This is a genomic window from Streptomyces sp. NPDC006259, assembly GCF_042870975.1.
Lineage (GTDB): Bacteria > Actinomycetota > Actinomycetes > Streptomycetales > Streptomycetaceae > Streptomyces.
Window position 1 is genome coordinate 55,402 of sequence record NZ_JBIAHY010000002.1, and the last position, 111,183, is coordinate 166,584.

The window sequence follows — 111,183 nt, forward strand, 5'->3', positions numbered from 1 at the left end:
AGCGGCGGGCGTCCACGTTGACCAGGATGTCGGCGCCGGTCGCCCGGGACAGGGCGGCGAGGCGGCGGGCCAGGTCCGGCCGGGCGTCCAGGTCGTGGCCGACGCTGCTCTCGCCCCAGACGATCAGATCGACGTCCTGCCCGACGAGCCGCCGGGTCAGCTGCTCCTCGCGGTCGAAGCGGCGGTCGGGCCCGTCGACGACACCGGCCTGGACGACGGCCACCCGGGCCTGCCCGTCGGCGTCCGGCCGCGGCGACCACACCCACGCGGCCGAGGCCGCGGCCGCCGTGGCCACCAGGCCCGCGACGGCCGGGACCCGGTGCGCCGGAACCGCGACGAGCAGGGTGACGGCCACGTTCACCGCGACCACCAGGAAACTGAGCAGCCACACCCCGCCGACCGACGCCAGCCGCAGCGCCGGTTCCACCTGCCACTGACTGGCCCCGAGCACGCCCCACGGCCCGCCCAGTCCCTGCCAGGAGCGGACCAGTTCCACCGCCAGCCAGCCCGAGGGGAGGACCAGCAGCGCGGCCGCGGCCCGGCCCCGTGAGGGCACCCCGCCGAGGAGCCGGCGCACCAGCCAGCCCCACGGCGCCCACAACGCGCCCAGCAGGGCGGCGAGGACCAGCGTGAAGACATGGAGGCTCGGCACCAGCCACACGTGCATCGACAGCATGAACCCGAACCCGCCTGCCCAGCCGTCGTACAGCGCCCGCTTGCCGGTCGGCGCCGAACGCGCCAGCAGGAGCCAGGGGATCAGCGCGGCGTACGCCCACCACCACAGGCCGGGCGCCGGGTAGGCCGGTACGGGCAGCGCACCCGCCAGGGCCGCGAGAGCCGCGCGCCGCCACGGGGAGGAGAGCCAGTGACCGAAGGTCTTCATACGGCACCTCTCTACCCCGTGATCGCTCCAGTGTGCGCGCCCGGTGCGATCTCCGACCAGATGGCCTCCGGCGGGGGCGCGCTGCGGTCAGCCGGTGGCGTCCTGGCCGGGCATCCGGCGCCACTTCTCGCGCACGACCACCTCGCGCACCCGCCAGCCCTCCTCCGTCCTCAGCAGCCCGAAGGCGTACCGCCCGCCGCACACCAGGTCCGGGGCCGTGGCGGGGCCCGCCCCGGCGGCCAGCCGCATCGGGTTCACATAGTCGGCCTGGACCTGGGCGGTGTCGCCCCGGTCCTGTTCCAGGACCCCGAAGCGCAGTCTGCGGTTGACGATCAGATGCTGGCGCATCGAGAACAGCCGCATGCTCTCCTCCAGCCAGGCGGCGACCTCCGCCACCTCCCCCTCGATCCCCCCGGCCGAGCGGTAGTCCGCCCGCCCGTCCGAGGTGAACAGGTTCCGGTAGGCCTCCCAGTCGCCGTCGTCCACGGCGACCGCGTAGTCGGTGATCAGACCGTCGACGGCCAGGCGGTCCATCACGGCGGCGAGTTCCACACGCTGCGTCATGGCCCGAGTGTTGGGCATCGCGGGCGCGGCGCCAAGGGCCGTGCGGGTATGTCCGGCCGATCAGTGCGGCGAACCACCGGAAGACCTCCTGAGCAGGGACCGGGCCGTGCGTGTCCATGACCGGCCTGCCCATAGGGTGAGCCCCATGTCTGCCACGTTGAGTTCCACGAGGACCCGCGCCGCGCTCCGCGCGTCGGCGCGCATATCCGTCGAGTTGTTGCTGCTCCTCGTGGGGCTGGCGGTCGCGCTATGGCTGTTGGGGCAGATGTGGTCGGTCGTCTGGCCGCTCGTCGTCGGTCTGTTCATCACCACCCTGACCTGGCCCCCGACGCGCTTCCTGCGCCGGCACGGCTGGCCGCCCGCCCTCGCGGCGGCGTTCGTGACCGTCCTGTTCCTGCTGGTCGCCGCGGGGATCGTGGCGCTGATCGCGGTGCCGGTGGCCTCCCAGTCGGGGGAGTTGACAGACGGGGTGGTCGAAGGTCTCCAGAGAGTGCGTGAATGGGCGTCCGGGCCGCCGCTGAACATCGGGGACGATGAGATCAACAAGGCCTTCGACAGCGCGGTCACCCGCGCCCAGGACGGCCTGGGGAGCATGGTCACCGCGGTCGTCACGGGGGTGAGCACGGTGGTCGACGGTCTGGTCACCGCGGTGCTCGCGCTCTTCCTGATGTTCTTCTTCCTCAAGGACGGCCCCCGGTTCCTGCCGTGGCTGGCCCGTCAGCTGCCCGGCCGGTTCGCCGCGGACGTGCCCGCGGTGGCCGCGCGCAGCTGGGACACGCTGGGCGCGTTCGTGCGCTCGCAGGCGATCGTCGGTCTGCTGGACGCGGTGCTGATCGGCCTCGGCCTGTGGATCCTGGACGTGCCGCTGGTGCTTCCGCTGGCGGTGCTGACCTTCGTGTCGGCGTTCGTGCCGATCATCGGCGCGCTCTTCGCGGGCTTCGTCGCCGTCCTCATCGCGCTGGTCTCCAACGGCCTGACGGACGCGCTGATCGTGCTGGCCATCATCGTCGTGGTGCAGCAGTTGGAGGGCAACGTCTTCCAGCCGATGATCCAGAGCCGGGGACTCGGCCTGCACGCGGCGGTGGTCCTGCTGGCGGTCACGCTCGGCGGCAGCCTCGCCGGAATCGTCGGGAGCCTGCTCGCCGTGCCGGTCGCGGCGGTGATCGCGGTGGTGTGGAACTACGTGCGGGAGCAACTCAGCGACCCGCCGCTGGAGTCGGGGGCGAGCGACGGGGTGGACGACGGGGTGGACGGCGGGGCCGTCGTGCCGTCGTAGCGCGCCCTCGTGGGGTGGCGCGGCGTGCCGGGGCGCCGGGCGCTTGCGGCGGCGCGAGCACGGAAGCGGCTCGGCGGTGGTGGTGGCGAGGCGGTGGTGGCGAGGCTGTGGTGCGGCGGTCGGGCGGTCCCGGACCGGGAACGGGGCGGCGGCGCGAACCGAGGTCGGCCGGAGACGAGGCCGGCCTCAGGCCGCCTTCACCACCTCGCCGCGGATGGCCTTGGCCCACTCCACCACCAACAGCTCGTACTCCGCCCGCTCCTGGGCCGACAGCGATCCGCCCGCGCGCAGCCACAGTGCCCGGATCTGCTCGTTCAACTCGGCGGCGGACCGCACGGAACCAGGGCTCGATGAACTCGGGGACATGCGCACCAGCCTAGGGGCAAGCACTGACACTGCGCTACCGGGTGGCTACGCGAACCCGACGGACTTCGTCACGACCGTGTGCACCGCTCGGACGGCTCGGGTGGTCGGACGCCGCTCACCGCCCGGCGCGCACGAGGCGGGTGAGGGTGACACCGTTGGGGAAGGCGGTGCGCTCGGCGACGTCGAAGGCGGTGGGGTCGAAGGCGCCGTCGACGGCCGGGATTCCGGCGCCGGCGACCACCGGGTAGTGCTTGAGCACCATCTCGTCGATCTCGGGCAGGACGGCGCCCGCGAGCTTCCCGCCGCCGCACAGCCAGACGTCGAGGCCCCTTCCCTCCTCCTGCTTGAGCCGGCGGACGAGCCCGAGCGGGTCGCCCGGGACGACGGTGACGGCCGGGTCGACGTCCGGTTCGAGCGTGCTGGAGACGACGTACTGGCGCAGGTGCGCGTACGGGCTGGTGATGCCGTTGTCGAGTGCGGGCCGGTAGCTGCCGAGGCCCATGACGACGGTGTCGAAGCGCCGGCTCGGCGCGTCCGCGGCGACGCCGGCGGCCGCGCGGTAGGCGGTCGGGACGGTCTCGGGGTACAGCGCGGTCAGCGCGGACGAGTAGGCGGCGGCCTGCCGTTCGTCGCCCTGCGGGAAGAAGTCGAACTCGCCGCCCGGGCCGGCGATGCGGCCGTCGAGCGTGACGCCGACGTAATACACGAGCTTTCGCATCCGGATGACTCCCCACGTAGTACTGTGTGTGTAGTGGTCATACCGTAGTACTACAACTGGAGTGGTGTCAATGGTGAGACGCAATGAGGAGCGGCGCGCCGCCCTCGTGGACGCGGCGATCGAGGTGCTGGCCAGGGAAGGCGCCCGAGGTCTGACCTTCCGGGCGGTGGACACGGAGGCCGCCGTGCCCGTCGGCACCGCGTCCAACTACTTCGCCAACCGCGACGACCTGCTCACCCAGGCAGGCGCCCGTGTCTACGAGCGGCTCCGGCCCGACGAGGACACGATCGCCCGCCAGCGGGCGGCCGGCCGCGACCGGACGGCGTACGCGGGGCTGATGCGGGAACTGGTCGGCCGCGTCGCCTCGTTCCGTACCGGCTACCTCGCGCTGCTGGAGCTGCGCCTCGAGGCCACCCGCCGTCCGGAACTGCGCAAGGTGCTCACCGAGCGGGTCAGGGCCGACGTGGACGCGAACGTCGCCTACCACGAGGCGTCCGGGCTCCCGGGGGACGCCATGGCCGTCAAGCTGCTCATCCTGACGCTGAACTGGCTGATCGTCGAACAGCTCACGCTTCCGGACGTCTTCACGGAGGCCGAGCGCGAACAACTGGTGACGGCGGCGGTCGATCGGATCGTGGCGCCGGAGTAGGCCGCGTGCGGCTGCCCGCCATCGGGCCGGGACGGGGGAAGGCGGGGGCCGGCCCGAGCGCGGGGCTGGTCGGCGCACGGGGTCGGTCCGGGCGGGGGCCGGTCCGGGCGCGGGGCCGACGCCTACCGCGCGGAGTTTTGCCGAGCGCTCTCGGGCGGCCTGAGCGTGGGGCTGACACGGGCGCGCGAAATCCGGGATGGGGCCGGTACGGGCGCGGGGTCGACGCCTACTGCGCGGAGTTTGGCGAGCGCTGCGGGGCGGCCTGAGCATGGGGCTGACACGGGCCGCGCGGAGTTTGCTGCCGAGCGCTGCCGGACGGCCGCCGTACGGAACCGGCCGGCGTACGCGGCCGGTCCGAGCAGGGGACCGGCCGACGGGGGCCGACACGGACCGCGTGGGGTCCTGGCGAGCGCCGCAGGGCGGCCGAGAACCGGCTCCCCGGCAGCGGGCGGCTACGTCGACGGCACGCGCGCGGGTTGCCGCCTGGGCGGGATCAGCCCGCCGACTCCGCAGCGTGCGGGCTCAGGGCGCCCGTCGCGACGAGGATGATGATCACGATGCCGAGGACCACGCGGTAGTACACGAACGGCATGAACGACTTGGTGCTGATGAACTTCATGAACCATGCGATCACGGCATATCCGGACGCGAAGGCGATCACCGTCGCGAACGCCGTCGGCCCCCAGGCCACATGGCCGCCCTCCACCGCGTCCTTCAGCTCGAAGACGCCGGAGGCCAGCACCGCCGGGATGGCGAGCAGGAACGAGTAACGGGCCGCGGACTCGCGCTTGTAGCCCATGAACAGGCCGCCGCTGATCGTGGCGCCGGAGCGCGAGACCCCGGGGATGAGGGCGCAGGCCTGGCAGAGGCCGAAGATCAGGCCGTCCTTGACGCCCAGGTTCTCCAGGCTCTTGCGCTGCTTGGGCGCGCGGTGCCGGCCGCCGTTCTCGTCGCGGGCGGCCAGCCGGTCGGCGATGCCGATGACGATGCCGACGACGACGAGCATCGTCGCGGTGATCCGCAGGTCGCGGAACGGGCCCTCGATCTGGTCCTTGAGCGTGACGCCCAGCACGCCGATCGGGATGGAGCCGACGATCACCAGCCAGCCCATCTGGGCGTCGTGGTTCCCGCGCATCGACTTGTCGAAAAGCGACCGGGACCACGCGGAGATGATCCGCCCGATGTCCTTGCGGAAGTAGATCAGCACCGCGGCTTCCGTGCCGATCTGCGTGATCGCCGTGAAGGCGGCCCCGGGGTCCTCCCAGCCGGAGAAGGCCGCGGTCAGCCGCAGGTGCGCGCTGGAGGAGACGGGGAGGAACTCGGTCAGCCCCTGGACGAGTCCGAGGATGAGTGATTCAAACCAAGACATGAGGTTACGGAGTCCAAGTGCCGATCGGGGAGGGGCGACGGACGCGGCGAGCCGCCGCGCGCGGTGATCAAGTGGTGTGTCGGAAGGCAGCGTAGCGCCCCCGGGTGACAGGCCCGCCACAGGGGTTTCGAAGGAGGTCGCGCAGGGGAAGCGCGCACGGCAGTCCAACAGGACGTATGTGTTGACCGGCCAGGGGGCCGCCGCTTACGTTGCTGCCGGGGAAAGCGCTTGCTATACCGCTGGTCGCAGCTGTCGCTCTCCCTCCCGTGTCGGGTCGTTCGTCGCAGGAGTGCTGATCACGCCCATGTCCCCATCCCCTCCGCTCGCCGGTCGCCGGATCCGCGCCGCCGTCATCGGTACCGGTGCCATCGCGCGCGGTTCCCATCTGCCCGCGCTCGCCCGGCTCGCCGCGGAGGGTGAGACGGAGGTCGTCGCGGCCGTCGACGTCGATGCCGACGCGGTCGAGGCCTTCTGTGCGGAGGGTGGGATTCCGCACGCCTACACCGACCTGGACCGGATGCTCGCGGAGCAGCGCCCCGACCTGGTGACGATCTGCACCCCGCCGACCCTGCACCGCGAGCAGAGCGTGGCCGCCCTGCGGTCCGGTGCCTGGGTGTGGTGCGAGAAGCCGCCCGTGCCGACACTCGCGGACTACGACGCCGTGGCGGCCGAGGAGGGGACCGAGCACGGGCCGTACGCCTCGATCGTCTTCCAGCACCGCTTCGGCTCCGGCTCCGATCACGTACGTCGCCTGCTCGCCGAGCAGGCGATGGGGCGGCCGCTCGTCGCCCACTGCCAGACGACCTGGTACCGCGACACCGCCTACTACGCGGTTCCCTGGCGCGGGCGGTGGCAGACCGAGGGCGGCGGCCCCGCCATGGGCCACGGCATCCATCAGATGGACCTGCTGCTCGATCTGCTCGGGCCGTGGAGCGAGGTGCGGGCCATGGCCGGCCGGCTCGTCCACGACGTGGAGACGGAGGACGTGTCCACCGCCCTGGTCCGGTTCGAGAACGGGGCCATGGCCACGATCGTGAACAGCGTCCTCAGCCCCGACGAGGTCAGCCGCATCCGCATCGACTGCGAGCACGCCACCGTCGAACTGACGCATCTCTACGGCCACGCCAACGCCGACTGGCGGATCACCCCGGCGCGGGACGTCCCCGCGGAACGGGCCGCCGCCTGGCAGGACTTCGGGACCGACGTGCCCAGCTCGCACCTGGCCCAGCTGCGGGGACTCGTCGCCGCCATGCGCGCGGGGGAGCGACCGCGCAGCAGCGGCGACGACGGGCGCACCAGCCTGGAGCTGATCAGCGCCCTGTACAAGTCCGCGTTCACGGACGTGACGGTGGAGCGGGGCGAGATCGGGCCCGGTGACCCGTTCTACACGGCCCTGCACGGGGGGACCCCGGGCTGGGGGCCCGCCACCGCGCCCGCCACCGCGCCCGCCGTCGAGTCCACCGGCGTGGCCGTCGGCGGCCGGGAGGTGTCGGCATGACCGGGCTGCGTCTCGTCCACACCCACGGCGACCGCATCACCGTGACCGACCCCGACAGCGGCGTCGAACTGCTCGCATACGTCTACCGGCCGGAGGCGGCCTGGGAGGCGCCGAAGCCGTACATCCACCCGCTGCGCACCCTCGCGGGCGATGTCGTCACCGACTACCGGCCGAACGACCACCGCTGGCACAAGGGGCTGTCGCTGACGGCCTCCCACCTCTCGGGCGCGAACCTCTGGGGCGGCAACAGCTACGTCCACGGCGAGGGGTATCTCGAACTGCCGGAGCGCGTCGGTTCGATGGCGCACGCCGGCTTCGACGAGGTCACGGCCGACGGCGACCGTGCCGTCGTCGCCGAGCGGCTCACCTGGCATCCGCACGGCGGGGAGCTGTGGGCCGAGGAGCGGCGCCGGATCGAGGTGCACGACGTCGATCGGGCCGCCGGTTCCTGGGCGCTGACCTGGAGCAGCGCCATCACCAACCGTCGCCGGGAGCCGCTGCGGTTCGGCAGTCCGACCACCGCCGGGCGGGAGATGGCCGGCTACACGGGCCTGTTCTGGCGCGGTCCGCGCGCCTTCCGCGACGGCCGGATCATCGGCCCCGACGGGGAGGGGCCCGAGCTGATGGGAACGCAGGGACCGTGGCTCGCGCTGTCCGGCGAGCACGACGGCAGCGACGGCCACGCCACGGTGGTCTTCGCGCACGCTCCCGAGAACGACGAGTCCGGCGAAGCCGGGGCCCACCCGGCGCACTGGTTCGTCCGCAACGAACCCTTCGCCGGCATCGCCCCGTCCTGGGCCTTCCACGACGAACTGGAGCTGGCCCCCGGCGACACCCTCACCCGCCGCTACCGGGTGGTCGTCGCGGACGGCGCCTGGGACCGGAAGGAGATCACCGGGTACCTGGCGGCGCATCCCTGGTAGGCCGGGACGGGGGCGGGGCGGGGGCGGATCGGCTGCCGGGACCGCCGGCCGGGGTGTGGCCCCGTCGGCCGCGTTGCGGGCCGACGTCATAGAGGTCCCGCGCGCGCATCGTGCTGGGCTCGCTGGTCGACGCGGGCGAGGGTTCGTGTCCGGGACGTGCCGGGCGTTTGCGGGCAGACGCCGGCGAGAGTTCCTCTGTCCGGAGCGTGCCGGGCCCCGTCGGCCGCGTTGCGGGCCGACGTCATCGAGGTCTCCCGTCCGGATCGTCGTGCCGGGGCGCGCGGTCCGGTCCATCCGTGGAACCCGAACCCCGGCCCTGGCCCTTAGGCGGCCGCCGGGCCCGTCACCGTCCAGCCCGGGACCTGGGGGTGCGCCGAGAGGTCCTCGTGGTGGATCGGGGCGCCGCAGGCGGTGCAGGTGACCGTGGGGACCATCTCGTTGCCGCAGACGTGCTCGACGACCATGGGGCGGTCGTCGTCCGTGCGCAGGTGGCGGTCGCCCCACGCCATGAGTGTCAGCAGGACCGGTTCCAGTTCGAGTCCCGCCCGGGTGGGCCGGTACTCGAAGCGCTGGGGGCGTTCGCTGTAGGCGCGTTTGGTCAGGATCCCCGCGTCCACGAGCCGGCGCAGTCGGGTGGCCAGGATGTCGCGCGGGGCGCCGATGTTGCGGACGAGCTGGTCGAAGCGGCCGTTGCCCAGGCACACCTCCCGCAGGACGAGCAGGGAGTACTTCTCACCGACGAGCGCCAGGGCGTCGGCGATGGAACAGGGACGCGGGTCTTTGGTCGAGGCGGCCATACCGGTAAGTCTAGAGGAGAGTTGGATTCTCCAACTTGTGGGTTTGATTTTCCAACCTACGGCGTTATGGTGAGTCCGGATTTCCTACTCACCAGTAAGTGCCGTGCCCCGGCGGAGCGAGCACCGCCCGGCGGCCAAGGAGGCCCGCACATGCGTGACGCAGTCATCGTCGAAGCCGTACGCACCCCCATCGGCAAGGGCAAGCCGAACGGCTCCCTCGCCCAGGTCCACCCCGTCGAACTCCTCGCCCACACCCTGCGCGCCCTGGTCGAACGCTCCGGCGTCGACCCGGCGCTCATCGACGACGTCATCGGCGGCACCGTCGACCAGGTCGGCGAGCAGGCCATGAACACCACCCGCTACGCCGCCCTGTCGGCGGGCTTCCCCGAGACGGTGCCCGCGACCACGGTCGACCGGCAGTGCGGCTCCTCCCAACAGGCCGTGCACTTCGCGGCGCAGGGCGTCATCTCCGGCGCCTACGACCTCGTCGTGGCCTGCGGCGTGGAGTCGATGAGCCGCGTGCCGATGTGGTCCAACGTGCCGCCCGGCAAGGACCCCTTCGGCCCCGGCATCGCCGAGCGCTATCCGGAGGGCCTCGTCCCCCAGGGCATCAGTGCCGAACTCATCGCCGCCAAGTGGTCGATCACCCGCGAGCAGATGGACGCCTTCGCCGTCTCCTCGCACCGCAAGGCGGCCGAGGCCTGGCAGAAGGGCCTCTTCGACGCCGAGACCGCGCCCCTGGACGGCGTCGCGCGCGACGAGTGCGTCCGCCCCGACAGCAGCCTGGAGGTGCTGGCAGGGCTCCGGCCCGCCTACCACGACCCCGCCTTCGCGGAGCGCTTCCCCCAGATCGAGTGGAACGTCACCGCGGGCAACGCCAGCCCGATCAACGACGGCGCCTCCGCCGTGCTGATCACCTCCGGCTCCACCGCCGCCCGGCTCGGGCTGCGCCCGCTGGCCCGCCTGCACAGCTTCGCCGTCACCGGCTCCGACCCGCTGCTGATGCTCACCGGCGTCATCCCGGCGACCGAGAAGGTGCTGCGCCGGGCGGGCCTGCGCCTGGACGACATCGACCTGTTCGAGGTCAACGAGGCCTTCTCCAGCGTCGTACTCGCCTGGGCGCAGGAGACCGGCGCCGACCTCGACAGGGTCAACGTGCGCGGTGGCGCGATCGCGCTCGGCCACCCGCTGGGCGCGAGCGGCACCCGGCTGACGACGACCCTGGTCCACGCCATGCGCGAACGCGGCGCCCGCTACGCCCTCCAGACGATGTGTGAGGCCGGCGGTCTCGCCAACGCGATGATCCTCGAAGGCGTCTGACCCCCGGCGGGGCGCTCGCGAAGGGTCAGCGGCGGCGCAGGTGGTGGCGTTTGCGCCAGGCCACCACCGTGCCCACCGCCGCGGGCAGCGCGATGGCCGCCATCGAGACCAGGAAGATCGGCGAGGTGGGGGAGGAGGCGTTGGCCCCGGCGACGACGTACGCCGCCGTGTTCGGGATCGAACCGAGCGCGGTCGCGAGCAGGAACGACAGCCAGCCCATGCGGGAGACGGCGGCGCAGTAGTTCGCCGCCCAGAACGGCACTCCCGGGAACAGACGGGCCGCCAGCATCGACCGCAGCCCGTGCCGGCTCAACTGACCGTCAGCCGCCTTCAGGAGCCGTCCCCGCAGCAGGGGCCGCAGCGCGTCCTGGCCGAGGAGCCGGCCCAGACCGAAGGCGAGCCCGGCGCCCAGCACCGTGCCCGCCAGCGCCGCGCCGGTCCCCAGTTGCGCGCCGAACAGCGCTCCGGCGGCCAGGTTCAGCAACGGCCGCGGCACGAACGCCACCGTGCACAGCCCGTACGCCGCCGCGAACACCGACGCCGCGGCGACACCGCCCAGTTGGGGTGGCCAGCCCTCCGAGAGCAGCCGCTGCGGCTCGAAGAGGAGCACGCTCGACGCGGCCGCCAGGAGCAGCGCGACCAGCAGCGAGAACCGCGCCCACGGCGAGAGCAGGGCTCTCGTGCAGCGCGCGGCGAACCCCGTCGGCGCCGGGGCGACCAGGGGCAGGGCGGTGAGCGGTACGGGGACGACCAGCTCAGTGGCGGTGGCCCGGGGAGAGGCCGTGGCGGTGCCCCCAGAGCGGGTGTGGGCATCGAGCATCCGGCGACACTAACCGAAGGCCATGTGTGATCGCCGTATGGTTCGTCTCATGACCGTCACAGGAGCGGTGGCGGCGGACGGACCGCCGAGCGCTCTCGCCGACACCGTCCTGGAGCGGCTGACCGCCGCGTACGGCGCCGCGGCCGATCCCGCCAGGGCGGTGGCCATGCGCGCGTACATGAAGGACGTCGCCCCCTTCCTGGGCATCCCCGCACCCGGGCGGCGGGCCCTGTCCCGGACCGTCCTCGCCGGCACGCCCCGCCCGGAGGAATCCGACTGCACGGCGATCGCGCTGCGCTGCTGGGCGCTGCCGCCGCGCGAGTACCAGTACTTCGCCGTGGACTACCTGCGCCGGTTCGCCGGGCGCTGCTCCTCGGCGTTCCTGCCCGTCACCCGCCGGCTGATCACCACCGTCCCCTGGTGGGACACCGTCGACCTGCTCGCCGTGCACGTCGTCGGCGCCCTCGTCGCCGCCGATCCGCGCCTCGCCGTCGAGATGGACGCGTGGATCGCCGACGACGACCTGTGGGTCGCCCGCGCCGCCCTGCTGCACCAGCTCGCGTACAAGGACCGCACCGACGTCGACCGGCTGTTCGGCCACTGTCTGCGCCAGTCCGGCCACCCCGACTTCTTCGTCCGCAAGGCGATCGGCTGGTCCCTGCGCGAATACGCCCGGACCGACCCGGACGCCGTCCGCGCCTTCCTCGTCCGCGAACGGGGGCGCTTCGCACCGCTGACCGTGCGCGAGGCACTCAGGAACATCGGGGCATGACTGGGTATGGCCGGGTATGACCGGCGCGTCGGCGCGGTGGCCCGGATGATGTGATCCGGCGGCGGTCCGGATGTGGTCCGGCAGCCGCCCGACCGGCTTTCGCCCGCCGAGGGAAAACCGTTCGACACCGGTTCCACCGTCGGCGAGGATCGACCGCATGTTCCGGTACGCCTTCCACCTCGCCGCATCCGCAGTCGCGGACGCGCCGAAGGCTGCCGTTCCCGTTCTCGCGGCCGCTGTCGACGGCGCCCGAAGCTGACCCTCTCCGGATCGACCGGCGGACCCCGCAGGGGGAGGGTCGGCGAGTCCCTCGGGGTCCCCGTCCCGGCCGGCGCGTCCATCGCCGCCGGGGCCGTCACACAGCATCCTCGAGAGGCTTCCAGGTATCGCCATGCCCAAGACGGCTTACGTGCGCACGAAACCGCACCTGAACATCGGCACCATGGGTCACGTCGACCACGGCAAGACCACCCTCACCGCCGCCATCACCAAGGTCCTGGCCGAGCGCGGAGCCGGCACCTTCGTGCCGTTCGACCGCATCGACCGCGCCCCCGAGGAGGCGGCGCGCGGCATCACCATCAACATCGCGCACGTCGAGTACGAGACCGACACCCGGCACTACGCGCACGTCGACATGCCGGGCCACGCCGACTACGTCAAGAACATGGTCACCGGCGCCGCGCAGCTCGACGGGGCGATCCTCGTCGTGTCCGCGCTCGACGGGATCATGCCGCAGACCGCCGAACACGTCCTCCTCGCCCGCCAGGTGGGGGTCGACCACATCGTCGTCGCCCTCAACAAGGCCGACGCGGGCGACGAGGAGCTGATCGACCTCGTCGAGCTGGAGGTCCGCGACCTGCTCAGCGCCAACGGATACGGCGGCGACTCCGCGCCTGTCGTGCGGGTCTCGGGGCTGAAGGCGCTGGAGGGCGACCCGCGGTGGACGGCGTCGATCGACGCGCTGCTCGACGCGGTGGACACCTATGTGCCGATGCCCGAGCGGTACGTGGACGCGCCGTTCCTGCTGCCGGTGGAGAACGTGCTCACCATCACCGGGCGCGGGACGGTCGTCACCGGCGCCGTGGAGCGCGGCACGGTCCGCCTCGGCGACCGGATCGAGGTGCTCGGCGCCGGCGTCGAGTCGGTGGTGACCGGCCTGGAGACCTTCGGCAAGCCGATGGAGGAGGCGCAGGCCGGGGACAACGTGGCGCTGCTCCTGCGGGGTGTGCCGCGGGACGCCGTCCGGCGCGGGCACGTGGTGGCCGCGCCGGGGAGCGTCGTGCCGAGCCGGCGATTCACGGCGCGGGTGTACGTCCTGTCCACGCGGGAGGGCGGGCGCTCCACGCCCGTCTCCAGCGGGTACCGGCCGCAGTTCTACATCCGTACGGCGGACGTGGTCGGGGACGTCGACCTCGGCGAGGTCGCGGTCGCGCGGCCCGGTGACACGGTCACCATGACCGTCGAACTGGGCCGCGAGATGCCGCTGGAGCCCGGTCTCGGCTTCGCCGTCCGGGAGGGCGGACGGACCGTGGGCGCGGGAACGGTGACCGCCGTCGAGTGACGGGGGGCGAGCACGGGGCCCGTGCCGCCGCCTGGCTCGCGCCCCTGCTCGGCCCGCGCCCCGACCGGGCTCGGTCTCGGGCGGGGGTCCGTCCTCCCGGCTGGGGTCCGCCCCGCGGCTGACGCTCGCGTCTCCGTTCGGCTCGTATCCCGGCCGGGCTCCAGCCTCGGTCAGGGGTCCGCCCCCTCGGCTGGGGGTCCGTCCTCCCGGCTGAGGGGGCGCACCCCTCCTCGGCGCACGCCCCGGCCGGGCTCGGTCTCCGGCAAGGGTCGCCCCCGGTAGGAGTCCCCCCGGTAGGAGTCCGGCCAGTAGGGGCTCGGCCCCTGTTCGGCCCACGCCCCAGCCGGGCTCCGGCCGGGCTCCGGCCGGGCTCGGCTTCCCTCGGCAGACGTGCGCCCGTCGGCAGGCGTCCGCGTCTCCGGTAGGGGCTCGCCCGCGTTCTCGGCGCACGCCCTGGCCAGGCTCGGCTTGGGCAGGTCTCCGCCCTCCCGGCAGGGGTCCCTAACCCAGGAAGGGGGCCGCAACACCGGTAGGGGCCTACGCCCCAGCCGGGCTCCGGCGGGCTCGGCTTGCCCTGGCAGACGTGCGCCCGTCGGCGGGCTTCCGCCTCCGGCAGGCTGCCGCCTCCCGCAGGTCTCCGCCTCCCGGCAAGCGCCCGCCTCCCGGCAAGCGCCCGCCTCCCGGCAAGCGCCCGCCCCCGCAGGCGCCCGCCCCCGCAGGCGCCCGCCGCCCGGCAGGTCGCCGCCCACCCGGCGAAGCCCCTGCCCATGCCGGGTGCGCAGGCAGAATGACGGGGTGAACGACTCCATACCCGTCACCCGAGCCGTCGACCACGGCACCGCCAAGCTGATGCCCGACGTCGACCGGGAGCGGGCCTGGCTGCTGACGGTCGACGGGGCGCCGCAGTCGTACGTCGACCTGGACGAGCCCACGCACCTGGAGTTCGAGTACGCCCGGCGGCTCGGGCACGTCCTGGACACCGTGGCCGAGGAAGGGCGTCCGCTGGACGTGCTGCACCTCGGCGGCGGGGCGCTCACCCTGCCCCGGTACCTGGCCGCCACCCGGCCGGGCTCCCGGCAGGACGTCGTGGAGGCGGACCGGGGCCTGCTGGATCTCGTCGGACGGCACCTGCCCGTCCCGCCCGGCGCCGGGATCACCCTGCACGCGGCCGACGCGCGGGCCTGGCTGGAGACGGCCCCGGCCGCATCCGTCGACGTCCTCGTGGCAGACGTCTTCGGCGGCTCCCGCGTCCCCGCCCACCTGACGACCCTGTCCTACGCCCGCGAGGCCGTACGGGTCCTGCGCGCGGACGGCGTCTACCTGGCGAACCTCGCGGACGCGGCCCCCTTCGACTTCCTGCGCTCCCAACTCGCCACCTTCGCCGAGGTGTTCACGCAACTCGCGGTCATCGCCGAACCGGCGGTCCTGCGCGGCCGCCGGTTCGGCAACGCCGTTCTCGTCGCCGCCCACCGGCCCCTGGACGTCCCGCCCCTGGCCCGCCGCACCGCCTCGGACGCCTTTCCCGCCCGGGTCGAACACGGCCCGGCACTGCGCGAGTTCATCGGTGACGCCCACCCGGTGGGCGACGAGGACGCGGTGCCGTCACCGGTGCCGCCCGACGGGGCGTTCGGGATCGGGTGAAGAGGCATACCCTTCCCCCCTCGCGCGCCTCGGCCCGTCCGGTCCCTCGGAGGACGGACGGCGGGGTGCCGGTGCGTCTCTGCCTCGGCCCTGAGTGCGCGGCCCGGACGACGAGGAGACCGTCCCGTCCGCGGGGCGTCCGGCATCGGACGAACCGGCACGCGCTCCCACCGGCGGGGACGCGAGGTACGCTCCGTCGCCGCACCGGTGGCGAAGCCCGTGCCGGGCTGCCGGGGTGCGGCATCGGCGACATGGATCGAGGGCGTGAATCGCAGGCGTGGATCGAGGGGGCCCGCGGGTCTCACCCGAGCGTGCCGCCGCCTCCGTCCGTCGTCGCCCGGGCCGGGTCGGGGGCACCGTCGCCCGGGTGCGGCTCCGGACGGGGCCCGACGGGGTCCGCGACCGCCGGCCGTCCGGTCACCGGCTTGGTACGCCGGGTCAGGTCGCGTACGTCCGGTACGCACAGGACCGCCGCCGTGACCACGACGACGAGGACGGCACAGCCCCACAGGGAGGCCGTGCGGCCGAAGAGGGATTCGGAGGGGCCCGCCAGCGCCATGGCCAGGGGGACCAGGGCGACCGAGCCGAACCAGTCGTAGGCCGAGACGCGGGAGAGCTTCTCCTCCGGGATCTCCTGGTGGAGGGCGGTCATCCAGGACACGCCGAACACCTCCAGGGTGATGCCGGTCAGCAACATCACCGCGCACAGGACGCCCACGGGCACCGGCACGGCCAGGGCCGCCGACGGCAGGGCCAGGGGGAAGACGCAGAGGGTGCCGACGAAGAGCAGGCGGCGCGGTTTCCAGCGGGTCATCAGCAACGCGCCGACCACCGTGCCCACGCCGAAGCAGCCGAGGGCGAGACCCCAGGGGCCCGCCCCGCCCAGGTGTTCCCGGGCGACGAGGGGGCCGTAGACCGCGTCGGCGGCTCCGACGACGGCGTTCGCGATCGAGAACTGGAGCACGACGCCCCACAGCCACGGGCGGCCGCTGAACTCCTGCCAGCCCTCGCGCAGATCGGCCAGGATGCCGCCGCCCCGCTCGCGCGTCGGGATGTGTGAGACGTCGAGGAAGGCGCGCAGCGACCCGGCGACGGCGAAGGCGGCGGCGTCCGCCGCGAGCACCCAGCCCGGCCCGATCACCGCGACCATGGCCCCGCCGAGAGCCGCGCCGCCGAAGCCCGCTCCCTGCATCGCCATCCGGAACACCGCGAACGCCCGCCCGGCCTGCTCGCCCCGCACCGAGGACATCAGCATGCCCTCGGCGGCCGGACTGAAGAACGCCTGGCCGGTGCCGCCGAGCGCGGTCAGCAGCATCATCTGCCACAGCCGCGGTTCGCCGGTCAGGACGAGCGCCGCGAACGCGGCCTGCGACACGCAGTTCAGGGCGTTGGCCGCGACCATCACCCGGTGCCGCGGCAGTCGGTCGGCGACGGCGCCGCCGATCAGCAGGAACAGCACCAGCGGCAGCGTGCGGGCTGCCGCCACCAGACCGACGTCGCCGCCGTCGCCGCCGGATTCGAGGACGGCGAACGCGGCGGCGATGAGGGCACCGTTGCTGCCGAGGCCCGTGACGAACGCGGCGGCCGTCAGCAGGCTGTAGTTGCGGCCCGCCCAGGAGGGTCTGCGCAGGCGGGGACGGGGGTCGGCGGCTGAGGTCACCGGCCGACTATCCCCGCCCGGCCACCGATCCGCCAAACCGATGATCGGCCCGGTCGGCTTCGGGCGCGCGTGCGGGGGTGGCGCCTCAGCCTCCGGTCGGTTCCCCGTGCAGTCGCACCGTGGCGAGGATCTGCATGATCGTCGCCTGCGGCAGCTCGTCCTTCACGCCCTTCGCGCCGTACAGGTTCCACGACACGTAGTCGTTGTCGGCGTTCTTGAATCCGAAGGTGATCGCCTTGCCGTCGCTGTCGCACTTGCCCTTCTGGGGCGTGTTGGTCGACTGCGCCCAGGCGTAACTGCCCTTGACACCGGAGGCGGTGGTGAAGGCGGTGGCCTTCTTGTCGAAGGTGATGCTCTTGCGGTCCGGCTCGGTGTAGCCGCCGAAGACCCACCAGGCGGGCGTGTTCATGGCGATCTCGTCGGTGCTCTTGGCCCCTTCGGCACCCTTGCTGCCGACCATGGCCAGCGCGGTGTCGTCGGTCTTGCCGTCCTTGTCGTCGTCGGTCGTGCACCACTTCGACTTGTACTCGGCCGTGCCCGACTGAATGATCGAGTCGTAGCCGTCGGGCTTCTCCTTGTCCTCCCACTCGAAGCCCTGGCTGAGTCCCGGCGACTGGACCTCCCAGTCCGCGGGCACGTCGAAGGCGATACCCCACTTGGGGTTCACGACGACCTTCCAGCCCGCGACGGTCGGCTTCTCGGTCTCGGTGCCGCGTGGGTTGTCGTCCGTGCCGGCCGACGACGAGGCCGAGGCCGAGCCGCTCGGCTCGACCGACACCGTGGGGCCGGCGCTGCCCTTGGCCTGCGGCTTCTCGTCGTCATCGCCACCGAGCACCAGGAACCCGGTGACACCGGCCGCCACGAGAACGGCAGCGGCGGCCACGATCGCCACCACCTTCGTCCGGTCGCCGCCGCCACCGCCGGACTGCGGGGAGCCCGGGGCCCCCGGCGTGCCCCACTGGGGTGGTGTCTGCGGATAGGGGTTGGTGGGCGGCTGCTGGTATCCGGGTTGCTGATACGGATTCGGCTGCTGGTATCCCGGCTGCTGGTACGGGTTGTTCTGCGCCTGCGGGTTCTGCTCTCCCCCGGGCGGCTGCTGTCCTGGCCACATGGCCAGAAACCCTAGTGCCGTTCATGACACGAACAGGTCACCACCCCTCGTCAGGGCGGTACCGAATCGGCCGCGGCACGCCGGTTCCCGCGTCGGGTGCTCTGCTCCGCCCCTGGCCAGTCGGCGCTACTCATGGGTAACATCGCGGCATGAGCCCCGACCAGATGTCCATCGGCGAGATGCTCGCCGCCACCGTGCCCATGGCCCGCACCCTCAATCTCGAGTTCCTCGAGACGGGGCCAGAGAAGGCCGTGCTGGCGCTGCCGGACCAGGGCGCGTTCCACAATCACGTGGGCGGACCGCACGCCGGGGCGATGTTCACGCTCGGTGAGTCCGCGAGCGGGGCGATCGTGCTCGCCGCGTTCGGGGACCAGCTGTCGCGTGCCGTGCCGCTCGCCGTCCGTGCCGAGATCGGCTACCGCAAGCTCGCCATGGGAGCCGTCACCGCGACGGCCACGCTGGGGCGTCCGGCCGCCGACGTCGTCGCCGAGCTGGACGCCGGGGAGCGGCCCGAGTTCCCCGTGGCGATCGAGATCCGCCGCGCGGACGGGGCCGTCACCGGTGAGATGACGGTGGTGTGGACCCTGCGGCCCAACGGCTGAGCGGGCGCCCTGCGGGGAAGGCCCCGGACGCGGCTTCGGCCGCCCCGAGGCCGTCCCTCCCGGGCGGGCCGGAAGATGCCGGAAAGGTGTCGTAGGCCGTCGGCCCCGATTGTCCGAGGCGGTGAGGTGCTGCGGCTGGCCCCCGTTCGGAGGATCTTCCGGTGACTTGCAACGTGTCGCCTCACACGCTTCTTCCCTGGTCACACGCTCATGAGCACTCGCCCGAGCGCCGGCCGTGTACTCCCGGCGGCGATCTTCGAGGCGGTGCCGGAGCCAGGGTGATCCGGCCGATCTGATCAACGCGGCGCTGGAGGATTCGGTCGGGGCGACGCGCGGTGAGGCCGGAGAAGGCGTTGAAAACGCAGGTCGCGGTGGGTGGCGGTGCGCGAGCGGGAGGAGCGGATCTCCCACCGCACCGCGATGCCGAAGTGGAGGCGATGTCGCCGCCTGCCGCGAGTGTGTCGGCCACCGGGTCTGCCACACCTGCCCCCCCGTGCGGGCATATCGCCAGGGTGAGAGCGCTCGCGCCCTTCGGGCAGGAGGCGCGGAGCCGACAGGCGGCCAGGTCGGTGCAGCCGCCGAGGTCCGCCCGGCGGTGCCCACCCGCAGGTACCCGCCCGGCGGTGCTCGGGTCGGCCGACGAGGTGATCGGCGTGTGCGCGGGCGTACTGGCGCGGTCAGGGAGCCGCTGACTGTCCGGGTGCCGCGTTACGAAACCAGCGACGCATGCCGTGCGACAGGCAGGACCGACTGATCCTCGACCGCTCCCTCCGCCTGGCTGATCTCGGCCCAGACCGCGTCGAGGGACAGGCCGAGGGTGTCGGCGATCGCTGCGATGGTCGGGAAGGCGGGGGTGGCCACACGGCCGGACTCGATCTTCCGCAGAGTCTCGGGCGAGATGTGCGAAGCGAGCGCCACGTCCAGCATCGGACGGCAGCCCCGGGCTCGGCGGAGCAGGGCGCCGAGGCGCTGTCCGCGTGCTACCTCGGCGGGGGTGAGCGGCGACCTGACCATGACCCCATTCTAATCCCGGTATAGTTAGACCGGGATAGTTATTGGAGCGCATGAGAGGTCCCCCATGATTGAGATCCTGAACTCCGCGCGGCTCGAGCGGGCGAGGGACACCGGCGCCCTGGTCGGACACATCCTGCACACGCTGAAGCAGCGCAGCGCGGTTGGGACGAACCTGCTGGACATCGACCAGTGGGCCAAGGAGATGATCACCGAGGCGGAGGCGCAGTCCTGCTACGTCGACTACGCGCCGTCCTTCGGGCGCGGCCCCTTCGGGCACTACATCTGCACGGCCGTCAACGACGCAGTGCTCCATGGGCGGCCTCACGACTACACGCTGGCGGACGGGGATCTGCTGACTCTCGACCTCGCCGTTGCCCGGGGCGGGGTGGCCGCGGACGCCGCGATCAGCTTTCTGGTGGGCAAGGCCAGGCCGGCGGAGAGCGTCGCGATGATCGAGACGACCGAGCGCGCACTCGCCGCCGGCATCGCCGCGGCCAAGCCCGGGGCGCGCATCGGCGACCTCTCCCACGCCATCGGCACGGTCCTCAGCAAGGCGGGCTACCCGATCAACACCGAGTTCGGAGGCCACGGCATCGGCTCCACCATGCACCAGGACCCACACGTCGCGAACATCGGACGGCCCGGCCGCGGCTACAAGCTGCGCCCCGGACTGCTGCTCGCCCTGGAGCCCTGGGTCATGGCCGACACGGCCACACTCGTCACCGACGCCGACGGCTGGACGCTGCGCAGCGCGACGGGCTGCCGGACCGCGCACAGCGAGCACACGATCGCCATCACCGACAGCGGAGCCGAAATCCTCACCCGCCCGTGAGGGGGGTGGCGCCGGGGTAGACCCCGGAAGCCGCCGGCCGTCGATCTCGGGGGGCTCGCTGACGTCTCCTTGTCGCCAAGGCCGCGGCCCGCGGCCATGACGAGCCCGCCGAGCGTGGCGCGGCCGTTCTGGGCGCCCTTCCGGGAGGCCGGTGTTCGTCCTCGAAGGCCGCGGTGCACGCCTACTTCGAGGCACTTACTCCGAGGCACTGCGCGCGCAACTCGACGGTACCGGCGTCAGCGTCGTCGAACTCGTCCCGCCGGCCGTCGCCACGGCAGGTCAGGAAGAGGTGAACCCGCAGGCGCTGGCGCTCGACGACCTCCTGACCGAGGTCGTGCAATCGCTCTCGAAGGTTCCCCGCGAAATCCTGGTGAAGGCGGCCTCATGCACCGCTGGGCCGAGCGCGACGGCACCTACGACGACCTCGTCGCACAGCGCTCCCAGGCCCTGGCCATGTTCCCCGGCGCGAAGGCTGAGCCCCTTCCCCTCCCGTCACCGGGCTTCACGGAGCCTGACCGCGGGCGACCGCCGCCGCACCGGCGGGCGTCCGCGTCCGGAGCGCCGGTGGGCTTGCGTCCGGACCGCACTGCGTCGGAGTCACGCGATCCGTCGGTCCCTGTCCTCGAGCCGCCGCTCGCTCGCTCCCGTCGCTCCGCCCTCCCCGAGTTCCGCCACGAACTCCTTGAGCCAGGCCACGAAGCGCGGGCCCAGGTCGTCCCGGTCACAGGCCAGCCGGACCACCGTGCGCAGGTAGTCGGCCTTGTCGCCGGTGTCGTAGCGGCGGCCGGAGAAGACGACGCCGTGCACCGTGCCGCCCGAGGCCAGTTGCTGGAGGGCGTCGGTGAGCTGGATCTCGCCGCCGCGGCCGGGCGCCGTACGCTCCAGGACGTCGAAGACGGCGGGATCCAGGACGTACCGTCCGATGACCGCGTACCGGCTCGGCGCGTCCTCGGGCGCGGGCTTCTCCACCAGTCCCGTGACCCGTACGACGCCGTCCTCGCCGGACGGCTCGACGGCCGCGCAGCCGTAGAGGCGCACCTGTTCGGGCGGGACCTCCATCAGGGCGACGACGCTGCCCGCGTACCGGTCGCGGACCTCCAGCATGCGGCTGAGCAGGGCGTCGCGAGGGTCGATGAGGTCGTCGCCGAGGAGGACGGCGAACGGCTGGTCGCCCACATGGCTGCGGGCGCACAGCACGGCGTGACCGAGGCCGAGCGGATCCCGCTGGCGGATGTGGTGGATGTCCGCGAGCCGGGCTGGACCGCGCACCGCGTCCAGTCGCACGGTGTCGCCCTTGGCCGCGAGGGCCTGCTCCAGTTCGAAGGCGTGGTCGAAGTGGTCCTCGATGGCCCGCTTGTGGCGGCCCGTGACCATCAGCACGTCGTCCAGTCCCGCCGCGGCGGCCTCCTCGACCACGTACTGGATGGCCGGCTTGTCGACGACCGGGAGCATCTCCTTCGGCGTCGCCTTCGTCGCGGGCAGGAATCGGGTGCCGAGCCCGGCCGCAGGGACGACCGCCTTGCGGACGGTGGGGACGGCGGACGCGGGCGGGGGAGGGGGAGGGGGAGGGGAGGAAGGACCGAGGGCGGAAGGGTGGGGGACGGGAGGGCCGGGCGCGTTCATGGCGGTCATGCTGGACCACGGGGATGGGAGTTCCCCGAGAGGCGCCTCTGGGACACCTGTGGGCCGGGGTCGGGCCGCAGGGCGTGGGCGGCACCTCGGAGATTCCGTGCGGCATCGGGCTTTTCCCGTACAGGGGTTGGCGCTGCCCGCTCCGGAGAATTTCGAATAGGGGTGCGGATACCGGCGGTAACTAAAGGGGAAAGCGCGCGTTCTGAACTCCGGTCACTCGAACTCCTTGTTTCCTGTGACGCGCGTGTGCGAAGGTGAGCCTCCCCCCAGACCGGTTGATCACGGCAGCATGCCTGGTCAGCTCGGAAGTACATACCGATCAGGCACCTGCTTTCCGACGGACGCGTATTTCGTGTGCCGTTCGCCGCATCGGAAGGAAACGGTTCCGTGCAGTCCCCGAACCCCCCACGCCCGCCGTACCCGCCCCGCCCCGGATGGACCCCCGGGGATTCCGACCGCGACCTCGCCGCCCGGCTGGGCACGGCCGGCGGTCACCCCCGCGCCGTCGCCCTGCTCCTCGCCCGGCACTGGCGCGCTGCCCACGACTACGCCACCGTCTGCCTGGCCGACACCGGAGAGGCCGCGCCCCTGGTGGCCTCCGCGGCCTTCCACGACGTGTTCGCACGCCTGGCGGGAGGACACCTCGGTGGCGCGCTGCGTCCCCAACTCCTGGTCACCGTACGCGACATGGTCCACGACTGGGCCGGCGCGGACGGAGTCGTCGCCGTCCTGCCGGAATTGCGCAAAACCGTCGGCGGCCGCGGACTGCGCGCCGCCCGGTCCGTCACCCCCGAAAGGCGACAACTCGCCGAACGCGCTTTCCAGTTCCTGCCCGCCGCCTCCCAATGCCTCCTGTGGCATACGGAAGTGGAGGCCGAACCCCTCTCCATACCGGCCCGTCTGCTGGGCGTGGACACCCTCACCGCCAGGGCCGGTCTGGAACGGGCGCGGGAACAATTCCGTACCGGCTGTGTACGCGCCCACCGGGAACTCGCCCCGTCGAGCGAATGCCGTTTCCACAACCGCCTTCTCGACGTTCCCCTGCGTCGCGGCGGGACCCTGCTGCCCGAAGTCCGCGACCATCTGGCTCAGTGCCGCCACTGCCGGCACGCGGCCGAACAGTTCAGCCATTTCGACGGCGGACTGGACGTCCTGCTCGCCGAGACGGTCCTCGGCTGGGGCGCCCGCCGCTACCTCGACTCCCGCCCCGGGCGCGCCGCCGCCGAAACGGCGACGGCGATCCGGCCGGCCGCGGCTCGCCCGTCCGGCGGCACCGGCCGCCACCGCACCACCTCCGTCGGCCTGCTCGCCCTGCCGCGGCACCGCTCCCGGACCGTCCTGGTGGGCGTCGGACTGACCTCCCTCGCCCTGCTCACGACCGTCCTGGCCACCCGCGGCTGGTCCGGTGACAACGGTGTCCCGGTCCCCGGCGCCACCTGGGGCGCGCCCGCCGGCGGCACCGGCGCCACGGACACCGGCACGGATGCGGCCACCCCGGAGCGCCCCGCGTCCACCCGGTCCTTGCCCGCCACCGCCTCCGCCGGGAACCCCGCGGAGATCGCCCACGGCCGCCTGCGCGCCACGGCCACGGGACTCTGCCTGGACGTCGACGGCGGCCGGGCCGAGACCGGGGCGTCCGCCCTCCTGGCGGCCTGTTCCCCGGCGGCGTCCCAGCAGTGGTCGTACCAGAACGACGGACTGCTGCGCAGCGCCGCCGCCCCGTCCCTCTGCCTGGCCGTCGGCCCCCGACGCGGGACGGTCACGCTGGGCGGGTGCGCGGTGCCCTCCGGCAGCGTCTTCTTCGATCTCACCGTGCGCGGAGAGCTGCTGTTGCGGCGCGGCGGCGAGGACCTCGTGGTCGCGCCCGGCGCGGGGCGGTCACGGACGCACGTCACCGTCATGGAACGGGACGGATCGGCGGGTCAGCGATGGGAGTTCGACGTGGCGGCGGAGGCCGGGCGGCCCCCGGCCGCGGGCGAGCCGGACACCGGGGAACGGGACACCGGGCAACCGTCCGGCGCCCCGGACGCGGCCCGGTCCCCGCGGCCGGACGGCAGCGCTCCGGCTCCCGTTCCCGCTCCCGTTCCCGTTCCCGCTCCCGAGGAGTCCGCGCCCTCCACCGCGCCCGCGCCCGAGTACGAGAAGCGCTTCGTCCAGGCCGACTGCTGCGCGCAGGAACCGGAGCCCGCGCCCACGGCCCGCGCCCTCCCCGGTCCGGTCGCAGCGGTCGACGAAGTACTCGGCGGCGTCGACCGGGGCGTGGACGTCACCCTCACCGGCCTGACCACCGCGCTCGGCGGCTGAACGGGCCGGCCGGGCCGGCCGGGCCGGCCGGGCCACCCGGGACGGGTCCGTCGGGCAACGGTGGCGACGAGAGGTTTTCCGCCCCGTCCAACAACGGTGGCGGCGAGCGGTTCCCCGCCCCCTTCGGCGACGGTGGCGGCGAGAGGCTCCCCGCCCCTCCGGCGACGGCGACGGCGAGCGGCTCTCCCGCCCCCCCATCCGCACACCGGCCCGCCGGGGCGAGGGACCTGGCCCCCGCGTCCATGGTGGCGCGGGGCCGCATCGCGGGGCGTCCACGACGGATCGGCGTCCCGCCCGACCCGGTAGGCTTCCCGGCGTGCGCCCGGTCGCGGCGCGCGCCGGGAAGCAGGACTCGAAGCAGGACCCGAACGGGAGGAACCGGCGGTGCACGTCCAGGAATGGCTCGAGGCCGTACCCGCGGTCGCCATCTACGGGCTGGTGGGCCTGGTCATCGGACTGGAGAGCCTGGGCATCCCGCTGCCGGGGGAGATCGTCCTCGTCTCCGCGGCGCTGCTCGCCTCCCAGCACGGAGACATCAACCCCGTGATCCTCGGCGCCTGCGCCACGGCCGGCGCGGTGATCGGCGACTCCATCGGCTACGCCATCGGCCGCAAGGGCGGCCGGCCCATGCTGGCCTGGCTGGGCAAGAAGTTCCCCCGGCACTTCAGCGAGGGGCACATCGCCACGGCGGAGCGGTCCTTCGAGAAGTGGGGCATGTGGGCCGTCTTCTTCGGCCGTTTCATCGCCCTGCTGCGGATCTTCGCCGGGCCGCTCGCGGGCGTCCTGCACATGCCGTACTGGAGGTTCTTCACCGCCAACCTGCTCGGCGGCATCGTGTGGGCGGGCGGGACGACGGCCGTCATCTACTACGTGGGTGTCGTCGCGGAGTCCTGGCTCAAGAGGTTCTCCTGGCTGGGCCTGGTGATGGCCGTGCTCATCGGCCTCACCTCCATGATCGTGCTCAAGCGCAAGGCGAAGGACGCCGGGCAGCACGCCGAGGCTGAGGCGGAGGCCGAGCCGAAGGCCGAGACGGTCGCGGCCGCCGAGTAGGTCGCGGACGCGAGCGTCCTCGCGGGACCGCACAGGGGTCTCTCGCTCGGATCAGGCCGGATCACGGAGCGGTGCCGGACCCCACGAGCCCGGCACGATCCGAACGAGCGCCCTAGCCGTGGATCCCGTCGTGGGCCTTGGCCAGGTCGGCGTACAGCGTGCCGTTGAGCGTGACGCCCTGACGCTCCTCCTCGGTCAGCTCCCGCCTGATCCTCGCCGGCACCCCCGCCACCAGTGAACCCGGTGGCACCTCCATCCCCTGCGGCACCAGCGCCTGGGCGGCGACCAGCGAACCCGCCCCGATCACCGCGCCGTTGAGCACGGTCGCACCCATCCCGATCAGACAGTCGTCGCCGACGCTCGCCCCGTGGACGACCGCGTTGTGCCCGACGGAGACCCGCTCGCCGATGGTCACGGGGAATCCGGGGTCGGCGTGCAGCGTGCAGTTGTCCTGGATGTTGCTCCGCGCCCCGACGGAGATCCGTTCGACGTCACCGCGCAGCACGGCGCCGTACCAGACGCTCGCGCCCGCCGCCAGCGTCACGTCCCCGATGACGGAGGACGTCGGCGCCACGAACGCCTCCTCGTCGACGTTCGGTTCCCTGCCGCCGATGCCCACGATCAGCGCCTTGTGCGTCATCACCGTCTCCTCGCGTCCGTCCTTCCCCGCACGGTACCGCCACCGGGTGGGGTGAAGATCACAGGCCCGTGGCGTCCTGGCCGCACCGCCCGCTGAGTACGGTGAGCGGGTGCCGAAGCGCAAGAACACGTTCTCATCCTGGCGGCGCCGCCTCGCCCAGCGGGCCGTCCACGCGGGCTGGGCCTGGGTGCGGCGCACCGGTTCCGTCACCGCGGAACACCCCGGCGGCCTCCGCTTCGGCTCGATCGGCCCGGGCACCCGGCTCGCCTTCCCGCTCGGCACGGTGTTCGGCGAGCCGTGGATCCACCTCGGCGCGCACTGCATCGTGGGCGAGCAGGTCACGTTGACGGCCGGCCTGATGCCGGACCTCGACCTCGGCCCGGACCCGATCCTGCGGATGGGCGACGGCGTCGTCCTGGGCCGCGGCAGCCATGTCATCGCCGACACGACGGTCACCATCGGCAGCGACTGCTACTTCGGGCCGTACGTCTACGTCACCTCCACCAACCACTCCTACGACGATCCGCACCAGCCCATCGGCAAGCAGTGGCCGCGGATGGAGCCGGTGGATATCGGCTCCGGCTGCTGGATCGGCACCGGCGCGGTGATCCTGCCGGGGGCGCGGATCGGACGGAACGTGGTCGTCGCGGCCGGCGCGGTGGTGCGCGGCACGGTGCCGGACCACGCCGTGGTGGCGGGGGCGCCCGCCCGCGTCGTACGGCGGTGGACCGCCGCCGCCGGCTGGCAGCCGCCGCTGCGCACGCCGGCTCCCGTGCCGATCCCCGACGGGGTGACGTCCGACCAACTGGTCGCGCTGTCGGGCCTGGACGAGGAGGCGGCGGCGAGACTGGCCGCGCTGGAGCCGGAACGGTGAGGTGAGCGGCCCGGTCCGACGCCTCGTTAGCCCGTCGCCAGCAGCAGCGTCCCCACCAGCGCCAGCCCCGCCCCCGCGGCCTGGATCCCGCGCAGCCGCTCCCGCAGGAAGCCGAGTGCGGCCAGGGTGGTCACCACCGGGTAGAGCGAGGCCAGCACGGCGGCCACGGTGACCGGGCCGTGCTGGGCGGCGATCGCGTAGGTGCCGTTCGCGGCGACGTCCGCGAGGCCGACGAAGGCGTACGCGGGCAGCGCGTTCCACGCCAGCCCGCCCTCGGGAAGTGCGGGTGTGCCCCGGCGTACGGCGACGCACAGGGCCGCGCCGCCCGCCAGCACATTGGTGACGCGCTGCACGAACAGGGAGAGGAAGAGGCCGGTGACCGTGGTCGACGCCTCCGTGACCAGCACGAAGACCGTGCCGAAGCCGAGAGCCGCGACCAGGGTGAGGAGGACGGCCCGCCGCCGCACGGCCGGGCCCCTCAGCTGCGGGCCGCCCGCCAGGACCACGCCGACGACCGCGACCGCGATGCCGGCGGCCTGGGTCCACCCCGGTCGTTCGCCGAGGAACAGCCCGACGGAGACCGGGACGGCCACACTGAGCGTGGCGAGCGGGGACACGACGCCCATCGGGCCGAGCGCCAGCGCCTTGTAGAAGGAGAGCAGGGCGACCGGGCCCACCAGACCCGCCGCGACCGCGAACCACAGCCGTGGCCCGGCCTCGCTCCAGCCGCCGGTGGCGACGACGACCGCGCCCAGCGCCGCCGCCGCGACGGACTGGGAGACGACGACCACGGTGAGCGCCGGGGCCCGGCGCGCGAGCAGCCCGCCGCCGAAGTCGGCCAGGCCCCACAGGAGGCTCGTGGCCAGGGCGAAGAGTGCTGTCACCGGTTCCTCGCAGTACAGTTCGGTGCACGATCGGGTGCACTCCAACGTAGTACAGCACGATGAACCCTGTCATTCAGAATAGTGAACTCCGGACCTCGTCCGGAAAAGGAGGAATTGGACGGAATGTGGCGGACCTCGACCTGCTGACCCAGTCCCTGGCGCGCAACGTCAAGCGCTGGCGCGCCGAACGCGGCTTCACCCTCGACACCCTCGCGGCCCGCGCCGGAGTCAGCCGCGGCATGCTGATCCAGATCGAGCAGGCCCGCACCAACCCCAGCCTCGGCACCGTCGTCAAGATCGGCGACGCGCTCGGCATCAGCATCACCACCCTCCTCGACTACGAGCAGGGACCCAAGGTCCGCGTCGTGCCCGCGGACCAGGTGGTCCGGCTGTGGCACACCGGCGCGGGCAGCTACAGCCGCCTCCTCGCCGGCACGGAGGCGCCCGGCCCGCTGGAGATGTGGGACTGGCGGCTGATGCCCGGCGACAGCAGCGACTCCGATCCGCACCCGGCCGGCACGGTCGAGATCGCCCACGTCACCGCCGGAGAACTCACCCTCACGGTCGAGGGCACGGAGTACCGCGTCCCGGCCGGCGCCAGCGTCACCTTCGAGGCCGACGCGGCCCACACCTACGCCAACCAGGGCGGGATCCCCACCGAGATGGTGCTCACCGTGTCGGTGCCGCCCGTGCGCTGAGACACCCCGCCGACCGGCGCGGCGCCGCTGTTAGCGTGCCTCCATGGACGCACCCATCGGACACTTCGACGACGCCAGGCCCGCCCCCGACTGCCTCGACGAGCTGACCGGCCCGGTCGCCGACGCTGTACGCCACTGGGCAGGCAGCGTCCCCGCCGGCCAACTCGTCTACGTCGACACCGACCCCCAGTGGGCCGACACGGCCGTCTTCGTCGAGCACTACGGACGGGAACTGCTGGAGCGGTCGGCGAACTGCGTGGTGGTCGCCGGCCGACGCGGCGGCGACACCACCCTCGCCGCCTGTGTCGTCCTGTCCACCACCCGCGTCGACGTCAACGGGGTGGCGCGCCGCCAACTCGGCGCCCGGAAGGCCTCCTTCGCCGCGATGGACACGGCCGTGGGGGAGACCGGCATGGAGTACGGCGGCATCACCCCCGTCGGACTCCCCGCCGCCTGGCCGGTGCTGGTGGACTCGGCCGTCGTCGACCTGCCGTACGTCCTGGTCGGGAGCGGGCGCCGGCGCGGCAAACTGCTGGTGCCGGGCAAGGCGCTCGCCGAACTGCCCGGCGCGGTCGTGCTGGACGGACTGGGCGTCGCGGGCTGAGACGATCCACCGGGCCGGCCCGTCAGTAGTGTTCCGCCGTCCCGAGGTACTGCTCCGCGAAGGCACCGGCGGCGGCCGGAGAGGTGAACAGGCGGCGCAGCCGGGCCAGGGTGGTGCCCGCCCGGAACGGGTCGCCCGTCGAGACGCCGTGGTAGATCTCGGACAGCCAATGGGAGAACTCCTGGTAGTCCCAGACCCGCCGCAGACACGTCTGCGAGTAGCCGTCCAGGCCGTCGCCGTCGCCCCGGACCAGATATCCGACCAGCGCGTCGCCGAGCAGGAACGCGTCGTGCAGCGCGAGGTTCATCCCCTTGGCGGCGATCGGAGCGACGAGGTGCGCCGCGTCCCCGGCCAGGAACAGACGCCCGTACGTCATGGGCTCGACCACGTAGTCGTGCATGTCGAGCACGCGTCTCTCGATCAGCGGCCCCTCGGTGAGCGGCGGGGCGTCCACGGCCCCGAGCCGTACGCGCAGCTCCCTCCAGACACGGTCGTGCGACCAGTTCTTCGGATCGTCGCCGGGCGGACACTGGAGGTAGTACCGGGTCACCTGGGGACCGCGGGCCATGTGCCCGGCGAACCCGTTGGGGTGGATGCCGAACAGCACGCAGTCGGAGGACGGCGGTGCCTGCGCGAGCAGCGCCAGCCAGCCTATGCCGTAGTCGTGCCGGGCCGTCCGCGCCTTCTCCGGCGGCACCGCCGCCCGGCTGACCCCGCGCGCCCCGTCGGCCCCGACGACGAAGTCGCACAGCAGCAGCCGCCGTTGACCCGTGCGCGGGCAGGTGTACGACACCGAGGGACGGTCCGTGTCGAGATCGTGCAGCTCGACGTCGCGCACCGAGAAGCGGGCGTCGCCGCCTCGCACGTCCACGTACTCGCGCACGAGGTCCGTCACGAGCAACGGCTGGGGGTAGACGTAATGGCGACGACCCGTCAGGTCGCCGTAGGGGAAGCGGTAGCCCTCGCCGCCGAAGCGGAACTCGCACGCGGTGTGCGGTCGGGCCCGCTCCAGGAGGTTGTCGGCGAGGCCCCGTTCGCGGAGGCCTTGCACGGCCCACTCCTCCAGGACGCCCGCGCGCGGGTCGCCCTCGATGAACTCGCGGCTCTCCGCCTCCAGCACCACGCAGTCCAGGTGGGCGGCGCGCAGGATGTTGCCGACGGTGAGCCCGGCCGGCCCGGCGCCCACGACGACGACCGGAACATGAGGCGGGGCAAGGGAGTTGGCGTGGGGGGTGGTGGTCACCCGCACATTATGGAGGCCCCCTCGGGGAGTGTCAGGGGGCCGGAGCGGTCACCCTTTCAGCCCAGCCGCGGGATCTCGATCGCCGGGCAGCGGTCCATCACCATCTCCAGACCGGCCGCCCGCGCGCGGTCGTAGGCGCTCTCGTCGACGACACCGAGCTGGAACCACACCGCCTTCGCGCCCTTGGCGACCGCCTCGTCCGCGACGGCTCCCGCGAGGTCGCTGTTGACGAAGACGTCCACCACGTCCACGTCGAAGGGGATGTCCGCGAGACAGGCGTACCCCCGCTCCCCGTGCACGGTCTCCGCCTTGGGATGGACGGGGACGACCCGCTTGCCGAAGCGCTGGAGCACCTCGGCGACGCCGTAGGCCGCCCGTCGCGGATTCGTGGACAGTCCCACCACCGCCCAGGTGTCGCCCAGCTCGGTGAGGATCCTGCGGATCGTTGCCTCGTCGCCGTACACGGCGGCCTCCTCTGACGGACGGACATCACGCGACGCCGAGCGGCGCCCATCCGCTCAACATCGGACGACCCGCACCGATTCCGCACCCGGACTGCGAACGGCCCCGCGCCCGCCTACGCTCGGCTCCGTGCTGCGCATCATCGACGTCCGAACCGGCGAGCCCGTCGTCGCCGCCGCCCTCCGCCGCGGCCTGACCCGCGTGGAGGCCCATGCCTCGGGGTACGGCACCGGCACGCTCCGCGTCCTCCTCGTCGCCGATCTCGTCGTCCGGGCGCTGGAACTCGGCGGTACCTCCGTCCTGCCCGTGCTCACCGGCGAACGCGAGCAGGCGGAGCTGCGGGCGGCCGCCACCGCGCTCGGCGTCCGCCCCTTCGAGGACGGCCGGGACCTCTCCGGCGGATTCGGTGAGGTCCAGGCCGTGCACGTGGCGGCGCAAGGCCACGCCGCGGTGGGAGAAGGGGTGTGGGTCCCGGTCGCACCCGTGCGGCCGGACGACGGCGCCGGGCCGGACCACGAGCCCGCCGCCCTCCGCCTCGCCCTGCTCTCCCACCACCACCGCGCACCCGCCCCGCTCGGCCCGGCCGCGCTGCGCGAGGCCGACGCCACCCTCGCCCGCTGGCGTCGGGCCGTCGCCGGCTGGGCACGCAGCCCGTCCCGTCCGGTCCCCGAGGAACTGCGCGAACGGCTGCGGACCGCCTGGGAGGACGACCTGGACCTGCCCGCGGTGCTCGGCGTGCTGCGCTCGGTGGAGGAGGCCGGACCGCGCCTCCCGGACGGCGCCCGCTTCGAGACGTACGCCTACGCCGACCGTCTCCTCGGTCTCGAACTCACCCGCGACGTGGGAGCCCCGCCGTGAGCGCCGACACCGCGGCCGGTCCGCCGCGCCGGCTCGTCGTCCTGCGGCACGCCAAGTCGGCCTGGCCGCCGAGCGTGCCCGACCACGAGCGGCCGCTCGCCCCGCGCGGCCTGCGCGACGCCCCGGCCGCCGGCCGGGCCCTGGCCGACGCCGGCTGCCTGCCGGACCTCGTCCTGTGCTCCACCGCCGTGCGCGCCCGGCGGACCTGGGAACTGGCCTCGGCCCGGTGGGGCACCCCGCCGCCGGTCCGCCACGACCCGCGCCTGTACGCCGCCGACGTACCCGAGCTGCTGGCCGTGGCGCGCGAGACGCCCGCCGAGGTCCGCACCCTGCTGCTGGTCGGACACAACCCCGGCCTCCAGGACCTCGTCCTCGACCTGGCAGGGGACGCCCTCGACGACGCCCTGGACCCGGTCCGCGCGAAGTTCCCGACCTCCGCCGTCGCCGTCCTGGCCTGGTCCGCCCCCACCTGGGCCGACCTGGCGCCGGGCGCGACCCTGCTGACCTGGACGGCCGTGCCGAGGGGGCGCCAGGACGGCGGCTGAGGCGGCACCGGTCACGGCATAGGCTGGCCCGATGCAGGACGAGTACCGCACCGTCGCCCACCAGGGCGTCCACGAGACCGAGATCAACCGCTCCCGCTTCCTGTGCGCGCTCGCCCCGGCTGCCACCGAACAGGAGGCCCAGGCGTTCCTGGCGGCCGTCCGCAAGGAGCACGCCGACGCCACCCACAACTGCTGGGCGTACGTCATCGGCGCCGACGCCTCCGTGCAGAGGGCCGGCGACGACGGCGAACCCGGCGGCACCGCCGGCGCCCCGATGCTCCAGATGCTGCTGCGCCGCGACATGCGGTACGTCGTCGCCGTGGTCACCCGCTACTACGGCGGGGTCAAGCTGGGCGCCGGCGGCCTCATCCGCGCGTACGGCGGCGCCGTCGGCGAGGCCCTGGACACCGTCGGCACGATCACCCGTCGCCGCTTCCGGCTGGCCACGGTGACCGTCGACCACCAGCGGGCCGGCAAGATCCAGAACGACCTGCACGCCACCGGCCGCGAGGTCCGCGACGTCCGCTACGGCGAGGCCGTCACCATCGAGATCGGCCTCCCGGACGCCGACGTGGACGCCTTCCGCGCCTGGCTCGCGGACGCGACGGCGGGCACGGCGGGGTTCGAGGTGGGCGGGGAGGCGTACGGCGACGCGTGAGAGCGGCTGCCGGGTGATCCCGCTCAGGCCGGCGACGGTTCCGGGGTGACGCCTCCCTCCTCCTCGTGCGGAAGCCTCCACCGGCCGGGCGCCGGCTCCGCCGGGCAGCTGTGCCGCGACACGCTCGGGGCAGGGAGCGGACCGGGCGGTCCGCCCGGCGTCGTGGAACTCGGCGACTCCGTGGTCGCGGGCGACCGGTCGCAGGGTCCTGCGCGGATGGCCGTACAACGCGCCGCCCATGTCGCGGATCCCACGGACGACGACCTCGACGGGGCCGGCTACCCGGCACCCCAGGCCGACCCGGCTGGGGAAGCGGAACGTCGGGTGAGCAGCTCGGAGTGGTTCGTCTCACCTCTGCCGAAAGGCGCCGAACCGGTCGCTCCGCCGGCCTCGAACGAGGAAACAAAAAGCTGTTTATCGGGCAAAAGGTATGGAGGGAACCGGACTTACAGGAGTATCCGCCCGTGCTGTCGGACCCTGCCGATACGCTCGGGAATCATGAGGCTCCTGCACACTTCCGACTGGCATCTCGGCCGGGCGTTCCACCGGGTGAACATGCTCGGTGCCCAGGCCGGGTTCATCGGCCACCTCGTCACCACCGTGCGTGAGCGCGAGGTCGACGCGGTGGTCGTGTCGGGGGACGTGTACGACCGGGCGGTGCCGCCGCTCGCCGCCGTCGAGCTGTTCGACGACGCCCTGCACCGCCTCGCCGACCTGGGCGTGCCCACGGTCATGATCTCCGGGAACCACGACTCCGCGCGGCGGCTCGGCGTGGGCGCCGCGCTCATCGGGCGCGCAGGCGTCCACCTGCGGACCGATCCGGCCGCGGCCGGCACACCCGTGATCCTGCGGGACGCCTTCGGCGACGTCGCCTTCTACGGACTGCCCTACCTCGAACCCGCCCTGGTCAAGGACGAGTTCGGCGTGGACAGGGCCGGACACGAGGCGGTGCTGGCCGCCGCCATGGACCGGGTCCGGGCCGACCTGGCGGGGCGCCCGCGGGGAACCCGCTCCGTCGTCCTGGCGCACGCCTTCGTCACCGGCGGCCGACCCAGCGAGAGCGAACGGGACATCACCGTCGGCGGGGTCGCCTCCGTGCCCGCGGGAGTCTTCGACGGCGTCGACTACGTGGCACTCGGCCATCTGCACGGCTGTCAGAGCCTCACCGAGCGCGTCCGCTACTCCGGCTCCCCGCTGCCCTACTCCTTCTCGGAGGCCGATCACCGCAAGACCATGTGGCTGGTCGACCTCGACGCCCACGGAGGCGTCACCGCCGAGCGGATCGACTGCCCCGTCCCCCGCGCGCTGGCCCGGCTGCGCGGCACGCTGGAGGAACTGCTCGGCGATCCCCGGCTCGACCGGTACGAGGAGGCGTGGGTCGAGGCGACCCTCACCGACGCCGTGCGCCCGGCCGACCCGATGGCCCGGCTCACCGAACGCTTCCCGCACACCCTCAGCCTCGTCTTCGCGCCCGAGCGCACCCCGGACGACCCGGACGTGTCCTACGCCCGGCGCCTCGCGGGCCGCAGCGATCAGGAGATCGCCGAGGACTTCGTGGCGCACGTGCGCGGCGCGGGCCCCGACGCGCGCGAGCAGGGCGTGCTGCGGGACGCCTTCGACGCCGTGCGCGCCGACGACACCGTGCGGGAGGTGGCGCGGTGAGGATCCGGACGGCCCCTCGGGTGGCGCCGACGGTCCCCGCCGCGGATCCGCCCCGTCCCGACCGCCTCCGCGCCGCGGGTGCGTCCGCCCCGGACCCGCTCCCGGCTCCGGGACCTCGCACCGACGACCACCGGGGAGCCGCCCGATGAGGCTGCACCGCCTCGACCTCACCGCCTTCGGGCCCTTCGGCGGCACCCAGAGCGTCGACTTCGACGAACTGTCCGCCGCCGGGCTCTTCCTGCTGCACGGGCCGACGGGCGCGGGCAAGACCTCCGTCCTGGACGCCGTGTGCTACGCGCTGTACGGCTCCGTCCCGGGCGCACGGCAGAGCGGTCAGGGCCTGGCCCTGCGCAGCGACCACGCCGCCCCCGGCACCCGCACCGGGGTCACGCTGGAACTCACGGTCGCCGGAAGGCGGTTGGAGATCACCCGGCAGCCGCCCTGGGAGCGCCCCAAGAGGCGCGGCACCGGCACCACCGTCGAGAAGGCCCAGAGCATGCTGCGCGAGCACGACGCCGTCGCCGGGGCCTGGAAGGACCTCAGCCGCTCCCACCAGGAGATCGGCGAGGAGATCACCCAGGTGCTCGGCATGAGCCGCGAACAGTTCTGCCAGGTCGTGCTGCTGCCCCAGGGCGACTTCGCGCGGTTCCTGCGCGCCGACGCCGAAGCACGGGGCCGACTGCTCGGCCGCCTCTTCGACACCCAGCGCTTCGCCGAGGTCGAGAAGCGGCTGGCCGAGCGGCGGCGTACGGCCGAGACACGCGTGCGTGAGGGCGACACGGAACTCCTGGCCGACGCGCACCGCATGCAGCAGGCGGCCGGTGACGCCATGGAACTGCCCGAGCTGGCGCCGGGCGAGCCGGGCCTGGCCGAGGCCGTGCTGACCGCCGCCGCAGTGGCCCGCGGCACCGCCCGTGAGCAGCTCACGATCGCCGAATGCGGCCGGCTCGCCGCCGAGTCCGCGCAGGCCGCCGCCGAGCGCGCGCTGGCCGACGTACGCGAACTGGACCGGTTGCGGCGGCGGTTCGCCGAAGCACGGGAGCGGGCCCGGCTGCTGGAGGAGCGGGCCGGGACCCACCGTGAGGCGCGGGCCCGGATGGAGCGGGCCCGCAAGGCGGAGGCGGTGGCGCCGGCCCTGGAACTGCGGGAGGCCGCCGACGCCGAGCACCGCAGGGCCGCCGCCGCCGAGGCACGCGCGCGTGCGCTGCTGCCGGAGCGGTTCGCCGACGCCGGCGCGGCCGGACTGGCCGCCGCCGCCCGCCGCGCCGCGGAGGAGCTGGGCGGGCTGGAGTCGGCCCGCCGCGGTGAGCGACGGCTGGCCGGACTCCTCGCGGAGCGCGCCGACCTGGACCGTCAGGAGCGCGCCGACGAGGACGTCCTCGCGGAGACCGGTGGCTGGCTCGCCGACTGGGACGCCACCCGCGCCGCCCTCCAGGAGCGGGTCGAGTCCGCCCAGGAGGCCGCAACCCGCGCCGAACAGCTCGCCGTCCAACGCGACCCCGCCCGGCGCCGGCTGGCCGCCGCCCGGCTGCGCGACCGGCTCACCCGTGACACCGAGGAGGCCCAGCGGCACGCCCTGGCCGCCGGCGAGCGGGCGCTCGCGGCCCGTACCCACTGGCTCGACCTCAAGGAACAGCGGCTCAACGGCATCGCCGCCGAACTGGCCGCCACCCTGCGCGACGGCGAACCCTGCGCCGTCTGCGGGGGCACCGAGCACCCCGCCCCCGCCCGCAAGGTCGCCGGACACGTCGACCGTGAGGCCGAGGAGCGGGCCCTCGCCGCCTCCCAGCGCGCCGAGCGGGACCACGCGGAGGCCGAGCGCGACCTCGGCCTCGTCCGGGAGAACCTGGCCGCCGCCCGCGCCGAGGCCGGCGACACCCCCACCGAACAACTCGGCGCCGAAGCCGATGAGTTGGAGCGCACCTACGGTCTGGCCCGCCGGGACGCCTCCGCACTGCACCCCGCGCGCGAGGAGCTGCGCCGGGCCGAGCAGGAGCACGGGCGCCGCACGGCCGCCCAGCGGGAGGCCGCCGTCAGAGCCGCCTCCCGGGTCGGCCACCGCGAGCGGCTGGAACGGGAGCGGGTCGCGCTGGAGGAGGAGTTGGCCGAGGCCCGGGGCAGCGCGCCCAGCGTCACCGCGCGCGCCGAGCAGCTGGAACGCCAGGCCGCCCGGCTCGCCGACGCGGCGGACGCCGCCCGCGCCGCCGAGGAGAGCGCGGGCCGCCTCAAGGCCGCCGACGGGCGCCTCGACGAGGCCGCCTTCCGGGCCGGTTTCGACACCCCGCGGGCCGCCGCCGACGCCCTCCTCGACCCGAGCGCCCACCGCGAGCTGCAACGCCGCCTGGACGCGTGGCAGTCCGAGGAGGCCGCCGTACGGGCCGTCCTCGCCGAGCCCGAGACCGTGGCCGCCGCCCAGCTCCCCGCCGTCGACCTCGCGGCGGCCGAACAGGAGGCCGTCCGGGCCGCCGAACGGCTGCGGCGGGCCGCCTCCGCCGAGGACGAGGCAGCCCGCCGCTGCGCCGAACTGGACCGTCTCTCCGCGCGCGCGGCCGCCGCCGTACGGCGGCTCGCGCCGCTGCGCGAGGAGTACGACCGGGTGGCCCGCATGGCCGGACTCACCGCGGGCACCTCCGCGGACAACGAACGCAAGATGCGCCTGGAGGCGTACGTCCTGGCCGCCCGTCTGGAGCAGGTCGCCGCCGCCGCGACCGTCCGCCTCCAGCGGATGTCGTCCGGGCGGTACACCCTCGTGCACTCCGACGACCGGGCCGGGCGCGGCCGCAGCGGGCTCGGGCTGCACGTGGTCGACGCCTGGACCGGACGCGAACGGGACACGGCCACGCTGTCCGGCGGCGAGACCTTCTTCGCCTCCCTCGCCCTCGCCCTGGGCCTCGCGGACGTCGTCACCGACGAGGCGGGCGGGGTCCGGCTGGACACCCTCTTCATCGACGAGGGGTTCGGCAGCCTCGACGACCAGACGCTGGACGAGGTCCTCGACGTACTCGACTCCCTGCGCGAACGCGACCGCAGCGTGGGCATCGTCAGTCACGTCGCCGATCTGCGGCGGCGCGTCCACGCACAGCTGGAGATCGTCAAGGGACGATCCGGGTCGGTGGTGCGCCAGCGCGGTCAGTGACCGAGCGGGCGGCGGGTCAGCGGCGAGGAGTAGACGACGCTGGTGGTCACCGATCCCAGGGAGCCGATCCGGCCCGTCAGCTCCTCCAGATGCCGCATGGAGCGGGCGGCGACCTTGATGACGAAGCAGTCGTCGCCCGTGACGTGGTGCGCCTCCAGGATCTCGGGCATGACGGCCACCAGGTCGTGGAACGGCTTGTAGTTGCCGTGCGGGTAGCGCAGCCGCACGAACGCCAGGATCGACAGCCCCAGCCGCTCGGGGTCCACGACCGCCGCGTACCCCTGGATGACGCCCGCCTCCTCCAGCCGCCGCACCCGCTCGGTGACCGCGCTGGCGGACATCGACACGGCCCGCGCCAGGTCGGCGAAACTGGCCCGGCCCTCACGCTGGAGGACCTCGAGAATGTGCCAGTCGGTGGCGTCCAGGGAATACGCGGTCATCCCCGAGGAATACCAGGGGAATCCACGGCCCGGCAAGATCGACGCCGGGGAACGGCCCTTCAGCGGGACGATCCGCCGCCGTAGATTCTGGTCATCGCCACCACCACACCGAAAGGTCCCGGGATGACCGTCACGACCCCACTCGCCAACCCGCCCGCCACCCCGCCCGCCACCAACGGCGTCCTGCGGGTCGCCCCCGCGGCCCCGGCCGACGCCGCCGCCCACTTCCGGGCCTCCCTCGTCTTCCACGCCGACGCCTCGGACGTGGCCGCCGCGCTCGGGGCCGGCGGCGACCCCGGCTTCGTCCTCCTGGACTCCCGCTCCACCGAGTCCTGGGACCAGGGGCACATCCCCGGCGCCGTCCACCTGCCGACCGCGCTCATCGCCGAGCAGGCAGCCGAGGTCCTCGACAAGGACGTGCCGGTGGTGACGTACTGCTGGGGCCCCGGCTGCAACGGCGCCACCCGCGCCGCCCTCGCGCTCGCCGAACTCGGCTACCGGGTCAAGGAGATGCTCGGCGGCTTCGAGTACTGGGCGCGCGAGGGCTTCCCCTTCGAGACGTGGCAGGGACCCGGACGGCGCGACGCCGACCCGCTCACCTCCCCGGTGGAAACGGCGGAATGCGGGTGCTGATCCGGTGAGCGCGGCGCCCGCGCGACGGGCACTCGCGCGACCGGCGCGCTCGCGGCTCACGCGCGCTCGCGGCTCACGCCCGCCTGAGGCTCACGCCCGGCCGCGCGAACTGCGCGGCCTGCGGCTCAGGGCTGCCCGCGCTCACGCCCGGACGCGGCTCACGCGTGCCGGCGTGCCACGCCCGCCTGCGGCTCACGCCCGGCCGCGCGATCAGGGCCGCCTGCGCCGCACGTCCGGCCGCTCACCACGCCCGCCCGCGTGACCAGCGCCGCCCGCGCCCCGCGCCCGCCGGCGCCCGCCTACGCCCCGCGCCCGTCCGCGCGACCGGCCAACTGCGGTCGCGCGGGCGGGTGTTCGTCGTCGGTCAGAGGCGCGCCAGTTCCTCCACCAGGTCGTCCAGGCCCAGCGATCCCTGCGAGAGGGCCGCCATGTGCCACGACTTGAGGTCGAAGGCGTCGCCGTGGCGCTGACGGGCCCGCTCCCGGCCCAGGAGCCAGGCGCGTTCGCCGAGCTTGTAGCCGATCGCCTGACCGGGGATGCTCAGATACCGGGTCAGCTCGCTCGCCACGTAGTCGCCGGGGCGGCTGCTGTGCGCGTTGAAGAACTCCTCGGCCAGCTCGGGCGTCCAGCGCTCGCCCGGACGGAACGGGGAGTCCGCCGGGATGTCCAGCTCCGCGTGCATGCCGATGTCGATGATGACGCGCACGGCGCGCAGCATCTGCGCGTCCAGATAGCCGAGCCGCTGCTCGGCGTCGGTGAGGAAGCCCAGCTCGTCCATCAGCCGCTCGGCGTACAGCGCCCACCCCTCGACGTTGGCGCTGACCTCTCCCACGGTGGCCTGGTAGCGGGAGAGGTCCTTGGCCACGTGGGTCCACTGGGCGAGCTGGAGGTGGTGGCCGGGGACGCCCTCGTGGTACCAGGTGGACACGAGGTCGTAGACGGGGAAGCGGTTCAGGCCCATCGTGGGCAGCCAGGTGCGGCCGGGACGGGAGAAGTCCTCGGACGGGGGCGTGTAGTAGGGGGCCGCGGCACCGCCGGGCGGCGCGATGCACGACTCGACCCGGCGTACCCGTTCGGCGAGTTCGAAGTGGGTGCCGTCCAACGCCTCGATCGCCTGGTCCATCAGCTCCTGCAGCCAGTCGCGGACCTCGTCGACGCCCTCGATGTGCCTGCCGTGCTCGTCGAGGTGCGCGAGGGCCACCCACGGGGTGGCGGCACCCGGCAGGATCTTCTCCGCCTCCTCGCGCATCTCCGCGAGAAGCCGGTGGTACTCGGCCCAGCCGTAGGAGTACGCCTCGTCGAGGTCCAGGTCGGTGCCGTTGTAGTAGCGCGACCAACGGGTGTACCGCTCCCGTCCGACGGTGTCCGGCGCGCCCTCCACGGCCGGCACGTACACGTCCCGCATCCAGTCCCGGAGTTCGACCAGGGCGGCGTTCGCGCTGCGGGCCGCCGCGTCGAGTTCGGCGCTCAGCGCCTGCGGGCCGGCCGCAACGAAGTCCTGGAACCAGCCACGTCCGGAGCCGTCGGTGTCCGTCCACTCGGTGAGCTGTCCGACGAAGGTGGTGGCCGGGCGGGGAGCCCCGTACAGCTTGCGTTCCAGACCGAGCGCGAGGGACTCCCGGTACCCCGCCAGCGCCGCCGGCACCGCGCGCAGCCGCTCGGCGATCGCCGCCCAGTCGGCGTCGGTCTCCGTGGGTGTCACGGTGAACACCTCGCGCACCTGATGCGCCGGCGAGGTCAGATTGCTGACCTCGCGCAGGCCCTCGTCGGCGTCGTGGACGGCGAGTTGGGCGGTGAGGCGCTCGCGCAGCAGGCGTGCGCAGCGGCGCTCGATGTCACGGTCCGCGCCGGGCGCCCGTTCCGCCTCGTCGAGCTTGGCCAGGGTGTCGCGCGCGAGTTGCGCGCGCGCCTGCTGTCCCGCGGGCGAGAAGTCGGGCAGGCGGCTCGAACTCTCCGGCACACCGAGGAAGGTTCCGGTCACCGGGTCGAGGGCGATGAGGTCGTCGACGTAGGCGTCGGCGACCGCTCGGGGCAGCGGGCTGTTGGTCTGTGACATGGGCACCATCCTGGTACGAGGCGGTGCCGCACGTCACGGCGTTTGTCCCGAAGTCGTCGGCGGCAGCAGCGGTCCGCAGTCCCACTGCTGGAAGATGAGCCGCGTCTCCACCCGGGCCACCTCCCGGCGTGCCGTGAACTCGTCGAGGACCAGCCGTTGGAGGTCGGCCATGTCCGCGACGGCCACGTGGACGAGGTAGTCGTCGGGCCCGGTGAGGTGGAAGACGGTGAGAGCCTCCGGCAGCCCCCGAATGCGCTCCACGAACGGCCCCACCAGTTCCCGCCGGTGCGGCCGCACCTGCACGGACAGCAGGGCTTGCAGCCCCCGCCCCAGCTTGGCCGGATCCAGCCGCAGCCGGTTGCCGAGGATCACGCCGGAGCGGCGCAGCCGCGTCACCCGGTCCAGACAGGTCGACGGCGCGAGACCGACCTGCGCGGCGAGGTCGCGGTAGGTCGTCCGGGCGTCGTTCTGGAGCAGCCGCAGCAGCTGGAGGTCCACCGGGTCTAGCGCGACGGATTCGGCCATCGGCCGAACGTAGCACGGGCTCCGCCCCGGTGGACCCGCCCGTTGTTCACCCTGCCGTGCATGGACTCAGCCTCAGCGAGCACACCCGCGTACCCGGACCCGGCGGGCACACCCGCGTACCCGGACCCCGCGGGCACGCACGCGTACGACGACGTACGCACGTCCGGAGCGCCCCGCGCACTGGCCACCGAGGCCGTGCACGCCGGGCGGGACGACCTGGCGCGGCAGGGCCTGCACGCCCCGCCGATCGACCTGTCCACCACCTACCCCTCCTACGACAGCCGCGCGGAGGCCGCCCGCGTCGACGCGTTCGCGGCGACCGGCGCCGACCCGGCGGGCCCGCCGGTCTACGGCCGGCTCGGCAATCCGACCGTCGCCCGCTTCGAGACCGCGCTGGCCCGGCTGGAGGGCACCGAGAGCGCGGTCGCGTTCGCCAGCGGCATGGCCGCGCTGAGCGCGGTGCTGCTGGCCCGCACCTCGGTGGGTCTGCGGCACGTGGTCGCGGTCCGTCCGCTGTACGGGTGCAGCGACCACCTGCTGACCGCCGGGCTGCTCGGCACGGAGGTCACCTGGACGGACCCGGCCGGGATCGCGGACGCGCTGCGCCCGGACACCGGCCTCGTCATGGTCGAGTCGCCCGCCAATCCGACCCTCGCCGAGGTGGATCTGCGGGCGGTGGCGCACTCCTGCGGCTCGGTGCCGCTGCTCGCCGACAACACCTTCGCCACGCCGGTGCTGCAACGCCCCGCCGAGCAGGGCGCCCGGCTGGTGCTGCACAGCGCCACGAAGTACCTCGGCGGTCACGGGGACGTTCTGGGCGGCGTGGTGGCCTGCGACGAGGAGTTCGCCGGTCGGCTGCGGCAGATACGTTTCGCCACGGGCGGGGTGCTGCACCCGCTGGCCGGCTACCTGCTGCTGAGGGGCCTGTCGACACTTCCGGTCCGGGTCCGCGCGGCCTCCGCGACGGCCGCCGAACTGGTCCGCCGGCTGGCCGCCGACCCGCGCGTGGCCCGCGTGCGCCATCCGCGGATCGGCGGTGCGATGATCGCCTTCGAGGTGCACGGCGACCCGCACGAGGTGATCGCGGGCGTGCGCCTGATCACCCCGGCCGTGAGTCTCGGCAGCGTCGACACGCTCATCCAGCACCCGGCCTCCATCAGCCACCGCGTCGTCGACGCGGAGGACCGCAGGGCCGCCGGGGTGAGCGACAAGCTGCTGCGGATGTCGGTGGGCCTGGAGGACGTCGACGACCTGTGGGCGGATCTGGACGGCGCGCTGAACGGGGCCGCTGTCCGGGTCGGTTGACGCCGGCCGCCCGATGACGTCCCGACGGGCCCGGCGACACCCGGGTCGCCGGGCCCGCCCCGGCGGCTCTCGGTCTGGCCCCCGAGAGCCCGCGCGGGGCGTCCGGCTCAGTCGCGGACGATCCGCTCCCCGTGCCGCCCGTACGCCTGCCGGGTGCCGGCGGCGGCCGCGTCCAGGCGGGCGGTGATGACGAGCGTGCCCTCCTCGATCTGGTAGTCGAGCGGCAGGTCGAGGCCGCGCATGGCGGCGACCATGCCGGTGTTGGAGGCCTGCGTCACCGCGTAGACGCTCTCGCAGCCCGCCTCGACGGCCATCGCGACCAGCCGCCCGAGCAGTTCCGCCCCGATGCCGCGCCGCTGCCAGTCGTCCTCGACGAGCAGCGCGACCTCCGTCTCGTCGCCGTCCCACAGCAGATGGCCGAGGCCGACGATGCGCCCCGACGGGGTCTGCACGGCGAGGGTGCGGCCGAAGCGCGGGCTCAGCAGGTGGTTCAGATAGCGGTCGGCGTCACCGACCGGCCCGTGATAGCGCATGCCGAGGGTGCGCGGCGAGCAGCGCTCGTGCATCTCCTTCGCCGCCCCCAGATCACCGGGGTCGGCCCGGCGCACGGTGATGGCGTTGCCCTCGGGCAGCGTCAGGACGTCCTGGCCCGGCGGGACGCGCGGTCCCAGCCGGGCGTCCAGTTCCACCAGGGCCCGCGCCCGCGCGAACTCGGTGGGGGTGAACGGCAGATACGGCCGCTCGACGGTGATCACTCCGCCTTCCGGTGCCCGCAGGCGCATCACGGTGTCCTCCAGGACCCCTTCCACCGGCACGCCCTCCGGCCCGCGTGCCCCGCCGCGTACCGCGGCGGGCAGCGAGCGGATCGTGCAGCGGCCGAGCAACTGGCGCAGCGCCAGCGGTAGTTCGGCGGCGTCCAGGGCGGTCCGGGTGGCCAGGCCCAGGACCCGGGTCGGGGCGTCGACCAGGTCATGGGCGTCGGCGCGCTCGATCCAGGTGCCGGAGCCGCCCGCCAGCGCCACGGCCCGGCCGATCCCGCCCGCCGCGAGCGAACCGGGCGCCCGCAGCAGGAACTCGTCCACGGTGTCCTCGCCCAGCGGGTGCGTCTGGAGGCTCAGGATGTCGACGCGGTGCTCCGCCAGCGCCGTGCACAGCGCGGCCAGCGATCCCGGCGCGTCCTTCACCGTCGTCCGCATCCGCCACAGGGTGCTCTCCCCGGCCACGCCGTCGGGCAGTTCGGACGGCCCGGCCTGCACCTCGGAGGAGGGCGGCCGGGCATCGGTATCGCCGCTGGGCGGCGCGTGGCCGTGGCGGCGTGACCACCAGAGGTGGAAGGCGGCCGTGGCGACCAGGGCGGCGGCGGAGATGACCAGGAGCCGTGGGCCGTGCGGGCCGTGGCCCACGAGGTTGGCGACCGCGTCGGCCACCGCGACCGCCGTGAACAGGGCGGCCAGCTCCACGACGTCCCGCCGCCAGTGGTGCACCGGGCGGCCGTGCTTCGCCCGCGTCACATCAGACATGGATCGAGTCATGCAGCCACTGTGAAGGAACGGTGTTGCGTGATCGCGAACGGTGTGTGACTGATGGGTAAAGGATACATTTGCCCTTTTTATTGATTCTTCTACGTTCCACGGGGCGCTGGCCCGCGGGAACGCTCCGCGCACCGGGAGATGACGCCGGTGCGCGGAGCGCCTTCCAGCGTAAAGGAGTTGAGGGAACCACCGGCCGACCGGCCCACGGACCGAGGGTGCCGTCCAGTGTGTCCGCCGGGAGGGCGCCCGCGTCGAGCGGCCCGGACACGAACTCCCGGAACGGCGCGAGGGAGTGAACAACTGGTCGGCACCTCGAAGGCGCCCGCCGTCACCTCGCCCCCGCCATCAGACGTACGCCCTCACGGATCCTCGCCGGTGACAGATGCGCGTACCCGAGGACCAGCCGCACCTCGGACCCGGGGACGGTGCTCGCGTGGGCGTACCACGACAGAGGGCGTACGGCCACGCCCACCGCCTCCGCCCGCTCGACGAACTCCGCTTCGGGGCCGTAGCGGCCGGGCAGCGCCGCGATGACGTGGAGGCCGGCGGCGATACCGGTCACGCGGGTGCCGGGGAAGTGCTCCGCGAGCGCCGTCACGAGGGCGTCCCGCCGGTCGCGGTAGGCGCGCTGGCAGCGGCGCAGCTGACGGTCGTAGTCGCCGCGCTCCAGGAAGCGGGCGAACAGCGCCTGGTCCAGCGCCGGATGGCCCAGGTCCAGGGTCCGCTTGCGTTCGACGACCTCGTCGGCCAGCGCCTCGGGCACCAGCAGCCAGCCCAGCCGCAGCCCGGGCGCGAGGGACTTGCTGACCGAGCCCGTGTACGCCACCCGCTCCGGGTCCAGGCCCTGCAACGCGCCCACGGGAGCCCGGTCGTAGCGGAAGTCGCCGTCGTAGTCGTCCTCCAGTACGAAGCCGTCCACGGACCGCGCCCAGTCGAGCAGCCGGGTCCGGCGCCGCGCCGAGTAGGCGATCCCCGTCGGGAACTGGTGGGCCGGTGTCGTCACCACGGACCGTACGCCCGACGCCTCCAGAGGCCCGAGGGCGAGCCCCTCGTCGTCGAGGGGGACGGGTACGGCGGTGACGCCCGCCGCCGCGTACAGGGCGCTGTGCTGCGGACTGCCGGGGTCCTCCACCCCGACGGCGTCGATCCCGCGCGCGTGGAGCACCAGCCCCAGCAGGGCCGTCGCCTGCGCCACGCCGGAGACGACCACGAGCCGCTCGGGATCGGCGACCACACCGCGCCGCCGGGCGAGCAGTCCGGCCAGCGCGGTGCGCAGCCGGGGCAGGCCGCGCGGGTCGGGATAGCCCAACTCGTGATGGGGCAGTCCGGCCAGCACCCCCCGTTGCGCGGCGGCCCACGCGGCCCGCGGGAAGAGCGACAGGTCCGGCGTTCCCGCCACGAAGTCGGCCCGTGTGCCGGGGGAGCGCGGCGCGAGGTCACGCGCGCGGGGCGGCGCCGCGCGCGCGGCACCGCCCACCCAGGTCCCGGCGCCGCGTCCGCTGCGCAGATATCCCTCGGCCGTGAGCTGCTCGTACGCCTCGGTGATCAGCCCGCGCGACACCCCCAGATCGGCCGCCAGGTCCCGGCTCGACGGCAGCCGGGTGCCCTGCGCGAGCCGCCCCGAGCGGACCGCCTCCCGCAGGGCCGCCTGGAGGGTGCGGCCACGCGCGCGTGGCGGAGCGGAGACGGCGGGCAGCAGCACCTCCCAGGCGGCGGAGGCGGCATCCCCGCCCGGATCGGCCGACGGCGGATCGGTGCCCGGCGGATTGGTCCCCGATGAGGTCATGGAAGTGGACCTTAAACCGGACCGCCACGCTTCCTAGCGTCACCCTCATGAACGTCACCACCCAGCGCGGCTCCCTGCTCGCCGCGCTCGCCTGTGTCCTCGTCGGAGCGTCCTTCACCGCCAACAGCGTCCTCGGCGCCTACCCGTACGCGGGCGGCCAGGCCCTGCGTTACGGCCTCGCGTGCCTGCTCCTCGTGCCCCTCGCCGGTGCGGGCTCCCTGACCCGCCTGCGGGCGCTCACCACCCGCCAGTGGGCCCGCCTCGCCCTGCTCGCGGCGGTCGGCATGGTCGGGTTCAACCTGGCGGTCCTGGCCGCCGAACGCTCGGCCGAACCGGCTGTCCCCGGCGTGCTGGTGGGCTGCGCGCCCGTCGTCGTCGCGGTCCTCGTCCCGCTCCTGGAGGGACGCCGTCCACGCCGCACGGTCCTGCACGGCGCGTCCCTGGTCGCCGTCGGCGCGCTCACCGTGCAGGGCTGGGGCCGCACGGACGGCGCGGGCCTCGCCTACTCGGTGTGCGCGCTGGGCGGCGAGGTCGGATTCGCGGTGCTGGCCGTGCCCGTGCTGCGGCCCCTGGGCCCGCGGCTGCTGTCGGCCGCGGTGTGCGGACTGGCCGCCGTCGAGTCCGCCGCCGTGGGACTGATCGTCGACGGCGGCGGATGGCTGCGGCGGCCGGACGCCGGGGAGACGGCCGCGCTGCTGTGGCAGGCGGTCGTCGTCACCGTCGTCGGCTTCGTCTGCTGGTACATGGGGATGCAGCGGATCGGCGCGGAGCGGGCGACGCTGTTCTCCGGCCTCATCCCCGTCGCCGCCGCGTGCACCGCGCCGCTCGTCGGGACGGGTTCCTACGGTCTCGCGCAGGCCGCCGGCAGCGCCCTCGTCGGCGCCGGAGTCGCCCTGGGCTCGGGTGTGCTGAGCCGTCCCCGGCGGGTCTCGGCGGCTCCCGCCGGGCAGTACCCGCGCGACGAGAGCCGGGTCGGCGTCCTTCGGGCAGTGCCCGCAGCCGTTGAGCCGTACCAGAAGGGCCCGGGGGAGGATTCGCTCGGCGCGGACGCCCCGCCGGCGCACCAACAGCATGGAGCGGGTGCCCCAGGCGGCCGTGACCGGGGTGCCGGGGACGTCGTCGGTGAACCGTAGGGCCGCATCGGAGCGCAGGGCCGGGCTGAACCCGGTGGCCCCGGCCGGCGTCGGCGTCCCGGCGACCACGGCCTCGGGTGAACGGCGGGCCGGGCGGGCGCGGACGGTACTGGTCAGGGGCGGTCCGGTCGGCCGCCGACCGTGACAGCGGCCGCACCAGGGACAGCCGCCGCATCGCCAGCAGCCGCTGCATCAGCGTCAGCCGTGCATCGCCAGCAGCCGCTGCATCAGCGTCAGCCGTGCATCGCCAGCAGCCGCTGCATCAGCGTCGGCCGTTGCAGCAGCGCCATCCCCCGCACCAGCGCCATCCCCCGCACCAGCGGCAGCGGCATCCGCCGTGAGATCCGCCGGGTCGCCGGCAGCACGCCGAAGGCGTGGCGCCGCTCGGCCTCCGACCGGAACCCGGCCGGGAACAGGGTGGTGACGCACCGTACGCGCCTCTCCCGGCCGAGTTCCGGTGCCGGCGCATCGCGGCGTTCCTCGGCCGCTCCGAGTCCGCGGCGCGCCGGCACGCCGGCCGCGCCCGCCGGCACGTCGACGAACGGCGGCGCCACTACAACGTCGACCCCCTCCAGCGCCGCGCACCGACCGAACGGTTCCTCGCCGCCGCCGTCCAGGGTGATCTGAAGGACTGGGGGAACTGCTCGCGCCGGACGTGCGTCTCGTCGGTGCCGGCGGAGGCAGGACCACGACCCCGCTGCGGGTCCCGGAGAGCGCCGACCATGTCGGCCGTCTCCCCGTCGGCGTGACCGCAAGGGCGTTCCCGGCCTGTCTGTGCGCCTGCTCGAACTCGGCGGCGGTCCCGCAACGCTCGTCCTGTCGGGCGGCAGACGCGGACGGCGTCCTCCAGATCGGTGTCGCCGACGGCCGTCTTCAGGCTGTGCCCGTCGACCACGACCCCGACGAGCCGCGCACGCCGACCGAGTGGCCCCCTCCCGGACCCGGCCCCCTCCCGGACCCGGCCCCCTCCCGGACCCGGCCCCCTCCCGGACCCGGCCCCCTCGCGGATCCGGACCCGGCCTCCGCCCCCGACCCGCCCTCCGTCCGCCATGCGACGGGGGCTTTGCCATGAGGTGACGAGAACGGTCGGGTGCGAACGCCCCGTGAACCCTTCTCCGTCCGGCATCCGGCGGCTTCGCCGAGGTTCGAGGATTGGTCTTGACCAAGGGTGGGGGCCGTCCTATGGTCGCAGATAAGTACAACAACCTTTAATAAACAAGGGCTCGAAAACACCGCCGTACCACGGCGATTGCGGAGGACAGGGTGGGGACCACGCAACTGGAATCGGTACCGGAACCGAAGTACTGGCATCTGAGGACCGTGCTCAGCGAGGCACTGGACTCGGAGTTCACCGTGGGCGAGATCCTGCCCAACGAGCGGGACCTGGCCGCGCGCTTCGGCGTCGCCCGCGCCACCCTCCGGCAGGCCCTGGAACAGCTTGAACTGGAGGGCAGGCTCCAGCGGCGCCGCGGCGTCGGCACGACCGTCGCGCCGCCGCGGGTGGGCGTCGACGTCGGCACGGAGCAGCAGGCGTGGCCCGGTGCGACCGACGAGGCCTGGCAGCCCGTCGACGGCACGGTCGCGGCCCCGCCGCCGGCCGTCGCCGACGCGCTGGGCACCGACCGCGACGAGGCCGTGCACATCGTGCGCCGCTCGCGGGTCTCCCACGGTCAGCCCGTCGCCGCGGAGCTGCTCTACGTCCCGCGGTCGTCGGTGCCCGACCTGACCGCGATCGACACCCCGTCCGGTGCCGCACGCGCGCGTGCCGTGCTGCGCGAACTGCAGCGCCTGGCGCTGGAGGGCGAGGACCGCGCGGTGGAACTGGGCTCGGCCCGCGCCGACGACGCGAAGGAACTCGACCGGCTCCCCGGCGCGCCCGTCCTCGTCGTCACCACCCGCTTCTTCGCCGAGGGCCGCACCGCGGCACTCTCGCTGGCCACGTACCGGGCGGACACCTGCCGCCTCACCTTCGGCGCGTCGGGCAACGTCGAGATCCACCACGGCCCGGAACGCCGGGCGTCCTGACCGCCGGGTGACCGCACGGCAGGCCCCCTGAACGGCCTGCACGCGGCCCACCCGGCCGACGGACCGTGCGCCCCGGGAAGAACTCGGGGCGCACCGCTTTCCGACTCCACGGAACGCGGCTCACGCCCGCCCGGTCACCGTGCCCTCCACGGCGAAGAGCTGCTCCTCGACGTGGTCGAGGGCCAGCCGCAGAGCCCCGGTCGCCACCGCCGCCTCCCCGAGCAGGGACAGGGCCACCTTCGGTGGACGCAGGCAGTAGCGCGCCAACTCCCTCCGCAGCGGCTCCAGCACGCCGTCCAGTCCGGCCGCCCAGCCACCCACCACGACCAGCTCCGGATCGAGGGCCAGCACCAGCGCGGCCACGTCGTGGACGAGCCGCTGGAGGAAGCGGTCGACGGCGGCCCGCGCCCGCCGATCGCCCTTGCGGGCCTGCGTGAACACCTCGGCGACCGCCTGCTCGTCCAGTGGATGCAGTGGCTCGTCCGTCGTGGACAGCAGCGTCTCGGGAGTCACCCCGCGCCCCAGCAGGTGCAGCGCGCCGATCTCCCCGGCCGCCCCGCCGTACCCGCGGTGCAGCCTCCCGCCGATCAGCGAACCCGCGCCCGGACTCAGCCCGGCCAGCACGAACACGATGTCGTCGGACTCGGTGGCGGAACCCTTCCAGTGCTCGGCCACGGCCGCGGCGTTGGCGTCGTTCTCCACCAGCACCGGGCACTTGAACGAACGGCTGAGCCGCTCACCCAGCCGCAGCCCGGTCCACTCGGGCAGCGCCGTGCCCAGCCGTACCGTCCCGTCCGCCTCCACGATGCCGGGCGTCCCCACCCCGACCGCCCGCAGGGAGCTGCGCGGGATCCCCGCCCGCCGCAGCAGCTCGGCGACAGCGGTCCGCAGCCGTTCGAGCCGCTCGTCGGCGGGCGCCGTCTCGTCGACGTCCTTCGCCTGCGCGCCCAGCACCCGCCCGTCCAGGTCGGCCAGCAGCGCGGCCACCCGGTGCGCCCCGATCTCCAGACCCAGGAGATGACCGGCCTCGGCGCGGAACCGGAAGCGGCGCGCCGGACGCCCCTGCCGCCGGGCGGCCCCCTCCTCGGCGGCCTTCTCGACGACGAGACCGGCCGCGATCAGGTCCTCGACGACCCCCTCGACGGTAGGCCGGGACAGCCCCGTCACCCGCGTGATCTCCGTGAGCGTCGCGCAGTCGGCGGCACGCAACGCGTGCAGCACCACCGCGGAATTGATCCTTCGCAACAGCGAGGGATCCCCGCCGGTCAGCCGCCCCAACGTCCGTCCTCCCAGCTCGTGCGCGTGTTGGGCGGATCGTACTCGGCGCGGGGCACCCCGGCGAGTGCGGACGGCGCCCCGGGCGATCTCACCCGCGGGTCCGGCCCGCAGCGACGAACCCCGACTCGTACGCCGTGATCACCGCCTGGGTGCGGTCGCGGGCCCCCAGCTTGGCCAGCACCCCGCTGACGTGCGACTTGACGGTCTCCGCGCCCACGACGAGCCGCGCGGCGATCTCCGCGTTGGACAGCCCACGGGTCATCAGCCGCAGCACCTCGGCCTCCCGCTCGGTCAGCCGCGCCCGCTCCAGCAGATCCCGGGCCGCCCGGTTCCCCGGCCGCTCGCCGTACGAGGCGGCCAGTCGCCGTACCGACGCGGGGAACAGCAACGACTCGCCCTCCGCGACCAGCCGCACCGCGTGCACGATCTCGGCGGGCCGGGCCCGCTTCAACAAGAACCCGTCCGCCCCCGCGCGCAGCGCCTCGTACACGTACTCGTCGTTCTCGAAGGTCGTCACCACGAGGATCCTCGGGGGCCGCTCGACCGTACGCAGCACCGCGCGCGTGGCCTCGATCCCGTCCATCAATGGCATCCGTACGTCCATGGCGACCACGTCGGGCCGCAGCCGCCGCACCAGCGGGATCACCGCCGCCCCGTCCGCCGCCTCCCCGACGACCTCGATGTCGGGCTGGGCCTCCAGCACCGCCCGCAGTCCGGCACGGACCAGGGGTTCGTCGTCGACGAGGAGCACGGTGACCGGCATCCGGTCAGCGTAGATCAGCGCAGCGGCAGCTCCGCACGCACCTGCCAGTCGCCCTCGTGCGGTCCGGTCGACGCCCGCCCGCCGAGCAGCGCGGCCCGCTCGTGGATGCCCCGCAGTCCGCCGCCGCGCACCGGGGCGCCGGGTGTCCGGGCGGCCAGCGCATTGCGGACCTCCAGATCGAGCAGGCCGGCGGCGACCCCGACCCTGACCCGCACCGGCACGGACCCCGCATGCCGCAGCGCGTTGGTCAGCGCCTCCTGGAGGATGCGATAGCCCTCGCGGGACACCGGGCCCGGCACGGTCTCCAGCGGCCCGGTCAGCTCGGCGTCCACCTTCACGCCCGACGCCCGCGCCGACTCCAGCAGCCGGCCGGCCTCGGCCAGCGTCGGGCGGGCGCTCACCGGCCGCTCCGCCTCGCGCAGCACCCCGAGGACCCGCTCCAGGTCCTCCAGCGCGGCCCGGCCCGTCTCCTCGATCGCGGCGAGCGCCCGGTCGGTGAACGCCGGGTCGTCCGCCGCCCGCGCCGCGCCCGCCTGCACCACGGCCACCGTCAGCGCGTGCCCGATCGAGTCGTGCAGTTCGTGGGCGATGCGGTTGCGCTCCAGGAGCTGCTCGGTGCGCTCCTCCAGGGCCGCGAGCCGCTCGCCCGCGGACGGGCCGAGGAGCCGCCGCGCGAGCGAGGCGGCCGCCGCACCGAGCCCGACGACGAGCCCGTACCAGACGAGGAGCGGCAGCGGCACCAGAAAGGCGTACCACCGGTGGGGGGTCGCGTCGGCGAGGACCGGGACGGGGTCGGACACGCCCCCGAGCGCGGTCCCGGCCAGTTGGTACGCGAGGATCGGCAGCCAGACACAGGCGAGGCTGGTGACCACGCCGAGGGCCAGCCGCGCCTCCAGCCACAGCACCGTGCGCAGCCGGTCGCGCCAGGCCGTCGCCGGAGCCACGGAGAACGCCGGGTCACCCACGCCCGGTGTCAGCAGCAGTCGCGCCTGCACCCCCTCGCCCCTCCGCACCGCGGGGATCAGCCCGACGGGGATCAGCACCACCGCGGGGACCCAGGGCCGCGACGGGTCGATGAACATCCAGACGCTCACGACCAGCATCGGCACCCACAGGTGCACCAGTCGTGTGTACGTCGTCCCCCGCAGCAGCGGGCGCAGGAAGCGGCCCATGCGGACATCGTGACAGGCGCCACCGACAGCGGGCCTCCCCCGGGCGGGGGAGACGGACCCCACCCGCGGGGGAGGCCCGGCATCGGGTCCGCGGGCCAGGGTGGAGCCATGACCAGCATCGACGTCCGCGACCTCACCAAGGAGTTCGGCCCCCGGCGGGCCGTGGACCGGCTCACCTTCTCCGTCCTGCCCGGCCGCGTCACCGGTTTCCTCGGCCCCAACGGCGCGGGCAAGTCCACCACCCTGCGTCTCGTCCTGGGCCTGTGCCGGCCCACCTCGGGAACCGCCACGATCGGCGGCCGCCCCTACGCGACGCTGCCCGAACCCCTGCGCCACGTCGGCGCGTTGCTCGACGCGCAGGCCCCGCACGGCTCCCGCACCGGCCGCGACCATCTGCGCGCCCTCGCCGCGACCAACCGCGTCCCCGTCCGCCGGGTCGACGAGGTGCTGGAGGAGACCGGGCTCGCGCCCGCCGCGCGCCGCCGGGTGAAGACGTACTCCCTCGGCATGCGGCAACGGCTGGGCATCGCCGCCGCCCTGCTCGGTGACCCGGAGGTGGTGCTCCTCGACGAGCCGTCCAACGGCCTCGACCCCGAAGGCATCGTCTGGATCCGCGGGCTGCTGCGCCGGCTCGCCGGCGAGGGACGCACCGTCCTGGTCAGCAGCCACCTGATGAACGAGACGGCCTCCTTCGCCGACCATCTCGTCGTCCTCGGCCGGGGCCGCCTGCTGGCCGACACCCCCATGCGGGACTTCATCGACGCGCGTGTGCGACCCCGCGTGAGGGTCCGCACCTCCGACCCCGCCGCGTTGGGGAAGGCCCTCGCCCGGCACGGTCACGTGGGGATCGCCCACGACGAGGGGCACTGGACGGTGGACCACGCGCGCGTGGACGACATCGGCCGCCTCGCGTCCGAGGCGAACGTCCCGCTGCTCGAACTGACCGCCGAGGAAGGCACCCTGGAACAGGCGTACCTCGACCTCACAGCCACCGAGGCCGAGTTCGCGGCCGCTCCCCGGGAGGTCCGACCATGAAGTTCACGCCCGCACTCCACGCCGAGTGGATCAAGATCCGTACGCTGCGGTCGCAGGTGGCCACCCTGTGCGCGGTCCTCCTCGCCACCGTCGCCCTCTCCCTGCTCGCCGCTGCCGACGCCGACGCTGCCGACGCCGACGCGCTGTTCACCGCCTTCTTCGGCGTCGGCTTCGGACAGATCGCGGCGGTCGCCTTCGGGACGACGGCGGTGGCGGCCGAGTTCCAGGGCGGCGCGCTGGGCGTGTCCCTGACCGCGGTCCCGCGCCGCGGCCGCTGGTTCGCCGCCAAGGCCACCGCGATCGCCCTGCCCGTCCTGGCCGTCGGCCTGGCCACCGGCCTGCTGAGCTGGGCCGTGGGCCGTGCGGTGCTCGGCGGGCGGGCCACGACGTTCGGCACGGCCGAAGGGCTGCGCGCGGCCGTCGGCTGCGGGCTCTACCTCACGCTGATGGCCCTGCTCGCGGCCGGCCTGACGGCCGTTCTGCGCAGCGGGGTGGCCGCGCTGGGCATCCTCATCCCGTTCCTGCTCATCGTGTCGTTCGTGGTCGGTGACATGTCCGGCTCCGTCGCCGACTTCCTCCCCGACCGAGCCGGCCAAGTCGCCCTCCACGGCAGCTGGGAGGGCAGCCTGGGACCGTGGACCGGCCTGACCGTGACCGCCCTGTGGACGGCGGCGGCCCTCGCGGCGGGCGCGTGGCGGGTGCGCCGCCGGGACGCCTGAGCCGGCCGCCTCCCTGACGGGGCGCCAATTGTCAGTGGTCGCGGCTTTACTGGATCACATGGACACGGAGAAGTACCTCGCTCTCGCGGACGTGCTGTCTTCCCGGGAGTTTCCCGCCGAGGACGACGGCTCGGACGCCGGCGAGGGCGGTCCCGGCTTCCTCCTGGCGCCGTTGGCGGTGAGCCACGGCCTGCGGCAGGCCGACCCGGCGCTGCGCGTCGCCCAGGTGGAGCGGTTCCACGACGACAAGGAGGTCCTGGCGGGGAGACTGACCGAGCGATGGGGCGAGCCCTACCGCGTCGGCCTCCAGACGATCCGCCTGCGCACCGCGCACGAGGAGATACCCGAACCCTGGGCCGGGTTCAGCCTCCTCGTGGAGGACGCGTACCTGTGGGAGCTGCCCGGACACGGCCGTTGGGCGGTCCTCGGCGTCGCCGACATGGACAGCGCCGACGAGATACGGCTCCTCCTGCTCGTCACCGAGACCGACCCGCCCTGACCGGCGGTCCGTCCGCGCCGCACAGCCACGAGTCGGTCCGCCGCACAGCCTCGAGTCACTCCTCGGCCGCCACCCGCAGCCGCGCGTACTCCTCCGCCATCGTCGCCGCCGTCCAATGGGCGTTCAGCCCACTGGGGTTCGGCAGCACCCACACCCGCGTGTCCCCGACCGTCCGCTCCTGCGGCCCCACCCGGGCGGCACGGTCGTCGAACGCCACCCGGTACGCGGTCACACCCACCACCGCCAGCCAGCGCGGCCCCAGCCCGGCCACCTTCTCCCGGAGCAGCCGGCCGCCCTCGCGGTACTCCTCCGCCGTCAGCTCGTCGGCCCGCGCAGTCGCCCGCGCCACCACATTGGTGATGCCCAGGCCGTACGACAGCAGCTCCCGCTGCTCGGCCGGTTTCAGCAGCCGGGGAGTGAACCCGGACAGATGCAGCACCGGCCAGAAGCGGTTGCCCGGCCGGGCGAAGTGATGGCCGGTCGCCGCCGTCATCAGGCCGGGGTTGATGCCGCAGAAGAGCACGCGCAGGCCGCCCGCGACGACATCCGGCACGAGTCGGTCGCGGGCGGCCTCCAGCTCCGCCTGGGTGAAGCGGGTCAGAGGATCGCCCCCGGCGTGTAACCGGCGGCCTCCGGCCGCTGCTTCACGATCTCCTCGATCCGGCCCACCACGACGGCCACCTGGTCGGCGGCGGCACCCGTGAAGGACAGCTTGTCGGCCATCAGCACGTCCAGCTGCGCACGGTCCAGCGGGATGCGTTCGTCCGCGGCGAGCTTGTCCAGCAGCTCGTTGCGCTCCGCGCCCCGCTCGCGCATGGCCAGCGCGGAGGCGACGGCGTTCTCCTTGATCGCCTCGTGCGCCAGCTCCCGGCCCACACCCGCACGCACCGCGCCCATCAGCACCTTGGTGGTGGCGAGGAACGGCAGGTAGCGGTCCAGCTCACGGGCGACGACGGCCGGGAAGGCCCCGAACTCGTCGAGCACCGTCAGGAACGTCTCCAGCAGACCGTCCAGCGCGAAGAAGGCGTCCGGCAGCGCGATCCGGCGCACCACCGAGCAGGACACGTCGCCCTCGTTCCACTGGTCGCCCGCCAGCTCGCCGGTCATCGACGCGTAGCCGCGCAGGACGACCATGAGGCCGTTGACGCGCTCGCAGGAACGGGTGTTCATCTTGTGCGGCATCGCGGACGAGCCGACCTGGCCCGGCTTGAAGCCCTCGGTCACCAGCTCGTGTCCGGCCATCAGCCGGATCGTCTTGGCGAGCGAGGACGGTGCCGCCGCCAGCTGCACCAGCGCGGTCACGACCTCGTAGTCCAGCGAACGCGGGTACACCTGGCCGACCGAGGTGAACGCCTGCGAGAAGCCGAGGTGCCCGGCGATCCGCTGCTCCAGCTCCGCCAGCTTTCCCGCGTCCCCGCCGAGCAGGTCGAGCATGTCCTGGGCGGTGCCCACCGGGCCCTTGATGCCGCGCAGCGGGTAGCGGCCGAGCAGTTCCTCGACCCGCCCGTAGGCCACGAGCAGCTCGTCGGCCGCCGTCGCGAAGCGCTTGCCCAGCGTGGTGGCCTGGGCGGCCACGTTGTGCGAGCGGCCGGCCATGACCAGCTCGCCGTACTCGCCCGCCAGCCTGCCCAGCCGCGCCAGCACGGCCACCGTGCGGTCGCGGACCAGCTCCAGCGACAGCCGGATCTGGAGCTGCTCGACGTTCTCCGTGAGGTCGCGGGACGTCATGCCCTTGTGGACCTGCTCGTGCCCGGCGAGGTCGTTGAACTCCTCGATCCGCGCCTTCACGTCGTGCCGCGTGACCTTCTCGCGCTCGGCGATGGAGGCCAGGTCGACCTGGTCGAGGACACGCTCGTAGTCGGCGATCGCCGCGTCCGGCACCTCGATCCCGAGATCCTTCTGGGCCCGCAGCACGGCGAGCCAGAGCTGACGCTCCAGCTTCACCTTCTGCTCGGGCGACCAGAGCGTGGCCAGCTCGGCGGAGGCGTAGCGTCCGGCGAGAACGTTGGGGATGCGGGGCTTGGCGGGAGCGGAAGTCACGTGTACGGATTCTACTGGCGATTCGTGCAGGCCGGTGCCACGCCGGCGTTCGGCGGAACCTACGAGACGCGGCTCACGCGCGCTTACCCCAGTGGTCCCTCGTAGGGCAGCAGGTCGGGGCGCTTCGGCGGCAGGCCGTCGCCGGAGGAACGGCCGGTGAGGCGGCGGGCGATCCACGGCAGCAGGTACCGGCGTGCGAACCGGGCGTCGGCCACCCGCCGCGCGACCCAGGCCGGCGGCACCGTCGCGGGTATGGGCTCCCGCCACCCGGTGTCCTTCGGGTCGTGGCCCAGGCCCTGCCAGACCGCCTCGGCGACCCGGCGGTGGCCCTCCGCCGTCAGGTGCAGCCGGTCCACGTCCCACATCCGCGGGTCGCCCAGGGACGGGGCGCCGTACAGGTCGACGACCAGCGCGCCGTGCCGGGCGGCGAGACCGTCGACGCAGGCGAACAGCTCCTCCATGCGCGGCCGGAACCGTTCCAGCACCGGGCCCTGCCTGCCGGGGCTGCGCATCAGCACGAGCTGCTTGCAGGACGGGGCCAGCCGCTCCACGGCCTCGGTCAGCAGGTCCCGCACCCGCACCATGTCGCACTTGGGGCGCAGGGTGTCGTTGAGGCCGCCGACCAGGGTGATGACGTCGGCGCCCATGGTGGCCGCGACCGGCACCTGCTCCTCGACGATCTGGCCGATCAGTTTGCCGCGCACCGCCAGGTTGGCGTACCGGAAACCGGGTGTGTGCGCGGCCATCCGGCCCGCGAGGAGGTCCGCCCAGCCCCGGTAGGTGCCGTCGGGCAGCAGGTCCGACATGCCCTCGGTGAAGGAGTCGCCGACCGCGACCAGGCTGGAGTACGGGGGAGTGATGTTCGTCTGCATGGCGTCAGCGATGGTAACCCGCACGCCATACCCAGCGGTCGGTCACCCCCGCCGCACGGTCTCAGGTCCGCTGCCCGAACAGCTCCCGCAGCACGTCCTCCATGGTGACCAGCCCGGCGAGGCGCCCGTCGGAGCCGAGCGCGGCCGCCAGATGCGTGCGGCTGCCGCGCATCGCGGTGAGGACGTCGTCCAGCGGTGTCGTCTCCCGCACCCGGGCGATGGGCCGCAGGTCACGCACCCGGAACGGCTCGTCGCGCGGCGAGGCGTCCAGCGCGTCCTTCACGTGCAGGTAGCCCACGATCCGGCGTCCCTCGTCCACCACGGGAAAGCGGGAGAACCCGGACTCGGCGCCGAGCCGCTCCAGCTCCTCCGGGGTGACGCCCACGCGCGCGTAGACGACGCGTTCCAGCGGCAGGACGACGTCCCGCACGGGGCGGCGGCCCAGCTCCAGCGCGTCGTGCAGGCGCTCCTGCGCGCGGTCGTCGAGCAGGCCCGCCTCCCCGGCGTCGCGGACGATCTGCGCCAGTTCCGCGTCCGAGAAGGAGGCCGTGACCTCGTCCTTCGTCTCGATCCGCAGCAGCTTCAGCAGGCCGTTGGCGAAGGCGTTGATCGTGAAGATCACCGGTCGCAGCGCGCGGGAGAGCGTGACCAGCGGCGGTCCGAGCAGCAGTGCGCTGCGCACCGGCTCGGCGAGCGCGATGTTCTTCGGCACCATCTCGCCGAGCAGCATGTGCAGATACGTCGCCAAGGTCAGCGCGATCACGAACGACACCACATGGCCCGCGCCCTCGGGAACGCCGACCGCGTGGAACACGGGCTCCAGCAGGTGGGCGATGGCCGGTTCGGCGACCACACCGAGGACCAGGGTGCACAGCGTGATGCCGAGCTGCGCGGCCGCCAGCAGCGCGGACACGTGCTCCAGGCCCCACAGCACGCTCTTGGCCCGCCGGTCGCCCTGCTCGGCGTACGGCTCGATCTGGGAGCGGCGCACGGAAATCAGCGCGAACTCCGCGCCGACGAAGAAGGCGTTGACGACCAGGGTCGCCAGGCCGATGAGCAGTTGGACGGCGGTCACTTGTCCGCCCCTTCCACGTGGTCCTGGGTGAGCGGGGCGTGCAGCAGCACGCGCGCGGCGCGGCGCCCGGAGGCGTCGACGACCTCCATGCGCCAGCCGGCCACGTCCAGACTGTCGCCGGCGGCCGGGATACGGCCCAGCTCGGTGGCGACCAGACCGGCGAGGGTCTCGTACGGGCCCTCGGGGACGTACAGCCCCACGCGTGCGAGCTGGTCGGTGCGGGCGGCGCCGTCGGCGGAGTACGTCTGGCGGCCCTCGTCGTCGGTGCCCGCGCGGGCCAGGTCCGGCGTCTCGTGCGGGTCGTGCTCGTCACGGACCTCGCCGACGACCTCCTCGACGATGTCCTCCAGGGTCGCCACGCCCGCCGTACCGCCGTACTCGTCGATGACCACGGCCATCGTCCGCTTGCCGGAGAGCCGGTCGAGCAGCCGGTCCACGGTGAGGGACTCGGGGACCAGGAGAGGTTCGCGCATCAGCTCGGCGACGGGCACGCGCGCGCGGTGCTCCGCCGGCACGGCCAGGACGTCCTTGATGTGCGCGGTGCCGACGACGGTGTCCAGGCCGCCGCGGTACACGGGGAACCGGGACAGGCCCGTCGCCCGGGTCGCGTTCGCCACGTCCTCGCAGGTCGCCTGGGCTTCGAGGGCGATGACCTGGACGCGGGGGGTCATCACGTTCTCCGCGGTCAGGTCGGCCAGGTTCAGGGTGCGCACGAACAGCTCGGCGGTGTCCGCCTCCAGCGCGCCCTGCCGGGCCGAGTGGCGGGCCAGTGCCGCCAGCTCCTGGGGGCCGCGGGCGGAGGCCAGTTCCTCGGCGGGCTCCAGGCCGAAGCGGCGTACGACCAGGTTCGCCGTGTTGTTGAGGTGGCTGATGAACGGCCGGAAGGCGGCGCTGAACCAGCGCTGCGCGTTGCCCACCCGCTTGGCCATGACCAGCGGGGTGGAGATCGCCCAGTTCTTGGGCACGAGTTCGCCGACGACCATCAGGAACACCGTGGACATCGCCGTGCCCAGCACCAGGGCGACGGAACTCGCCGCGGTGCTCGACAGGCCCAGCGACTCCAGCGGGCCGGAGATCAGCTTGGCGATCGACGGCTCGGCGAGCATGCCGACGACCAGGTTGGTGACGGTGATGCCCAGCTGGGCGCCGGAGAGCTGGAAGGTGAGGTTGCGGACGGCCTTGAGAGCGCCGGCCGCGCCGCGCTCGCCGCGCTCGACGGCCCGCTCCAGCTCGCCGCGTTCGACCGTGGTCAGCGAGAACTCCGCGGCGACGAAGGCACCGCACGCGAGCGACAGCAGGATCGCCACCAACAACAGGAGCAGTTCCATCACCGGTTCACCTCCGTCCCATGATCGGGCAGGGCGGGGAGGATCGCGCGACGGCGGGGACTGGGAGGCTCGCCCATGGGCGGAGGCTCACACCTTTCGTGAACTCGGTGAAGCGATGAGGCATCCGTACGGATGGGACCCGTGCGGATGAAGGGACCGTACGTGTGTACGGTCCCCCAAGGGTAAAGGACCGGCAAAGGGTGGTGGGTGCCGGGCCCGGCCGAGCCCGGCACCGCCGGCTCACCCGGACAGCGGCTTCACCCAGCGCCGCCACTTCTCCTCGGGCGTGTACCCCGCCGCGCGCCACGCATGATGGGCGGTCTCGTTGCGCGTCAGCACCATCGCGTCGGCGCGCCGCCCGCCGAGGCGGACGAACCGCTCCTCCGCGGCGGCGAGCAGCGCCGAGCCGATGCCCTGACGGCGGTACGACGGGTGCGCCGCCAGCCGGTAGAGGTGGCAGCGCCAGCCGTCGAACCCGGCGATCACCGTGCCCACCAGTTCACCGTCGCGCTCCGCCACGATCAGCGCCCCGGGGTCGCGGCGGACGAGCCGCTCCACGCCCTCCCTGTCGTCGCTGATGCTCGTCCCCTCGGCGGCCGTCTTCCAGAAGGCCAGCACGGTGTCGAGGTCGTCGGACGTCGCGGCCCGTATACGCAGATCAGACATGGGCCGATCCCATCACGCGGGGTCCGTCCCGGAGTCGGATTCCAGCATCCGGACGGCCATCGTCCCCGTTGACACCGGGCGGACCACCACCGGCCTCCCGGCCGTCGTGCCGATCCCCGGGAGTGGCACGGCCTTGCCGCACCCGTCGTGCCCGCCTCGCGGCAAGTGGCGTGGCCTTGCGGCGCCCGTTTCGCCGTGCCCGTCTCGCGGCGAGTGGCATGGCCTGGCGGCGCCCGCCTTGCCGCGCCCCGCGTCACTCGTGCGCCATGGCCCTGCCGCGCCCCGCGTCACTAGTGCGCCATGGCCCCGCCGCGCCCCGCGTCACTCGTGCGCGATGGCCGCCAGCACGTTCATCCGCGAGGCCCGCAGCGCCGGCAGCAGCGCGGCAACCACCCCGACCACGGCGGAGCCCACGACGACGGCGACGATCGTGCCCCACGGGATCGCCAGCACCTTCATGCCCTGCAAGGCCAGCACCCGCTGGGCGCACACGCCCCAGAACAGCCCCAGCGCCAGCCCCAGGACCGCGCCGAACACCGCGATCACCACCGACTCCAGCCGAACCATCCGGCGCAACTGCCGCCGGGACAGCCCGATCGCCCGCAGCAGCCCGATCTCCCGGGTCCGCTCGACCACCGACAGCGCCAGCGTGTTGACCACGCCGAGCACCGCGATCACGATCGCCAGGCCGAGCAGCGCGTACACCAGGTACAGCAGCACGGCGATCTGATCGTGCACCAGGTCCTTGTAGTCCGCCTGGTCGCGCGCCTGCACCTGCGGATACGGATCGAGCGTCCGCTCCAGCCGGGTCCGCAGCCGGTCCGCGTCCGTGCCGCCGGCCGCGTTGACGTACAGGGCGGAGTCCTGGCCGCCCGGCACGTACGTCTCGACGGTGGCGATGCCGAAGAACAGGCCGCCCCGCATGCCGAAGCCCTCGGCGGTGTCCTGGTCGGTGAGCGCGCCCACCCGGAAGGAAGCGCTCCGCCGGCCGGGGAACTCGACGGGCACCACGCTGCCGACCCGTACGCCGTGCTCCTCGGCGAAGTCGACGTCCATGCCGAGCGCCCCGTCCGCCAGTGCCGCGGCCGCGCTCCCGCGCGCGTACGTCACGTGGGCGACCTCGTCGACCTGGCCGTCGTATCCGGCGGCCGTCGTCCGGATCCGCTCGCCGTCCGGCAGCCGTACGGCGAGCGGTGCGAACCGCTGCCGCACGACGAGGCCGACGCCGTCGGTGGCGCGGACCCGGTCGGTGACCTCCTGGGAGAAGGGGGTGAGGTTGGCGTTCTGGATCACGAAGTCGGCACCGAGCGTCTCGTCGATCTGCCGGTCGAAGGAGTCCGACATCGAGGCGCTCGCCACCGACATGCCTCCGACCAGGGCCAGACCCACCATCAGCGCGGCCGCCGTGGCGCCGGTGCGGCGCGGGTTGCGCAGGGCGTTGCGCTGGCTCATCCGGCCGATCGGACCGAACAGGGCCGGGAAGGCCCCGCCCAGCACCCGGATCACCGGGCGGACGAGCAACGGGCCCGCCACGACCGTCGCGACCAGGGTGAGGACGACGCCGAGACCCAGCAGGGAGGCCGCGGACGCGGTCCCGGACGCGGTCGCGCAGCCCACCAGGGCGGCCGCGCCCAGGGTCCCCACGACGGCTCCGACCACCGCGCGCGCCTTCAGCGGCCGTCCCACCCCGGCTCCGTCCGCGTCCGTCAGGGCCGCCATGGGCGACACCGTCGCCGCGCGGCGGGCCGGCAGGTAGGCGGCCACGAAGGTGACGCCGACCCCGACGACGTACGCCGAGACGGGGGTGGCCCAGCCGATCACCATCTCGGCGGTGGAGAGGTTCATGCCGAAGGCGCTCATGAGCCGGATCAGGGCCGCCGCCAGACCGATGCCGGCCCCAAGGCCCAGCGTGGATCCGACCAGGCCGAGCAGCACGGCCTCCGTGAGGACCGAGCGCCGTACCTGGCGGCGGTCGGCGCCCAGGGCCCGCAGCAGCCCCAGTTCGCGGGTCCGCTGGGCGATCAGCATCGAGAACGTGTTGACGATCAGGAACACGCCCACCAGCACGGCGATGCCGGCGAAACCGAGCATCACGTACTTGATGACGTCGAGGAACCCGCCGAGGTCCTCCGCCGCCGACTTCGCCTGCTCGTCGGCGGTGCGCACGTCGTAGGGCCCGGAGCCGAGCGCGGCGGCGATCCGGGGTTTCAGCTCGGCGTCGCCCACTCCCCGCGCCGTCGCGACGGAGATGCTGGTGGCCCGGTCGGCCGCGCCCAGCAGCCGGGCAGCGGCGATCTCGGGGTCCAGGAAGAGGAGGGCGGCACCGGGGTTGGTGGTCCTGAAGGTGGCGATGCCGACGACCTCGACCCGGAACGAGCCGGGCTGGGCCATCACGGTCAGCGTGTCGCCCGTCCTCACGTGCTTCCTGCCGGCGGTGTCGGCGTCGAGCACGGCCTCGCCCGCGCCGCGCGGAACGCGCCCCGAGGTCAGTTCCACCGGGCTGCGGTCGGTGACGTACCAGTCCGTGGCGACGGTGGGCGCGCCCGTGACCGGTCCGACGGACTCGTTGGCGCTGTCGACGACCGTGACGTTCTCCACGCTCACGTCGGGGTGCGCCGAGGCGACGCCGTCGACGGCGGCCACCCGGCCGGCGAGCGCGGCGGGCAGGGTCTGGACCGCGCCGGTCGGCACGGAGGAGTCGAGGTCGTCCCGCGGCTCCACCGTCACGTCGGCCGAGGTGGACGCGAAGAGCCGGTCGAAGGTGCGCGTCACCGTGTCGGAGAAGATCAGGCTGCCCGCGACGAACGCCACCGACAGCACGACGGCGAGGGCGGACAGCAGCAGTCGGCCCTTGTGCGCGAGGAAACTCCTCAACGTCGCCCTCAGCACCCGCTCAGTCCTCCTCGACGGCGGTGACCGCCTGGGCGCGGACCAGGTCGAACCGTTTCATGCGCTCCAGCACCGCCTCGGGCGTGGGCCGCTCGATCTCGTCCACGATCCGCCCGTCCGCGAGGAAGACCACGAGGTCGGAGTGGGCCGCGGCGCCGGGGTCGTGGGTGACCATGACGACCGTCTGGCCCAGGCCGTCCACCGCCTGGCGCAGGAACGCCAGGACCTCCAGACCGGCGCGCGAGTCGAGGTTCCCGGTCGGCTCGTCCGCGAAGATCAGCTCCGGGCGGGAGGCGAGCGCGCGGGCGCACGCCACGCGCTGCTGCTGGCCGCCGGAGAGCTGGGACGGCCGGTGCTTGAGGCGGTCCCGCAGGCCGAGCGTGTCGATCACCTGGTCCAGCCACTTCTCGTCCGGTTTCCGGCCGGCGATGTCCATGGGCAGGGTGATGTTCTCCGCGGCGTTCAACGTCGGGATGAGATTGAACGACTGGAACATGAACCCGATCCGGTCCCGCCGGAGCCGGGTCAGCTCTCGCTCCCTCAGCCCCGTGATCTCGGTGTCGCCCAGCCACACCTGACCGGCGGACACGGTGTCGAGTCCGGCCAGACAGTGCATCAGCGTGGACTTCCCGGATCCCGAGGGTCCCATGACCGCGGTGAACCGACCGCGGACGACGTCCACGTCCACCGCGTCCAGGGCGAGCACGGTCGTCTCGCCCGAGCCGTAGGCCTTCGTCAGACCCCGGGCGCGGGCGGCCAGGGGCGCGGCCGGGGCCAGACCGGGGGTGTGGTGCGCGGCAGGTGTGGACAAGGCTGTCTCCTCGCTCGCGTGGACGTGCGGTGCCGTTGTCCCGGCCGAGGGTAGTGTGACCCGGCACACACCCGGTATCCCTTTTCGGCGGTCGTCCGCCCTTGCCGGTGCTAGCGGATCGGCGCTAGCTTCGAGGTATGGCCAAGACTCAGCTGAACGTCCGCGTCGACGAGGGCACGGCCAAGGCCGCCCGCGAGCGCGCCACGGCGCGCGGTATGAGCGTCAACCGCTACATCGAGGAACTGGTCAGGCAGGACACCGGCGAGGCGGGCAACACGTTCGTCGAGGCCGCGGCCGACTTCATGAAGCAGTACGAGAACGTCTTCGCGGAGGAGTTCGGCGCGGCCCGCGAGGGCGGCACCCACGAAGGTCGCCGCTGACCCCTTGAGCGACCTCACGATCGACCTCGCATGGCTGCTGATGATCGCCGAACAGAAGACGCCCGGAGACCCCCAGGTCAGCGACTGGGGAGCACTGGTGGCGGCGGTGGCCCGCCATGACGCCCGGATCTTCGACGTCCCCGTGTACGACTCCCCGCACGCCCGCGCGGCATCGCTCCTCCAGCTCCTCCTGCACGTCCCGGCGCTGGAGCGGTCGAACGCGCTGTTCGCGTGCGCCGTCGCCTACGCCTACCTGGTGGCGAGCGGAGCGAAGGTGGTGACCTCCCCCGAGCAGGTCCGGGACCTGGCCCGGCTGGTCAAGAACGGCGAGGCGTCGGTGTACGACATCACGCGGGAGCTGCGCCGCTGGAGCCTGTGAGCGGCGGCGCCGGCCCGTACCGGTTCGAAGAGGTTGCCGCGCACCACGCGCACCGGCAGCCCGGCCCGCCAGGCGTTCCAGCGGGCGGCGTACACGGCGCGCCACGACACGTCGACCGCCGTCACACGGGTGCCGCGCCGCGCCCCCGGAAGGGCCTCCCGTCGCCGACCGGCCGCCAGGCCGTGCCCAGCCGGCAGTACGACGACGGCACAGCCGGTCCCCTCTCCGGCACCAGCAGCCGCCGGTACGGGCCGAGTTCGAACCCGGCGTCGCGCAGCGCGCCCACCGGATCGCGCGAGAGGTGGCAGCCGCCGCTGAGGAGCGGCCACACCGTCCGGTCCAGGGCGCGCTGGGTGAAGGTCATCACCGCGCCGCCGCCCGTGCCGTGCTCCAGGAACCGCACCTCGCCACCGGGCCGCAGCACCCGCCGCACCTCGGCGAGGGCCCGCGGCAGGTCCCGTACGCTGCACAGCACCAGCGAGAGGACCGCCGCGTCGAAGGCCTCGCTCTTGACCGGCAGGGCCTCGGCCGCGCCCGGCGCGACATCCACGGGCACCTCGGCCCGCAGGGCTGCCTCCACCGCCAGCCTGCGCAGCAGGCGCTCCGGCTCGATCGCCACGACCTCCGAGACCGTGCGCGGGTAGTGCGCGAAGTTCAGGCCGTTGCCCGCGCCGATCTCGATGACGCGGCCGGAGAGCCCCGCGAGCAGCCGGCCGCGCAGAGCGGCCAGGCCCCCGCGGGTCTCCGCGGTCACGCTCAGCCGGGCGTAGCAGCGTGCGAACAGCGGGTGGTGGACGGGAGCACCCGGCACCTTGCCGGAGCCGCCGGACCGTATCGGCATGGTGACCTCCCGGGCAGGACGGACCTGTCCGGATTCTCCCCCGTACGGGCCCGTCGCACCCACGCATGCGCGCACCGCCTCACCGGATCACGTCGTGAGCCTGTCCGGGGAGTGCCGGATCGCTGCCGGTGCCCCCGCGCGCCGCGCACCCGCCGCCGGCATCGGTCGCCCCCGCGACAGCGCCGAGAGGTTCGCGCTCGTTCGGCGCCCCGCCCCGCCCCGCGCCGGGCCCGCGCCGCGCCGGGCCCGCCCCGCACTCCGGGCTCTCCGACGTCCCCGCCGGCACGGTCCGCGCGCCGCTGGACCGGTGGGGACACGTGGGGCCCGGGCGGCGGCTGGGGCCACCCGGGGGCCGGACGGCGGCGACGGCGGCGCCCGCTCCCGGCCGGAGTCCCGTCCGACCGCCCAGCGGCCACCGGCCGCGCGGCCGGAGGGGACGCGACGCACCGCGAGATCACCACCCGCCCCACCCTCGGTCCCGCATCATCCAGGGTCACCCGCGCGGCTACCCGGCCCCGCATCATCGAGGGTCACCCGCGCGGCTACCCCGGCCCCGCACCACCGACCGTCACCCGCGTGGCCGGGTGCGGTGCCGGACCCCGCGAGCCGGGCACGATCCGCACGAGCAGCCCTAGCCCCGGCGCGATTCCGCGGGCCAGCTCCAGTCAGGGGGCTCCGTCCGTCTCCGGAACGTCTCCGCCTCCCACGTCCCGTCCAGCCGAGAGGCGAGCCAGCCGGGCGCGGCCCTACGGAACTCGGCGGGGGGCAGCGCCCCGGACCCGGCGGGCAGCGCGCCGAGCAGCGGGGCGCCGGCGACGTCCGGCAGATCGGTGACGTTGCACCGCATCGCCAGGTCGGGGGAGTCGGGCCAGGAGCCGATCACCACCCCGAGCAACTCCACACCGCGCGACCGCAGTTCCCGGGCCGTCAGGTCGGTCGTGTTCAGCGTGCCCAGGCCCGCCGAGGCCACCACCAGCACCGGCGCCCGCAGCAGCTCGGCCGCGTCGGCCAGCGTGCCGCCCGCCTCGTCGAACCGCACCAGGAGCCCACCGGCCCCCTCGACGAGGACCAGGTCGTGCTCGGTGGCCAGCTTGGCCGCCGCGTCGGCGACCTCACGCGGGCGCACGGGCACCATCCCCGCCCGCAGGGCCGCCGTCGCCGGCGCCAACGGCTCCGGATAGCGGGCGAGTTCGGCGGCCCTGACGTCGCCCGCCAGCCGCGCGACCTCCTCCGCGTCACCGCGCTCGTCCGGCCGTACGCCGGTCTGCGCGGCCTTCAGCACGGCCACCGAGCGGCCCGCCGCCAGCGCGGCCGCGGCGACGGCCGCGGTCGTGACGGTCTTGCCGACCTCCGTGCCCGTTCCCGTGATCACCAGGATCGGCATGTTCATCCCTCCCGTGCCGCCGCGCACACCGCTCGCGCGATCCGCGCCACGTCCTCGTCCCCGGTGACGTACGGAGGCATCGTGTAGACGAGGTCGCGGAACGGCCGCAGCCATACGCCCTCGCGCACGGCGGCCTCCGTGGCCGCCCTCATGTCCACGTCGTGGTCGAGCTGGACGACCCCGATGGCGCCGAGGACCCGCACGTCCTTCACGCCCGGCAGGTCCGCGGCCGCGGCGAGTCCCTCCCGCAGCCCCGCCTCGATCCGACGGACCTCCGCGAGCCAGTCCTGCCCGAGGAGCAGCTCGATCGAGGCGCAGGCGACCGCCGCGGCCAGCGGATTGCCCATGAACGTCGGACCGTGGGCCAGCACCGGCACCTCGCCCCGCGAGATGCCGTCGGCGACCCGCGTCGTGCACAGGGCCGCGGCCATGGTCAGATACCCGCCGGTCAGCGCCTTGCCGACACACATCACGTCCGGGGTCACCCCGGCATGACCGGCGGCGAACAGCGCGCCCGTACGTCCGAAGCCGGTGGCGATTTCGTCGAACACCAGCAGCACGTCATGCTCGTCGCACGCCTCGCGCAGCACCGTCAGATACGCGGGGGAGTGGAACCGCATCCCGCCCGCGCCCTGGACCACCGGCTCCACGATCACCGCGGCCAGCTCGTCGGCGTGCCGTCCGATCGCGGCGCGCAGCTCACGCGCGTAGGTCTCGTCGTACTCGGCGGGCGGCGGACCGACGAAGACCTGCCGGGGCAGGAGCCCGGTCCACAGGTCGTGCATCCCGCCCTCGGGGTCGCACACGGACATCGGCTGCCAGGTGTCGCCGTGATAGCCGCCGCGCCAGGTCAGCAGCCGCCGCTTGCCGGGGCGGCCCAGCGAGCGCCAGTACTGGAGGCACATCTTCACGGCGACCTCGACCGACACCGACCCCGAGTCGGCGAGGAACACATGCTCCAGCCCTTCGGGCGACAGGTCGACGAGCAGCTTCGCCAGCCGTACGGCGGGCTCGTGGGTGAGGCCGCCGAACATCACGTGACTCATCCGCCCGAGCTGGGCCCGCGCGGCCTCGTTGAGGACCGGGTGGTTGTAGCCGTGGATCGCCGACCACCAGGACGACATGCCGTCGACCAGCTCGCCCGAGCCGTCCGCGAGTCGCAGCCGCACCCCGCTCGCCGACTCCACGACGAGCGGGTCCACCCGGCCCGGCATCGGACCGTACGGATGCCACACGTGCCGCCGGTCGAGGTCCAGCAGTTCGGACACGGCCGGCTCAGGCATTGGGCGCGAGGTCCGTCCCGGCGCCCCGGCGGCGGACGGCGACCAGATCCGTACGGGCCTCGTTCCCCCGCGGGGCGGGAGCCGACCCACGGATGCCGGCGCCCTCGTGCGCTCCGCAGCCGCCGGCGCCCTCGTGCGCTCCGCAGCCGCCGTCGGACCCGTGGGAGCCGCAGCCCCCGTGCGCTGCGCAGCCGGCGCCGGTCCGGTGTTCCGGCAGGGTGACCTGGTCCGCGCCCTCCACCTCGAACCCGGCGTCCGCGATCATGTCGAGGTCGGCCCGGCCGGCCTGTCCCTCGGTGGTGAGGTAGTCGCCGAGGAAGATCGAGTTGGCCAGGTGCAGGGCGAGCGGCTGCATCGAGCGCAGATGGACCTCACGGCCGCCCGCGATGCGCACCTCCACGTCCGGGCAGACGAACCGCACCATGGCCAGGATGCGCAGGCAGCGCTGCGGGGTGAGGTTCCACTCCTTGGCCAGCGGGGTGCCCTCGACCGGGATCAGGAAGTTCACCGGGACGGAGTCCGGGTCCAGTTCGCGCAGCGAGTAGACGACGTCGACCAGGTCCTCGTCCGACTCGCCCATGCCGGCGATCAGCCCCGAGCAGGCCGACAGACCGGCCGTGTGCGCCTTCCGCACGGTGTCCACCCGGTCGGCGTACGTGTGGGTGGTCGTGATGTCCGCGTACGTCTCCTCGGACGTGTTCAGGTTGTGGTTGTAGGCGTCCGCGCCCGCCTCGCGCAGCCGCTCGGCCTGACCGTCGGAGAGCAGCCCCAGGCAGGCGCACACCTCGACGCCCTCGTTCTGGTCCTTGATCGCCTTGATGGTCTCCGACACCCGGTCGACGTCCCGGTCCGTCGGGCCGCGCCCGGACGCCACGAGGCAGACCCGCTTGGCGCCCCCGGCCAGCCCCGCGGCGGCGGCCCTCGAGGCCTCGTCGGGCTTGAGCCAGGTGTACTTCAGGATCCCGGCCGTGGAGCCGAGCCGCTGCGAACAGTAGGAGCAGTCCTCCGGGCACAGACCCGACTTCAGGTTGACGAGGTAGTTGAGTTTCACCCGTCGCCCGAACCAGTGACGGCGTACCTTCCCGGCCGCGGCCACCACGTCGAGCACGTCGTCGTCGGACGTGGCCAGGACGGCCAGCGCCTCTTCACGGGTCGGCAGTTCGCGCCGAAGCCCCTTGTCCACCAGCGTGTTCAGCAGGTCCATGAGAGCCGATCCTGTCTTACCGACCCGTTCGCGGGCCAGGGAGAGTTCGTACAACAGAGGGCATTCGACGTGTGGGTATCGCCACACCATGGGATACCCGACGTGCGGCTAGTGTCTGTCCACTGCCTACAAATTCCCCGGAGGACGAGCCATGGCGTTCGGCTGGATCGACGAGCGGGCGCGGGCGCGCCGGAGCGCCGGACTCGTACGGACCCTGCGCCCCCGTCCGGCCGACTCGCCGCTTCTCGACCTCGCCGGCAACGACTATCTGGGCCTGGCCCGCCACCCCGAGGTCACCGAGGGCGCGGCGCGGGCCGCCCGGACCTGGGGCGGCGGCGCGACCGGATCGCGGCTGGTGACGGGCACCACCGAGCTGCACGCCGAGCTGGAGCGGGAACTGGCCGACTTCTGCGGGTTCGAGGCGGCCCTCGTCTTCTCCTCGGGCTACGCCGCCAACCTCGCCGCGGTCACCGCGCTCGCCCCGCACGGCTCCCTGATCGTCTCGGACGCGGGCAACCACGCCTCGCTCATCGACGGCTGCCGGCTGGCCCGCGGTACGACGCAGGTCGTCGCGCACGCCGACCCGGACGCCGTGCGCAAGGCCCTGGGCACGTGCGACGGCCCGGCCGTGGCGGTCTCGGACACGGTCTTCTCCGTCGACGGGGACGCGGCCCCGCTGGCCGCCCTCGCCGAGGCGTGCCGGGAGCACGGCGCCGGGCTGGTCCTCGACGACGCCCACGGCCTCGGAGTCCTCGGCGCGGGCGGCCGCGGCGCGCCGCACGCGGCGGGACTCGCGGGCGCGGACGACGTCGTCGTCACGGTCACGCTGTCCAAGTCGCTGGGCGGTCAGGGCGGCGCCGTGCTCGGCCCCGCGCGCGTGATCGACCACCTGGTCAACACGGCCCGGACGTTCATCTTCGACACCGGCCTCGCCCCGGCGGCGGTGGGCGCGGCCCTGGCCGCCCTGGCGGTGCTGCGCCGTGAGCCGCGACGCGCGGCACGCGCGCGTGCGGTCGCGGGCGAGCTGCACGCGCGCCTGACGGCCGCGGGTCTGGAAGCGGCGCGTCCGGACGCCGCGGTCGTCTCCGTGCGGGCTCCGTCCCCGGAGGAGGCCGTGCGCTGGGCGGCGGACTGCCGGGCGGCGGGCCTGGCCGTGGGCTGCTTCCGTCCTCCTTCCGTGCCCGACGGCGTCTCACGCCTGAGGCTGACCGCCCGCGCGGACCTCGGTGAGGGCCAGATCGAACGCGCTGTACGAGTGATCGGCGAGACGCGGCCGTGAGTCGGCGTGACACGGCCGTGCGCCGCTCGACGGTGGCTGGTCGGCGGGCCGCGCTCAGCGGAAGGCGGCCGTGAAGTCCGTCCAGCTCCCGGGGGAGAAGAGCAGCGCGGGCCCGGCCGGGTCCTTGGAGTCGCGTACGGCGAGCAGACCGGCCCACGGCCCGGTGTCCGGGCGGGCCGTCTCCACGCAGTTGTTGGCTCCCGTGCTGTAGCTGCTGCGCAGCCACCGCAGACCCCGAGGGTCGGGGAGCGCGGGCGGATCGGTGCTGGAAGGTACGTTCCGAGGCAGTGCGGTCATGGTGCCTCCCTACGCGCCGTCACCTATCGCGGCGAGGTAGTCCAGTGAGTCCCCGGGCGAAAGCGCGTGTGCCCGAAGGGCGTTGAAGGCCTCGGTGTAGGCCTGGAGGTCTTCTTTCCGCTCGAGGTAGAGGCTACTCGTCAAGTGGTCGAGAACAACCACATCCAGATCAGAAGCGCTCGCAAATGAGAAGATAACGAAAGAGCCGGTGACACCGATGTGCGCCCCGGCGCTGAACGGCAGCACCTGGAGCCTGACCTGGGGCAGCCGCGCCGCCTCCCTCAGCCGTTCCAGCTGATGGGCCATCACCTCCGGACCGCCCACCTCCCGCCGCAGCACCGCCTCGTCGAGCACCGCGTCCATCTCCAGCGGCGGCCGGGCCCGCAACACGCCCTGCCTGGCCAGCCGCACCTCCACCAGCGTGTCCAGCCGCTCCTCGTCGAGGCCCTCCACCGCGGCCCGGGTCACTTCACGGGCGTACGCGGGAGTCTGCAGAAGGCCCGGCACGACGGTCGTCTCCAGGGTGCGCATCGCGCTCGCCTGCGACTCCAGGCTGATGAAGTCCCGGTAGGTGGGCGGCAGGACCCCGCGATAGGCGTGCCACCAGTGCTCCCGGCCGTCACCCTCGACCGATCCGGCCAACGCCAGCATCAGTCCCCGCAGCTGAGCGTCGTCCACGCGGTAGGCGTCGAGGAGTAACCGCACATCGGCCGGTTTCGTGCCACTGGTGCCGGTCTCGATCCGGCTCACCTTCGACTGGTGCCAGCCCACGAGCCTGGCCGCCTCACCACTGGTGAGCCCCGCGCGGGCGCGCAGCGCCCGCAGTTCGGCGCCCAGCTTTCGGCGGCGCACCGCGGGACCGTGCTGCATGGGATCCTCCTTACTCCCTCCGGGCCGTGCAAATACGCTCTGCCCTAGCAGAGTTCACCGCATCGAGCGACAGATATATGCACATGTTGGTGGATCGCCACGCGTGACCGGCGCGGTGATGGCACTCTGGCGGCGAAGCACCAGTCCGGGACCGTACTCGAACCATCCGCACCGTGTTGGACTCCGGTCCCGTGGGAAAGGGACGACGTCGCCATGGCAGATCACCTGGAAGCATCCGTCACTCTGCCGAGCGATCCCGCCTCGGTGTCCACTGCCCGCACCTACGTGCTCGACACCCTCGCGCGGTGGGGTCTCCCCACCGCCGCGGAGCTTGCCGACACCGTCCGCCTGATCGTCTCGGAGCTGGCCACCAACGCCGTACAGCACACCTTCGGGCAGTCGCCCACCTTCACGGTGGACCTCGTGCTCGACCGCGACGAGCGGCTCCACATCGGCGTCACCGACAGTCACCCGCGCTTCCCCCAACGACTGCCGGCCGCCGTCCAGCAGGACAACGGCCGAGGCTTGGTGATCATCAGATGGCTGACCGCGGAGTGCGGCGGAAGGCTGCGGGTCCGCCCCACGCGCGAGGGCGGCAAGACCGTCTTCATCGAGCTGCCCTGGACGGTCCCCGTCGAGCCCGCCGAACCCACCGCGAGCGGGGTGCCGGTGACGGCGGTGGTCCGGCAGGAGCCCTGACGGGCCCCAGGGGCCGCCCTGAGCCACGGAGCGCCCCTCGCGGGCCGGGCACGGAACCCGGGGCGGTGGCGGCGCGTCAGGACGCCGTCACCGCCCCGGGAGGTCACTTGACCCGGCCGTACCAGACGCTCTTGGTCCAGATCTTCTGCAGCCGCACCACGTCCCCGGTCTTCGGGGAGTGCCAGATCTTGCCCTTACCGGCGTAGATCCCGACGTGGTAGACGCTCGACCCCGAGTGGAAGAAGACCAGGTCCCCGGCCTTGCGGCTGCCGGCGGAGATGTGGCGCGTCTTGTTGTACTGCTGGGCTGCCGTGCGCGGCAGCTTCTTGCCGGCCTTCTTGAACGAGTACAGCGTCAGCCCGGAGCAGTCGAACCTGTTCGGTCCGGTGGCCCCGTACCGGTACGGGGAGCCCTTCTTCGAGGCCGCGATCTTCAATGCCTTCGTCGCCGGTGTGGCGGCCGCGGCGTCGGCGGCGACACCGGGGACCACGATCGAGCCGCCGACGGCGGCGATGGCGAACGCCGAGGCCGTACCGGCCCGGGCCATGAGCGACGGGACACGATTGAGCGCAGTCATGCGCAACCCTTCGTCAGCCGCCTGTGAAGGATGACCTGTCGGATTCGGGCTGGCGAAGTTGCCCGGCCGCTGACGCGGCTTCACCCCAAGGGTTGCTCGGCCCGGTGCCTCCCCTGGCGGGGACGACCGGTCCGGCGACCCGGCTTGCTCGGGTCCTCCACTCCTGCCGATGCACTTCTGTCGACTCGGGCATCCGGGCGGCGGCAGGACTCGGCGTCCGCCCGGACCGCCCCGCCGCTTGTGGCGGGGGCTTGTCGTCAGTCAGGGATCTTGGCTCACCGATGTCCGAAAATCCCAACGGAACCGGGGATTTGTGGGGTTACTCACCACTCACCCGTTCGGGTGGACACCCTGATGTTCGATCAGGTGTCAAGGTGCCACAGGGCCTCCGACCAGCGAAGGAACCCCGGATTCCGCCCACTTTCGCCGTCCTCGGCGCAACTTATGGGGGTCGGAGGCGCCGTCCCGGATACTCCGAACAGGGGTACGCCGTTTGGTCCGTTTGAGTCCCGGTCCGGACGCGAGGCACCCGGACGCCGTCCGCCACGCCCGGACGGACGAGGGTCAACTGTCGGAGAGCGGCGGCATCGTGACGCGCGCCGTCCGGCGCTCCCCGTCGAGGACGCGCAGCGCCCGCGCGAGGGTCGGCGCGTGCAGTTCGCTCTCGCCCCGCTGGTGCATCAGGGTCAGCGCGTCCCGCAGCGCGGTCGCCCGGCTCACCAGTGCCTGGGCGGCCCGCAGTCCGCCGTAGGTGTCGCCCGGCCGGGCCGGGTTGATGCGGCCGACCAGGTCGACCACCTCCAGGTAACGGTCGATCAGCTCGGCCTCGGCGCTCGTCAGCGCGGGCAGCGGTGGCAGTTCGGGAAGCATCGGCGGCTCACCCCGCGTCCGGCGCGCCGCCGGTGACCCCGCGGCCGGGCGCGACCCGTTCCCGCGCGTGACGGGCGGATGGTCGGCTCATGGGTACCCCCTCCTTCGGCATCTGTAAAAAATGTACAGGCCGTACGTGTCGGTAAAATGGGGTCATGGCCTACGAGATTCCGGTGACACAAGCCAGGGCTGAACTCGCCGACCTGATCAACCGGGTGGTGTACGGCGGTGAGCGCGTCGTCGTGACGCGGCACGGCAAGCCCCTCGTCGCCCTCGTCTCCGCCGCCGACCTGGAGCGACTCGACGCGCGCGACGCGCTCGACGCCTCGGCCGGGGAGCAGCTGGTCGGCTCGGTCTCGGCCGTCCGCGACGTGGCGTCCGTCTCCCGCGAACGGCAGCCGTTCGGCATGACGGCGGAACACCTCGGGCCGGACCTCCCTTGACCACTCGGCCCGGGCGCGCGGTCCGGGCGCGAGGTGACGCGATGCGGCTGGCGGAGATCATCGAGCTGCGTCCGGTGCCGGCTGCCGGGCTCCTCGCCACCCTCACCAGGCGCTGCCCGCCGACCTGCGCCCACTGCTCCACCTCGTCGGGGCCGCGGGGGGGAGGACACTCCGGCCGAGGCGCTGCGCCGCTTCGTCGGCGGCTTCACCGCCGGGGACCGTCCGGAGGTCCTGATGCTCACGGGCGGCGGCGAGCCCCTGCTGGGGCCCGCGCTCGTCGGCGACCTCGCGGAAAGCGCGGACGGACACGCGAGACGGACGCGCGAGACGGCACGCGAGACAGGTCGGACGAGCCGGGGCGCCCCCGCCATGTGAGGGTCCGTGCCGGGCCGGCCCCTGGTCGTCGGCACCACGGCCGCGCCCACAGCAATTTGCGCCGCCGCCGCCGCCGCCGACGGCCACGGCGCGGTGACCGGTCCGGAGGCGGATCGCCGAGGGGCCTCCCGGCCCGGTCGGCGGCTCCGGCCCGGAGGGCCCCCTCCGGCCGAGAGCCTCCCGGCCCGCAGGACCCTCTTCAGCCCGAGGCCTTGCGCCCCGCAGGACCCTCTTCAGCCCGAGGCCTTGCGCCCCGCAGGACCCTCTTCGGCCCGAGGCCTTGCGCCCCGCAGGACCCTCTTCGGCCCGAGGCCTTGCGCCCCGCAGGACCCTCTTCAGCTCGAAGCCTTGCGCCCCGCAGGACCCTCTTCGGCCCGAGGCCTTGCGCCCCGCAGGACCCCCTTCGCCCCGAAGCTTCCCGGCCCCGCAGGACCCGCTTCGGCCCGGACGGCCTTCTTCGGCCCGGCCCTCCTCGACGTCCCCGTGAGACGGCCCGCGGGCCGTCGCGCGCGTGCGGAGCGGGCGCCGAGTGGCCGAACAGCCGAGGCCTCGGGGATCACCGCTCGGTTAACGTCGTCGAAATGCGGTCCCACTAGCCTGCCGCTCCACGCCACCAGGCACTTTGCCCGATGGCCGCGGCAACCGGGCCCCGCACGGTCCGGAGCGAGGATGTGAGGTGGGACGTGCAACTGACCCCGCACGAGCAGGAGAGGCTGCTGATCCATGTGGCGGCCGACGTCGCCGAGAAGCGCCGGGCCCGTGGGCTCAAGCTCAACCACCCCGAGGCGGTCGCCCTCATCACGGCACACATCCTCGAGGGCGCGCGGGACGGCCGTACCGTCGCCGAGCTGATGGCCTCCGGCCGCACGCTGCTCACCCGCGACGACGTCATGGAGGGCATCCCCGAGATGATCCACGACGTGCAGGTCGAGGCGACCTTCCCGGACGGCACCAAGCTCGTCACCGTCCACGACCCGATCGTCTGAGGGGGCCCCGATGATTCCCGGAGAGATCCTGTTCGCCTCGGGCCCGATCGTCTACAACGCGGGCCGCGAGGTCACCCGGCTCACCGTCCTCAACGCCGCCGACCGGCCCGTCCAGGTCGGCTCCCACTACCACTTCGCCGAGGCCAATCCCGGCCTGGAGTTCGACCGCGCCGCCGCGCGCGGCAAGAGGCTGAACGTCGCCGCCGGTACCGCCGTGCGCTTCGAACCCGGGATCCCCGTCGAGGTCGAACTGGTACCGCTCGCCGGCGCCCGCGTCGTGCACGGGCTGCGCGGGGAGACCGGAGGTGCCCTCGATGCCTGAGATCTCGCGTGCCGCGTACGCCGACCTGTTCGGCCCGACCACCGGGGACCGCATCAGGCTCGCCGACACCGACCTGCTCATCGAGATCGAGGAGGACCGTTCCGGCGGACCCGGTCTCGCCGGTGACGAAGCGGTGTTCGGCGGCGGCAAGGTCATCCGGGAGTCCATGGGCCAGGCGCGGGCCACCCGCGCGGAGGGCACCCCGGACACCGTGATCACCGGGGCCGTCGTCGTCGACCACTGGGGCATCGTGAAGGCCGACGTCGGCATCCGCGACGGCCGCATCACCGGCATCGGCAAGGCCGGCAACCCGGACACCATGGACGGCGTCCACCCGGACCTGGTGATCGGACCCGAGACCGAGGTCATCGCCGGCAACGGGCGGATCCTCACGGCCGGCGCGGTCGACGCGCACGTCCACTTCATCTGCCCCCAGATCGCCGACGAGGCGCTGTCCTCGGGTGTGACGACCCTGGTCGGCGGAGGCACCGGGCCGGCCGAGGGATCGAAGGCGACGACCGTCACGCCCGGCCCCTGGCACCTGGCCCGCATGATGGAGGCGATGGAGCAGTACCCGCTCAACGTCGGCTTCCTCGGCAAGGGCAACACCGTCTCGCACGAGGCGATGCTCTCCCAGATCCGGGGCGGTGCGCTGGGCCTGAAGCTGCACGAGGACTGGGGCTCCACCCCGGCCGTCATCGACGCCTCCCTCACGGTCGCCGACCGCACCGGCATCCAGGTCGCGATCCACACGGACACGCTGAACGAGGCCGGCTTCGTGGGCGACACCCTCGCGGCGATCGCCGGGCGCGGCATCCACGCGTACCACACCGAGGGCGCGGGCGGCGGGCACGCGCCCGACATCATGACCGTCGTCTCCCAGCCGCACGTACTGCCCAGTTCCACCAACCCGACCCGGCCGTACACCGTCAACACCGCCGAGGAACACCTCGACATGCTGATGGTCTGCCACCACCTGAACCCGGCGGTGCCGGAGGACCTCGCCTTCGCCGAATCCCGGATCAGGCCCTCCACGATCGGCGCCGAGGACATCCTCCACGACCTCGGTGCCATCTCGATCATTTCCTCCGACTCCCAGGCGATGGGGCGGGTCGGAGAGGTGATCCTGCGGACCTGGCAGACGGCGCACGTGATGAAGCGACGCAGGGGCGCACTGCCCGGGGACGGCGGCGCGGACAACCACCGGGTACGCCGCTATGTCGCCAAGTACACGATCAACCCCGCGCTCGCCCAGGGCCTGGCGAGGGAGATCGGCTCCGTGGAGACCGGCAAACTGGCCGACCTCGTCCTGTGGGAACCGCCGTTCTTCGGCGTCAAGCCGCATCTCGTCATCAAGGGCGGGCAGATCGCGTACGCGCAGATGGGCGACGCCAACGCCTCCATCCCCACCCCGCAGCCGATCCTGCCGCGCCCGATGTTCGGGGCGATCGGCCGGGCGCCGGCCTCCAACTCGTTCACCTTCGTCGCCCCGCTGGCGATCGAGGACGGACTCCCCGAACGCCTCCAGCTCGGCAAGAAGTTCCTCGCGATCGACTCCACGCGTGGGGTGACCAAGGCCGACATGCGGGAGAACGACGCCCGCCCGCGGGTCGAGGTCGATCCCGACAGCTTCGCCGTGCGCATCGACGGCGAACTGGTCGAGGCGACGCCGGCGGCCGAACTGCCCATGGCCCAGCGTTACTTCCTGTTCTGATGAGTGCCCTGACGAGTCTCGCGGTGGGTCCGCGATGAGCCGGGCGGCACTTCTCGTCCTGGCCGACGGCCGCTTCCCCGCCGGCGGGCACGCGCACTCCGGCGGGGCGGAGGAAGCCGTCAAGGCGGGTCGGATCACCGGTGCGGCGGACCTGGAGGACTTCTGCCGGGGCCGGCTGCACACGGCCGGGCTGGTGGCGGCGGCGCTGGCCGCGGCCGCGGCGGCCGGGGCCGACCCCGTCGCACTGGACGCCGCCGCCGACGCGCGGACGCCGTCGCCCGCGCTGCGGGGGGCGGCGCGGCGGCTCGGGCGGCAGCTGATGCGGGCGGCGCGGTCCACCTGGCCGGATGCCGACCTCGACGCCCTGGCGCGCGCGTTCCCCAAGGGGGCGCATCAGCCGGTGGTGCTCGGGCTGACGGCTCGTGCCGCCGGGCTCGGGGCTTCGGACGCGGCGTACTGCGCGGCGTACGAGAGTGTGAGCGGGCCGGCCTCGGCGGTCGTGCGGCTGCTGAGTCTCGATCCGTTCGAGGCCACGGCCGTGCTGGCGCGGGTCGCTCCGGAGGTGGACCGGATCGTCGACCGGGCGGTCGTCGCGGGGGTGGGGGTGCTGGCGGAGGGGGTCGGTGCCCTGCCCTCGGCGTCCGCGCCGCTGCTGGAGATCGGGGCGGAGGTGCACGCCGCGTGGGGTGTGCGGTTGTTCGCCTCATGAGGAGTTTCGCCCCCGCCGCCCCCGCCGTCCCCGCCGCTCCCTCCCCGTCCCTTCCCGGGGGCCGCGCTCCCGGACCCTTCCCTCGGCCCTGAACGGGCCTCGCCCTCACACGCCGGACGGGCGCCGTGCCCAGCCGGTCGCAAAGGAGTCGTACATGCATCTCGAGCACTCCCCTCACGGGCCCGCCGCCGTCAGTGCCGACGCTCGTCGTCCGGACGGTGCCCGGCGGGCGTTCCGGGTCGGACTCGGGGGGCCGGTGGGGTCCGGGAAGACGGCCACCGTGGCCGCGCTCTGCCGGGCGCTGCGGGACGAGCTGTCGCTGGCCGTCGTCACCAACGACATCTACACCCGCGAGGACGCCGAGTTCCTGCTGCGGGAGGCCGTGCTGCCGCCCGAGCGGATCACGGCCGTCGAGACGGGGGCCTGCCCGCACACCGCGATCCGGGACGACATCTCCGCCAACCTCGAAGCGGTGGAGGACCTGGAGGACGAGGTCGGGCCGCTGGATCTCGTGCTCGTCGAGTCCGGTGGCGACAACCTCACCGCCACCTTCTCCAAAGGGCTCGTGGACGCGCAGATCTTCGTCATCGACGTCGCCGGCGGGGACGACATCCCCCGCAAGGGCGGGCCCGGTGTCACCACCGCGGACCTCCTCGTCGTCAACAAGACCGACCTCGCGCCGTACGTCGGCTCCGACCTGGGCCGGATGGCCGCCGACGCGAAGGCGCAACGCGCCGAACTGCCCGTCGTGTTCCAGTCGTTGCGGAGCGAGGACGGCGTACGGGAGGTCGCCGCGTGGGTGCGGGAGCAGCTCGCCGTGTGGACGGCGTGACATGAGCGGGGTGCACGCCACCGCGCGGATCCGGGCCCGTGCGGACGGTCGCGGCGGCACCGCCCTGCCCGTGCTGGAGAGCGACGGCCCGCTCGCACCGCGGCGGACCCGCGGCGAGGCCGGCGAGGCCCGTGTCGTGCTGGTCGGCGCGATGAGCGGCCCCCTCGGCGGCGACCGCTTCGCCGTCGAGGCGGACGTCGGCAGCGGTGCCCGGCTGCGCGTCGGCTCGGCCGCCGCCACCATCGCCCTGCCCGGCCAGGTCAAGGACGAGTCCCACTACGCGGTGCGGCTGTCCGTCGCCGACGGTGGCGAACTGCACTGGCTGCCCGAGCCGTTGATCTCCGCGCGGGGCAGCGAGCTGTACGTCACCACCCGCGCCGACCTGGATCCGGGTGCCCGGCTCGTCCTGCGCGAGGAGCAGGTGCTCGGCCGGGCGGGCGAGGAACCCGGCAGGCTCACCAGCCGACTTGTCGTCCGGATCGGCGGACGGCCCCTCCTCGACCAGGAACTGGCCTGCGGGCCGGGCGCTCCCGGCGGCTGGGACGGGCCCGCCGTTCTGGCGGGACACCGAGCCGTCGGACAACTCCTGGTGGTGCGGCCGGAGTTCGCGCACACCCCGGTCACCGCCCAGGTGCTCGGTGACAGCGCCGCACTCGTGCCGCTGGCCGGGCCGGCCGCCCTGGTCACGGCGGTCTCGCCGGACGGCCTGCGACTGCGGCGCGTCCTGGACGCGGCCCTCGAGTCCCTGACGTGACGCCGCCGTTCATCCGGTGAGCGGGACGCGCTGCTCCGGTTATCGGATTGGCAAAGAAGGTCAACGACACCTGTTCTCAGGGACCTCACAGCGGCAAGGATCCCCGTACTGACGTTCTGGACTGACGAACCGACATACGCGGAGGGTCCACTTGAGGGACATACGACCGACCAGACGGACGGCGGCGCTCGGCTCGGCCGGCGCACTCGTCGCCGCGACGCTGGTGGCCGGCGCGGTCATGGCGCCGACCGCCAGCGCGACCAGCGACCGGTCGGGGCAGGACCGCGAGATGCGGGGCGCCGCGATCGCCGCCGACCGGGCCGCGAAGGCCGGCATCGACTGGCACGACTGTCCGGCCGACTGGGGGCTGGAGAAGCCCATCCAGTGCGGCTACGTGACCGTGCCGCTCGACTACGCCAAGCCCCACGGCAAGCAGATCGAGATCGCCGTCGACCGCGTCGGCAGCACCGGGACCAAGGAGGAGCGCCAGGGCGCCCTCGTCTACAACCCCGGCGGCCCCGGCGGCTCCGGCATGCGCTTCCCGCGCCGGGTCACCACCAAGGCCCCCCTGTGGGCCAACACCGCCAAGGCGTACGACTTCGTGGGCTTCGACCCGCGCGGCGTCGGCCACTCCGCGCCCATCTCCTGCGTAGACCCGCAGGAGTTCGTCAAGGCGCCCAAGGCCGATCCGGTCCCGGACACCGAGGCCGACAAGCGCGCCCAGCGCAAGCTCGCCCGCGAGTACGCCGAGGGCTGCTACGAGCGCAGCGGCGACATGCTGCCGTACATGACGACGCCGAACACCGTGCGGGACCTCGATGTCATCCGCGCCGCCCTCGGCGAGAAGAAGCTGAACTTCCTCGGCGTCTCCTACGGCACCTACCTCGGAGCCGTCTACGGCACCCTGTTCCCCGGGCACGTGCGCCGTATGGTCGTCGACAGCGTGGTGAACCCCTCGCGGGAGAAGATCTGGTACCAGGCCAACCTGGACCAGGACGTCGCCTTCGAGGGTCGCTGGAAGGACTGGCAGGACTGGGTCGCCGCCAACGACGCGACCTTCCACCTCGGCACCACCCGCGCCGCCGTCCAGGCCAAGTGGCTCGATCTGCGCGCCACGGCCAAGAAGAGCCCCCTCGGCGGCGTCGTCGGCCCCGCCGAGCTGATCTCGTTCTTCCAGAGCGCCCCGTACTACGACTCCTCGTGGGTCCCGGTCGCCACCGTCTTCAGCAAGTACGTCGCCGGCGACGTACAGGCTCTCGTCGACGCCGCGGCCCCCGACCTGTCGGACACGGCGGGCAACGCCACTTCGGAGAACGGCAACGCCGTCTACACGGCGGTCGAGTGCGCCGACGCCAAGTGGCCCACCAGCTGGAACAGGTGGAACCGCGACAACACGCGTCTGCACAAGGACCACCCGTTCATGACCTGGGCCAACGCCTGGATGAACCTGCCGTGCGCCACCTGGCCGGTCAAGCAGCAGACCCCGGTGAACGTCAAGACCCACAAGGGCCTTCCGCCGGTGCTCATCGTGCAGTCCGAGCGGGACGCGGCCACCCCCTACGAGGGCGCCGTCGCACTGCACCAGCGTTTCAAGGGCTCCCGCCTGATCACCGAGAAGGGCGCGGGCTCCCACGGCGTCACCGGCCTGGTCAACTCCTGCGTCAACACCCGGGTGGACACCTACCTCCTCACGGGCAGGCTGGACACCGCGGACGTGACCTGCGCCCCGCACGCGACGCCCAAGCCGTGAGCACCGCCACGACCCGGCCGTAGCTGCTGACACGACGGTGAGGGGCGGCCGGATCATCCGGCCGCCCCTCACCCCTACCGTCCCGCTGTCGTGCGCGCGTCCGTCCGGTGTCAGCGCGTCGGCAGCCGGGGGAACCTGCGCGCCTTCTCCTTCGCCGCCGCCGCTTCCTCCGCCTTGACCTCCGCCGCGTACCGGTCGACGTACTCCTGGCCGGACAGCGTCAGGATCGCGTACATGATCTCGTCGGTGATCGCCCGCAGGATCGCCTTCTCGCCCTCCATACCGGCGTACCGGGAGAAGTCGAGGGGCTCGCCGAAGCGGATCGCCACGGGGTGCATCCTCGGGATCTTCCTGCCGGGCGGCTGTGCCTCGAACGTGCCGATCATCGCGCACGGCACGACGGGCACCCCGGCCCGCAGGGCCATCACCGCGACACCGACCTTGCCCTTGTAGAGGCGGCCGTCGTGCGAGCGGGTTCCCTCCGGGTAGATCCCGAGCAACTCGTCCTTGCCCAGGACCCCGAGGCCCTCGCGGATGGCGGCCTGGCCGGCGTCCTTGCCGGAGCGGTCGACCGGGATCTGCCCCGCACTGCGGAAGAAGGCGGCGGTCAGCCGGCCCTTGATACCGGGGCCCGTGAAGTACTCGGCCTTCGCGAGGAACGTGATACGCCGCTTGAGGATCGCCGGCATCAGGAAGTGGTCCGAGAACGACAGATGGTTGCCCGCGACGATCGCCGCTCCCGACGCCGGCACGTGTTCGAGCCCCTCGATGCGGGGCCGGAACACCAGGCGCAGCAGCGGTCCCAGCACCACGTATTTCAGGAGGTAGTAGAACAACGGGTGGCTCCTCAATCCGGCGGATCGGCTCAACCGCCGTGTTCCAGCAGGTCAACCAGCATGGTGTGGGGTGCAAGTCTAGGCGGGGCGGCGTACGGCGGGAACCCGCGCGCGTCGACGTCACGAGCCGTCCCGGCCCAGCGCTGCCGACGGTCGGGCCTGACGACGACCACGGCCGTGCCGTCGGTGACACCGCCGTGCGGCGCAGCTCCGGCAGGACGGCGGCGGCGAGTTCCTCCCGGGTCGGCGTGCCGGTGGGGGAGAGGAAGCCGGCGAGGCGTGCGTGCCCGGTGTCGATCGCCTCGCGCCGCCGGTCCGCCGGTCCGGCGTCTCACGTCGCCGTTCCACCGGTCCGTGGGCGTCGGCCACAGCGTCGGCAGGCGACCGTGGCGCGGACGGTGACCGTCTGTGAGGGACTGGGGCAGGTTGGCGGGGGCGGGCGTATGACGGTGGGCGGTGGCCCGGTCGAGCAGGGCCACCACGCCGGGGACGGCCCGCGACACCGCGGGCGTGGTCGATCGCCGAGCCGGCCACGGCCGGCCACGCCCCGTCCGGTGGTGGCGCGCCGTCGTTCGCCCAGGACGTGCGCCGCCGAGGGGTGGGGTCGAGGGCGTGTCAGACGTCGGGGTGGGCGTGTCAGACGTCGGGGTCGGTGAGCGACTGCTCGGCCCAGATGATCTTCCCGTCGGGGACGAAACGCGTGCCCCAGCGCCGGGTCACCTGGGAGACCAGCAACAGGCCCCGGCCGCCCTCGTCGGTGGTGCGCGGATGGCGCACGTGCGGGGTCGTGGCGCCTCCGTCGTGCACCTCGCAGACCAGGGCGCGCTCACGGATCAGGCGCAGCCGGATCGGGCCGGTGGCGTACCGGATGGCGTTGGTGACCAGTTCGCTGACGACCAGCTCGGTGGTGAACGACAGCTCCGCGAGACCCCACTCCGCCAGTCGGCGGACCGCGGCCTTGCGGGCCTCGGCGACCGCGGCCGGATCGGCGGGCAGGTCCCACTCCGCGACCCGGTCCGGGGACAGCCGCCGGGTACGGGCCATCAACAGGGCCACGTCGTCGTGCGGGCGGTCCGGGACCAGCACGTCGATCACCGTCCGGCAGCGCAGGTCGAGGGAGTCGGTCCGTGCTCTCAGGGCTCGCACCAGCCGCTCCCGGGCGGCGTCCGGCGTCCCCTGCTCACCCTGGGTCAGCAGCCCGTCCGTGTGCAGCGCCAGCGTGCTGCCCTCCGGCAGCAGCAGCTCGGCCGACTCGAACGGCGGTCCGCCCGCGCCCAGCGGCGGTCCCTGCGGCAGGTCCACGAACGTGATCGTGCCGTCGGGCAGGGCGACCGCCGGGGCGGGATGTCCGGCGGCGGCCATCGCACACCGTCCGTCGACGGGGTCGTAGACCACATAGAGACACCCGGCCCCCACCGCCCGTGTCCCGTCCTCCTCGTCGGACTCCCCGCCGTCCGTCCCGTCCTCCTGCGCCGTGCGGGCCACCAGGTCGTCCAGATGGGCCAGCACCTCGTCGGGCGGCAGCTCCAGGGCGGCGAGGGTGCGGACGGCGGTGCGCAGCCGCCCCATGGCCGCGGCGGCGTCGATGCCGTGCCCCTGCACCTCGCCCACGACGAGGGCGACACGGGCCCCCGAGAGCGGGATGAGGTCGTACCAGTCGCCGCCGAGACCGGTCAGCTCGTCCGCAGGCCGGTAACAGGCGGCGACCTCCACCGCCTCCTGCTCGGGCAGCCGGTGCGGCAGCAGGCTGCGCTGGAGCACCAGGGCCGCGTCGCGCTCGCGGGTGTAGCGGCGGGCGTTGTCCACGCAGACGGCGGCGCGCGAGACGAGGTCCTCGGCCAGCGTCACGTCCTCGTCGCAGAACGGCTCCTGGGTGGCGCGCCGCAGGAACGTGGTCACGCCCAGGGTGGCGCCGCGCGCCCGCACGGGCACGATCAGCACGCTCGGCGGGCCCGCGCCGGCGCCCAGCGGGGGAAGGCCGGGGCCCCAGTCCGCGGCGTCCGGTCCGAGCCGTTCCCCGCGCCAGGTCCGCCCGGTCACCAGACAGCGGACCGCGGGGGACCCGGCCCGGTGAACCACGACGGCCTCGGCGCCGGACTCCGTTTCCCCGGTGTCCGCCCGCGGCGTCTCCCCGTCGGCCCATGAGCCGTCCGTCCGCGAGTCGTCCGCCCGTGAGTCGCCCGCCCGCGAGCCGTCGGCCGCCGACCGCCGGCCGGCCCGGCGCAGCGCCACGGACCCGTCCGGTTCCTCGGCCCGCCCCACCACGGGCTCGGCACCCCGCAGCACCGACTCCAGGAGATCCACGGCTACGGCGTCGGCGAAACCCGGCACCACCACCTCGGCGAGTTCCTGCGCGGTCCGGGCGATGTCCAGGCTGCGGCCGATGTGCCGGCCGGCCCGGTCCAGGAGACCGAGGCGCTGCCGCGCGCGGTGCCGGTCGGTGATGTCCACGACCGTGTAGTAGACGCCCATCGGCCGGCGGCGGTCGTCGTCCAGACGGGTGAACGACAGCATGTGCGCCGTCTCGCGGTGCGGTGCGGCCCGCAGGCGCCCGACGTGCTCGTAGCCGACGACGGGCTCGCCCGTCTCCAGCACCTGCCGCATCCGCGCCTCCACCGCCTGCGCGTCGAACCCCGGCTGCACGTCCGCCAGCCGCAGCCCCAGCCGGCTGTCGGGCGCGCCGCCGCCGAACTGGGACAGGGCCGTGTTCGACCACACGAACCGCAGGTCCGTGTCCACGATCGCGATGCCGATCGGCGAACCGGCGACCATCTGTTCCAGCACGGACCGGCTCATGCTCCAGCCGTGCGCCTCGCCCATCTCGTTCACCAGGACCAGCCAGCGCCCCGGCCCGCCGGGCTCGTCCGCCGAGGTGATCCGCGCCATCACCGGCACCGGCTGCTGGTCCTTGCGGCGGGCCGACAGCAGCCCCGCCCACCCCCCGGACCGACGGCACACCTCCAGCACGTCCGGCACCCGCGCGGCGTCCACGACCGTCAGCAGCCCGGCAAGATCCTTGCCCACGGCCTCCGCGGCCCCATAGCCGAACAGTCGTTCGGCATCCCTGGTCCAGCTGGTCACCACCCCCCGCGCGTCGAGCAGCAGGGGAACGGCATCCGCCACGTCGAACCGCCGGCGGGCCACATCGTCCAGGTCGTGACTGCCCACGGCCGACCTCTCTGTCGCTGAGGGTCTTGAGGGTCCTGAGAGTCCTCTACCACCTCTCGACTCCATCTTCACCCGCCACCCCGAGGAAGGCCTCCGGCGGCGACCGGCACACGACGGCTCGAGGCTCCTTCAGCGGGACCCGTCCGGCGGCCATCCGCCCGAGTGCGAGCGGCGGGCCCCGCCGCGGGCAGGCCCTCACGACGGGGGCAACGAGGCTCCGAGTAGTGGGCGCCGACGGTGGGTGCGGACGGTGACCGCCTCGACCCGGCCGCAGGCCTGCCTTCCAGCTGGCGCGAGCGCCTCCGGACGGCCGAGGTCCTCCGGGTCCCCAGGCGGCAGCCCGCGCGGTGCTCGGCCGGGCTCCGACGCGAGCCCGGGTCGGGAGGGTGGAGCCCCCTGGAGTAGGGACCGGGGTGAGGGCGGCGGGGGCGAGGAGCCCGCGAGCGCCGAGGTGAGGCACCCGCGGGGACGGGCCCGAGGCACCCGCGGGGACGCGTCCGAGGAATCCGCGAGCCCCGAGGTGAGGCGCCCGCAGGGACGGGTTCGAGGAGCCCGTGAGCCCCGAGGTGACGCACCTGGGGGGACGGGTTCGAGGAGCCCGTGAGCCCCGAGGTGACGCACCTGGGGGGACGGGCCCGAGGAATCCGCGAGCCCCGAGGTGAGGCGCCCGCGGGTACGGGCGGAGACACCCGTGGGGGACGGGACCGAGGCACCCGCGGGGACGCGTCCGAGGAATGCGCGAGCCCCGAGGCGAGGCACCCGCAGGCACGGGCCCGAGACACCTGCGGGGAGGGGCCGGAGGAATCCGCGAGCCCCGAGGCGAGGCACCCGCGGGCACGGGCCCGAGACACGGGCCCCAGGAACCCCGCGCGGCCCCCGGAGGGAACCCGCCTACGCCCCCAGCACCTTCGCCAGCGCCCCCAGCGCCATCCCCAGCTCCTCCTCCGTGATCGTCAGCGGCGGGGCCAGTCGGATCGTCGAGCCGTGGGTGTCCTTCACCAGGACGCCCTCCGACAGGAGCCGTTCCCCGATCTCCCGTCCGGTGCCGACCGCCGGGTCCACGTCGACCCCCGCCCACAGCCCGCGTGCGCGGAACCCGACGACTCCCCGGCCGACCAGCCCGGTGAGTCCGTCCCGCAGCACATCCCCCAGAGCGGCCGCCCGTGCCTGGAACTCACCGGTCTCCAGCAGCGACACCACCGCCGTCCCCACCGCCGCCGCCAGCGGATTGCCGCCGAACGTCGACCCGTGCGAACCCGGCCGCAGCACGGCCAGCACGTCCCGCCGCGCCACGACCGCGGACACCGGCACGATCCCCCCGCCCAGCGCCTTGCCGAGCAGCAGCACATCGGGGACGACGCCGTCGTGCTCGACGGCGAGCGTCCGCCCGGTCCGCCCCAGCCCGGACTGGATCTCGTCGGCGACGAAGAGGCAGTTCTCGCGCAGGGTCAGTTCCCGCACCCCGGCCAGATAGCCGTCGTCGGGGATGACGACCCCCGCCTCGCCCTGGATCGGCTCGATCAGCACGGCCGCCGTCGTCTCGTCGACCGCCGCCTCCAGCGCCGCCAGGTCGTTGTAGGGCACGATCCGGAACCCCGGCGTGAACGGCCCGAACCCGGCGCGCGCCGTCTCGTCGGTCGAGAAACTGACGATCGTCGTCGTACGGCCGTGGAAGTTGTCCGCGGCGACCACGATCGTCGCCCGGTCGGCAGGCACCCCCTTCACCTCGTACGCCCACTTGCGGGCCACCTTGATCCCGCTCTCGACGGCCTCCGCGCCGGTGTTCATCGGCAGCACCATGTCCAGCCCGGTCAACCGGGCGAGCCGTTCCGCGAACTCGGCGAGCCGGTCGTTGTGGAAGGCGCGGGAGGTGAGCGTCAGCCGGTCGAGCTGGCGGTGCGCCGCCTCGATCAGCGCGGGGTGGCGGTGCCCGAAGTTCAGCGCCGAGTACCCGGCCAGCATGTCGAGGTAGCGGCGGCCCTCGACGTCCTCCACCCACGCGCCCTCGGCACGCGCGACGACCACGGGCAGCGGGTGGTAGTTGTGCGCGAGGACGGGCTCCTCGGCCCGGATCAGGTCGGCGGAGGTCTGGGTGCGAGCGGGTGCGGTCATGAACGGATCTCCTGGGTGCAGCACTTGATGCCACCTCCGGCCTTCTGGAACTCCGAGAGGTCGACGGGGACGGGGACGTAGCCGCGGTCGGCGAGCCGGCCGGCGAGCGCCTCGGCGCGCGGCGCGATGAAGACGTTGCGGCCGTCGGAGACGGAGTTCAGCCCGAACGTCATCGCGTCGTCACGGGTGGCGAGCACCGCGTCCGGGTAGAGCCGGGCGAGCACCTCACGGCTGCCGGGCGAGAACGCCTCGGGGTAGTACGCGATGTTTCCGTCGGGCCGGCCGTCGAGCACGAACAGCGCCGTGTCCAGGTGGTAGAAGTGCGGGTCCACCAGCGTCAGGCTGACCACCGGGTGCCCGAAGAACTCCTGCACCTCCCGGTGTGCCTCCCGGCTCGTCCGGAATCCGGTCCCGGCCAGCATGTACCGGCCGGTCCACACCAGGTCGCCCTCGCCCTCGCAGACGGACGCGGGCCGGTGGACGTCGAAGCCCGCCGTCCTGAACCAGCTCTCGTAGTGGTGGGACTCGGGGCGCCGCTCGGGCGCGTGGAAGAGGGACCCGAAGACGCGGCCGCCGACGACGACCGCGGAGTTCGCGGCGAAGACCATGTCGGGCAGGCCGGGGGCGGGCTCGACGGTGTCGACGGTGTGGCCGTGCGCCCGGTAGGCGCGGATCAGCGCCTGCCACTGCTCGTGCGCGAGGTCGACGTCGACGGGGGAGTCGGGACACATCCAGGGATTGATCGCGTACTGCACGGCGAAATGTCTGGGTTCACAGACGAGGAAGCGCCGAAGGCGCGGCACACGGCTGACGGTCACAGAGGGGTTCCTCCGCTTTTCCTGCGCTGTGGAATTGGGGTGACACCACGGTAGAAAGCGATCGGGACGCCCGACAAGGAAGAAGAGTTGCGTGTTCACGCAGGAACGCTGCGTGTTCCGTCTGCTCAGCGCACGTCTGATGCGTGATCGGGCTCGGCGTGCGGGGCCGCGTGGGTCGCGCCCGCCTCCGGGCTCTCCGGCAGCAGGTGCGACAGCACCATCACACTGATCGTCTTGCGGATGAACGGCTCCACCCGGATGCGTTCCAGGACCTCCTCGAAGTGCCCCACGTCCCGCGCCCGCACGTGCAGCAACGCGTCCGCGCCGCCGGTCACGGTCATCGCCGCGGTGATCTCCGGATGGTTGCGCACCACCTCCGCGAGCCGCCGCGGCGGCGCGGCCCCCTCGCAGTACACCTCCACGTACGCCTCCGTACGCCAGCCCAGCGCCGACGGCCGCACCGTCGCCGTGAACCCGGTGATCACCCCGCTGTCCCGCAGCCGGTCCACCCGGCGCTTGACCGCCGTGGCCGACAGCCCGATCGCCGTGCCGATCTCGGCGAAGCTCGTCCTGGCGTTGGCCATCAGCGCGGTGAGGATCTTCCGGTCGAGACCGTCGAAAGGGGCGGGGCCGCTGTTCATGCGGGCACTGTATCCAGCGGACACGTCCGCACCCCGGCCGTGTCCCGCCGTACCGATCGCCCCTACACTCCACCCTCATGCTGCGCGCTCTCGCCGTCGACGACGAACGCCCCTCGCTGGAGGAGCTGCTCTACCTGCTCACCGCGGATCCCCGGATAGGGAGTGTGGAGGGCGCCGGTGACGCGACGGAGGCGCTGCGCCGGATCAACCGGGCCCTGGAGTCCGGTCCCGACGGCCCCGAGGCCATCGACGTGGTCTTCCTCGACATCCAGATGCCCGGCCTCGACGGCCTCGACCTGGCCCGGCTGCTCACCGGCTTCGCCCGCCCGCCGCTGGTCGTGTTCGTCACCGCCCACGAGGACTTCGCCGTCCAGGCCTTCGACCTGAAGGCCGTCGACTACGTCCTCAAACCCGTCCGCAAGGAACGCCTCGCCGAGGCCGTCCGCCGCGCCGCCGAACTGCGCGGCACCGCCCCGCGCATCCCCGTCCACGAACCCGACCCCGACCAGATACCCGTCGAGCTGGGCGGCGTGACCCGGTTCGTGGCCGTCGACGACATCACCCACGTCGAGGCCCAGGGCGACTACGCCCGCCTGCACACCGACCGCGGCAGCCACCTGGTCCGCATCCCGCTGTCCACCCTGGAGGAGCGCTGGCGCGCCCGCGGCTTCGTCCGCATCCACCGCCGCCACCTCGTCGCCCTGCGTCACATAGGCGAACTGCGCCTGGACGCCGGCACGGTGAGCGTCGTCGTCGGCGGCGAGGAACTCCAGGTCAGCCGCCGCCACGCCCGCGAACTGCGGGATCTGCTGATGAGGAGGCCGTGACGGTGCCCCAGCCGGACCCCTCCGAGCGTCGCGTCGTCGTCACCGGACCGCCCCGCCGCATCCCCCCGCACGCCCGGCTCCGCTCGCGCGGGCGGCACCCCCACGCCTCCGGCTACTACCGCCCGCGCACCGAGATCGACGAGCAGACCACCCTCGGCCACACCTACGTCCGCTCCCTGATGCGCACCCAACTGCGCGCCGGACTCACCGCCTTCGCGGTCCTGGTCCTGCTGGTCGGACCGCTGCCGCTGCTGTTCGCGGCGATGCCCGACGCCCGCCGCCTGGAGTGGGCGGTCCTCGGCTTCGGCCTGTACGCCCCGCTGGTCGCGCTGGCCCGCTGGTACGTCCGCCGCGCCGAACGCAACGAACGCGACCTGGTGCGCCTGGTCGAGGACCGATGAACTCCGCGTTCGCCGTCCCCGCCGTCGCCCTGGTCGTCGTGGCGACCGTCCTCGTCGGCGCCTTCGGCCTGCGCATCTCCCGCACGACCTCCGACTTCTACGTCGCCTCGCGCACCGTCGGCCCCCGCCTCAACGCGGCCGCCATCAGCGGCGAGTACCTCTCCGCGGCCTCCTTCCTCGGCATCGCCGGACTGGTCCTCGTCCAGGGCCCCGACATGCTCTGGTACCCGGTCGGCTACACCGCCGGCTACCTGGTCCTGCTCCTCTTCGTGGCCGCCCCGCTGCGCCGCTCCGGCGCCTACACCCTGCCCGACTTCGCCGAGGCCCGCCTCGCCTCGCAGGCGGTACGGCGGCTCGCGGGCGCCTTCGTCGTGGGCGTCGGCTGGCTCTACCTGCTGCCCCAGCTCCAGGGCGCCGGACTGACCCTGACCGTGCTCACCGGGGCCCCCGACTCGCTCGGCGGACTGATCGTCGCCGTGGTCGTCACCGCCACCGTCGCCGCCGGCGGCATGCGGAGCATCACGTTCGTGCAGGCCTTCCAGTACTGGCTCAAGCTCACCGCCCTCCTCGTCCCCGCCCTGTTCCTGGTCCTGGCCTGGCACGGCGACGGCGCGCCCCGGCACGTCTTCGAGGAGCCGCCCGCCTTCCGCGACCAGCGGGCCGTCCGCGTCGGCGCGACCCTCGACCTGGAACTGGACCGGCCCCTCACCGTGACGGTGACAGGCACGGTCGACGGCCGTCGGCACGAGGAGGACGCCCTGCGCCTCCCCGCCGGCGTCCACCGCGTCGAACAGGGCACCCGCCTCACCTTCACCCCGGGCACCCCCGTGCCCGACGCCGAGCGCGGCAGCGGCGGCGGCATGTCCACCACCCTCGCCGCGGGCCGCGAGGAACGCCCCCTGTACGCGACGTACGGCCTGATCCTCGCCACCTTCCTCGGCACGATGGGGCTGCCGCACGTCGTCGTCCGCTTCTACACCAGCCCGCACGGTGTCGCCGCCCGCCGCACCACCGTCGCCGTCCTCGCCCTCATCGGCGCCTTCTACCTGCTGCCGCCCGTCTACGGCGCCCTCGGCCGCCTGTACGCCCCGGAGCTCGCCCTCACCGGCGACGCCGACGCCGCCGTCCTGCTGCTGCCCGACCGGATGATCGGCGGCCTCGGCGGCGATCTGCTCGGCGCACTGGTCGCGGGCGGCGCCTTCGCGGCGTTCCTGTCCACGGCGTCGGGCCTGACCATGGCCGTGGCCGGGGTCCTCACCCAGGACGTCCTGCCTTCCCGCGGCGTACGGCACTTCCGGCTGGGCACCGGTCTCGCCATGGCCGTACCGCTCGCCGCGAGCCTGCTGGTGGGCGGGCTGCCGGCGGCCGACGCGGTGGGCCTCGCCTTCGCCGTGTCCGCGTCCTCCTTCTGCCCGCTGCTCGTGCTCGGCATCTGGTGGCGGCGGCTGACCCCGCCGGGCGCCGCCGCCGGGATGCTCGTGGGCGGCGGTTCGGCCTTCGTCGCCGTCGCCGCGACCATGGCGGGCCTGCCCGTCACGGGCGGCCCGCACGCCCTGCTGGCCTGGCCCGCCCTGTGGTCGGTCCCGCTCGGCTTCCTCACCATGATCCTGGTGTCCCTGGCCACCCCGGGCCGCGTCCCGGCCGGTACGGCGTCCATCCTGGCCCGCTTCCACCTCCCGGAGGAGCTGCGGACGGCGGAGGTCAAGGCATGAGCGGCTTCCTGGCGGGCCTGTGCATCGCGATCCTGCCCTGCCTCGCGGCCGGCTTCCGGCTGGGCCGGCGCACCGCCCGTCCGCAGAGCCTCGGCGACCTCGGCACCCCCGTCGAGCACGCCACCTTCCAGACCCTGCACACCGCCTCCCTCGCCGCCCCGCCCCTGCGCGCCGGCCTCACCGAGGAGACGGCCCGCAGGTCCGCCGGCCGGCTACGCACCCTGCTCGGCACGGACGCCCTCTGCCTGACGGACCGCGAACAGCTCCTGGCGTGGGACGGCGTGGGCGCCCACCACCGTAACGAGATCATGGCCCGGCTGGCCGGCCCGCTGGACACCGGCCGCGGCGAGGCCTTCCCGCTGACCTGCGGCGCCCCCGACTGCCCGGTCCGCTGGGCCGTCCTCACCCCGCTCACCGTCGACGACCGGGTGCACGGCGCCCTCGTCGTCTGCGCGCCCCGCGAATCCGCCGTCCTGGTCCGGGCCGCGGGGGAGGTGGCCCGCTGGGTGAGCGTCCAACTGGAGCTGGCCGACCTCGACGACTCGCGCACCCGCCTCATCGAGGCCGAGATCAAGGCCCTGCGCGCCCAGATCTCCCCGCACTTCATCTTCAACTCGCTCGCGGTGATCGCCTCGTTCGTCCGCACCGACCCCGAGCGGGCCCGCGAGCTGCTCCTGGAGTTCGCCGACTTCACCCGCTACTCGTTCCGCCGGCACGGCGACTTCACCACCCTCGCCGACGAGCTGCACGCCATCGACCAGTATCTGGCGCTGGTGCGGGCCCGCTTCGGGGACCGCCTCTCCGTCACCCTCCAGATAGCCCCGGAGGTCCTCCCGGTGGCCCTGCCCTTCCTCTGTCTCCAGCCCCTGGTGGAGAACGCCGTCAAGCACGGCCTGGAGGGCAAGGCCGACAAGTGCCACATCCAGATCACCGCGCAGGACGCCGGCGCCGAGGCCCTGGTCGTCATCGAGGACGACGGCGCGGGCATGGACCCGGCCCTGCTGCGCCGCATCCTGGCCGGCGAGGTCAGCCCGTCCGGCGGCATCGGCCTGTCCAACGTCGACGACCGGCTCCGCCAGGTGTACGGCGACGACCACGGCCTCGTCATCGAGACGGCGCCCGGAGCCGGCATGAGGATCAGCGCCCGGCTGCCGAAGTACCAGCCGGGCGTCCACCCGGCGGCCCGCCCCGCACCGGGGTGAGCCACCCGCCGCTCAGTCGCTCACCTCTTGTGCGTGGCGACCATCGCGAGCGTGATCAGCCCGAGCACGACCCAGCCGAACCAGAGCCAGCCGTTGCTGCCGAGCGCCACCGTGTAGGCCGTCACCATGACGAGGCCGCCGATGGTGAGCGCCCCCATGGTCTTCGTGGAACCGTCCGCCGAACCGTTGATGGAACCGGGCATCGCGACACCCTCCTCCGGCACACCCCCCACAGGGTGCGTCCCCCTCCATGGTGCCCCGGTTCCGGCCCGCCGGCCCCGGAGAACGCTCAACGGCCTCCGGACCGCGTGCCTCAACCGCGTCCGCTCAACGAGGCCAGGTAGGCGTTGTACGCCTCCAGCTCCTTGTCGCCGTCCCGGTCGGCGGCCCGGTCCTGGCGCTTGGCCTGCCGCTGCTCGGAGCCGTACCACTGGAACAGCAGCGCGATCAGCACCAGCACCGAGGGGATCTCGCTGAACGCCCAGGCGATGCCGCCGGCCGCGTTCTGGTCGGAGAGGGCGTCGATGCCGAGGGAGGCGGGCGGGTTCTCGAAGGTCTTCACCATCGGCGTGGACGCCATCATCAGCGCGATGCCGAAGAACGCGTGGAACGGCATGCCGGCGAACAGCTCCAGCATGCGCATCAGGTAGCCCGGCCGGTTGGGTCCCGGGTCCACGCCCATGATCGGCCAGAAGAACACCACGCCGACGGCGAGGAAGTGCACCATCATCGCGACGTGCCCGGTCCTCGAACCCATCAGGAAGTCGAAGATCGGCGTGAAGTACAGCGCGTACAGGCTCGCGATGAACAGCGGGATGGTGAACGCGGGATGCGTGACGATCCGCATGTACCAGCTGTGCAGCAGCATCAGCAGCAGCTCGCGCGGCCCCTTGCGGCCCTTGCCGGCGGTGGGCAGGGCGCGCAGCGCCAGCGTGACCGGGGCGCCGAGCAGGATCAGGATCGGCGACAGCATGCTGATCACCATGTGCTGGACCATGTGCACGCTGAACATGACCATGCCGTAGTCGTTCAGCCGGGTGCACATCACCAGCATGATCGTCAGTACCCCGGCGGCGTACGCCACCGTCCGCCCGGCGGACCACGTGTCCCCGCGCCGCCGCAGCCGGACGACGCCCCAGGCGTACAGCCCGAGCGCGGTCAGGCAGGCGACGAGGAAGAACGGGTCCGCCGACCACTGAAGACCCCGCCCCAGCGTGAACGGCGGCAGATCCATCGTCATGCCGTGCCCGCTGTGATCCATCCGCCGGCTCCTGATTCGTGGGGGGATGTACGTTTCCTGCGCCCCAAGACTAGAACCGCCCCCGGCGACCGATGTCACCGGGGGCGTGGACGGGGGCACCCACCGGGAGCCCGACGGCTACAGCACGCACTCCGCCTCGGCGTACCGGTCCTCCGGCACCGTCTTCAGCGTCGCGACGGCTTCCGCCAGCTCCACCATCACGATGTCCGTCCCCCGCAGGGCCGTCATCCTTCCGAACTCGCCCCGGTGCACGGCCTCCACCGCGTGCCACCCGAACCGGGTGGCCAGCACGCGGTCGTACGCGGTGGGCGTGCCACCCCGCTGGACGTGCCCGAGGATCACCGGCCGGGCCTCCTTGCCGAGCCGCTGCTCCAGCTCGATGGAGAGCTGCCGGGCGATCCCGGCGAACCGCTCGTGCCCGTAGATGTCCTTGCCGCCCTCGTCGAAGGCCATGGAGCCGGGCGCCGGCTTGGCCCCCTCCGCGACGACGACGATCGCGAACCGCTTCCCCGCCTCGAACCGCTCGCCGACCCGCCGGGCCAGCTCCTCGATGCAGAAGGGGCGCTCCGGTACGACGATGGCGTGGGCGCCGGCCGCCATGCCCGAGTGCAGCGCTATCCAGCCGGTGTGCCGCCCCATGACCTCCACGACCAGGACCCGCTGGTGGGACTCGGCGGTGGTCTTGAGCCGGTCGAGCGCCTCGGTGGCGACGCCCACCGCCGTGTCGAAACCGAAGGTGACGTCGGTGACGGCGATGTCGTTGTCGATGGTCTTCGGCACGCCGACGATGGGCAGGCCGCTGTCCGACATCAGCCGGGCCGCCTTGAGCGTGCCCTCACCGCCGATCGGGATGACGGCGTCGAGGCCGAGTTCCTCGACGTGTCCGCGGGCCCGCTCCACGCCGTCCCGCAGCTGCGAGGGCTGGACCCGTGAGGAGCCGAGGATCGTGCCGCCGCGGGCGAGGATGCCGCCCACCGCGTCCAGGTCGAGCTTGAGGTAGTCGCATTCCAGGAGGCCCTTCCAGCCGTCCCGGAAGCCGATGACCTCGTCGCCGTGGTCCACGACGGCACGGTGCACGACGGACCGGATGACGGCGTTCAGGCCGGGGCAGTCGCCGCCGGACGTGAGGACACCAATGCGCATAGCCCGAACAACCTTCTCCACGTGGGCCGGATCCGGACCGCATTGTCCGGCTCGAACCCCGCCACCCTAGCGGCAGGAGGGGGCGGGGCCGAAGCACACGTCCGCCTGCTGGACGCGCCCGCTCACCTGTGCGGACGTACCGTCATCCGGGCTGCTGACGGCACCCCGAAGATCGGGTGAACACACAGGTCACGCGGGGTGCCGTGAGGCGCTGCCTAGGCGGGCTGCTGCGCGGAGGCGATGCGCTCGTTGCGCAGGGCCTCGTACCAGCGGTCGTCGGTCGGCGGGAGCGCGTTCACGTCGAGCGCCAGCTTCAGCAGCAGGTCCGCGATGAGCGGGTTGCGGGCCAGCACGGGACCGTGCATGTAGGTGCCGAAGACGGTGTCGTTGTACGCGCCCTCGGTGCCGTCGCCGGTGCCGTTGCCCTTGCCGATCTGGACGCGGGCGAGCGGGCGGGCGGTCGGCCCGAGGTGGGTGATGCCCTGGTGGTTCTCGAAGCCGGTGAGCGAGGGCAGGCCGAGGCGCGGGTCGATGTCCGCGAGGACGTCTCCGACGCACCGCTCGCCCTCACCGCGGGTCGTGGTGACGTCCAGCAGGCCGAGGCCGGGCTCGCGCTGACCGAGGTCGTTGACGAACTCGTGGCCGAGGATCTGGTAGCCGGCGCAGACTGCGAACACGATCGCGCCGTTCTGCACCGCCTGGTACAGGTGCCCGTCACGGCGCAGCCGCTCGGCGGCGAGCCGCTGCGGCCGGTCCTCGCCGCCGCCGATGAGGTAGATGTCGCCGGAGGTGGGGATCGGCTGGTCGCTGCGCACGTCCAGCCTGGCGACGTCGAGCCCGCGTTGCCGCGCCCGCCGCTCCACGACCAGGACGTTGCCCTGGTCGCCGTAGGTGCTGAGCAGGTCCGGGTAGATCCAGACGACCCGCAGTTGGTTGTCACTCATCACGTGAAGGTCCCTCGGGGTCAGTTGCCGACGCGGCGGCGCAGGTCCTGGAATGCGGTGTAGTTCGCGATGACCTCGATACGGCCGGGCGGCGCCAGCTGCACGGCCTGGTCGACGTTCTCGCAGACCTGGAAGTGCTGATTGGCGACCTCCAGGCGCACCGCGAGGTCCAGCTTGCGGTCACCGACGACGAAGATCGGGTGGCCGGTCAGACGGGTGTAGTCGACGTCCCACAGCCAGGACGTGTCGGTACCGTCGGCGCCGCGCGCGTTCACCGAGAGGATGACCGGGGTGGGCGGCGGGTCGATCAGGCTGAACGTCTCGAGCCAGCCCGCCGGGTTCTTCGCCAGCAGCAGCCGCAGGTCGCGCTGCATGAACTGGACGACGTCGTAGCGTCCGGCGACGGCCTGCACCTGGTACATCCGCTCCAGCGCGACCTGCGGCGGTACGCCGAAGACGGCGGCGACGGCGGCCGAGGAGGCGGCGTTGGCCTTGTTGGCGCGGCCCGGCAGCTGGAGGTGGATCGGCCAGGCCGAGCCGTGCGGGTCGAGGACGTGGTCGCCGGAGAGCGCCCAGCTCGGCGTCGGCCGCCGGAACCCGCACTCGCCGCAGAACCAGTCGTCACCCGGGCGCTGCATCACGCCACCGCAGGACGGGCAGGACCAGGCGTCGTCCTTCCACATCTGCCCGGCGGCGACCCAGATCACGTTGGGGGAGGAGGACGCGGCCCACACCACCAGCGGATCGTCGGCGTTGGCGATGACGACGGCCTTGGAACCGGCGAGTCCCTCGCGCCAGTTCTCCGCGAGCATGCGGGTCTCGGCGGCGCGGTCCAGCTGGTCGCGGGAGAGGTTGAGCAGCGCGATGCACTTGGGGGCGGTGTCGCGGGCGACGCCGGCGAGGTACTTCTCGTCGACCTCGATCACGGCGTACTTGGCGTCGGAGCCGCCGGCGAGGGCCGAGGTGATGCCGGCCGGCATGTTCGCGCCGAGCGCGTTGGACACGACCGGGCCGGCGGCCCGCAGGGCCTCCGCGATGAGGCGGGTGGTCGTGGTCTTGCCGTTGGTCGCCGAGACGAGGATGACGTCCAGGTTCTGGGCGAGCCGGGCAAGGAGGTCGGGGTCGAGCCTCAGCGCCACCCGGCCGCCGATGACCGAACCGCTGCCGCGTCCCGCGGCACGCGATGCCGCAGCGACCGCCTTGCCGGCGGTCACGGCGATCTTGGCCCGCGGCGTGAGCGGGTCCGAGTTGCCTGCCATCAGTTCTCGATCCTCCTTGCGTACGCGCCGCGCCTGAAGCCTGACGGCAACGTGGTAGGTGGTCAGCCTATCGAGATCGCTTCGCAGTCCCGAATCCCGGCACCGTCTCACGCTCCGCACGGCATGCGCGTGTCAGGAAGGACCGTACCCTTGCCGCCATGCGACAAGGTTCCATCCCGGGTGCCCGCGGACGCGTCCGGCCCCTTTCCCTGCTCGGCGATCCGGTCCTGCGGCAACCCTGCGCGGAGGTCACCGAGTTCGGTCCGGAACTGGCCCGCCTGGTCGAGGATCTCTTCGCCACGATGTACGCGGCACGGGGCGTGGGGCTCGCCGCCAACCAAGTGGGGGAGTCCTCACGGGTGTTCGTCTACGACTGCCCCGACGACGAGGACGTCCGCCACCTCGGCCATGTGGTGAACCCCCGCCTGGTGGAGGTGGACGGCGTGGTCGTCCGCGGTCCGGAGGGCTGCCTCTCCCTGCCGGGCCTGGAAGCGGGGACCGAGCGCTACGACCACGCCGTGGTCGAGGGTTTCACGGTGACGGGCGAGCCGGTCACCGTCCACGGCACGGGCTTCTTCGCCAGATGCCTGCAGCACGAGTGCGACCACCTGGACGGGCTGGTGTACGCGGACCGTGTGACGGGCTGTCGCGGAAGACGGCTGACGCGCCAGGTGAGGCGAGCGTCCTGGGGCGGGTGAGCGGGCTCACCCGGGGAGCGCGGGGGACGCGGGGCGGGCGGGGGACGCGGGGCGGGCGGGGGACGCGGGACGGGCGGGGTCAGAACCCCGGGCCGCCCGCCTTGTCGCCCGCCGCCGCCAGGCGCCCCCACAACAGATCCGCCAGGCTGCGCACCAGCTCGGCCCGGGGGCACGGCCGCTCCCCCAGCCACCAGTCACCCGCCGCGTGCATCATCCCGACGATCCCGTGTCCCCAGACGCGGGCGAGCTGCTGGGTCCCGGGTCCGACGTCCAGCCGCTCCTCGATGACCTGGGCCAGTTCCTCGCCCATCCGCCGCAACAGGGGAGCCGAGTGCTTGCCGACGTCGAAGCCCTGTTCGCCGGGGGCGCCGTCCGCCGGGTGCATCAGGAACCGGTAGACCTGGGGGCGGGCCTCGATGGCCGCGAGGTAGGTGTCCAGCGTGGCCTCGACCCGCTCGCGGCGTGCGGCGGGAGCGTCCAGAGCGGCCCGCAGGGAGGCGAGCAGTGCGTCGGTGTGCCGCTTGGCGAGAGCGGCGTACAGTCCACCCTTGTCGCCGAAGTGGCGATACAGGATCGGCTTGGTGATGCCGGCCTCCGCCGCGATGGCGTTCATGGAGGCCTGAGGGCCGTCTCGGAGCACCACTCTGTCGGCGGCCTCCAGCAACTCGCGCCGTCGGCGGTCGGCGGACCGTTGCTGCTCGGTCCGCTGCGTGGTGTCCATGTGCTCTCCCCACCCGTGCTGATTCGGTGACGCCTGCGCAAACTAACACCTGAGGACGGCCCGACATCGAACGGGCTGCCGAGCCGTCATCGGGAGTTGACTTTTCCTACCGACCGGTAACAGACTCCCGTTACCGCTAGTAACATTCACGTTCCGCCGCTGGAGGGGACATGGCCGAGTTCACCATGGAGCTCAACGACGAACAGAAGGAGGTCCGGGACTGGCTGCACGGCTTCGCGGCCGACGTCATCCGCCCCGCGGCCGCCGAATGGGACGAGCGTGAGGAGACTCCCTGGCCGGTCATCCAGGAAGCCGCCAAGGTCGGCATCTACTCCCTCGACTTCTACGCCCAGCAGTACTTCGACCCCACCGGCCTCGGCATCCCGATGGCGATGGAGGAGCTGTTCTGGGGCGACGCCGGCATCGCCCTGTCCATCGTCGGCACCGGCCTCGCCGCCGTAGGCGTCCTCGCCAACGGCACCGAGGAGCAGATCGGCACCTGGATCCCCCAGATGTACGGCGACCCGGCCGACGTCAAGGTCGCCGCCTTCTGCTCCTCCGAGCCCGACGCCGGTTCGGACGTCGCCTCGATGCGCACCCGTGCCGTGTACGACGAGGCCAAGGACGAGTGGGTGATCAACGGCACGAAGACCTGGGCGACCAACGGCGGCATCGCCAACGTCCACGTGGTCGTCGCGGTCGTCGACCAGGAACTGGGCTCCAAGGGCCACGCCTCCTTCATCGTCCCGCCGGGCACACCGGGTCTCGCCCAGGGCCAGAAGTTCAAGAAGCACGGCATCCGCGCCTCGCACACCGCCGAGGTGATCCTGGACAACGTGCGCGTCCCCGGCTCCTGCCTGCTCGGCGGCAAGGAGAAGCTCGACGAGCGGCTGGCGCGGGCGCGCGAGCGGGCGAGGGCGGGCGGCGGCGAGCGGGTGAAGAACGCCGCGATGGCGACCTTCGAGGCCTCCCGGCCGGCGGTCGGCGCGATGGCCGTCGGCACGGCCCGCGCGGCGTACGAGGTCGCGCTCGACTACGCGAAGACGCGCGAGCAGTTCGGCCGCCCGATCATCGACAACCAGGGAGTCGCCTTCCAGCTCGCGGACATGCGCACGCAGATCGACGCGGCGCGCCTGCTGGTCTGGCGCGCCTCGTGGATGGCGGTCAACGGCAGGCCGTTCACGGCGGCCGAGGGCTCGATGTCGAAGCTGTACGCCAGCGAGACGGCGAAGAAGGTGACGGCGCAGGCCGTCCAGATCCTCGGCGGCAACGGCTACACGCGGGAGTACCCGGTGGAGCGGATGCACCGGGACAGCGCCATCTACACGATCTTCGAGGGAACGAGCGAGATTCAGCGACTGGTGATCGCGCGGACCCTGTCGGGGATGCCGATCCGGTAGCCGCCGGGGAGGGGAACCGCTCGATGCGGCCCACGGGCGCGCGGTGGGCCGTCGCACGGTTCCCCCGCGCCCCTGGGGCCTACGGCGCCCCGCCGCTGCTGTGGGCGATGCACGCCACGTCGATCCGGTCGGCCAGCTTCGCCAGTTCGATGGTCAGTGCGGCGACCGTGTCCTCGTCCAGGCCCTCCGCCCCGGCCTCGACGAGATGGAGCCACCGGCCACCCAGCGTGCGGAGCAGCTTGCTCACGTCGGCCGCGGCCACCTGGAGGGTCCCGCGGTCATCGACGATCAGAGGCAGAGTCACTTCGCGGTTCACAACCGGGATCGTAGCCGCGCGGCGCTCACGCACCGTGCCAAACCGTGGTGATGTTGCAGAACTCCCGGATTCCGTGCCCGGACAGCTCACGCCCGTACCCGGATCGCTTGACCCCGCCGAACGGCAGCGCCGGATGGGAAGCCGTCATCCCGTTGACGAACACCCCGCCCGCCTCCAGATCCCGTACGAAACGGTCCACCTCGGCCTCCTCCCGGGTCCACACGTTGGAACTCAGCCCGAAGGGGGAGTCGTTGGCGATGAGGACCGCTTCGTCCAGGTCGGCCGCGCGGTACAGGGTCGCCACCGGCCCGAAGGCCTCCTCGCGGTGGATGCGCATCCCGCGGTCGATGCCGGCGAGCACGGTCGGCGGGTAGTACCAGCCCGGCCGGTCGGGACGTTCGCCACCGCACAGCACCGTGGCGCCGCCGCGCCGGGCGTCGTCCACCAGCTCCTCCAGGTCGGCGCGGCCCCGCTCGCTGGCGAGGGGACCGACCTCCGTCTCCTCCTCCAGCGGGTCGCCGACCCGCAGCGCCCTCATCCCTTCGCTGAAGCGTTCGGCGAAGCGGTCGTACACGTCCGAGTGGACGATGAACCGCTTGGCGGCGATGCACGACTGCCCGTTGTTCTGCACGCGCGCGGTCACCGCGACCTCGGCGGCCCGGTCGACGTCCGCGGACGGCATGACGACGAACGGGTCGCTGCCGCCCAGCTCCAGCACCGTCTTCTTGACCATCTCGCCGGCGGTGGAGGCGACCGCGCGGCCCGCCGGCTCGCTGCCGGTCAGGGTGGCCGCCTTGATCCGCTCGTCCCGAAGGATTTCGTCGACCGCGCCCGAGCCGATCAGCAGGGTCTGGAAGCAGCCTTCGCTGAAGCCGGCCCGGTGGAAGAGGTCCTCCAGGTAGAGAGCGGTCTGCGGGACGTTCGAGGCGTGCTTGAGCAGGCCGACGTTGCCCGCCATCAGCGCGGGCGCGGCGAAGCGGACGACCTGCCACAGCGGGAAGTTCCACGGCATCACCGCGAGCACCGGGCCCAGCGGCCGGTAGCGGACCACGGCGCGGGAGGCGCCGGAGTCCTTCACGTCGGACTCGGCCGGCCGCTCGTCGGCGAGGAGTTCCGGCGCGTGGTCGGCGTACCAGCGCATCGCCTTGGCGCACTTCGCGGCCTCCGCGCGCGCCTGCTTCACCGGCTTGCCCATCTCGGTGGTCATCACGCGGGCGATCTCCGCCTGGTCCTCGTCGAGGAGGTCGGCGGCCCGGTTCAGCAGCCGGGCGCGGTCGGCGAACGCCGTCGTGCGGTACGTGCGGAACGTGGCCTCGGCGAGCCGGAGCCGGCGTTCCAGCTCCTCCTCGTCCATGGCCTCGTACGTCTTGAGCGTCTCGCCGTTCGCCGGGTTCACCGTCGCGATGGGCATGACCGACCTCCTGGAGTGCTGGCTGTGTCTCGACCTTCGCGCGTCGCGGTGGGCGCCGCAACGCGTGCGCGTCCGCTCAGCCCGAGTGCTCCGTCAGCCGGTCGAGAAACGCGGCCTGTGCCTTCACGATCACCTCGCGCGCCCGGTCCAGGCCGTACCAGGCGACCCGGTCCAGCTCGGGGAACTCCCGCGAGCGCCCGGAGCGCGGCGGCCATTCCATGACGAAGGTGCCGGGCTCGACCACCGCCGGGTCGAGGTCCGCCTCGATCGCCCAGACCGTCACGATCTTGCCGTTCGTCTGCCGCACCTCGCCGAGCGGGAGCGCCTCGCCGTCCGGCGGCGCCACCCCCAGCTCCTCCAGGAACTCGCGGCGGGCGGCCTCCCAGGCCGGCTCCGGTGGCTCGTACTCACCCTTCGGCACGGTCCACGCACCGGCGTCCTTCTTCGCGAAGTACGGCCCGCCCATATGCCCCAGCAACACCTCCGGTCCGGCGGCGGTGTGCCGGAACAACAGCAGTCCCGCGCTGCGCCGCGCCGTCACGGCCGTACCCGCGGGTGCGCGGCGAGCAGGGTCTCCACGGTGTCCGCCTCCTCCGGGCGCTTGTCCTCGCGGTAGCGGACCACACGGGCGAAGCGGAGGGTGACCCCGGCCGGGTAGCGGGTGGAGCGCTGGAGGCCGTCGTAGGCGATCTCGACGACGAGTTCGGGGCGTACGGTCACCACCCAGCCGTCGTCCTGGACGGCCAGGTCGCGCAGGCGGTCGGTCTGCCAGGTGAGCATGGCGTCGGTCATGCCCTTGAAGGTCTTGCCGAGCATGACGAGTCCGCCGTCGGCGGTGCGGGCCCCGAGGTGCAGGTTGGAGAGCTTGCCGGTGCGCCTGCCGTGGCCCCACTCGGCGGCGAGGACCACCAGGTCGAGCGTGTGCACGGGCTTGAACTTCAGCCAGGACGCGCCGCGCCGGCCCGCGCTGTAGGGGGCGTCGAGGGACTTCACGACCACGCCCTCGTGGCCCCTGGCCAGGGTTTCCTCCAGGAAGTCCTCCGCAAGCCGGAGGTCGGCCTCGCCCGCCACCACCGTCCGGCGCACCCGCATCGGTTCGGGCACCAGGCGGGCGAGTTCGGCGTGCCGTTCGAAGAAGGGCAGGTCGAGCAGGTCACGGCCGTCGACCGAGAGCGCGTCGAAGAAGACGGGGGAGACCGGGACCGCCGCGGCGGCCGTGGCCACGTCCACGCGGGAGCCGACGCGGCCCGCCGTCTCCTGGAAGGAGCGGGGCCGCCCGGTCTCGTCGAGGGCGATGACCTCGCCGTCCAGGATGAACCGCGCGCCGTGCAACTCCAGTGCCGCCGAGGTCAGTTCGGGCAGCCGGTCGGTGATGTCCTCCAGGGTGCGGGTGTGCACCCGTACGGTGTCGCCGTCCCGGTGCACCTGGACGCGGATGCCGTCCAGTTTCTCCTCCACCGCGCAGGCGCCCAGCTTGCCCACCGCCTCGGCCACGGAGGACGCGGTGTGCGCGAGCATCGGCAGCACCGGGCGGCCGACCGTGAGCCGGAACCGTGCCAGCGCCCGGGGCCCGTCGGTGAGCAGAGCCTCGGCCACCGTCTGGAGCGAGCCGGCCAGCATCACCGCCCTCCGTACGTCCGCCGGGGGAGTGTCGGTCGCCGCCGCGAGACCCTCCACCGCCACCGCGTCCAGGGCGCCCTGCCGGACCTCGCCGCTGATCAGGGCGATGAGGAAGCGCTGCTCGTCCTCCGTGGCCGCGCCCATCAACTCCCCGACCAGCCGGACCCGTTCCGCCTGCGAGCCGGGGCCCGCCACCTTGCCCAGACCGGTGAGCCGGGCGTCCACCTCACGGACGGTCAGCGTCGGCTCGATGGCGGGGGCGACCGGGCGGCTCAGCACCTTCCAGCCGATGCCGAGCCTCCCCTGCGGCAGCCGTCCGGCGAGGTAGGGGATCACGATCGGCACGTCCTCCGCCCGCGCCTCCCGGAACAGTGCGGAGAGCAGAGCGATCTTGCGGGAGCGCGCCGAGGTGGCGGCGACCTCCCGGGACACGTCGGCGAGCCGGGTCAGCAGCATGCAGCCATGGTGCAACGCCGGCGTGCCGACTACACCTGGACGGCGGCGTCGAGATCGCTCATCAGCAGCTCCCCGTTGATCGCGGCGCCCGCCCGGTAGCCGCGGCTCGCCGCGTTGACGACCTGCTCGGCGAAGCCGGCCACGTTGCCCGCCGCCCACAGTCCGGGCACGGTCGTCAGTCCCCGGCCGTCGACCACGGGGTAGGTGCCGAACGGCGTCTCGGTCGTCTCGGCGCCCAGACGTGCCACGAGGTCGGTCCGCGGGACCGCGCGCGGCGCGACGAACAGCGCGTCGCGGGCGTGCACGGTCCCGTCCGCCAGAGCGACGCCGGTGAGCCGGTCGTCCGCGACGACCAGCCCGGCCACCTCGCCGGGGACGACGTCGACCCCGGCCGCGGCGAGCCGGCGCAGGTCCTCCCGGGACAGCTCCGCCTCGGCGACCGTGTGCAGGAACAGCCTCACGTCCTTCGACCACTGGGTCACGATCAGTGCCTGGTGCACGCCCATCGGGCTGGTGGCGAGCACCCCGAAGGCCTGGTCGCGGACCTCCCAGCCGTGGCAGTACGGGCAGTGCAGGACGTCCCGCCCGAACCGCTCGCCGAGGCCCTCGACCGGGGGCAGCTCGTCCTTCAGGCCGGTGGCGACGACGAGCTGCCGGGCCCGCACGGTCCGCCCGCTCGCCAGCGTCACGGCGAACCCGTCGCCCCGCACGGCGTCCACCGCCCGGTCCCGGACCAGCTCGACGCCGTACCGGGCGATCTCCTCCCGCCCGATCGCCAGGAACTCGGCCGGGGACATGCCGTCCCTCGACAGGTAGCCCTGCATGTGGGCGGCGGGCGCGTTGCGCGGCTCGCCCGCGTCGACGACCAGGGTGCGGCGCCGGGCCCGGCCCAGGACCAGGCCCGCGGACAGGCCCGCCGCGCCGCCGCCGACGACGATCACTTCGTAGGTGTCCGCGCTCGCGGTGTTCTCGGTCATGTCTGACCACCTCCACTGCGGACGGTCGCGCGACCGCTGCCGCATTGACAAACGCTTTTGCCGAAACTGCAATGGACCTCATGAGTGACGAAGGCGGCGACGACCACAGCGACGACCACAGCGACGACCACGGCGACGACCACGGCGACGACCACATGGACACCGTGCTCGCGAAGGTCGGGCCCCGGCTGCGCCGGATCCGCAAGGAGCGCGGCGCCACGCTGGCGGGGCTGTCCGGGGCGACCGGCATCTCGGTGAGCACCCTGTCCCGGCTGGAGTCGGGGCTGCGCAGGCCCAGCCTGGAGCTGCTGCTGCCGATCGCGCGGGCCCACGGGGTGGCGCTCGACGAACTGGTGGGTGCCCCGCCGGTGCGCGACCCCCGGGTCCGGGCGCAGCCGGTCGTCCGCCACGGCCGCACCCACTGGCCGCTCACCCGCCGGCCCGGCGGCCTCCAGGCGTTCAAGGTGCTGGAACCGAAGCGCGCACGGGAACCGGACCCGCGTACGCACGAGGGCTACGAGTGGCTGTACGTGCTGTCCGGGCGGCTGCGGCTGGTGCTGGGGGAGCACGACGTGGTGCTCTCGGCGGGGGAGGCCGCCGAGTTCGACACGCGGGTGCCGCACTGGTTCGGGTCGACGGGGGAGGGGCCGGTGGAGTTCCTCAGCCTCTTCGGCCCGCAGGGGGAGCGGATGCATGTGCGGGCGCGGCCCGCGGGCGCGTGACGCATCCGACGTCCCGCGCGGGGCGCTGGTGCCGGCCGACTGTTCCCTGATCGGCAAGCGACCGCTTAGTATGCGATCGACCCGGTCAGACGACGCAGTCCCGTGGAGGCTCCGCATGCAGGCATGGCAGGTGCACGAGAACGGCGAGCCGAGCGAGGTGATGCGGCTGACGGACGTGGAGCGGCCCACGCCCGGCGACGGCCAGATCCTGCTCAGGGTGCGCGCCGCGAACATCAACTTCCCCGACGTGCTGATGGCCCGCGGCCACTACCAGGTCAGGCCGCCCCTGCCGTTCACGCCGGGCGTGGAGATCTGCGGCGAGACCGAGGACGGCCGCCGCGTCATCGCCAATCCCACGCTGCCGTACGGCGGTTTCGCCGAGTACGCCGTCGCGGACGCCGCCGCCGTGCTGCCCGCCCCGGACTCGCTGGACGACGCCGAGGCCGCCGCCCTGCACATCGGCTACCAGACGGGCTGGTTCGGCCTGCACCGCCGGGCCGCTCTGGAGGCCGGCGAGACGCTCCTCGTGCACGCCGCGGCGGGCGGGGTCGGCAGCGCGGCCGTACAGCTCGGCAAGGCGGCCGGGGCCACCGTCATCGGGGTCGTCGGCGGACCCGGAAAGGCGGCCGTCGCCCGCGAGCTGGGCTGCGACGTGGTGATCGACCGGCACGCCGAGGACGTGGTCGCCGCCGTCAAGGAGGCCACCGGCGGCCGCGGCGCCGACGTGATCTACGACCCGGTCGGCGGCGAGGCCTACACACAGTCCGCCAAGGTCGTCGCCTTCGAGGGCCGCGTCGTCGTCGTCGGCTTCGCGAGCGGCTCGATCCCCAGCCCCTCCCTCAACCACGCCCTGGTGAAGAACTACGCGATCCTCGGCCTGCACTGGGGTCTGTACAACACCAGGAACCCCCAGCTGGTCCGGGACTGCCACGAGCAGCTCACCGACCTGGCCGCCCGCGGCGCGATCAAGCCGCTGGTGAGCGAGCGCGTGCCGCTCGACGGGGCCGCCGCCGCCGTCCAGCGGGTCGCCGACGGCGTCACCACCGGCCGGATCGCCGTCGTACCGCAGAACGGAGCCGCCGTATGACCGACGCAGCCGAACTCCGACGCCGCGCGGCCGAGTTGCTGGCCGCGCACCCGCCGGCCACCACCGACCGACTCGACTTCCTCAAGGCCCGCTTCGACGCGGGTCTCGCCTGGGTGCACTACCCCGAGGGACTCGGCGGACTCGGTGCCCCGCGCTCCCTCCAGGCCGTCGTCGACGCCGAACTGGAGGAAGCGGGCGCCCCCGACAACGACCCCCGGCGCATCGGCATCGGCCTCGGCATGGCCGCGCCGACGATCCTCCGGTACGGCACCGAGGAGCAGAAGCGGCGCTTCCTGCGGCCCCTGTGGACCGGCGAGGAGGTCTGGTGCCAGCTGTTCAGCGAGCCCGGCGCCGGCTCCGACCTCGCCGCCCTCGGCACCCGGGCGGTCCGGGAGGGCGAGGACTGGGTCGTCAACGGGCAGAAGGTGTGGACGTCCAGCGCCCATGTCGCACGCTGGGCCATCCTCATCGCCCGTACCGACCCGGAGGTGCCCAAGCACCGCGGCATCACGTACTTCGTGTGCGACATGACCGATCCGGGCGTCGAGGTCCGCCCGCTGCGGCAGATCACCGGCGAGGCCGAGTTCAACGAGGTCTTCCTCACCGACGTCCGCATCCCCGACGCCCACCGCCTCGGCGAGGTCGGCGACGGCTGGCGCGTCGCGCAGACCACGCTGAACAACGAGCGCGTCGCCATCGGCGGCATGCGGCTGCCCCGCGAGGGCGGCATGATCGGCCCCGCCGCCAGGACCTGGCGCGAGCGTCCCGAACTGCGCACCCACGACCTGCACCAGCGGCTGCTGAAGCTGTGGGTGGAGGCAGAGGTCTCCCGGCTCACCGCCGAGCGGCTGCGCCAGCAGCTCGTCGCCGGCCAGCCCGGACCCGAGGGCGCCGGAATGAAGCTCGCCTTCGCCCGCCTCAACCAGGAGATCAGCGGTCTGGAGGTCGAACTGCTCGGCGAACAAGGCCTGTTGTACGACGACTGGACCATGCGCCGACCCGAACACGTCGACTTCACCGGGCGCGAGGCGGGCTACCGCTACCTGCGTTCCAAGGGCAACAGCATCGAGGGCGGGACCACCGAGGTCCTGCTGAACATCGTCGCCGAGCGCGTCCTGGGCCTGCCCACCGAGCCGCGCACCGACAAGGACGTCGCCTGGAAGGACCTGGCCCGGTGAACACACAGACGGATCTCCTCTACACCGAGGAGGAAGAGGCGCTCCGCGCCGCGGTCCGCGATCTGCTCGGCGACCACTGCGACGCGGCCGGCGTGATCGCCGGCACCGAGTCGGACGCCCCGCACGACCAACGGCTGTGGAAGGCGCTCACCGGCCGGACGGGCCTCGCGGGGCTGCTGGTGCCCGAGGAGCTGGGCGGCCAGGGCGCCACCCACCGGGAGGCCGCGGTCGTCCTGGAGGAACTGGGTCGCGCGGTCGCCCCCGTCCCCTACCTCACGAGCGCGGTCGTCGCCACCGAGGCACTGCTCGCCTTCTCCCACGCTCCGCTCCGCTCGGAGGAGGCGCCCCCCGTCGCCGACGACCTGCTCGGCCGGCTGGCGCAGGGCACGACGGTCGCCGCGCTCGCCGTCGGGCTGCACACCGCGCCGGGCACGGCCTTCCCGTCCGTACGGCTGGAGAACGGCGCCCTGCACGGCGAGTTGACCGGCATCGCCGACGCCGCCTCGGCCGGCCTGCTGCTCGTCCCCGCGGACGACGGCGGGCTGTACGCGGTCGACGCCGACGCGGTGACCGTCACGCCGCAGGTGTCCCTGGACCTGACCCGGCCGCTCGCCACGGTCACCCTCGCCGCGGCGCCCGGCCGCCGGCTGGGGCCCGCCGCCCCCGCTGTGCGGCGGGCCCTGCGCGCCGGTGCCGGACTGCTCGCCTCGGAACAACTCGGGGTCGCCGAATGGGCGCTGACCGAGACCGTGCGCCATCTGAAGGACCGCAGGCAGTTCAACCGGCCCGTCGGCGGCTTCCAGGCGCTCAAGCACCGGCTCGCCCAACTGTGGCTGGAGGTCGTCAATCTGCGGGCCGCGGCCCGGGGCGCCGCGGACGCGCTCACGACCGGAGAGGACGTCGACGTGGCCGTCGCCGTGGCGCAGGCGTACGCGGCGTCCGTCGCGGTGCACGCCGCCGAGGAGGCGGTCCAGTTGCACGGCGGCATCGGGATGACCTGGGAGCACCCGGCCCATCTGTACCTGAAGCGCGCGAAGGCCGACTCGATCGCCTACGGCACCGCGGGCGCCCACCGCACCGCCCTGGCCGAACTCGTCGACCTGCCGGCCCCCTGACGAACCCTCCGAAGAAGCCCGCCCCACCCGGGGCGGGCTTCTTCGCGCGCCCGCGCGGAAGAAGTGAACGACCGAGGGCGGTCCGGCCAACTCCTGGCACGGACAGGTTCGTCGCGGCGGGGCCGCACTCATACTCCCTGTGGTCCGGACCGTTCCTCAGGGAGGCAGACATGGCCCTCATCACCCGCCGCAGAGCCCTCACCACGTTCGGCGCCGCCGCCACGGCAGTGCTGGCGCCGCCCGCCGGCAACGCCCTCGCCGGCGAACGCGAGCACCGACCGCGCCCGTTGTGGCACGCCCACGCCCACAACGACTACGAGCACCCCCGCCCCCTGCTCGACGCCCTCGACCACCGCTTCGGCAGCGTCGAGGCCGACATCTTCCTCGTCGACGGCCAACTGCTCGTCGCCCACGACCCGGTGGACCTCGACCCCGCCCGCACCCTGGAATCCCTCTACCTCGCCCCCCTCGCCGCCCGCGTCGAGGCCAACGGCGGCACGGTCCACCGGGGTTCGCGCACCCCGCTGCAACTGCTGATCGACATCAAGACCGAGGGCTCGTCGACCTACCGGGAACTCGACCGTCGACTGCGCCGCTACAAGCACCTGTTCACCGCCTACGACCACGGCCGGGTGCGCCGCGGACCGGTCACCGCCGTCGTCTCCGGCGACCGCGCGGCCCGGGTGCCGATGACGGCACAGACCGTGCGCCGGGCCTTCTACGACGGCCGCCTCGCCGACCTGGGCAGCACGGACGCCTCCTTCGCCTCCCTGATCAGCGACAACTGGACGCTCAACTTCAGCTGGCTCGGCGTCGGCGCCTTCCCCGACGCGGAGCGGCAGAGGCTGCGCGCCCTCGTCCGGGCCGCCCACGCCCGGCGCCAGAAGGTGCGCTTCTGGGCCACACCGGACCTGGCGGGCCCCGCCCGGGACGCGCTGTGGGGCGAACTGCTCGACGCCGGTGTCGACTACCTCAACACCGACGACCTGGCGGGCCTGGAGG

At 73.5% G+C, this 111,183-nt stretch carries 104 protein-coding genes, 4 pseudogenes and 1 riboswitch (2 of these 109 cut by a window edge); of the genes and pseudogenes, 52 read left to right on the forward strand and 56 right to left on the reverse strand.

The genetic code is table 11. The features are described from left to right. Together lnt and ACFYO5_RS06410 are read right to left on the reverse strand one after the other, a co-directional pair. Positions 1-883, reverse strand: partial view of an apolipoprotein N-acyltransferase gene (gene lnt, locus ACFYO5_RS06405; protein ID WP_388704884.1) — the 5' portion only. Its footprint begins 683 nt before the window's first position; the window shows 883 of its 1,566 coding nt (coding positions 1-883); it begins with the start codon at positions 881-883; its stop codon lies off the left edge, out of view. An 87-nt stretch (positions 884-970) separates the two neighbouring features. Beyond that, entirely contained in the window at positions 971-1,447 is a 477-nt protein-coding gene (locus ACFYO5_RS06410; RefSeq protein ID WP_388704887.1) for a nuclear transport factor 2 family protein, read from the reverse strand. 145 nt (positions 1,448-1,592) lie between these two features. Between ACFYO5_RS06410 and ACFYO5_RS06415 the strand changes: the two genes are divergently transcribed. Then, positions 1,593-2,723, forward strand: coding sequence for an AI-2E family transporter (locus tag ACFYO5_RS06415; protein ID WP_388704890.1), 1,131 nt, complete (start codon positions 1,593-1,595; stop codon positions 2,721-2,723). A 186-nt stretch (positions 2,724-2,909) separates the two neighbouring features. Here ACFYO5_RS06415 and ACFYO5_RS06420 read toward each other — a convergent pair whose 3' ends face one another. Together ACFYO5_RS06420 and ACFYO5_RS06425 are read right to left on the reverse strand one after the other, a co-directional pair. Further along, positions 2,910-3,089 carry a hypothetical protein gene (locus ACFYO5_RS06420; protein WP_356562785.1) on the reverse strand — a complete coding sequence of 60 codons (180 nt, stop codon included), beginning with the start codon at positions 3,087-3,089 and terminating at the stop codon, positions 2,910-2,912. Positions 3,090-3,204: 115 nt separating this feature from the next. Then, complete coding sequence (locus ACFYO5_RS06425; protein ID WP_388704893.1) at positions 3,205-3,807, reverse strand: dihydrofolate reductase family protein; 603 nt, start codon at positions 3,805-3,807, stop codon at positions 3,205-3,207. Between the two features lie 70 nt (positions 3,808-3,877). Between ACFYO5_RS06425 and ACFYO5_RS06430 the strand changes: the two genes are divergently transcribed. Beyond that, positions 3,878-4,456, forward strand: a complete 579-nt coding sequence (locus ACFYO5_RS06430) for a TetR/AcrR family transcriptional regulator (protein WP_388704896.1) — start codon at positions 3,878-3,880, stop codon at positions 4,454-4,456. A 493-nt stretch (positions 4,457-4,949) separates the two neighbouring features. On the opposite strand, the gene ACFYO5_RS06435 is transcribed toward ACFYO5_RS06430, so the two are convergent. Beyond that, positions 4,950-5,825, reverse strand: a complete 876-nt coding sequence (locus tag ACFYO5_RS06435) for an undecaprenyl-diphosphate phosphatase (RefSeq protein ID WP_388704899.1) — start codon at positions 5,823-5,825, stop codon at positions 4,950-4,952. A gap of 304 nt (positions 5,826-6,129) precedes the next feature. Between ACFYO5_RS06435 and ACFYO5_RS06440 the strand changes: the two genes are divergently transcribed. Both ACFYO5_RS06440 and ACFYO5_RS06445 read left to right on the forward strand, forming a co-directional pair. Beyond that, complete coding sequence (locus tag ACFYO5_RS06440; protein WP_388704902.1) at positions 6,130-7,323, forward strand: Gfo/Idh/MocA family protein; 1,194 nt, start codon at positions 6,130-6,132, stop codon at positions 7,321-7,323. Beyond that, positions 7,320-8,246 carry a PmoA family protein gene (locus ACFYO5_RS06445; protein WP_356562807.1) on the forward strand — a complete coding sequence of 309 codons (927 nt, stop codon included), beginning with the start codon at positions 7,320-7,322 and terminating at the stop codon, positions 8,244-8,246. Before ACFYO5_RS06440 ends, ACFYO5_RS06445 begins: the two co-directional genes overlap by 4 nt. Positions 8,247-8,569: 323 nt before the next feature. On the opposite strand, the gene ACFYO5_RS06450 is transcribed toward ACFYO5_RS06445, so the two are convergent. Further along, positions 8,570-9,043: a helix-turn-helix domain-containing protein gene (locus ACFYO5_RS06450; protein ID WP_356562808.1), complete on the reverse strand. Its 474-nt coding sequence runs from the start codon at positions 9,041-9,043 to the stop codon at positions 8,570-8,572. Positions 9,044-9,193: 150 nt separating this feature from the next. Between ACFYO5_RS06450 and ACFYO5_RS06455 the strand changes: the two genes are divergently transcribed. Next, positions 9,194-10,363 (forward strand): thiolase family protein, encoded by a 1,170-nt coding sequence (locus tag ACFYO5_RS06455; protein WP_388704906.1) that lies wholly within the window; start codon positions 9,194-9,196, stop codon positions 10,361-10,363. 25 nt (positions 10,364-10,388) lie between these two features. Here the strand turns inward: ACFYO5_RS06455 and ACFYO5_RS06460 are convergent, their stop codons facing one another. Next, positions 10,389-11,183, reverse strand: a complete 795-nt coding sequence (locus ACFYO5_RS06460; RefSeq protein ID WP_388704909.1) for a TVP38/TMEM64 family protein — start codon at positions 11,181-11,183, stop codon at positions 10,389-10,391. Between the two features lie 49 nt (positions 11,184-11,232). Between ACFYO5_RS06460 and ACFYO5_RS06465 the strand changes: the two genes are divergently transcribed. From ACFYO5_RS06465 to ACFYO5_RS06475, 3 genes are all read left to right on the forward strand, one after another. Next, positions 11,233-11,955, forward strand: coding sequence for a DNA alkylation repair protein (locus tag ACFYO5_RS06465; RefSeq protein WP_388704912.1), 723 nt, complete (start codon positions 11,233-11,235; stop codon positions 11,953-11,955). Between the two features lie 391 nt (positions 11,956-12,346). Further along, complete coding sequence (tuf, locus tag ACFYO5_RS06470) at positions 12,347-13,516, forward strand: elongation factor Tu (protein ID WP_388704915.1); 1,170 nt, start codon at positions 12,347-12,349, stop codon at positions 13,514-13,516. Between the two features lie 795 nt (positions 13,517-14,311). Then, a complete protein-coding gene (locus ACFYO5_RS06475; protein WP_388704918.1) occupies positions 14,312-15,157 on the forward strand; it encodes a spermidine synthase in 846 nt (281 codons plus the stop codon). A 301-nt stretch (positions 15,158-15,458) separates the two neighbouring features. On the opposite strand, the gene ACFYO5_RS06480 is transcribed toward ACFYO5_RS06475, so the two are convergent. Together ACFYO5_RS06480 and ACFYO5_RS06485 are read right to left on the reverse strand one after the other, a co-directional pair. After that, positions 15,459-16,817 carry an MFS transporter gene (locus ACFYO5_RS06480; RefSeq protein WP_388704921.1) on the reverse strand — a complete coding sequence of 453 codons (1,359 nt, stop codon included), beginning with the start codon at positions 16,815-16,817 and terminating at the stop codon, positions 15,459-15,461. Between the two features lie 85 nt (positions 16,818-16,902). Then, positions 16,903-17,928, reverse strand: coding sequence for a hypothetical protein (locus tag ACFYO5_RS06485; RefSeq protein ID WP_388704924.1), 1,026 nt, complete (start codon positions 17,926-17,928; stop codon positions 16,903-16,905). A gap of 164 nt (positions 17,929-18,092) precedes the next feature. Here ACFYO5_RS06485 and ACFYO5_RS06490 point away from each other — a divergent pair, with 164 nt between their 5' ends. Further along, positions 18,093-18,530 carry a DUF4442 domain-containing protein gene (locus ACFYO5_RS06490; protein ID WP_356563159.1) on the forward strand — a complete coding sequence of 146 codons (438 nt, stop codon included), beginning with the start codon at positions 18,093-18,095 and terminating at the stop codon, positions 18,528-18,530. A 708-nt stretch (positions 18,531-19,238) separates the two neighbouring features. On the opposite strand, the gene ACFYO5_RS06495 is transcribed toward ACFYO5_RS06490, so the two are convergent. Continuing rightward, a complete protein-coding gene (locus ACFYO5_RS06495) occupies positions 19,239-19,544 on the reverse strand; it encodes a helix-turn-helix transcriptional regulator (protein WP_388704927.1) in 306 nt (101 codons plus the stop codon). A gap of 64 nt (positions 19,545-19,608) precedes the next feature. On the opposite strand from ACFYO5_RS06495, the gene map reads away from it, so the two are divergent. Both map and ACFYO5_RS06505 read left to right on the forward strand, forming a co-directional pair. Next, the gene (map, locus tag ACFYO5_RS06500; protein WP_388704930.1) at positions 19,609-20,376 is read left to right on the forward strand and encodes a type I methionyl aminopeptidase; all 768 of its coding nucleotides are present in this window, start codon (positions 19,609-19,611) and stop codon (positions 20,374-20,376) included. A 116-nt stretch (positions 20,377-20,492) separates the two neighbouring features. Continuing rightward, a pseudogene (locus ACFYO5_RS06505) lies at positions 20,493-20,847 on the forward strand (oxidoreductase); the annotation flags it as partial. Positions 20,848-20,973: 126 nt separating this feature from the next. Here ACFYO5_RS06505 and galU read toward each other — a convergent pair. Then, on the reverse strand, positions 20,974-21,999 hold the full coding sequence (galU, locus tag ACFYO5_RS06510) for a UTP--glucose-1-phosphate uridylyltransferase GalU (protein WP_388704933.1): 1,026 nt from the start codon (positions 21,997-21,999) through the stop codon (positions 20,974-20,976). A 396-nt stretch (positions 22,000-22,395) separates the two neighbouring features. Here galU and ACFYO5_RS06515 point away from each other — a divergent pair, with 396 nt between their 5' ends. Further along, the gene (locus ACFYO5_RS06515; RefSeq protein ID WP_388704936.1) at positions 22,396-24,312 is read left to right on the forward strand and encodes a ricin-type beta-trefoil lectin domain protein; all 1,917 of its coding nucleotides are present in this window, start codon (positions 22,396-22,398) and stop codon (positions 24,310-24,312) included. 384 nt (positions 24,313-24,696) lie between these two features. After that, entirely contained in the window at positions 24,697-25,362 is a 666-nt protein-coding gene (locus ACFYO5_RS06520; protein WP_388704940.1) for a DedA family protein, read from the forward strand. 112 nt (positions 25,363-25,474) lie between these two features. Here ACFYO5_RS06520 and ACFYO5_RS06525 read toward each other — a convergent pair whose 3' ends face one another. Next, positions 25,475-26,002: a gamma carbonic anhydrase family protein gene (locus tag ACFYO5_RS06525; RefSeq protein WP_388704943.1), complete on the reverse strand. Its 528-nt coding sequence runs from the start codon at positions 26,000-26,002 to the stop codon at positions 25,475-25,477. 109 nt (positions 26,003-26,111) lie between these two features. Here ACFYO5_RS06525 and ACFYO5_RS06530 point away from each other — a divergent pair, with 109 nt between their 5' ends. After that, positions 26,112-26,876: an acyltransferase gene (locus tag ACFYO5_RS06530; protein WP_388704946.1), complete on the forward strand. Its 765-nt coding sequence runs from the start codon at positions 26,112-26,114 to the stop codon at positions 26,874-26,876. A gap of 26 nt (positions 26,877-26,902) precedes the next feature. Here ACFYO5_RS06530 and ACFYO5_RS06535 read toward each other — a convergent pair whose 3' ends face one another. After that, complete coding sequence (locus ACFYO5_RS06535; protein ID WP_388704949.1) at positions 26,903-27,760, reverse strand: EamA family transporter; 858 nt, start codon at positions 27,758-27,760, stop codon at positions 26,903-26,905. Between the two features lie 125 nt (positions 27,761-27,885). On the opposite strand from ACFYO5_RS06535, the gene ACFYO5_RS06540 reads away from it, so the two are divergent. Next, positions 27,886-28,458 (forward strand): XRE family transcriptional regulator, encoded by a 573-nt coding sequence (locus ACFYO5_RS06540; RefSeq protein WP_356562835.1) that lies wholly within the window; start codon positions 27,886-27,888, stop codon positions 28,456-28,458. Positions 28,459-28,501: 43 nt separating this feature from the next. After that, positions 28,502-29,062 carry a YbaK/EbsC family protein gene (locus ACFYO5_RS06545; protein ID WP_388704953.1) on the forward strand — a complete coding sequence of 187 codons (561 nt, stop codon included), beginning with the start codon at positions 28,502-28,504 and terminating at the stop codon, positions 29,060-29,062. A 22-nt stretch (positions 29,063-29,084) separates the two neighbouring features. On the opposite strand, the gene ACFYO5_RS06550 is transcribed toward ACFYO5_RS06545, so the two are convergent. Both ACFYO5_RS06550 and ACFYO5_RS06555 read right to left on the reverse strand, forming a co-directional pair. Then, the gene (locus ACFYO5_RS06550; protein ID WP_388704956.1) at positions 29,085-30,305 is read right to left on the reverse strand and encodes a 4-hydroxybenzoate 3-monooxygenase; all 1,221 of its coding nucleotides are present in this window, start codon (positions 30,303-30,305) and stop codon (positions 29,085-29,087) included. Between the two features lie 56 nt (positions 30,306-30,361). Next, entirely contained in the window at positions 30,362-30,769 is a 408-nt protein-coding gene (locus ACFYO5_RS06555; RefSeq protein WP_388704959.1) for a CoA-binding protein, read from the reverse strand. A gap of 127 nt (positions 30,770-30,896) precedes the next feature. Between ACFYO5_RS06555 and ACFYO5_RS06560 the strand changes: the two genes are divergently transcribed. The 5 genes from ACFYO5_RS06560 (at position 30,897) to ACFYO5_RS06580 (ending at position 37,626) form a co-directional block, all read left to right on the forward strand. Further along, entirely contained in the window at positions 30,897-31,625 is a 729-nt protein-coding gene (locus ACFYO5_RS06560) for a hypothetical protein (RefSeq protein WP_388704962.1), read from the forward strand. Continuing rightward, a complete protein-coding gene (locus ACFYO5_RS06565; protein WP_388704964.1) occupies positions 31,622-32,170 on the forward strand; it encodes a SixA phosphatase family protein in 549 nt (182 codons plus the stop codon). Before ACFYO5_RS06560 ends, ACFYO5_RS06565 begins: the two co-directional genes overlap by 4 nt. A gap of 31 nt (positions 32,171-32,201) precedes the next feature. Further along, positions 32,202-32,828, forward strand: a complete 627-nt coding sequence (locus ACFYO5_RS06570; RefSeq protein WP_356562844.1) for a YigZ family protein — start codon at positions 32,202-32,204, stop codon at positions 32,826-32,828. A gap of 498 nt (positions 32,829-33,326) precedes the next feature. Next, positions 33,327-34,490, forward strand: coding sequence for an exonuclease SbcCD subunit D (locus ACFYO5_RS06575; RefSeq protein ID WP_356562845.1), 1,164 nt, complete (start codon positions 33,327-33,329; stop codon positions 34,488-34,490). Between the two features lie 145 nt (positions 34,491-34,635). Continuing rightward, positions 34,636-37,626: an AAA family ATPase gene (locus tag ACFYO5_RS06580; protein WP_388704968.1), complete on the forward strand. Its 2,991-nt coding sequence runs from the start codon at positions 34,636-34,638 to the stop codon at positions 37,624-37,626. On the opposite strand, the gene ACFYO5_RS06585 is transcribed toward ACFYO5_RS06580, so the two are convergent. Then, on the reverse strand, positions 37,620-38,066 hold the full coding sequence (locus tag ACFYO5_RS06585) for an Lrp/AsnC family transcriptional regulator (protein ID WP_388704971.1): 447 nt from the start codon (positions 38,064-38,066) through the stop codon (positions 37,620-37,622). The two genes, ACFYO5_RS06580 and ACFYO5_RS06585, sit on opposite strands and share 7 nt — an antisense overlap. Before the next feature lie 123 nt (positions 38,067-38,189). Here ACFYO5_RS06585 and ACFYO5_RS06590 point away from each other — a divergent pair, with 123 nt between their 5' ends. Continuing rightward, positions 38,190-38,699 (forward strand): rhodanese-like domain-containing protein, encoded by a 510-nt coding sequence (locus tag ACFYO5_RS06590; protein ID WP_388704973.1) that lies wholly within the window; start codon positions 38,190-38,192, stop codon positions 38,697-38,699. A gap of 364 nt (positions 38,700-39,063) precedes the next feature. On the opposite strand, the gene ACFYO5_RS06595 is transcribed toward ACFYO5_RS06590, so the two are convergent. After that, entirely contained in the window at positions 39,064-40,755 is a 1,692-nt protein-coding gene (locus tag ACFYO5_RS06595; protein ID WP_388704976.1) for a DUF885 domain-containing protein, read from the reverse strand. A 33-nt stretch (positions 40,756-40,788) separates the two neighbouring features. Further along, a complete protein-coding gene (locus ACFYO5_RS06600) occupies positions 40,789-41,280 on the reverse strand; it encodes an Lrp/AsnC family transcriptional regulator (RefSeq protein WP_356562854.1) in 492 nt (163 codons plus the stop codon). Between the two features lie 60 nt (positions 41,281-41,340). On the opposite strand from ACFYO5_RS06600, the gene ACFYO5_RS06605 reads away from it, so the two are divergent. Further along, the gene (locus ACFYO5_RS06605; protein WP_388704980.1) at positions 41,341-42,585 is read left to right on the forward strand and encodes a trans-sulfuration enzyme family protein; all 1,245 of its coding nucleotides are present in this window, start codon (positions 41,341-41,343) and stop codon (positions 42,583-42,585) included. Positions 42,586-42,692: 107 nt separating this feature from the next. On the opposite strand, the gene ACFYO5_RS06610 is transcribed toward ACFYO5_RS06605, so the two are convergent. Together ACFYO5_RS06610 and ACFYO5_RS06615 are read right to left on the reverse strand one after the other, a co-directional pair. Beyond that, positions 42,693-44,105, reverse strand: a complete 1,413-nt coding sequence (locus ACFYO5_RS06610) for a GNAT family N-acetyltransferase (RefSeq protein WP_388704983.1) — start codon at positions 44,103-44,105, stop codon at positions 42,693-42,695. A gap of 340 nt (positions 44,106-44,445) precedes the next feature. Beyond that, a complete protein-coding gene (locus ACFYO5_RS06615; protein ID WP_388704986.1) occupies positions 44,446-45,903 on the reverse strand; it encodes a PLP-dependent aminotransferase family protein in 1,458 nt (485 codons plus the stop codon). 47 nt (positions 45,904-45,950) lie between these two features. Between ACFYO5_RS06615 and ACFYO5_RS06620 the strand changes: the two are divergent. Beyond that, positions 45,951-46,739: pseudogene (locus ACFYO5_RS06620) on the forward strand (EamA family transporter); the annotation flags it as partial. A 96-nt stretch (positions 46,740-46,835) separates the two neighbouring features. Here the strand turns inward: ACFYO5_RS06620 and ACFYO5_RS06625 are convergent. Further along, positions 46,836-47,488, reverse strand: a pseudogene (locus ACFYO5_RS06625) (alpha/beta fold hydrolase); the annotation flags it as partial. A 15-nt stretch (positions 47,489-47,503) separates the two neighbouring features. Here ACFYO5_RS06625 and ACFYO5_RS06630 point away from each other — a divergent pair. Then, a pseudogene (locus ACFYO5_RS06630) lies at positions 47,504-47,943 on the forward strand (RNA polymerase subunit sigma-24); the annotation flags it as partial. Between the two features lie 356 nt (positions 47,944-48,299). Beyond that, positions 48,300-49,061: a GntR family transcriptional regulator gene (locus tag ACFYO5_RS06635; RefSeq protein WP_356562862.1), complete on the forward strand. Its 762-nt coding sequence runs from the start codon at positions 48,300-48,302 to the stop codon at positions 49,059-49,061. A 120-nt stretch (positions 49,062-49,181) separates the two neighbouring features. Here the strand turns inward: ACFYO5_RS06635 and ACFYO5_RS06640 are convergent, their stop codons facing one another. From ACFYO5_RS06640 to ACFYO5_RS06650, 3 genes are all read right to left on the reverse strand, one after another. Beyond that, on the reverse strand, positions 49,182-50,339 hold the full coding sequence (locus ACFYO5_RS06640) for an ROK family transcriptional regulator (protein WP_356562864.1): 1,158 nt from the start codon (positions 50,337-50,339) through the stop codon (positions 49,182-49,184). 88 nt (positions 50,340-50,427) lie between these two features. After that, on the reverse strand, positions 50,428-51,102 hold the full coding sequence (locus ACFYO5_RS06645; protein WP_388704990.1) for a response regulator: 675 nt from the start codon (positions 51,100-51,102) through the stop codon (positions 50,428-50,430). 14 nt (positions 51,103-51,116) lie between these two features. Then, positions 51,117-52,274: a sensor histidine kinase gene (locus ACFYO5_RS06650; protein WP_388704993.1), complete on the reverse strand. Its 1,158-nt coding sequence runs from the start codon at positions 52,272-52,274 to the stop codon at positions 51,117-51,119. A gap of 108 nt (positions 52,275-52,382) precedes the next feature. On the opposite strand from ACFYO5_RS06650, the gene ACFYO5_RS06655 reads away from it, so the two are divergent. Genes ACFYO5_RS06655 through ACFYO5_RS06665 form a run of 3 tightly spaced genes read left to right on the forward strand, consistent with a single transcriptional unit; the run spans position 52,383 to position 54,527 of the window. After that, on the forward strand, positions 52,383-53,309 hold the full coding sequence (locus tag ACFYO5_RS06655; protein WP_388704995.1) for an ABC transporter ATP-binding protein: 927 nt from the start codon (positions 52,383-52,385) through the stop codon (positions 53,307-53,309). Next, positions 53,306-54,028: an ABC transporter permease gene (locus ACFYO5_RS06660; RefSeq protein ID WP_388704998.1), complete on the forward strand. Its 723-nt coding sequence runs from the start codon at positions 53,306-53,308 to the stop codon at positions 54,026-54,028. Before ACFYO5_RS06655 ends, ACFYO5_RS06660 begins: the two co-directional genes overlap by 4 nt. 58 nt (positions 54,029-54,086) lie before the next feature. Continuing rightward, positions 54,087-54,527: a hypothetical protein gene (locus ACFYO5_RS06665; protein ID WP_388705001.1), complete on the forward strand. Its 441-nt coding sequence runs from the start codon at positions 54,087-54,089 to the stop codon at positions 54,525-54,527. A gap of 55 nt (positions 54,528-54,582) precedes the next feature. Here the strand turns inward: ACFYO5_RS06665 and mug are convergent, their stop codons facing one another. From mug to ACFYO5_RS06705, 8 genes are all read right to left on the reverse strand, one after another. Beyond that, entirely contained in the window at positions 54,583-55,128 is a 546-nt protein-coding gene (gene mug / locus ACFYO5_RS06670; RefSeq protein WP_388707095.1) for a G/U mismatch-specific DNA glycosylase, read from the reverse strand. Next, positions 55,125-56,567: an adenylosuccinate lyase gene (purB, locus tag ACFYO5_RS06675; protein WP_356562875.1), complete on the reverse strand. Its 1,443-nt coding sequence runs from the start codon at positions 56,565-56,567 to the stop codon at positions 55,125-55,127. The genes mug and purB overlap by 4 nt, the downstream gene beginning before the upstream one ends. A gap of 83 nt (positions 56,568-56,650) precedes the next feature. Next, entirely contained in the window at positions 56,651-57,439 is a 789-nt protein-coding gene (locus ACFYO5_RS06680; RefSeq protein ID WP_388705004.1) for an SGNH/GDSL hydrolase family protein, read from the reverse strand. A gap of 61 nt (positions 57,440-57,500) precedes the next feature. Next, complete coding sequence (locus ACFYO5_RS06685) at positions 57,501-58,514, reverse strand: hemolysin family protein (RefSeq protein WP_356562878.1); 1,014 nt, start codon at positions 58,512-58,514, stop codon at positions 57,501-57,503. Then, positions 58,511-59,845 (reverse strand): hemolysin family protein, encoded by a 1,335-nt coding sequence (locus ACFYO5_RS06690; RefSeq protein WP_388705008.1) that lies wholly within the window; start codon positions 59,843-59,845, stop codon positions 58,511-58,513. The genes ACFYO5_RS06685 and ACFYO5_RS06690 overlap by 4 nt, the downstream gene beginning before the upstream one ends. Positions 59,846-60,082: 237 nt before the next feature. Continuing rightward, positions 60,083-60,508 (reverse strand): GNAT family N-acetyltransferase, encoded by a 426-nt coding sequence (locus tag ACFYO5_RS06695; protein ID WP_356562882.1) that lies wholly within the window; start codon positions 60,506-60,508, stop codon positions 60,083-60,085. 321 nt (positions 60,509-60,829) lie between these two features. Beyond that, a complete protein-coding gene (locus tag ACFYO5_RS06700; RefSeq protein ID WP_388705011.1) occupies positions 60,830-63,397 on the reverse strand; it encodes an ABC transporter permease in 2,568 nt (855 codons plus the stop codon). A gap of 4 nt (positions 63,398-63,401) precedes the next feature. Beyond that, positions 63,402-64,208 (reverse strand): ABC transporter ATP-binding protein, encoded by an 807-nt coding sequence (locus tag ACFYO5_RS06705; RefSeq protein ID WP_388705014.1) that lies wholly within the window; start codon positions 64,206-64,208, stop codon positions 63,402-63,404. A gap of 137 nt (positions 64,209-64,345) precedes the next feature. On the opposite strand from ACFYO5_RS06705, the gene ACFYO5_RS06710 reads away from it, so the two are divergent. Both ACFYO5_RS06710 and ACFYO5_RS06715 read left to right on the forward strand, forming a co-directional pair. Next, on the forward strand, positions 64,346-64,588 hold the full coding sequence (locus ACFYO5_RS06710) for a toxin-antitoxin system HicB family antitoxin (protein ID WP_388705017.1): 243 nt from the start codon (positions 64,346-64,348) through the stop codon (positions 64,586-64,588). A 4-nt stretch (positions 64,589-64,592) separates the two neighbouring features. Then, complete coding sequence (locus ACFYO5_RS06715; RefSeq protein ID WP_356562889.1) at positions 64,593-64,967, forward strand: fic family toxin-antitoxin system, toxin component; 375 nt, start codon at positions 64,593-64,595, stop codon at positions 64,965-64,967. Between the two features lie 121 nt (positions 64,968-65,088). On the opposite strand, the gene ACFYO5_RS06720 is transcribed toward ACFYO5_RS06715, so the two are convergent. From ACFYO5_RS06720 to bioB, 4 genes are all read right to left on the reverse strand, one after another. After that, a complete protein-coding gene (locus tag ACFYO5_RS06720) occupies positions 65,089-65,808 on the reverse strand; it encodes a class I SAM-dependent methyltransferase (RefSeq protein ID WP_388705021.1) in 720 nt (239 codons plus the stop codon). A 631-nt stretch (positions 65,809-66,439) separates the two neighbouring features. Beyond that, a complete protein-coding gene (gene bioD, locus ACFYO5_RS06725; RefSeq protein WP_356563164.1) occupies positions 66,440-67,192 on the reverse strand; it encodes a dethiobiotin synthase in 753 nt (250 codons plus the stop codon). A gap of 2 nt (positions 67,193-67,194) precedes the next feature. Further along, positions 67,195-68,475 (reverse strand): adenosylmethionine--8-amino-7-oxononanoate transaminase, encoded by a 1,281-nt coding sequence (locus ACFYO5_RS06730; protein WP_388705024.1) that lies wholly within the window; start codon positions 68,473-68,475, stop codon positions 67,195-67,197. Further along, the gene (gene bioB, locus ACFYO5_RS06735; protein ID WP_388705026.1) at positions 68,468-69,679 is read right to left on the reverse strand and encodes a biotin synthase BioB; all 1,212 of its coding nucleotides are present in this window, start codon (positions 69,677-69,679) and stop codon (positions 68,468-68,470) included. The genes ACFYO5_RS06730 and bioB overlap by 8 nt, the downstream gene beginning before the upstream one ends. A 151-nt stretch (positions 69,680-69,830) precedes the next feature. On the opposite strand from bioB, the gene ACFYO5_RS06740 reads away from it, so the two are divergent. Beyond that, positions 69,831-70,958, forward strand: coding sequence for an 8-amino-7-oxononanoate synthase (locus tag ACFYO5_RS06740; protein ID WP_356562897.1), 1,128 nt, complete (start codon positions 69,831-69,833; stop codon positions 70,956-70,958). A gap of 54 nt (positions 70,959-71,012) precedes the next feature. On the opposite strand, the gene ACFYO5_RS06745 is transcribed toward ACFYO5_RS06740, so the two are convergent. Together ACFYO5_RS06745 and ACFYO5_RS06750 are read right to left on the reverse strand one after the other, a co-directional pair. Beyond that, the gene (locus ACFYO5_RS06745) at positions 71,013-71,255 is read right to left on the reverse strand and encodes a DUF397 domain-containing protein (protein ID WP_356562899.1); all 243 of its coding nucleotides are present in this window, start codon (positions 71,253-71,255) and stop codon (positions 71,013-71,015) included. 9 nt (positions 71,256-71,264) lie between these two features. Further along, complete coding sequence (locus tag ACFYO5_RS06750) at positions 71,265-72,125, reverse strand: helix-turn-helix domain-containing protein (RefSeq protein WP_388705029.1); 861 nt, start codon at positions 72,123-72,125, stop codon at positions 71,265-71,267. Positions 72,126-72,338: 213 nt separating this feature from the next. On the opposite strand from ACFYO5_RS06750, the gene ACFYO5_RS06755 reads away from it, so the two are divergent. After that, a complete protein-coding gene (locus tag ACFYO5_RS06755) occupies positions 72,339-72,824 on the forward strand; it encodes an ATP-binding protein (RefSeq protein ID WP_356562903.1) in 486 nt (161 codons plus the stop codon). A gap of 103 nt (positions 72,825-72,927) precedes the next feature. On the opposite strand, the gene ACFYO5_RS06760 is transcribed toward ACFYO5_RS06755, so the two are convergent. Beyond that, a complete protein-coding gene (locus ACFYO5_RS06760) occupies positions 72,928-73,401 on the reverse strand; it encodes a C40 family peptidase (protein WP_356562905.1) in 474 nt (157 codons plus the stop codon). Positions 73,402-73,404: 3 nt separating this feature from the next. Continuing rightward, positions 73,405-73,548: riboswitch (cyclic di-AMP (ydaO/yuaA leader) on the reverse strand. 417 nt (positions 73,549-73,965) lie between these two features. Next, complete coding sequence (locus ACFYO5_RS06765) at positions 73,966-74,271, reverse strand: hypothetical protein (protein ID WP_356562907.1); 306 nt, start codon at positions 74,269-74,271, stop codon at positions 73,966-73,968. A gap of 155 nt (positions 74,272-74,426) precedes the next feature. On the opposite strand from ACFYO5_RS06765, the gene ACFYO5_RS06770 reads away from it, so the two are divergent. The 8 genes from ACFYO5_RS06770 to ACFYO5_RS06805 all read left to right on the forward strand — a co-directional run bounded on the left by ACFYO5_RS06770 (position 74,427) and on the right by ACFYO5_RS06805 (position 82,156). Further along, entirely contained in the window at positions 74,427-74,714 is a 288-nt protein-coding gene (locus tag ACFYO5_RS06770) for a type II toxin-antitoxin system Phd/YefM family antitoxin (RefSeq protein WP_388705034.1), read from the forward strand. Positions 74,715-75,772: 1,058 nt separating this feature from the next. Continuing rightward, positions 75,773-76,075, forward strand: a complete 303-nt coding sequence (locus ACFYO5_RS06775) for an urease subunit gamma (RefSeq protein WP_388705038.1) — start codon at positions 75,773-75,775, stop codon at positions 76,073-76,075. A 10-nt stretch (positions 76,076-76,085) separates the two neighbouring features. Then, entirely contained in the window at positions 76,086-76,397 is a 312-nt protein-coding gene (locus tag ACFYO5_RS06780; RefSeq protein ID WP_388705041.1) for an urease subunit beta, read from the forward strand. Then, positions 76,390-78,111, forward strand: a complete 1,722-nt coding sequence (locus tag ACFYO5_RS06785) for an urease subunit alpha (RefSeq protein WP_356562915.1) — start codon at positions 76,390-76,392, stop codon at positions 78,109-78,111. Before ACFYO5_RS06780 ends, ACFYO5_RS06785 begins: the two co-directional genes overlap by 8 nt. Positions 78,112-78,145: 34 nt before the next feature. Next, positions 78,146-78,820 carry an urease accessory protein UreF gene (locus tag ACFYO5_RS06790; protein ID WP_388705044.1) on the forward strand — a complete coding sequence of 225 codons (675 nt, stop codon included), beginning with the start codon at positions 78,146-78,148 and terminating at the stop codon, positions 78,818-78,820. A 154-nt stretch (positions 78,821-78,974) separates the two neighbouring features. Beyond that, a complete protein-coding gene (ureG, locus tag ACFYO5_RS06795) occupies positions 78,975-79,652 on the forward strand; it encodes an urease accessory protein UreG (RefSeq protein WP_388705046.1) in 678 nt (225 codons plus the stop codon). Between the two features lies 1 nt (position 79,653). Further along, positions 79,654-80,406: an urease accessory protein UreD gene (locus ACFYO5_RS06800; RefSeq protein ID WP_388705049.1), complete on the forward strand. Its 753-nt coding sequence runs from the start codon at positions 79,654-79,656 to the stop codon at positions 80,404-80,406. A gap of 151 nt (positions 80,407-80,557) precedes the next feature. After that, positions 80,558-82,156: an alpha/beta hydrolase gene (locus ACFYO5_RS06805; RefSeq protein WP_388705051.1), complete on the forward strand. Its 1,599-nt coding sequence runs from the start codon at positions 80,558-80,560 to the stop codon at positions 82,154-82,156. Between the two features lie 110 nt (positions 82,157-82,266). Here ACFYO5_RS06805 and ACFYO5_RS06810 read toward each other — a convergent pair whose 3' ends face one another. The 5 genes from ACFYO5_RS06810 to ACFYO5_RS06830 all read right to left on the reverse strand — a co-directional run bounded on the left by ACFYO5_RS06810 (position 82,267) and on the right by ACFYO5_RS06830 (position 89,731). Further along, on the reverse strand, positions 82,267-82,992 hold the full coding sequence (locus ACFYO5_RS06810; protein WP_388705053.1) for a lysophospholipid acyltransferase family protein: 726 nt from the start codon (positions 82,990-82,992) through the stop codon (positions 82,267-82,269). A gap of 636 nt (positions 82,993-83,628) precedes the next feature. Beyond that, the gene (locus ACFYO5_RS06815) at positions 83,629-86,160 is read right to left on the reverse strand and encodes a SpoIIE family protein phosphatase (protein WP_388705056.1); all 2,532 of its coding nucleotides are present in this window, start codon (positions 86,158-86,160) and stop codon (positions 83,629-83,631) included. Positions 86,161-87,051: 891 nt separating this feature from the next. Beyond that, positions 87,052-88,272, reverse strand: coding sequence for an ornithine--oxo-acid transaminase (rocD, locus tag ACFYO5_RS06820; protein WP_388705059.1), 1,221 nt, complete (start codon positions 88,270-88,272; stop codon positions 87,052-87,054). Further along, positions 88,269-89,090, reverse strand: a complete 822-nt coding sequence (gene ddaH / locus ACFYO5_RS06825) for a dimethylargininase (RefSeq protein WP_388705062.1) — start codon at positions 89,088-89,090, stop codon at positions 88,269-88,271. The genes rocD and ddaH overlap by 4 nt, the downstream gene beginning before the upstream one ends. A gap of 125 nt (positions 89,091-89,215) precedes the next feature. Next, positions 89,216-89,731 carry an Lrp/AsnC family transcriptional regulator gene (locus ACFYO5_RS06830; protein WP_356562931.1) on the reverse strand — a complete coding sequence of 172 codons (516 nt, stop codon included), beginning with the start codon at positions 89,729-89,731 and terminating at the stop codon, positions 89,216-89,218. Positions 89,732-89,808: 77 nt separating this feature from the next. On the opposite strand from ACFYO5_RS06830, the gene ACFYO5_RS06835 reads away from it, so the two are divergent. From ACFYO5_RS06835 to ACFYO5_RS06850, 4 genes are read left to right on the forward strand one after another with little or no spacing between them, the layout of a single operon-like run. Beyond that, the gene (locus ACFYO5_RS06835) at positions 89,809-90,558 is read left to right on the forward strand and encodes a LytTR family DNA-binding domain-containing protein (protein ID WP_356562933.1); all 750 of its coding nucleotides are present in this window, start codon (positions 89,809-89,811) and stop codon (positions 90,556-90,558) included. Between the two features lie 2 nt (positions 90,559-90,560). Next, entirely contained in the window at positions 90,561-90,959 is a 399-nt protein-coding gene (locus ACFYO5_RS06840; RefSeq protein WP_356563166.1) for a hypothetical protein, read from the forward strand. Continuing rightward, a complete protein-coding gene (locus tag ACFYO5_RS06845) occupies positions 90,956-92,671 on the forward strand; it encodes a cation acetate symporter (RefSeq protein ID WP_388705066.1) in 1,716 nt (571 codons plus the stop codon). Before ACFYO5_RS06840 ends, ACFYO5_RS06845 begins: the two co-directional genes overlap by 4 nt. Then, a complete protein-coding gene (locus tag ACFYO5_RS06850) occupies positions 92,668-93,873 on the forward strand; it encodes a sensor histidine kinase (RefSeq protein ID WP_388705069.1) in 1,206 nt (401 codons plus the stop codon). Before ACFYO5_RS06845 ends, ACFYO5_RS06850 begins: the two co-directional genes overlap by 4 nt. Positions 93,874-93,893: 20 nt before the next feature. Here the strand turns inward: ACFYO5_RS06850 and ACFYO5_RS06855 are convergent, their stop codons facing one another. The 5 genes from ACFYO5_RS06855 to ACFYO5_RS06875 form a co-directional block, all read right to left on the reverse strand. Beyond that, the gene (locus tag ACFYO5_RS06855) at positions 93,894-94,076 is read right to left on the reverse strand and encodes a hypothetical protein (protein WP_356562938.1); all 183 of its coding nucleotides are present in this window, start codon (positions 94,074-94,076) and stop codon (positions 93,894-93,896) included. A gap of 110 nt (positions 94,077-94,186) precedes the next feature. After that, positions 94,187-95,134 carry a cytochrome c oxidase assembly protein gene (locus ACFYO5_RS06860; RefSeq protein WP_356562940.1) on the reverse strand — a complete coding sequence of 316 codons (948 nt, stop codon included), beginning with the start codon at positions 95,132-95,134 and terminating at the stop codon, positions 94,187-94,189. A 117-nt stretch (positions 95,135-95,251) separates the two neighbouring features. Further along, complete coding sequence (locus ACFYO5_RS06865; protein WP_388705072.1) at positions 95,252-96,277, reverse strand: 6-phosphofructokinase; 1,026 nt, start codon at positions 96,275-96,277, stop codon at positions 95,252-95,254. A gap of 215 nt (positions 96,278-96,492) precedes the next feature. After that, positions 96,493-97,221 carry a type 1 glutamine amidotransferase gene (locus ACFYO5_RS06870; protein ID WP_073491088.1) on the reverse strand — a complete coding sequence of 243 codons (729 nt, stop codon included), beginning with the start codon at positions 97,219-97,221 and terminating at the stop codon, positions 96,493-96,495. 20 nt (positions 97,222-97,241) lie between these two features. Next, positions 97,242-98,480: a MurT ligase domain-containing protein gene (locus tag ACFYO5_RS06875; protein ID WP_073491089.1), complete on the reverse strand. Its 1,239-nt coding sequence runs from the start codon at positions 98,478-98,480 to the stop codon at positions 97,242-97,244. Between the two features lie 158 nt (positions 98,481-98,638). Here ACFYO5_RS06875 and def point away from each other — a divergent pair, with 158 nt between their 5' ends. After that, positions 98,639-99,178 carry a peptide deformylase gene (def, locus tag ACFYO5_RS06880; protein ID WP_388705076.1) on the forward strand — a complete coding sequence of 180 codons (540 nt, stop codon included), beginning with the start codon at positions 98,639-98,641 and terminating at the stop codon, positions 99,176-99,178. A gap of 79 nt (positions 99,179-99,257) precedes the next feature. On the opposite strand, the gene ACFYO5_RS06885 is transcribed toward def, so the two are convergent. Next, positions 99,258-99,899, reverse strand: a complete 642-nt coding sequence (locus tag ACFYO5_RS06885; protein ID WP_356562946.1) for a TetR family transcriptional regulator — start codon at positions 99,897-99,899, stop codon at positions 99,258-99,260. Positions 99,900-100,069: 170 nt separating this feature from the next. Between ACFYO5_RS06885 and ACFYO5_RS06890 the strand changes: the two genes are divergently transcribed. Then, positions 100,070-101,299 (forward strand): acyl-CoA dehydrogenase family protein, encoded by a 1,230-nt coding sequence (locus ACFYO5_RS06890; protein WP_356562947.1) that lies wholly within the window; start codon positions 100,070-100,072, stop codon positions 101,297-101,299. A 79-nt stretch (positions 101,300-101,378) separates the two neighbouring features. Here the strand turns inward: ACFYO5_RS06890 and ACFYO5_RS06895 are convergent, their stop codons facing one another. The 5 genes from ACFYO5_RS06895 to ACFYO5_RS06915 form a co-directional block, all read right to left on the reverse strand. Next, the gene (locus ACFYO5_RS06895; RefSeq protein WP_057580803.1) at positions 101,379-101,615 is read right to left on the reverse strand and encodes a DUF6213 family protein; all 237 of its coding nucleotides are present in this window, start codon (positions 101,613-101,615) and stop codon (positions 101,379-101,381) included. A gap of 25 nt (positions 101,616-101,640) precedes the next feature. Continuing rightward, the gene (locus ACFYO5_RS06900; RefSeq protein WP_388705080.1) at positions 101,641-103,026 is read right to left on the reverse strand and encodes an NADP-dependent succinic semialdehyde dehydrogenase; all 1,386 of its coding nucleotides are present in this window, start codon (positions 103,024-103,026) and stop codon (positions 101,641-101,643) included. A 76-nt stretch (positions 103,027-103,102) separates the two neighbouring features. Beyond that, positions 103,103-103,567 carry an NUDIX domain-containing protein gene (locus tag ACFYO5_RS06905; protein WP_388705083.1) on the reverse strand — a complete coding sequence of 155 codons (465 nt, stop codon included), beginning with the start codon at positions 103,565-103,567 and terminating at the stop codon, positions 103,103-103,105. After that, complete coding sequence (locus ACFYO5_RS06910) at positions 103,564-105,102, reverse strand: ATP-dependent DNA ligase (protein ID WP_388705085.1); 1,539 nt, start codon at positions 105,100-105,102, stop codon at positions 103,564-103,566. Before ACFYO5_RS06910 ends, ACFYO5_RS06905 begins: the two co-directional genes overlap by 4 nt. Positions 105,103-105,131: 29 nt before the next feature. Beyond that, complete coding sequence (locus ACFYO5_RS06915) at positions 105,132-106,079, reverse strand: NAD(P)/FAD-dependent oxidoreductase (RefSeq protein WP_388705087.1); 948 nt, start codon at positions 106,077-106,079, stop codon at positions 105,132-105,134. A gap of 155 nt (positions 106,080-106,234) precedes the next feature. Between ACFYO5_RS06915 and ACFYO5_RS06920 the strand changes: the two genes are divergently transcribed. From ACFYO5_RS06920 to ACFYO5_RS06940, 5 genes are all read left to right on the forward strand, one after another. Then, entirely contained in the window at positions 106,235-106,801 is a 567-nt protein-coding gene (locus ACFYO5_RS06920; protein WP_388707099.1) for a helix-turn-helix domain-containing protein, read from the forward strand. A 115-nt stretch (positions 106,802-106,916) separates the two neighbouring features. After that, complete coding sequence (locus ACFYO5_RS06925) at positions 106,917-107,888, forward strand: NADPH:quinone oxidoreductase family protein (protein ID WP_388705090.1); 972 nt, start codon at positions 106,917-106,919, stop codon at positions 107,886-107,888. Further along, on the forward strand, positions 107,885-109,066 hold the full coding sequence (locus ACFYO5_RS06930) for an acyl-CoA dehydrogenase family protein (protein WP_356562961.1): 1,182 nt from the start codon (positions 107,885-107,887) through the stop codon (positions 109,064-109,066). The genes ACFYO5_RS06925 and ACFYO5_RS06930 overlap by 4 nt, the downstream gene beginning before the upstream one ends. Continuing rightward, positions 109,063-110,181 carry an acyl-CoA dehydrogenase family protein gene (locus tag ACFYO5_RS06935; RefSeq protein ID WP_388705093.1) on the forward strand — a complete coding sequence of 373 codons (1,119 nt, stop codon included), beginning with the start codon at positions 109,063-109,065 and terminating at the stop codon, positions 110,179-110,181. The genes ACFYO5_RS06930 and ACFYO5_RS06935 overlap by 4 nt, the downstream gene beginning before the upstream one ends. 170 nt (positions 110,182-110,351) lie before the next feature. Beyond that, positions 110,352-111,183 carry the 5' portion of a phosphatidylinositol-specific phospholipase C/glycerophosphodiester phosphodiesterase family protein gene (locus tag ACFYO5_RS06940; protein ID WP_388705095.1) on the forward strand. The gene runs 29 nt beyond the window's last position, so the window shows 832 of its 861 coding nt (coding positions 1-832); the start codon lies at positions 110,352-110,354; its stop codon lies off the right edge, out of view.

Excerpts from the sequence above, each read along its gene's own strand:
- galU (WP_388704933.1), bottom strand. The coding sequence starts at position 21,999 with ATGAACGCGCCCGGCCCTCCCGTCCCCCACCCTTCCGCCCTCGGTCCT.
- bioD (WP_356563164.1), bottom strand. The coding sequence starts at position 67,192 with ATGCCGATCCTGGTGATCACGGGAACGGGCACGGAGGTCGGCAAGACC.
- ACFYO5_RS06435 (WP_388704899.1), bottom strand. The coding sequence starts at position 5,825 with ATGTCTTGGTTTGAATCACTCATCCTCGGACTCGTCCAGGGGCTGACC.
- ACFYO5_RS06610 (WP_388704983.1), bottom strand. The coding sequence starts at position 44,105 with ATGTCTGATGTGACGCGGGCGAAGCACGGCCGCCCGGTGCACCACTGG.
- ACFYO5_RS06440 (WP_388704902.1), top strand. The coding sequence starts at position 6,130 with ATGTCCCCATCCCCTCCGCTCGCCGGTCGCCGGATCCGCGCCGCCGTC.
- def (WP_388705076.1), top strand. The coding sequence starts at position 98,639 with ATGCGACAAGGTTCCATCCCGGGTGCCCGCGGACGCGTCCGGCCCCTT.
- ACFYO5_RS06760 (WP_356562905.1), bottom strand. The coding sequence starts at position 73,401 with ATGACTGCGCTCAATCGTGTCCCGTCGCTCATGGCCCGGGCCGGTACG.
- tuf (WP_388704915.1), top strand. The coding sequence starts at position 12,347 with ATGCCCAAGACGGCTTACGTGCGCACGAAACCGCACCTGAACATCGGC.
- ACFYO5_RS06450 (WP_356562808.1), bottom strand. The coding sequence starts at position 9,043 with ATGGCCGCCTCGACCAAAGACCCGCGTCCCTGTTCCATCGCCGACGCC.
- ACFYO5_RS06930 (WP_356562961.1), top strand. The coding sequence starts at position 107,885 with ATGACCGACGCAGCCGAACTCCGACGCCGCGCGGCCGAGTTGCTGGCC.
- ACFYO5_RS06720 (WP_388705021.1), bottom strand. The coding sequence starts at position 65,808 with ATGCCGATACGGTCCGGCGGCTCCGGCAAGGTGCCGGGTGCTCCCGTC.
- ACFYO5_RS06755 (WP_356562903.1), top strand. The coding sequence starts at position 72,339 with ATGGCAGATCACCTGGAAGCATCCGTCACTCTGCCGAGCGATCCCGCC.
- ACFYO5_RS06430 (WP_388704896.1), top strand. The coding sequence starts at position 3,878 with ATGGTGAGACGCAATGAGGAGCGGCGCGCCGCCCTCGTGGACGCGGCG.
- ACFYO5_RS06595 (WP_388704976.1), bottom strand. The coding sequence starts at position 40,755 with ATGTCACAGACCAACAGCCCGCTGCCCCGAGCGGTCGCCGACGCCTAC.
- ACFYO5_RS06875 (WP_073491089.1), bottom strand. The coding sequence starts at position 98,480 with ATGGCAGGCAACTCGGACCCGCTCACGCCGCGGGCCAAGATCGCCGTG.
- ACFYO5_RS06855 (WP_356562938.1), bottom strand. The coding sequence starts at position 94,076 with ATGCCCGGTTCCATCAACGGTTCGGCGGACGGTTCCACGAAGACCATG.
- ACFYO5_RS06885 (WP_356562946.1), bottom strand. The coding sequence starts at position 99,899 with ATGGACACCACGCAGCGGACCGAGCAGCAACGGTCCGCCGACCGCCGA.
- ACFYO5_RS06605 (WP_388704980.1), top strand. The coding sequence starts at position 41,341 with ATGGACTCAGCCTCAGCGAGCACACCCGCGTACCCGGACCCGGCGGGC.
- ACFYO5_RS06900 (WP_388705080.1), bottom strand. The coding sequence starts at position 103,026 with ATGCCCATCGCGACGGTGAACCCGGCGAACGGCGAGACGCTCAAGACG.
- ACFYO5_RS06915 (WP_388705087.1), bottom strand. The coding sequence starts at position 106,079 with ATGACCGAGAACACCGCGAGCGCGGACACCTACGAAGTGATCGTCGTC.
- ACFYO5_RS06925 (WP_388705090.1), top strand. The coding sequence starts at position 106,917 with ATGCAGGCATGGCAGGTGCACGAGAACGGCGAGCCGAGCGAGGTGATG.
- ACFYO5_RS06780 (WP_388705041.1), top strand. The coding sequence starts at position 76,086 with ATGATTCCCGGAGAGATCCTGTTCGCCTCGGGCCCGATCGTCTACAAC.
- ACFYO5_RS06865 (WP_388705072.1), bottom strand. The coding sequence starts at position 96,277 with ATGCGCATTGGTGTCCTCACGTCCGGCGGCGACTGCCCCGGCCTGAAC.
- ACFYO5_RS06570 (WP_356562844.1), top strand. The coding sequence starts at position 32,202 with ATGCAGGACGAGTACCGCACCGTCGCCCACCAGGGCGTCCACGAGACC.
- ACFYO5_RS06425 (WP_388704893.1), bottom strand. The coding sequence starts at position 3,807 with ATGCGAAAGCTCGTGTATTACGTCGGCGTCACGCTCGACGGCCGCATC.
- ACFYO5_RS06445 (WP_356562807.1), top strand. The coding sequence starts at position 7,320 with ATGACCGGGCTGCGTCTCGTCCACACCCACGGCGACCGCATCACCGTG.
- map (WP_388704930.1), top strand. The coding sequence starts at position 19,609 with ATGATTGAGATCCTGAACTCCGCGCGGCTCGAGCGGGCGAGGGACACC.
- ACFYO5_RS06730 (WP_388705024.1), bottom strand. The coding sequence starts at position 68,475 with ATGCCTGAGCCGGCCGTGTCCGAACTGCTGGACCTCGACCGGCGGCAC.
- ACFYO5_RS06650 (WP_388704993.1), bottom strand. The coding sequence starts at position 52,274 with ATGGGCCGCTTCCTGCGCCCGCTGCTGCGGGGGACGACGTACACACGA.
- ACFYO5_RS06660 (WP_388704998.1), top strand. The coding sequence starts at position 53,306 with ATGAAGTTCACGCCCGCACTCCACGCCGAGTGGATCAAGATCCGTACG.
- ACFYO5_RS06455 (WP_388704906.1), top strand. The coding sequence starts at position 9,194 with ATGCGTGACGCAGTCATCGTCGAAGCCGTACGCACCCCCATCGGCAAG.
- ACFYO5_RS06665 (WP_388705001.1), top strand. The coding sequence starts at position 54,087 with ATGGACACGGAGAAGTACCTCGCTCTCGCGGACGTGCTGTCTTCCCGG.
- ACFYO5_RS06465 (WP_388704912.1), top strand. The coding sequence starts at position 11,233 with ATGACCGTCACAGGAGCGGTGGCGGCGGACGGACCGCCGAGCGCTCTC.
- ACFYO5_RS06410 (WP_388704887.1), bottom strand. The coding sequence starts at position 1,447 with ATGACGCAGCGTGTGGAACTCGCCGCCGTGATGGACCGCCTGGCCGTC.
- ureG (WP_388705046.1), top strand. The coding sequence starts at position 78,975 with ATGCATCTCGAGCACTCCCCTCACGGGCCCGCCGCCGTCAGTGCCGAC.
- ACFYO5_RS06860 (WP_356562940.1), bottom strand. The coding sequence starts at position 95,134 with ATGGATCACAGCGGGCACGGCATGACGATGGATCTGCCGCCGTTCACG.
- ACFYO5_RS06710 (WP_388705017.1), top strand. The coding sequence starts at position 64,346 with ATGGCCAAGACTCAGCTGAACGTCCGCGTCGACGAGGGCACGGCCAAG.
- ACFYO5_RS06580 (WP_388704968.1), top strand. The coding sequence starts at position 34,636 with ATGAGGCTGCACCGCCTCGACCTCACCGCCTTCGGGCCCTTCGGCGGC.
- ACFYO5_RS06575 (WP_356562845.1), top strand. The coding sequence starts at position 33,327 with ATGAGGCTCCTGCACACTTCCGACTGGCATCTCGGCCGGGCGTTCCAC.
- ACFYO5_RS06590 (WP_388704973.1), top strand. The coding sequence starts at position 38,190 with ATGACCGTCACGACCCCACTCGCCAACCCGCCCGCCACCCCGCCCGCC.
- ACFYO5_RS06870 (WP_073491088.1), bottom strand. The coding sequence starts at position 97,221 with ATGAGTGACAACCAACTGCGGGTCGTCTGGATCTACCCGGACCTGCTC.
- ACFYO5_RS06615 (WP_388704986.1), bottom strand. The coding sequence starts at position 45,903 with ATGACCTCATCGGGGACCAATCCGCCGGGCACCGATCCGCCGTCGGCC.
- rocD (WP_388705059.1), bottom strand. The coding sequence starts at position 88,272 with ATGACCGCACCCGCTCGCACCCAGACCTCCGCCGACCTGATCCGGGCC.
- ACFYO5_RS06525 (WP_388704943.1), bottom strand. The coding sequence starts at position 26,002 with ATGACGCACAAGGCGCTGATCGTGGGCATCGGCGGCAGGGAACCGAAC.
- ACFYO5_RS06770 (WP_388705034.1), top strand. The coding sequence starts at position 74,427 with ATGGCCTACGAGATTCCGGTGACACAAGCCAGGGCTGAACTCGCCGAC.
- ACFYO5_RS06655 (WP_388704995.1), top strand. The coding sequence starts at position 52,383 with ATGACCAGCATCGACGTCCGCGACCTCACCAAGGAGTTCGGCCCCCGG.
- ACFYO5_RS06460 (WP_388704909.1), bottom strand. The coding sequence starts at position 11,183 with ATGCTCGATGCCCACACCCGCTCTGGGGGCACCGCCACGGCCTCTCCC.
- ACFYO5_RS06680 (WP_388705004.1), bottom strand. The coding sequence starts at position 57,439 with ATGCAGACGAACATCACTCCCCCGTACTCCAGCCTGGTCGCGGTCGGC.
- ACFYO5_RS06830 (WP_356562931.1), bottom strand. The coding sequence starts at position 89,731 with ATGAACAGCGGCCCCGCCCCTTTCGACGGTCTCGACCGGAAGATCCTC.
- ACFYO5_RS06845 (WP_388705066.1), top strand. The coding sequence starts at position 90,956 with ATGAACTCCGCGTTCGCCGTCCCCGCCGTCGCCCTGGTCGTCGTGGCG.
- ACFYO5_RS06750 (WP_388705029.1), bottom strand. The coding sequence starts at position 72,125 with ATGCAGCACGGTCCCGCGGTGCGCCGCCGAAAGCTGGGCGCCGAACTG.
- ACFYO5_RS06765 (WP_356562907.1), bottom strand. The coding sequence starts at position 74,271 with ATGCTTCCCGAACTGCCACCGCTGCCCGCGCTGACGAGCGCCGAGGCC.
- ACFYO5_RS06785 (WP_356562915.1), top strand. The coding sequence starts at position 76,390 with ATGCCTGAGATCTCGCGTGCCGCGTACGCCGACCTGTTCGGCCCGACC.
- ACFYO5_RS06745 (WP_356562899.1), bottom strand. The coding sequence starts at position 71,255 with ATGACCGCACTGCCTCGGAACGTACCTTCCAGCACCGATCCGCCCGCG.
- ACFYO5_RS06545 (WP_388704953.1), top strand. The coding sequence starts at position 28,502 with ATGGACGCACCCATCGGACACTTCGACGACGCCAGGCCCGCCCCCGAC.
- ACFYO5_RS06910 (WP_388705085.1), bottom strand. The coding sequence starts at position 105,102 with ATGCTGCTGACCCGGCTCGCCGACGTGTCCCGGGAGGTCGCCGCCACC.
- ACFYO5_RS06485 (WP_388704924.1), bottom strand. The coding sequence starts at position 17,928 with ATGTGGCCAGGACAGCAGCCGCCCGGGGGAGAGCAGAACCCGCAGGCG.
- ACFYO5_RS06740 (WP_356562897.1), top strand. The coding sequence starts at position 69,831 with ATGGCGTTCGGCTGGATCGACGAGCGGGCGCGGGCGCGCCGGAGCGCC.
- ACFYO5_RS06920 (WP_388707099.1), top strand. The coding sequence starts at position 106,235 with ATGGACACCGTGCTCGCGAAGGTCGGGCCCCGGCTGCGCCGGATCCGC.
- ACFYO5_RS06800 (WP_388705049.1), top strand. The coding sequence starts at position 79,654 with ATGAGCGGGGTGCACGCCACCGCGCGGATCCGGGCCCGTGCGGACGGT.
- ACFYO5_RS06850 (WP_388705069.1), top strand. The coding sequence starts at position 92,668 with ATGAGCGGCTTCCTGGCGGGCCTGTGCATCGCGATCCTGCCCTGCCTC.
- ACFYO5_RS06495 (WP_388704927.1), bottom strand. The coding sequence starts at position 19,544 with ATGGTCAGGTCGCCGCTCACCCCCGCCGAGGTAGCACGCGGACAGCGC.
- ACFYO5_RS06790 (WP_388705044.1), top strand. The coding sequence starts at position 78,146 with ATGAGCCGGGCGGCACTTCTCGTCCTGGCCGACGGCCGCTTCCCCGCC.
- ACFYO5_RS06695 (WP_356562882.1), bottom strand. The coding sequence starts at position 60,508 with ATGTCTGATCTGCGTATACGGGCCGCGACGTCCGACGACCTCGACACC.
- ACFYO5_RS06490 (WP_356563159.1), top strand. The coding sequence starts at position 18,093 with ATGTCCATCGGCGAGATGCTCGCCGCCACCGTGCCCATGGCCCGCACC.
- ACFYO5_RS06415 (WP_388704890.1), top strand. The coding sequence starts at position 1,593 with ATGTCTGCCACGTTGAGTTCCACGAGGACCCGCGCCGCGCTCCGCGCG.
- ACFYO5_RS06645 (WP_388704990.1), bottom strand. The coding sequence starts at position 51,102 with ATGCCGGTCACCGTGCTCCTCGTCGACGACGAACCCCTGGTCCGTGCC.
- ACFYO5_RS06420 (WP_356562785.1), bottom strand. The coding sequence starts at position 3,089 with ATGTCCCCGAGTTCATCGAGCCCTGGTTCCGTGCGGTCCGCCGCCGAG.
- bioB (WP_388705026.1), bottom strand. The coding sequence starts at position 69,679 with ATGGACCTGCTGAACACGCTGGTGGACAAGGGGCTTCGGCGCGAACTG.
- ACFYO5_RS06585 (WP_388704971.1), bottom strand. The coding sequence starts at position 38,066 with ATGACCGCGTATTCCCTGGACGCCACCGACTGGCACATTCTCGAGGTC.
- ACFYO5_RS06600 (WP_356562854.1), bottom strand. The coding sequence starts at position 41,280 with ATGGCCGAATCCGTCGCGCTAGACCCGGTGGACCTCCAGCTGCTGCGG.
- ACFYO5_RS06890 (WP_356562947.1), top strand. The coding sequence starts at position 100,070 with ATGGCCGAGTTCACCATGGAGCTCAACGACGAACAGAAGGAGGTCCGG.
- ACFYO5_RS06835 (WP_356562933.1), top strand. The coding sequence starts at position 89,809 with ATGCTGCGCGCTCTCGCCGTCGACGACGAACGCCCCTCGCTGGAGGAG.